The 89,529-nt window shown below is 44.0% G+C and carries 78 protein-coding genes, 13 tRNA genes, 1 pseudogene and 1 riboswitch; of the genes and pseudogenes, 49 read left to right on the plus strand and 43 right to left on the minus strand.

Annotated elements, in window-relative coordinates:
* A pseudogene (locus tag HUO09_RS19660) lies at window positions 1-377 on the minus strand (transketolase); the annotation flags it as partial.
* 317 nt (window positions 378-694) lie between these two features.
* Here HUO09_RS19660 and metK point away from each other — a divergent pair.
* From metK to ruvX, 8 genes are all read left to right on the plus strand, one after another.
* Window positions 695-1,849: a methionine adenosyltransferase gene (gene metK, locus HUO09_RS19665; RefSeq protein ID WP_167413124.1), complete on the plus strand. Its 1,155-nt coding sequence runs from the start codon at window positions 695-697 to the stop codon at window positions 1,847-1,849.
* 234 nt (window positions 1,850-2,083) lie between these two features.
* Complete coding sequence (locus HUO09_RS19670; RefSeq protein WP_188235086.1) at window positions 2,084-2,881, plus strand: DUF2189 domain-containing protein; 798 nt, start codon at window positions 2,084-2,086, stop codon at window positions 2,879-2,881.
* A 128-nt stretch (window positions 2,882-3,009) separates the two neighbouring features.
* The gene (locus HUO09_RS19675; RefSeq protein ID WP_188235087.1) at window positions 3,010-3,513 is read left to right on the plus strand and encodes a SprT family zinc-dependent metalloprotease; all 504 of its coding nucleotides are present in this window, start codon (window positions 3,010-3,012) and stop codon (window positions 3,511-3,513) included.
* 136 nt (window positions 3,514-3,649) lie between these two features.
* Window positions 3,650-4,351: an endonuclease gene (locus HUO09_RS19680; protein ID WP_188235088.1), complete on the plus strand. Its 702-nt coding sequence runs from the start codon at window positions 3,650-3,652 to the stop codon at window positions 4,349-4,351.
* Window positions 4,352-4,637: 286 nt separating this feature from the next.
* Entirely contained in the window at window positions 4,638-5,369 is a 732-nt protein-coding gene (gene rsmE, locus HUO09_RS19685) for a 16S rRNA (uracil(1498)-N(3))-methyltransferase (protein ID WP_167413120.1), read from the plus strand.
* 12 nt (window positions 5,370-5,381) lie between these two features.
* Window positions 5,382-6,338, plus strand: coding sequence for a glutathione synthase (gshB, locus tag HUO09_RS19690; protein WP_188235089.1), 957 nt, complete (start codon window positions 5,382-5,384; stop codon window positions 6,336-6,338).
* A 26-nt stretch (window positions 6,339-6,364) separates the two neighbouring features.
* Window positions 6,365-6,928 carry a YqgE/AlgH family protein gene (locus tag HUO09_RS19695; protein WP_167413118.1) on the plus strand — a complete coding sequence of 188 codons (564 nt, stop codon included), beginning with the start codon at window positions 6,365-6,367 and terminating at the stop codon, window positions 6,926-6,928.
* Window positions 6,929-7,000: 72 nt separating this feature from the next.
* Complete coding sequence (gene ruvX, locus HUO09_RS19700) at window positions 7,001-7,426, plus strand: Holliday junction resolvase RuvX (protein WP_188235090.1); 426 nt, start codon at window positions 7,001-7,003, stop codon at window positions 7,424-7,426.
* 52 nt (window positions 7,427-7,478) lie between these two features.
* Here the strand turns inward: ruvX and HUO09_RS19705 are convergent, their stop codons facing one another.
* Together HUO09_RS19705 and HUO09_RS19710 are read right to left on the minus strand one after the other, a co-directional pair.
* A complete protein-coding gene (locus HUO09_RS19705) occupies window positions 7,479-8,585 on the minus strand; it encodes a PilT/PilU family type 4a pilus ATPase (protein ID WP_188235091.1) in 1,107 nt (368 codons plus the stop codon).
* 11 nt (window positions 8,586-8,596) lie between these two features.
* Window positions 8,597-9,634 carry a type IV pilus twitching motility protein PilT gene (locus HUO09_RS19710; protein ID WP_167413115.1) on the minus strand — a complete coding sequence of 346 codons (1,038 nt, stop codon included), beginning with the start codon at window positions 9,632-9,634 and terminating at the stop codon, window positions 8,597-8,599.
* A gap of 44 nt (window positions 9,635-9,678) precedes the next feature.
* Between HUO09_RS19710 and HUO09_RS19715 the strand changes: the two genes are divergently transcribed.
* From HUO09_RS19715 to hemW, 7 genes are all read left to right on the plus strand, one after another.
* Window positions 9,679-10,383, plus strand: a complete 705-nt coding sequence (locus HUO09_RS19715) for a YggS family pyridoxal phosphate-dependent enzyme (RefSeq protein ID WP_167413114.1) — start codon at window positions 9,679-9,681, stop codon at window positions 10,381-10,383.
* Window positions 10,384-10,460: 77 nt separating this feature from the next.
* Window positions 10,461-11,279 (plus strand): pyrroline-5-carboxylate reductase, encoded by an 819-nt coding sequence (gene proC, locus HUO09_RS19720; protein WP_188235092.1) that lies wholly within the window; start codon window positions 10,461-10,463, stop codon window positions 11,277-11,279.
* Window positions 11,280-11,443: 164 nt separating this feature from the next.
* Entirely contained in the window at window positions 11,444-12,001 is a 558-nt protein-coding gene (locus tag HUO09_RS19725) for a YggT family protein (RefSeq protein WP_188235093.1), read from the plus strand.
* Window positions 12,001-12,291 carry a DUF167 family protein YggU gene (gene yggU, locus HUO09_RS19730; RefSeq protein WP_188235094.1) on the plus strand — a complete coding sequence of 97 codons (291 nt, stop codon included), beginning with the start codon at window positions 12,001-12,003 and terminating at the stop codon, window positions 12,289-12,291. The genes HUO09_RS19725 and yggU overlap by 1 nt, the downstream gene beginning before the upstream one ends.
* 65 nt (window positions 12,292-12,356) lie before the next feature.
* Entirely contained in the window at window positions 12,357-12,788 is a 432-nt protein-coding gene (locus HUO09_RS19735) for a DUF4426 domain-containing protein (RefSeq protein ID WP_167413110.1), read from the plus strand.
* Window positions 12,789-12,812: 24 nt separating this feature from the next.
* A complete protein-coding gene (locus HUO09_RS19740; protein WP_188235095.1) occupies window positions 12,813-13,412 on the plus strand; it encodes an XTP/dITP diphosphatase in 600 nt (199 codons plus the stop codon).
* Window positions 13,412-14,584: a radical SAM family heme chaperone HemW gene (gene hemW / locus HUO09_RS19745; protein ID WP_188235096.1), complete on the plus strand. Its 1,173-nt coding sequence runs from the start codon at window positions 13,412-13,414 to the stop codon at window positions 14,582-14,584. Before HUO09_RS19740 ends, hemW begins: the two co-directional genes overlap by 1 nt.
* On the opposite strand, the gene HUO09_RS19750 is transcribed toward hemW, so the two are convergent.
* The 3 genes from HUO09_RS19750 to trmB all read right to left on the minus strand — a co-directional run bounded on the left by HUO09_RS19750 (window position 14,581) and on the right by trmB (window position 16,980).
* On the minus strand, window positions 14,581-15,204 hold the full coding sequence (locus HUO09_RS19750; protein ID WP_188235097.1) for a DNA-3-methyladenine glycosylase: 624 nt from the start codon (window positions 15,202-15,204) through the stop codon (window positions 14,581-14,583). The genes hemW and HUO09_RS19750 overlap by 4 nt on opposite strands.
* Window positions 15,205-15,224: 20 nt before the next feature.
* Complete coding sequence (glsB, locus tag HUO09_RS19755) at window positions 15,225-16,145, minus strand: glutaminase B (protein ID WP_188235098.1); 921 nt, start codon at window positions 16,143-16,145, stop codon at window positions 15,225-15,227.
* A 115-nt stretch (window positions 16,146-16,260) separates the two neighbouring features.
* A complete protein-coding gene (trmB, locus tag HUO09_RS19760) occupies window positions 16,261-16,980 on the minus strand; it encodes a tRNA (guanosine(46)-N7)-methyltransferase TrmB (protein WP_167413105.1) in 720 nt (239 codons plus the stop codon).
* Between the two features lie 188 nt (window positions 16,981-17,168).
* Here trmB and mutY point away from each other — a divergent pair, with 188 nt between their 5' ends.
* The 16 genes from mutY (at window position 17,169) to HUO09_RS19840 (ending at window position 22,125) form a co-directional block, all read left to right on the plus strand.
* Window positions 17,169-18,218, plus strand: coding sequence for an A/G-specific adenine glycosylase (gene mutY, locus HUO09_RS19765; RefSeq protein WP_188235134.1), 1,050 nt, complete (start codon window positions 17,169-17,171; stop codon window positions 18,216-18,218).
* A 16-nt stretch (window positions 18,219-18,234) separates the two neighbouring features.
* Window positions 18,235-18,507, plus strand: coding sequence for an oxidative damage protection protein (locus HUO09_RS19770; protein ID WP_112403748.1), 273 nt, complete (start codon window positions 18,235-18,237; stop codon window positions 18,505-18,507).
* Window positions 18,508-18,666: 159 nt separating this feature from the next.
* Window positions 18,667-19,794, plus strand: coding sequence for a membrane-bound lytic murein transglycosylase MltC (gene mltC / locus HUO09_RS19775; RefSeq protein WP_167413104.1), 1,128 nt, complete (start codon window positions 18,667-18,669; stop codon window positions 19,792-19,794).
* Between the two features lie 109 nt (window positions 19,795-19,903).
* Window positions 19,904-19,979 (plus strand) — tRNA-Phe (locus HUO09_RS19780).
* Window positions 19,980-20,034: 55 nt separating this feature from the next.
* Window positions 20,035-20,110: transfer RNA gene (locus HUO09_RS19785), tRNA-Thr, on the plus strand.
* Window positions 20,111-20,117: 7 nt separating this feature from the next.
* Window positions 20,118-20,193 (plus strand) — tRNA-Phe (locus HUO09_RS19790).
* Window positions 20,194-20,239: 46 nt separating this feature from the next.
* Window positions 20,240-20,315, plus strand: a tRNA-Asn gene (locus tag HUO09_RS19795).
* 396 nt (window positions 20,316-20,711) lie between these two features.
* Window positions 20,712-20,787: transfer RNA gene (locus HUO09_RS19800), tRNA-Phe, on the plus strand.
* Window positions 20,788-20,834: 47 nt separating this feature from the next.
* Window positions 20,835-20,910: transfer RNA gene (locus tag HUO09_RS19805), tRNA-Thr, on the plus strand.
* A 38-nt stretch (window positions 20,911-20,948) separates the two neighbouring features.
* Window positions 20,949-21,024: transfer RNA gene (locus tag HUO09_RS19810), tRNA-Asn, on the plus strand.
* Between the two features lie 396 nt (window positions 21,025-21,420).
* Window positions 21,421-21,496 (plus strand) — tRNA-Phe (locus tag HUO09_RS19815).
* 47 nt (window positions 21,497-21,543) lie between these two features.
* A tRNA-Thr gene (locus HUO09_RS19820) sits at window positions 21,544-21,619 on the plus strand.
* 39 nt (window positions 21,620-21,658) lie between these two features.
* Window positions 21,659-21,734 (plus strand) — tRNA-Asn (locus HUO09_RS19825).
* Window positions 21,735-21,770: 36 nt separating this feature from the next.
* A tRNA-Thr gene (locus HUO09_RS19830) sits at window positions 21,771-21,846 on the plus strand.
* 39 nt (window positions 21,847-21,885) lie between these two features.
* Window positions 21,886-21,961 (plus strand) — tRNA-Asn (locus HUO09_RS19835).
* An 88-nt stretch (window positions 21,962-22,049) separates the two neighbouring features.
* Window positions 22,050-22,125, plus strand: a tRNA-Asn gene (locus tag HUO09_RS19840).
* Window positions 22,126-22,258: 133 nt separating this feature from the next.
* Here the strand turns inward: HUO09_RS19840 and djlA are convergent.
* Window positions 22,259-23,122, minus strand: coding sequence for a co-chaperone DjlA (gene djlA / locus HUO09_RS19845; RefSeq protein ID WP_188235099.1), 864 nt, complete (start codon window positions 23,120-23,122; stop codon window positions 22,259-22,261).
* A gap of 147 nt (window positions 23,123-23,269) precedes the next feature.
* Here djlA and lptD point away from each other — a divergent pair, with 147 nt between their 5' ends.
* The 6 genes from lptD to apaH all read left to right on the plus strand — a co-directional run bounded on the left by lptD (window position 23,270) and on the right by apaH (window position 30,102).
* Window positions 23,270-25,678: an LPS assembly protein LptD gene (gene lptD, locus HUO09_RS19850; protein WP_188235100.1), complete on the plus strand. Its 2,409-nt coding sequence runs from the start codon at window positions 23,270-23,272 to the stop codon at window positions 25,676-25,678.
* A gap of 46 nt (window positions 25,679-25,724) precedes the next feature.
* Window positions 25,725-27,020: a peptidylprolyl isomerase SurA gene (surA, locus tag HUO09_RS19855; RefSeq protein WP_188235101.1), complete on the plus strand. Its 1,296-nt coding sequence runs from the start codon at window positions 25,725-25,727 to the stop codon at window positions 27,018-27,020.
* Window positions 27,010-28,002 carry a 4-hydroxythreonine-4-phosphate dehydrogenase PdxA gene (gene pdxA / locus HUO09_RS19860; RefSeq protein WP_167411650.1) on the plus strand — a complete coding sequence of 331 codons (993 nt, stop codon included), beginning with the start codon at window positions 27,010-27,012 and terminating at the stop codon, window positions 28,000-28,002. The genes surA and pdxA overlap by 11 nt, the downstream gene beginning before the upstream one ends.
* 13 nt (window positions 28,003-28,015) lie before the next feature.
* Window positions 28,016-28,828: a 16S rRNA (adenine(1518)-N(6)/adenine(1519)-N(6))-dimethyltransferase RsmA gene (gene rsmA / locus HUO09_RS19865; RefSeq protein WP_188235102.1), complete on the plus strand. Its 813-nt coding sequence runs from the start codon at window positions 28,016-28,018 to the stop codon at window positions 28,826-28,828.
* A gap of 63 nt (window positions 28,829-28,891) precedes the next feature.
* A complete protein-coding gene (apaG, locus tag HUO09_RS19870) occupies window positions 28,892-29,272 on the plus strand; it encodes a Co2+/Mg2+ efflux protein ApaG (protein WP_188235103.1) in 381 nt (126 codons plus the stop codon).
* Window positions 29,273-29,283: 11 nt separating this feature from the next.
* Window positions 29,284-30,102 carry a bis(5'-nucleosyl)-tetraphosphatase (symmetrical) ApaH gene (gene apaH, locus HUO09_RS19875; protein WP_188235104.1) on the plus strand — a complete coding sequence of 273 codons (819 nt, stop codon included), beginning with the start codon at window positions 29,284-29,286 and terminating at the stop codon, window positions 30,100-30,102.
* A 57-nt stretch (window positions 30,103-30,159) separates the two neighbouring features.
* On the opposite strand, the gene folA is transcribed toward apaH, so the two are convergent.
* From folA to rplU, 6 genes are all read right to left on the minus strand, one after another.
* A complete protein-coding gene (gene folA, locus HUO09_RS19880; protein WP_167411646.1) occupies window positions 30,160-30,642 on the minus strand; it encodes a type 3 dihydrofolate reductase in 483 nt (160 codons plus the stop codon).
* A gap of 44 nt (window positions 30,643-30,686) precedes the next feature.
* Entirely contained in the window at window positions 30,687-31,160 is a 474-nt protein-coding gene (locus HUO09_RS19885) for a threonine/serine exporter family protein (RefSeq protein ID WP_188235105.1), read from the minus strand.
* A gap of 2 nt (window positions 31,161-31,162) precedes the next feature.
* Window positions 31,163-31,924, minus strand: coding sequence for a threonine/serine exporter family protein (locus HUO09_RS19890; protein ID WP_188235106.1), 762 nt, complete (start codon window positions 31,922-31,924; stop codon window positions 31,163-31,165).
* A 129-nt stretch (window positions 31,925-32,053) separates the two neighbouring features.
* Complete coding sequence (gene cgtA / locus HUO09_RS19895; RefSeq protein ID WP_167411643.1) at window positions 32,054-33,229, minus strand: Obg family GTPase CgtA; 1,176 nt, start codon at window positions 33,227-33,229, stop codon at window positions 32,054-32,056.
* A gap of 223 nt (window positions 33,230-33,452) precedes the next feature.
* Entirely contained in the window at window positions 33,453-33,710 is a 258-nt protein-coding gene (gene rpmA, locus HUO09_RS19900; protein ID WP_004409945.1) for a 50S ribosomal protein L27, read from the minus strand.
* A 21-nt stretch (window positions 33,711-33,731) separates the two neighbouring features.
* Window positions 33,732-34,043 carry a 50S ribosomal protein L21 gene (gene rplU, locus HUO09_RS19905; protein WP_042489259.1) on the minus strand — a complete coding sequence of 104 codons (312 nt, stop codon included), beginning with the start codon at window positions 34,041-34,043 and terminating at the stop codon, window positions 33,732-33,734.
* Window positions 34,044-34,311: 268 nt separating this feature from the next.
* Here rplU and ispB point away from each other — a divergent pair, with 268 nt between their 5' ends.
* On the plus strand, window positions 34,312-35,283 hold the full coding sequence (ispB, locus tag HUO09_RS19910) for an octaprenyl diphosphate synthase (protein WP_167411642.1): 972 nt from the start codon (window positions 34,312-34,314) through the stop codon (window positions 35,281-35,283).
* Window positions 35,284-35,353: 70 nt separating this feature from the next.
* Here the strand turns inward: ispB and mdh are convergent, their stop codons facing one another.
* Window positions 35,354-36,286 carry a malate dehydrogenase gene (mdh, locus tag HUO09_RS19915; RefSeq protein ID WP_167411641.1) on the minus strand — a complete coding sequence of 311 codons (933 nt, stop codon included), beginning with the start codon at window positions 36,284-36,286 and terminating at the stop codon, window positions 35,354-35,356.
* 323 nt (window positions 36,287-36,609) lie between these two features.
* Between mdh and argR the strand changes: the two genes are divergently transcribed.
* From argR to HUO09_RS19940, 5 genes are all read left to right on the plus strand, one after another.
* Window positions 36,610-37,080, plus strand: coding sequence for a transcriptional regulator ArgR (argR, locus tag HUO09_RS19920; RefSeq protein ID WP_042489268.1), 471 nt, complete (start codon window positions 36,610-36,612; stop codon window positions 37,078-37,080).
* Between the two features lie 368 nt (window positions 37,081-37,448).
* Window positions 37,449-38,417 (plus strand): TAXI family TRAP transporter solute-binding subunit, encoded by a 969-nt coding sequence (locus HUO09_RS19925; RefSeq protein WP_188235107.1) that lies wholly within the window; start codon window positions 37,449-37,451, stop codon window positions 38,415-38,417.
* 142 nt (window positions 38,418-38,559) lie between these two features.
* The gene (locus tag HUO09_RS19930) at window positions 38,560-41,139 is read left to right on the plus strand and encodes a TRAP transporter permease (RefSeq protein WP_188235108.1); all 2,580 of its coding nucleotides are present in this window, start codon (window positions 38,560-38,562) and stop codon (window positions 41,137-41,139) included.
* A gap of 61 nt (window positions 41,140-41,200) precedes the next feature.
* Window positions 41,201-41,638, plus strand: a complete 438-nt coding sequence (locus HUO09_RS19935; protein WP_167411638.1) for a universal stress protein — start codon at window positions 41,201-41,203, stop codon at window positions 41,636-41,638.
* Between the two features lie 143 nt (window positions 41,639-41,781).
* Window positions 41,782-42,168, plus strand: a complete 387-nt coding sequence (locus tag HUO09_RS19940; protein ID WP_167411637.1) for a DUF2061 domain-containing protein — start codon at window positions 41,782-41,784, stop codon at window positions 42,166-42,168.
* Between the two features lie 43 nt (window positions 42,169-42,211).
* Here HUO09_RS19940 and HUO09_RS19945 read toward each other — a convergent pair whose 3' ends face one another.
* From HUO09_RS19945 to HUO09_RS20075, 27 genes are all read right to left on the minus strand, one after another.
* Window positions 42,212-43,006: a hypothetical protein gene (locus tag HUO09_RS19945; protein WP_188235109.1), complete on the minus strand. Its 795-nt coding sequence runs from the start codon at window positions 43,004-43,006 to the stop codon at window positions 42,212-42,214.
* A gap of 98 nt (window positions 43,007-43,104) precedes the next feature.
* Window positions 43,105-43,524, minus strand: coding sequence for a ribonuclease E inhibitor RraB (rraB, locus tag HUO09_RS19950; protein ID WP_167411635.1), 420 nt, complete (start codon window positions 43,522-43,524; stop codon window positions 43,105-43,107).
* A gap of 212 nt (window positions 43,525-43,736) precedes the next feature.
* Window positions 43,737-45,182: a metalloprotease TldD gene (gene tldD / locus HUO09_RS19955; protein ID WP_188235110.1), complete on the minus strand. Its 1,446-nt coding sequence runs from the start codon at window positions 45,180-45,182 to the stop codon at window positions 43,737-43,739.
* 2 nt (window positions 45,183-45,184) lie between these two features.
* Complete coding sequence (locus HUO09_RS19960) at window positions 45,185-46,024, minus strand: carbon-nitrogen hydrolase family protein (RefSeq protein ID WP_188235111.1); 840 nt, start codon at window positions 46,022-46,024, stop codon at window positions 45,185-45,187.
* Between the two features lie 64 nt (window positions 46,025-46,088).
* Entirely contained in the window at window positions 46,089-49,973 is a 3,885-nt protein-coding gene (locus tag HUO09_RS19965) for a YhdP family protein (RefSeq protein ID WP_188235112.1), read from the minus strand.
* 11 nt (window positions 49,974-49,984) lie between these two features.
* Complete coding sequence (rng, locus tag HUO09_RS19970) at window positions 49,985-51,454, minus strand: ribonuclease G (protein ID WP_167411632.1); 1,470 nt, start codon at window positions 51,452-51,454, stop codon at window positions 49,985-49,987.
* A gap of 25 nt (window positions 51,455-51,479) precedes the next feature.
* Entirely contained in the window at window positions 51,480-52,079 is a 600-nt protein-coding gene (locus tag HUO09_RS19975) for a nucleoside triphosphate pyrophosphatase (protein ID WP_167411631.1), read from the minus strand.
* Between the two features lies 1 nt (window position 52,080).
* A complete protein-coding gene (gene mreD, locus HUO09_RS19980; protein WP_042489304.1) occupies window positions 52,081-52,569 on the minus strand; it encodes a rod shape-determining protein MreD in 489 nt (162 codons plus the stop codon).
* Complete coding sequence (gene mreC / locus HUO09_RS19985) at window positions 52,559-53,446, minus strand: rod shape-determining protein MreC (RefSeq protein ID WP_102955313.1); 888 nt, start codon at window positions 53,444-53,446, stop codon at window positions 52,559-52,561. The genes mreD and mreC overlap by 11 nt, the downstream gene beginning before the upstream one ends.
* A gap of 49 nt (window positions 53,447-53,495) precedes the next feature.
* A complete protein-coding gene (locus HUO09_RS19990) occupies window positions 53,496-54,539 on the minus strand; it encodes a rod shape-determining protein (RefSeq protein WP_042489310.1) in 1,044 nt (347 codons plus the stop codon).
* 153 nt (window positions 54,540-54,692) lie between these two features.
* Complete coding sequence (locus tag HUO09_RS19995; RefSeq protein WP_188235113.1) at window positions 54,693-58,283, minus strand: DUF6701 domain-containing protein; 3,591 nt, start codon at window positions 58,281-58,283, stop codon at window positions 54,693-54,695.
* Window positions 58,284-58,285: 2 nt separating this feature from the next.
* Complete coding sequence (locus tag HUO09_RS20000; protein WP_188235114.1) at window positions 58,286-58,735, minus strand: MSHA biogenesis protein MshP; 450 nt, start codon at window positions 58,733-58,735, stop codon at window positions 58,286-58,288.
* Window positions 58,725-59,423, minus strand: coding sequence for a PilW family protein (locus HUO09_RS20005; protein WP_188235115.1), 699 nt, complete (start codon window positions 59,421-59,423; stop codon window positions 58,725-58,727). The genes HUO09_RS20000 and HUO09_RS20005 overlap by 11 nt, the downstream gene beginning before the upstream one ends.
* Window positions 59,423-59,965 (minus strand): prepilin-type N-terminal cleavage/methylation domain-containing protein, encoded by a 543-nt coding sequence (locus HUO09_RS20010; protein ID WP_188235116.1) that lies wholly within the window; start codon window positions 59,963-59,965, stop codon window positions 59,423-59,425. Before HUO09_RS20010 ends, HUO09_RS20005 begins: the two co-directional genes overlap by 1 nt.
* On the minus strand, window positions 59,965-60,444 hold the full coding sequence (locus tag HUO09_RS20015) for a Tfp pilus assembly protein FimT/FimU (RefSeq protein WP_188235117.1): 480 nt from the start codon (window positions 60,442-60,444) through the stop codon (window positions 59,965-59,967). The genes HUO09_RS20010 and HUO09_RS20015 overlap by 1 nt, the downstream gene beginning before the upstream one ends.
* Window positions 60,445-60,565: 121 nt before the next feature.
* Window positions 60,566-61,072 (minus strand): type II secretion system protein, encoded by a 507-nt coding sequence (locus HUO09_RS20020; protein WP_188235118.1) that lies wholly within the window; start codon window positions 61,070-61,072, stop codon window positions 60,566-60,568.
* Window positions 61,073-61,102: 30 nt separating this feature from the next.
* Window positions 61,103-61,672 (minus strand): prepilin-type N-terminal cleavage/methylation domain-containing protein, encoded by a 570-nt coding sequence (locus HUO09_RS20025; protein WP_188235119.1) that lies wholly within the window; start codon window positions 61,670-61,672, stop codon window positions 61,103-61,105.
* Between the two features lie 116 nt (window positions 61,673-61,788).
* Window positions 61,789-63,012 carry a type II secretion system F family protein gene (locus tag HUO09_RS20030; RefSeq protein ID WP_188235120.1) on the minus strand — a complete coding sequence of 408 codons (1,224 nt, stop codon included), beginning with the start codon at window positions 63,010-63,012 and terminating at the stop codon, window positions 61,789-61,791.
* Window positions 63,013-63,036: 24 nt separating this feature from the next.
* On the minus strand, window positions 63,037-64,761 hold the full coding sequence (locus HUO09_RS20035; RefSeq protein ID WP_188235121.1) for a GspE/PulE family protein: 1,725 nt from the start codon (window positions 64,759-64,761) through the stop codon (window positions 63,037-63,039).
* Window positions 64,751-65,935, minus strand: a complete 1,185-nt coding sequence (locus HUO09_RS20040) for a lipopolysaccharide assembly protein LapB (protein WP_188235122.1) — start codon at window positions 65,933-65,935, stop codon at window positions 64,751-64,753. Before HUO09_RS20040 ends, HUO09_RS20035 begins: the two co-directional genes overlap by 11 nt.
* Window positions 65,935-66,777 carry an ExeA family protein gene (locus HUO09_RS20045; protein ID WP_167411655.1) on the minus strand — a complete coding sequence of 281 codons (843 nt, stop codon included), beginning with the start codon at window positions 66,775-66,777 and terminating at the stop codon, window positions 65,935-65,937. Before HUO09_RS20045 ends, HUO09_RS20040 begins: the two co-directional genes overlap by 1 nt.
* Before the next feature lie 5 nt (window positions 66,778-66,782).
* Window positions 66,783-68,480, minus strand: a complete 1,698-nt coding sequence (mshL, locus tag HUO09_RS20050) for a pilus (MSHA type) biogenesis protein MshL (RefSeq protein ID WP_188235123.1) — start codon at window positions 68,478-68,480, stop codon at window positions 66,783-66,785.
* A 14-nt stretch (window positions 68,481-68,494) separates the two neighbouring features.
* The gene (locus HUO09_RS20055) at window positions 68,495-68,824 is read right to left on the minus strand and encodes an MSHA biogenesis protein MshK (RefSeq protein WP_223159507.1); all 330 of its coding nucleotides are present in this window, start codon (window positions 68,822-68,824) and stop codon (window positions 68,495-68,497) included.
* Window positions 68,825-68,831: 7 nt separating this feature from the next.
* Window positions 68,832-69,473 carry a type II secretion system protein GspM gene (gene gspM, locus HUO09_RS20060; RefSeq protein ID WP_188235124.1) on the minus strand — a complete coding sequence of 214 codons (642 nt, stop codon included), beginning with the start codon at window positions 69,471-69,473 and terminating at the stop codon, window positions 68,832-68,834.
* Window positions 69,470-70,918: an MSHA biogenesis protein MshI gene (locus HUO09_RS20065; RefSeq protein WP_188235125.1), complete on the minus strand. Its 1,449-nt coding sequence runs from the start codon at window positions 70,916-70,918 to the stop codon at window positions 69,470-69,472. The genes gspM and HUO09_RS20065 overlap by 4 nt, the downstream gene beginning before the upstream one ends.
* 6 nt (window positions 70,919-70,924) lie before the next feature.
* Window positions 70,925-72,916, minus strand: a complete 1,992-nt coding sequence (csrD, locus tag HUO09_RS20070; RefSeq protein ID WP_167411617.1) for an RNase E specificity factor CsrD — start codon at window positions 72,914-72,916, stop codon at window positions 70,925-70,927.
* A gap of 136 nt (window positions 72,917-73,052) precedes the next feature.
* Entirely contained in the window at window positions 73,053-73,589 is a 537-nt protein-coding gene (locus HUO09_RS20075; protein WP_188235126.1) for a single-stranded DNA-binding protein, read from the minus strand.
* Between the two features lie 291 nt (window positions 73,590-73,880).
* Here HUO09_RS20075 and HUO09_RS20080 point away from each other — a divergent pair, with 291 nt between their 5' ends.
* The 4 genes from HUO09_RS20080 (at window position 73,881) to HUO09_RS20095 (ending at window position 80,391) form a co-directional block, all read left to right on the plus strand.
* The gene (locus HUO09_RS20080) at window positions 73,881-74,528 is read left to right on the plus strand and encodes a LuxR C-terminal-related transcriptional regulator (RefSeq protein WP_188235127.1); all 648 of its coding nucleotides are present in this window, start codon (window positions 73,881-73,883) and stop codon (window positions 74,526-74,528) included.
* Window positions 74,529-74,672: 144 nt separating this feature from the next.
* Complete coding sequence (gene galU / locus HUO09_RS20085; protein WP_188235128.1) at window positions 74,673-75,542, plus strand: UTP--glucose-1-phosphate uridylyltransferase GalU; 870 nt, start codon at window positions 74,673-74,675, stop codon at window positions 75,540-75,542.
* Window positions 75,543-75,696: 154 nt separating this feature from the next.
* The gene (gene uvrA, locus HUO09_RS20090; protein WP_188235129.1) at window positions 75,697-78,519 is read left to right on the plus strand and encodes an excinuclease ABC subunit UvrA; all 2,823 of its coding nucleotides are present in this window, start codon (window positions 75,697-75,699) and stop codon (window positions 78,517-78,519) included.
* A 105-nt stretch (window positions 78,520-78,624) separates the two neighbouring features.
* Window positions 78,625-80,391 carry a PglL family O-oligosaccharyltransferase gene (locus tag HUO09_RS20095; protein WP_188235130.1) on the plus strand — a complete coding sequence of 589 codons (1,767 nt, stop codon included), beginning with the start codon at window positions 78,625-78,627 and terminating at the stop codon, window positions 80,389-80,391.
* A gap of 38 nt (window positions 80,392-80,429) precedes the next feature.
* Here the strand turns inward: HUO09_RS20095 and HUO09_RS20100 are convergent, their stop codons facing one another.
* The gene (locus tag HUO09_RS20100) at window positions 80,430-81,551 is read right to left on the minus strand and encodes an alanine--glyoxylate aminotransferase family protein (protein ID WP_188235131.1); all 1,122 of its coding nucleotides are present in this window, start codon (window positions 81,549-81,551) and stop codon (window positions 80,430-80,432) included.
* 255 nt (window positions 81,552-81,806) lie between these two features.
* A riboswitch (Lysine riboswitch) is annotated at window positions 81,807-81,984 on the plus strand.
* A 117-nt stretch (window positions 81,985-82,101) separates the two neighbouring features.
* On the opposite strand from HUO09_RS20100, the gene lysC reads away from it, so the two are divergent.
* Entirely contained in the window at window positions 82,102-83,454 is a 1,353-nt protein-coding gene (lysC, locus tag HUO09_RS20105) for a lysine-sensitive aspartokinase 3 (protein ID WP_188235132.1), read from the plus strand.
* A 57-nt stretch (window positions 83,455-83,511) separates the two neighbouring features.
* Here the strand turns inward: lysC and metH are convergent, their stop codons facing one another.
* A complete protein-coding gene (gene metH / locus HUO09_RS20110) occupies window positions 83,512-87,192 on the minus strand; it encodes a methionine synthase (RefSeq protein WP_188235133.1) in 3,681 nt (1,226 codons plus the stop codon).
* A 196-nt stretch (window positions 87,193-87,388) separates the two neighbouring features.
* On the opposite strand from metH, the gene HUO09_RS20115 reads away from it, so the two are divergent.
* Window positions 87,389-88,720 (plus strand): sodium:proton antiporter, encoded by a 1,332-nt coding sequence (locus HUO09_RS20115; RefSeq protein WP_175579674.1) that lies wholly within the window; start codon window positions 87,389-87,391, stop codon window positions 88,718-88,720.
* Window positions 88,721-89,529 lie beyond the last annotated feature (809 nt).

Genomic DNA, 89,529 nt, shown 5'->3' on the forward strand with positions numbered 1-89,529 from the left:
ATACCCACAGCGTTAGTGATACCTTGACCTAGAGGGCCAGTCGTGGTTTCAACACCTGGTGCATAACCATACTCAGGGTGACCCGGAGTTTTAGAGTGAAGCTGACGGAAGTTTTTAAGGTCGTCGATTGAAAGCTCGTAACCCGTCAGGTGAAGCAGTGAGTAAATCAGCATCGAGCCATGACCGTTAGAAAGAATGAAACGGTCGCGGTCAGCCCAGTTAGGGTTTTGTGGGTTGTGGTTTAGGTGTGAACGCCAAAGTACTTCAGCGATATCCGCCATACCCATTGGGGCACCTGGGTGGCCAGAGTTAGCTTTTTGAACACCGTCCATGCTCAGAGCACGGATTGCATTAGCCAATTGTTTGCGAGACGCCATGTCAGCTCCTGATTGATTTAAGCGAAGTGAAATATACCCATCTATAATGGGTGGTATTGTTACAAAGCCCCTAGATCACTGCAATCGTTTACTTTGTCGTTGAAGCAATTTTGTCGGATGCGCACGAATATGATTGCAAATTAAAGAAGAACTCGAGCAAACGTTTGGTTATATCTAAAAGTAAAAAAGAGCTTGTAATTTAAGCATTCAAAACTAAAATAGCCGTCTAGATGTAGAAACACCTACATAATGAACATTTTTCAAAGTAGTAAGGAAGCATTCTTTACTACTTTTTGACTATTTATATTGGAGCTATCATGGCTAAGCACCTGTTTACTTCTGAATCAGTATCAGAGGGACATCCGGATAAAATCGCAGACCAAATCTCAGATGCGGTTCTAGATGCCATTTTGGAACAAGATCCTAAAGCACGTGTTGCTTGTGAAACTTACGTAAAAACCGGCATGGTTATGGTTGGTGGTGAGATCACGACTTCAGCATGGGTTGATATTGAAGAACTAACGCGTGAAACTGTTCGTGAAATCGGTTATGTCCATTCAGATATGGGCTTCGATGCTAACTCATGTGCAGTTCTAAACACCATTGGTAAACAGTCTCCAGACATCAACCAAGGTGTAGATAAAGCCGATCCTAAAGAGCAAGGTGCTGGTGACCAAGGCATTATGTTCGGTTACGCTACAAACGAAACTGACGTATTGATGCCAGCACCAATTACTTACTCTCACCTACTTGTTCAAAAACAAGCTGAAGTTCGTAAAAACGGCACGCTGCCTTGGTTACGTCCAGATGCAAAATCACAGGTAACTTTCCAATACGATCAAGGTAAGATCGTCGGTATCGATGCAGTAGTTCTTTCAACTCAACACTGTGATTCAATCTCTACTCCAGACCTACGTGAAGCGGTAATGGAAGAGATCATTAAACCTGTACTTCCTTCTGAGTGGATCAGCAAAGAAACTAACTTCTTCATTAACCCAACAGGCCGTTTCGTAATCGGTGGTCCAATGGGTGACTGTGGTCTAACTGGTCGTAAGATCATTGTTGATACCTACGGCGGTGCAGCTCGTCACGGTGGTGGTGCTTTTTCTGGTAAAGATCCATCAAAAGTTGACCGTTCTGCGGCATACGCAGCACGTTACGTAGCGAAAAACATTGTCGCTGCAGGTATGGCTGATCGTTGTGAAATCCAACTTTCATACGCAATCGGTGTTGCTGATCCAACATCTATCATGGTTGAAACGTTCGGTACTGAAAAAGTATCTCACGACATCATCATCGAAGCAGTTCGCCAGTTCTTTGACCTACGTCCATACGGTCTGCAAGAGATGTTGAACCTACTTCAACCTATCTACAAGAAAACAGCTGCTTACGGTCACTTTGGTCGTGAAGAATTCCCTTGGGAAGCAACAGACAAAGTTGAATTACTGCGCGATTTCGCAAACCTTAAGTAATTCAGCATACTTTACTGATAAGCCCTCGCCATTTGGCGGGGGCTTTCTTTTTTCAGCTTCCCCAACTCAGTAGTGATTTAAATTTCCATCAGGCAATTTGTATTTTTCAGCCTTATCTACAATAGTTAACAAAGTAATAGTTAATAAAATGTTACAAGCACTCGGTCGCTTTCTTAGAATAACTAGGAAAGAACCTACTTTTTAATTCACTGCCATATTGTTTTGGGAGGATTTATGCCTCGTACAATAGACTCTTCTGACTTCAAACAAAAAGACAAGGAAGTCAGTCATCAGGAATATGCTCGAACACTGCATTGCAATAAAGTGGAAATATCTGCACCTCTTCACTGGCTTGCTCTTGGCTTACACGACTTTATTCGTTTACCTTTAATCAGCGCCTTTTATGGGCTTTGCTTTATGGCTGCTGCGGTTGGAATAGTTTTACTTATCCAATGGCAGGGTACTCATCTTGTTGTGATGCCAGCTTTAGTGGTTTATATGTTGATTGGTCCCTTCCTAGCACTTGGCCTTTATGATGCAGCTTGGCAACGAGAACGAGGCAAAGAAAGTAGCCTATTACACTCAATGAAAGCCATTACCCGTAATAGCACATCACAATGGATGTTTGCGGTGGCACTGGCTGTTGCAATGATTTTCTGGATGAGAATCGCCGCACTCTTGCACGCTCTCTATCCATCAGTACAAGGTGCTCCGCTGACCGATTTCCTGCCATTCTTAGTTATCGGCTCTCTTATTGGCTTCGTTATTGCCAGTGTCATTTTCAGCATCTCTGCTTTCTCGATTCCTTTAATGATGGAAAGACGTGTCGATGTGATGACAGCCATATTCAGCAGTTTTAACGCCGTAAAATCCAACATCCCAGCCATGATTGTTTGGGCGGCAATTATCTGCGGCGGTATTTTAATTGGCTTTGCCACTTACGGAATTGGCATGCTCTTTACCATGCCAATACTCGGATATGCCACATGGCATGGTTACCAAGCAACGATTAAAAGAAAACATCAACCATAGAGCCTCCTCTCTCTTTTTATCATATTGGCTCTAAACACTACTCAATGATAAAAAGAGGTTTGATGTTATAATTTCCCCGCTATTACCTGACTAAATAGGTGTTAGTGGGGAATTTTTTGGAGCCAGACTTGACCGATTTTCAACTGCAATACCAAGCATTATCACAAGTAAAAAAGTGTATAGACATTGCTTCTCGATACTTCAATCGCCAATTCGATCTGCCAGAAATCAGCTACCGACTGAGAGGTAAAGCTGCTGGAAAAGCATATCTGCAATTGTGGGAGATACGTTTGAATCCGGTATTATTCAAAGAAAATCAACAAGCTTTTCTCAATCAAGTCATCCCCCACGAAATCGCACATCTGATCACCTATGCCGTCTACGGTCGTGTCAAACCTCATGGTGAAGAATGGCAAGCAGTCATGAATCAAGTATTCGATTTGCCAGCTGAAACCACCCACAAGATGTCTGTTGAATCGGTTCAGGGAAAAACCTTTGCCTATCAATGTTCCTGTAGTCAATATCCATTATCTATCCGTCGTCACAATAAAGTACTGCGTAAACAAGCGACTTATCGTTGCCAACAGTGCAAACAAACGCTCACCTTTACTGGTATTCAGCTCACCGGATAAATGCTAATGAAAAGTAGCGGCCAAACAATTGCGAGTCACTCATAGATTTTTAACTGTAGATAGCAATAAATTTCTCAACTAGATTTCAACTTAGAGAATGTTAGACTGTAAAAAACAATAAGATACAGTCCAACATATGTTTAATTCTCGCTTACTACTGACATCCATTTTACTGCTTGTCTCTCACACTGCTTATGCCGATTTTCCAAGATCTTTTTCTAGCGCTAAAAACCAAGCACTAAAAATTTATAAAGATCACCCAACCTCTTTTTATTGCGGCTGTGGCATTACATGGCAGGGTAAAAAAGGCATTCCTGACCTAGATAGCTGTGGATATAAAGTCCGAAAACAACAAACTCGAGCCAGCCGCATTGAATGGGAACACGTTGTGCCAGCCTGGCAATTTGGCCACCAGCGTCAATGCTGGCAAGAAGGTGGACGAAAACTCTGTAGCAACAGCGATGCAGTGTTTCGCCGCATGGAAGCTGATCTACACAATTTAACGCCAGCGATTGGTGAAGTGAATGGTGACCGTTCCAACTTCAATTTTAGTCAGTGGAACGGAACTTCGGGCGTGACTTACGGCCAATGCGAAATGCAGGTCGATTTCAAACAACGCAGAGCGATGCCACCAGCAAGAGCCAGAGGAGCGATTGCACGTACCTATCTTTACATGAGCAACGAACACGGATTTAAACTGTCGAACGCACAAGCCAAGCTTATGCAAGCTTGGAACAAAACCTACCCTGTCGATGAGTGGGAATGCGAGAGAGAAAGACGAATATTCAAAGTTCAAGGCAACAGAAACCCATTTGTCTATGAACAGTGCTCAAAGTAAAGTCTTACGATAACTATCAGAACCTATCTAGGCATATAAACCCAGACCGATAAATGAGGGGGGATTCACATTTCCCCCTTGTTTTTTCGGCATAAAGCATCCATGTTAGATGCGAGATATCCCACACTATTGAATAGCAATACTCAAGCTACTTGAAGTTGCAGGTAGGCGGCAAGTGAGTGAATCCCCATGAGCATAGATAAACTATGTGATTGGGGTGAACGAACGTAGTCAACACCGCTGCAGCTTCAAGTAGGAAGAGTATATTTTGATTAGGAAACAACACATGCGCATTCCCCGTGTCTATCATCCGCAGCCAATCACACAGTTAGGCCAGATTAACCTCGACGACGATGCCGCTAATCACATCGGTCGAGTACTGCGAATGAAAGAAGGTCAGCAAATCCTTCTGTTTGATGGTAGTGGTGCAGAGTTTCCAGCAGTTATCAGCGAAAGTGGCAAAAAACATGTGACGGTTGAAATCACAGAGCGTGTCGAATGCAGCAGCGAATCACCACTTGATTTGCATTTAGGACAGGTGATCTCGCGCGGAGACAAAATGGAGTTCACCATTCAGAAATCAGTAGAATTGGGCGTCAACACCATTACCCCATTACTGTCTGAACGCTGTGGCATCAAGCTGGATGAAAAACGCTTTGAGAAGAAACTTCAGCAATGGCAAAAAATCGCCATCAGTGCTTGTGAGCAGTGCGGTCGAAACGTAGTACCCGAAATTCGTCCTGTGATGGAATTAGAACAGTGGTGTGCAGAGCCAAGTGATGCACTGAAACTCAACCTGCACCCTCGCGCTCAATACTCAATTAATACGCTTCCTGAACCGGTTACTAAAGTACGTCTGTTAATCGGTCCAGAAGGTGGTCTTTCTGAAAAAGAAATTGATATGACCACCAAATACAACTTTGAAGAAACGTTGCTTGGGCCTCGCGTCCTACGTACAGAAACCGCAGCGTTAACCGCAATTACAGCTTTACAAGTTCGTTTTGGCGATCTTGGATAACGGAGACTTCCAATGATTAAACTCGGCATCGTAATGGACCCAATTTCATCCATTAATATCAAGAAAGATTCTAGCTTCGCGATGATGTTAGAAGCGCAGCGTCGCGGCTACGAAATTCATTATATGGAGATGAATGATCTACACTTAGATCAAGGTGTGGCTATCGCAGATACAAAAGTCGTCACACTGAAAGAAGATCCAAACGGTTGGTACGAGTTCAAATCTGAGCAAACGATTAAGTTGTCTGAGCTAGATGCTGTCTTGATGCGTAAAGATCCACCTTTTGATACTGAATACATTTACGCAACTTACATTCTAGAGCGTGCAGAAGATGAAGGTACGCTGATCGTCAACAAGCCACAGAGTCTTCGTGACTGTAACGAAAAACTGTTTACTGCATGGTTCCCAGAGCTGACTCCAACCACAATCGTGACACGTAAAGCGGAAAAAATTAAGCAATTTAGAGAGCAACATGGTGATGTGATCTTAAAACCGCTAGATGGTATGGGCGGTGCATCAATTTTTCGAGTGAAAGAAGGCGATCCAAACGTCTCTGTGATTATCGAAACACTGACTAATCACGGCCAAAACTACTGTATGGCTCAAACCTTCGTTCCAGATATTAGCAATGGCGACAAGCGTATTCTAGTTGTAGATGGAGAGCCTATGCCATACTGCTTAGCTCGTATTCCTGCTCAAGGGGAAACGCGTGGTAACTTGGCGGCAGGCGGTCGTGGTGAACCTCGCCCATTGAGTGAAACTGATAAAAAAATTGCACTTGCCGTGGCACCAACACTGAAAGAAAAGGGTCTAATTTTTGTAGGCCTAGATGTGATTGGAGACAAGCTGACTGAGATTAACGTAACCAGTCCTACCTGTATTCGTGAAATTGAATCGGCTTACGATATCTCTATCACTGGCAAGTTAATGGATGCCATTGAAACACGCATAAAAGCAATGGCGATGTAATACCAATCTTTGAGGTTGGAAATACTATGAATCTTACAAATCATTTTCTCGTTGCGATGCCGAGCATGAAAGATCCTTACTTCAAACACAGTGTGATTTACATCTGTGAACATAATGAAGAAGGTGCTATGGGCCTTATTATTAATGCGCCTATAGATATTACTGTCGGCGGTATGTTGAAGCAGGTTGAGATTGAGCCTGCTTATCCACAGTCGCAAAGTAAAAGCCTTAAAGAGCCTGTTTTCAATGGCGGTCCGGTTTCAGAAGATCGCGGGTTTATTTTGCACAGACCCAGAGATCATTATGAATCCAGCATTCGCATGACAGACGATATCGCGGTGACCACTTCCAAAGACATCCTAACGGTTTTAGGCACTGACGCCGAACCCAAAGGTTATCTCGTTGCTCTTGGCTATTCAGGCTGGGAAGCGGGTCAACTAGAAAGCGAGCTATCGGAAAACTCTTGGTTAACCATAGAGGCTGACTCGGATCTAATTTTCAACACTCCGATCCGAGATAAATGGAACAAGGCAATTCAAAAACTGGGAATCGACCCTATCCAGTTATCTGGTGAAGCTGGTCACGCCTAGCCCAATGATCAGCGCTCAATATCAATTGAGCGCTTCTGTTTTTACTTAAATAAAGTTTCAAAAGAGTTTTACATGTCGCGAACTATTATGGCCTTCGACTACGGTACCAAAAGTATTGGTAGTGCCATTGGTCAGGAAATTACTGGCACCGCCTCACCACTGAAAGCGTTCAAAGCCAATGATGGTATTCCGAATTGGGAAGATATCGAAAATCAGCTTAAAGAGTGGAAACCTGATCTTGTCGTGGTTGGTTTGCCGACCGACTTACATGGTAAAGATTTAGAAACCATTACCCCAAGAGCCAAAAAGTTTGCTCAGCGTCTTCATGGCCGTTTTGGTGTTCAAGTAGAACTGCACGATGAGCGTTTATCCACAGCAGAAGCGCGAGCTGAACTATTCTCGATGGGCGGATACAAAGCGTTGAGTAAAGGCAATATAGACTGCCAATCAGCGGTGATTATCTTAGAAAGCTGGTTTGAAAGTCAGTGGGGCGAGTAAGCTCTACATTGAAAGCTGAGACAAAAAACGCGCTGATAAAGCGCGTTTTATATTAGTTCATATCTATCTTCACATTAGCGAGCGAACTTGTATTCGGAGAGTCTCCACGCTGAGTTTTTAACATCATGCGTAAATCATTGGCAGAATCGGCGCTGTGCATAGCATCTTGTTCCGTGATCTTGTCTTCAATCAGCAACTGACACAAAGCTTGATCAAACGTCTGCATACCAATCTCTTTCGATTTCGCCATCGTAGTTTTTAGCTCATGCAGTTCGCCTTTTCGAATCAAATCTGAAACGCGAGGTGAATTGAGTAAGATCTCAAACACACCGTGTCGACCTGTACCATTTTTATCTCGAATCAGTTGCTGTCCCACCACGCCACGCAAGTTCATCGACAAATCAAACAAGAACTGCTCTCTTTGCTCTTTAGGCACAAGATGAAGAATACGCTCTAACGCTTGGTTGGCGTTGTTGGCATGCAGAGTTGCCATACACAAGTGCCCTGTTTCAGCAAATGTCATCGCATATTCCATAGTTTCACGGCTGCGGATTTCACCAATCAAAATCATGTCTGGCGCTTGGCGAAGAGAGTTTTTCAGGGCTACTTCGTAACTTTCGGTATCTAAACCCACTTCGCGTTGGGTGACGATGCATTTTTGATGCTCGTGTACAAACTCAATCGGGTCTTCAACCGTTAAGATATGTCCACTGCGATGACGATTACGATATCCCGTCATTGCTGCCATGGTGGTAGATTTCCCCGAACCAGTTGCCCCCACGACCAACACTAAGCCTCGCTTTGCAATCGCAAGATCTTGCAAAACCGCTGGCAAATGCAATTCTTCAAATGTTGGAATTTGCGTTTCGATACGTCGAATCACAGCGCCCGGCAGTTCTCGTTGGAAAAAAGCACTGACCCTGAAGCGCCCATTTCCCCGCACAATCGCAAAGTTAGCTTCGTGTGACGCGTTGAATTCTGTTTTGCGCTCGTCATCCATCATTTCATGCAACAGAGCAAACACCTCTTGCTGTGAAATCTTGTCGCCTTGTGGACGCATTTCACCATCCACACGCAACAGTACTGGAGCACCGACAGTAATATATAAGTCTGACGCTTTGAGTGAGGTCATCGCTTCAAGGTAGTGATTTAATTCCATGTCATTCGCTCTTAAAAGGTAGAGATTTCAGACTCAATCTTCTTCTGTACTTCAGCCAGATCAACTAAGCCTTGAGCAATCAGCTGTTTAGCGTTCTGATCCATGGTCTGCATTCCATGAGCAGCACCGGTTTGGATGATCGAATACATCTGAGCCACTTTATCTTCACGGATCAAGTTACGAATTGCAGGTGTCGCCAGCATAATCTCATGACAAGCAACTCGACCACCACCAGTACGTTTTAGCAGTTTCTGAGCAATGACTGCGCGTAATGATTCAGACAACATAGAACGCACCATATCTTTATCGTTGCCTGGAAACACATCGATAATACGGTCGATGGTTTTTGCTGCTGAACTTGTGTGCAGAGTGCCGAAAACAAGGTGTCCCGTTTCCGCCGCTGTTAATGCTAGGCTAATGGTCTCTTGGTCACGCAACTCACCGACCAGAATGACATCCGGGTCTTCACGCAATGCTGAACGCAGCGCATTCTTGAAACTGTGCGTATCGCGGTGAACTTCACGTTGGTTGATCAAGCACTTATCGTTGCTATGAACGAATTCGATTGGATCTTCAATGGTAAGAATATGCTTGTTGTGATTCTTGTTAATGTAATCAACCATCGCAGCCAAAGTGGTGGACTTACCAGAACCAGTTGGGCCAGTTACCAATACCAGACCTTTCTCATAGTTGGCAATTTTGCTGAAAATTTCTGGAGCATCTAACTGGTCAAGCGTAGGTATCACCGTAGGAATGGTACGAAATACCGCAGAACAACCACGTGCTTGATGGAATGCATTGACACGGAAGCGTCCTACATCCGGTAACTCAAAAGAAAAATCCACTTCAAGTTTTTCTTCAAACTCACTGCGCTGAGCATCATTCATCACTTCAAACACTAGACGATGAACATCTGCATGGGTAAAAGCAGGCACGCCAAGCTTTCTTACTTCGCCATCTATCCGTACCATAGGCGGAACACCTGCAGAAAGATGTAGATCTGACGCATTATGCTTTACACTAAAATCCAGTAACTCAGCGATATTCATTTATTTATTTTCCTTAGGGTCTATAGACCAAATAAAGTCAGGCTATGAGTAGTATTCAACAAAATATCAAAGATATCATTTCACAAATTGAGCATGCACAACAAAAGTGTGGACGTACTCCAGACTCAGTGCAACTTCTCGCAGTGAGTAAAACAAAACCTGTCGAGGCAGTTCTAGAAGCGGCACAAGCCGGGCAACGTAGTTTTGGTGAAAACTACGTGCAAGAAGGCGTCGAAAAGGTTCAGTATTTTCAGCACAATCATCCCGAGCTTAAGCTAGAATGGCACTTCATTGGGCCGCTGCAATCGAATAAGACGCGTCTTATTGCTGAAAATTTCGATTGGATGCACACCATTGACCGAGCCAAAATTGCTCAGCGCCTCAGTGAGCAGAGACCATCGAATCTGCCGCCTTTGCAAGTATTGATTCAGGTTAACACCAGCGGAGAAGCATCCAAATCAGGTATTTCCGAAAATGAAGTATTTGAACTGGCTGAATTGATTTCTGGCTTACCAAACCTCATGTTAAGAGGATTGATGTCGATTCCTGAGAATGTCTCGGACTATGAATCACAATTTGCTGCGTTTAAAAAACTCGCGGATTTAAAAGCAAAACTGGCTGAACAATTCCCTAATGTCGATACCCTGTCTATGGGGATGAGTGGCGATATGGAAGCAGCTATTGAAGCAGGCAGCACCATAGTTCGTATCGGTACGGCTGTATTTGGTCAGCGTGACTATAGTCATTAGCAAAAAACAGCCATTAACTAAAATGGCAATCGCAAACAAAAGAACTAACACTAAAATTTTTGGATAGAAGAGCAGACATGGAACAGAGAACAATCGCTTTTATTGGTGCGGGTAATATGGCTCATGCGATTATCGCAGGTCTTGTAGCCAGCGGTTATGATGCAAAGAAAATCATTGCAACAGCGCCTTCAGAGACGCGCCGCAAGCCACTGGAAGAGAAATACGGCATTCGTACCACCAGCGACAACCTTGCAGCAGCACACGAAGCGGATGTGGTTGTGATGGCGGTTAAACCTCAGTTAATGGCTGAAGCATGCGCACCTCTGCAAGCAATCGACTATTCGAAAAAATTGGTTATCTCCATTGCTGCGGGCATTTCAGTGGCACGTTTCAATGAAATGCTGGCAACTGAACTGCAACTTGTTCGCGTGATGCCGAATACGCCATCGTTAGTAAACAAAGGTATGGCTGGTCTGTATGCTGCACAGTCTGTTTCTCAACAAGACAAGGATTTCACATCAGAACTGATGTCTGCGGTAGGTGAAGTGTGCTGGGTAGAACAAGAATCTGGTATCAACAGTGTGATTGCGGCAGCAGGTAGTGCGCCAGCTTATTTCTTCCTCTTTATGCAAGCCATGCAAGAAGAAGCAATGGCTCAAGGGTTTGATGAACAAACCGCTCGTCTGCTTGTCCAACAAGCGGCTCTGGGCGCTGCGGAAATGGTACAAGCCAACCCTGACGTAACACTGGCCACACTGCGCGAACAAGTGACATCTAAAGGTGGCACGACAGCTGAAGCTATCCGTACATTTAACGAAAATCATCTTTCAGAGGTTGTTGCCAAAGCGATGCAAGCTGCGGTTTCAAGAGCTGAAGAGATGGAAAAACTATTTTAATTAGCGAAACACCTATACCCAAACTACTTAAAGTTGCAGGTAGGCGGCAAGTGAGTGAATCCCCATGAGCATAGATAACTATGTGATTGGGGTGAACGAACGTAGTCAACACCGCTGCAGCTTCAAGTAGTAAGGGTACAAACAACTCAAACTAAGGGCTCTCTATGAATTCTATGAGTTTTCTAATCTCCACTGTGTTTGACCTTTACATCATGGTCGTGATCCTACGTATCTGGCTACAAGCAGCACGTGCAGATTTCTACAACCCATTTTCTCAATTTATTGTTAAAACAACCCAACCTGTCGTAGCACCACTGCGTCGTGTGATTCCATCTGTGGGCAGTGTTGATTTGGCGACAGTGCTGTTTGCATACGTACTGTGTGTTTTGAAATTTGTGGCAATGATCCTTATTGCATCAGGCGGCGCTGTTAGCTTCAGTACTGACTTCCTGTTCCTAGGGCTTCTGTCACTTATAAAAGCGGCGGGGGGTTTATTGTTCTGGGTACTACTACTTCGCGCGATTCTAAGCTGGGTTAGCCAAGGCCGTAGCCCAATTGAGTATGTATTTCATCAACTGACAGAACCAATGCTGGCACCGATTCGTCGTATTCTTCCTCCTATGGGTGGCTTCGATCTTAGCGTGTTAGTCCTGTTTATTGTGTTGCAGTTTGCCAACTTCCTGATGGGCGATATCATCGGTCCTATCTGGTATCAACTATAATGAAAGCAGCTTGGTTTGATGGTGACGACTTAATTTTACGGCTCTATATTCAGCCGAAAGCCAGTCGTGACAGCATTGTTGGTCTGCATGGTGAAGAGCTAAAAATCGCAATAACCGCTCCACCCGTTGACGGTAAAGCCAATGCCCATCTCACCAAGTATTTAGCCAAACAATGCAAAGTGGCTAAAGGGCTGATAGAAATAGAAAAAGGCGAACTTGGCAGGCATAAACAGATCAGAATTATTTCGCCTTCTGAGATACCCAAAGAAATTCAAGCCGTTATTCAATAACCAAACTTTCATTCCCCACTCCTATGTGGGGAATGTTTTTAGTCTAGATCAACAAGGAAACGACCATGCGCCAGTGGATGATAGCTCTGCTACTTACCTTTGCCGCTCTGCCAAGCTCAGCAGAGCAGTTTCAGAACATCAAAGATATTGAAGTGCACTACTCTGCCTTCAATTCAACGTTTTTAACCCCACAAGTCGCACGCAGCTATAAACTCACTCGTAATGGTTATTCTGCGATTCTGAATATCAGCGTGCTAGACACTTCATCCCTTGGTAAACCAGCGGTTGAGGCAAAAGTGTCAGGCAATGTGAGAAGTTTATTAGGGAACATTCGCGACCTTAAATTTAGTGAAATCAAAGAAGGCGAAGCCATCTACTACCTAGCTGAATTTCCGATTAACAACGAAGAAGATTTAATCTTTGATATCGACGTTAATGCTGGTAATAAAGGCGCAGGTAAAGTTAAATTCACCCAAAAATTTTATGTTGAAGAATAACGTCGAACATAGAGATAAGAGAAAATGAAAAAGATTGTATTAGCGACCGGCAACCAAGGCAAAGTGCGTGAAATGGCTGACTTGCTGGCTGATTTTGGTTTCGACGTTGTCGCTCAAAGCGAATTCAATGTCTCTGAAGTGGCAGAAACAGGCACCACTTTTATTGAGAATGCGATTATCAAAGCGCGCCATGCGGCGAAAGAAACTGGTTTACCAGCGATTGCTGATGACTCTGGTTTAGAAGTTGATTTCTTAAAAGGCGCACCGGGTATCTATTCCGCTCGCTACGCAGGGGAAGGCGCATCTGATCAACAGAACCTAGAAAAGCTGCTTAACGCAATGCAAGGTGTTCCTGAAGCAGAGCGTACAGCTCGTTTCCACTGCGTATTGGTTCTGATGCGCCATGAAAACGATCCAACTCCGATTGTCTGCCACGGTAAATGGGAAGGTCGCATTTTAGAGCAAGCACACGGCACCAACGGTTTTGGCTACGATCCAGTGTTCTTTGTCCCTGAAGACAATTGCGCTTCTGCTGAATTAGAGCCTGCGCGTAAGAAGCAGCTTTCTCACCGTGGTAAAGCACTGAAGAAACTGTTCCAAGCGATCGAAGAGCAAAATCAATAATGCTGACACCTCCTGATCTTAGCCTTTATGTGCACATCCCTTGGTGTGTACAAAAATGCCCATATTGTGATTTTAACTCTCACGCACTAAAAGCTGAGATCCCAGAAGATCATTACATTGATGCTCTGCTTGAAGATCTTGATACTGATATCGAGCGTTATAAGCTTGCTGATAATCCTCGTAAGCTGCATTCGATCTTTATTGGTGGTGGTACACCAAGCTTGATCTCTGCCGAGGGGATCAAACGCTTACTGAATGGCATTGAGCAGCGCATAGCGTTCAAGCCCAATATTGAAATCACCATGGAAGCCAATCCGGGCACTATTGAAGCTGAACGTTTTGCCGGATACAGAAAAGCGGGTGTTACGCGTATCTCTATTGGAGTGCAAAGTTTTGCGCCTGAAAAATTAGAACGCTTAGGTCGGATTCACGGCAAAGATGAAGCTTTGCGAGCGGCAAATCTGGCGCATACCATTGGACTCACTAGTTTCAACTTAGATTTAATGCATGGTTTACCGGATCAAACCATTGATGAAGCCTTGGCAGACCTTGATCAAGCGATTGCATTGAATCCACCGCATTTATCTTGGTATCAGCTCACCATTGAGCCAAACACCTTATTCTATTTCAAACCGCCTACATTGCCCGATGACGATGCCCTGTGGGATATCTTTGAATTAGGGCATAAGAAGCTCACTGAAGCGGGTTACATGCAATATGAGATATCTGGCTACAGCAAGCCGGGGTATCAGTGTCAGCACAACCTCAATTACTGGCGCTTTGGCGATTACTTAGGAATTGGCTGTGGCTCTCACGGCAAGCTTAGCTTTAGTGACGGACGCATTGTGCGAACAACTAAAGTAAAGCACCCGAAAGGCTATCTGGCGGCATTCCAGAACCTGACCAAGCCATACTTAGATTCAGAGCAGCTAGTGGCCGACGAAGACCGTCCTTTTGAGTTTTTTATGAATCGCTTCAGATTAATCGAGCCCTGTCCGAAAGCCGATTTCGTCACAACCACAGGCTTAGAACTGGACGTGATTCAACCAACCATTAACTGGGCTTTGGATTTAGGTTATTTGAGTGAAGACGCCACGCACTGGCAAATCACAGAAAAGGGCAAATTGTTCCTCAATGATCTGCTTGAAGCTTTTATGGCAGAAGAAGACTAATTCGCCATCGAAGTGAAAAGGTCTGTATCCAAACTCTGCCATACATGTAGCGCAAAGTAAGAACGATAAGGTGTGACTGTCGACAAAATCTCTTGTTCACTCACACCTTCTTTTTCTGCAATCAAAGTAAGACCTCTGGCTAATGCCACATCCCCTTTTGACCACACATCCGGCAATCCAAAAAAGAATATCGCCGTCATTTCTGCTGTCCAAGGGCCAATCCCCCAAAGCTGAGTCAGTGTTTTAACTATCTCAGATTCCGACATTATGGCGAGTTCTTCAGGCACAATTACTCTCTGCTCCAGAGCCTCTCTCACACCATAAATCGTTTTGATTTTGGCGTTCGACAGACCGCACCCGCGCAGCACTTCTCGATTCGAATCAACAAATAACTCGTATAGCTGCTGCTCTGCCCTTAACAAAGATTCAACCCGTTGCCATATAGTACGAGCGGCTGTATTCGAAAGTTGCTGCCCTGCTACAGAACGAGCTAAATAGGGAAAGAAATTTTCTTCCCCTTGCAAGGAGAGTTGTTGAATGCCATTAGCATGAAGTAATTGTTGTAAGTAAGGAAGCGCACTTGCTTGCTGCAATAATGCTTGGTGAACGGCTTGTGACATCTTCCTTCCCTCTCAGAGTTTTAGAATATTGAGCGGCCGATACGTTGCGCCAACAGCTCAAGTGCCCGAGTTCCTGCTAGTGAGTTACCTGAAGCGTCCAATTCTGGAGACCAGACTGCAATGGTCATCTCTCCCGGAACGATAGCAACAACACCGCCACCTACGCCGGATTTACCCGGCATTCCAACACGGTAAGCAAACTCACCAGCCCCATCATACAAGCCACACGTTGCCAGCAGCGCATTAACCTGTTTGCTTTGAGTTGGACTAATAATCTCTTCACCGGTGTGAACGGATACCCCTTTATTGGCAAGATAGCTGAAGGTTTTTGCCAGTTCAACACAGCTCATTTTAAGCGCACAAGCATGAAAGTAGTTGTTCAAGACTGGTAATACATCGTTGTGGAAGTTACCAAACGAGCGCATAAGGTAAGCAATGGCCGCATTACGATCGCTATGCATCATTTCAGAAGCTGCAACGACCTTATCGTAAAGAATATGCTGTTCACCGCTAAGTTGACGTGCGAAATCGAGCAAACGTTGACGAGGCGCAGACAGGCGGCTGCTGAGCATATCTGCAACGACAATGGCGCCGGCATTGATAAAGGGGTTACGAGGAATCCCCTGCTCAACTTCCAACTGAATCAGGGAGTTAAATGCTTGACCTGAAGGTTCTTTGCCAACGCGATTCCAAATCTCATCGGGTTGATAAAGCCCCATCGCCAACGTCAGGCTAAGTGCTTTTGAAATTGATTGAATAGAGAAACCTTCATCTGCATCTCCAGCTTTAATCACTTCACCTTGATTGGTATAGACAGCGATACCTAATTTGGTGTTTGGTACCTCTGCCAACGCAGGAATGTAGTCAGCGACTTTTCCTTGGCCAATCAAATGTCGAACGTCATCCAGTATGTTTGTAAGTATGTCTGATGTCGGTTTCATCGAATCCACTTATCGGTGTCAAAGCGCCAGATCGATATCCAAACGCAAAGGTTAAAAAATGCCAACATTGCAGCAATGTTGGCATTTTCAAGATTCATTCAATGGATATAAAAAACTAACTCACGCGCTTGTATTTAATATCCCAAACTCCATGACCAAGGCGGTGACCACGTTGTTCGAATTTCGTCAGTGGTCGCTCATCTGGACGGGGAATATAATCCCCTTCTTGAGCGATATTTGCAAAACCAGGCGCTTGGTTCATGATTTCGATCATGTGTTCTGCGTAATTTTCCCAGTCCGTTGCCATGTGGAAGATACCTTCGTCCACAATCAACTTCTGACGAACCATTTCAGCAAACTCCAGTTGAACGATACGGCGTTTGTGGTGACGTTTTTTATGCCATGGGTCTGGGAAAAACAGTTGCAGTGTGTGCAGGCTGTTGTCAGGAATCATGTGAGCAAACACTTCTACTGCGTCATGGCACATAACACGTAAGTTTGTCACACCCGCTTCACGAGCAGCTGATAAACATGCACCAACACCCGGACTGTGAACTTCAATACCAATAAAGTTTTTCTCTGGAGCGTTCTTTGCCATCTCAACCAAAGATGCACCCATGCCAAAACCGATCTCTAAAACCACTGGGTTGTTGTTGCCAAATACCTGATTCCAATCGAGTAGGCTCGCTTGATATTCGATACCCATAGTTGGCCAGCATTCTTTCATCGCTGCTTCTTGGCCTTTAGTTAGACGACCTTCGCGACGAACAAAACTGCGAATTCGACGAACGATCTTGCCATCTTCTGTGAACTCGTTAGTGGTTACTTCACTCATTGATATTGCCTGTATAAAATTTAGTCTTGAGTTTGAGGGCTGTGATTATCCAAAGAATTACTTTAGGTGCAAGCATTATTGTTGCTCAAATCAACACAAATACCCGTAGTTTTTGTCTGTTTTACATCCTGACCATTATGTGGTGCAATTTTGCCCCATTATTTTAATAAATATAGATGAGTAAAGTCGTGACCCCTTTCGCTAAGGCAATTCTCACTTGGTATGACAGCTACGGGCGTAAAAATCTGCCATGGCAGCAAAATAAAACCGCATATAGCGTATGGCTGTCGGAAATTATGCTCCAGCAGACGCAAGTTGCTACGGTGATCCCATACTACGAGCGATTTATGCAACGCTTTCCTACGGTGACAGATCTGGCAAATGCTGAACAAGATGAAGTACTCCATTACTGGACAGGGCTTGGTTACTACGCGCGAGCTCGTAATCTTCATAAAGCAGCCAAAACCGTTGCTGAGCAATACAACGGAGAGTTTCCTACTGATATTGAAGCGATGAATGCTCTACCTGGTGTTGGTCGCTCTACCGCTGCCGCCGTTCTATCATCAGTTCACAAACAACCACACGCTATTCTAGATGGAAACGTGAAGCGAACTTTAGCTCGCAGCTTTGCGGTTGAAGGCTGGCCTGGAAAGAAAACGGTCGAAAATCAACTTTGGCAATACGCTGAAATGCATACGCCAAAGCAAGATGTCGACAAGTACAATCAAGCCATGATGGATATGGGGGCGATGATCTGTACCCGCTCAAAACCCAAATGCAGTTTGTGTCCGGTTGAAGAGTTTTGCCAAGCCAAACAACAGGGTAACCCTTTGGATTATCCGGGGAAAAAACCAAAAACAACCAAACCTGAAAAAGAGACTTGGTTTGTCATTCTGCGTCATGGTAACGAAGTATGGCTTGAACAACGTCCTCAAAGCGGTATTTGGGGCGGACTCTTTTGCTTTCCAGAAAGCAGCGATTCAAAGATTGAAAACGCTTTGGATAAGCGAGCTATTCACGACAAGCAAGTTCTATCTAAAAAGCAACTTATCGCTTTTCGCCACACTTTTAGTCACTATCACCTCGATATCACCCCTGTTTTGCTAGAGTTATCCTCCAAACCGGAGATGATAATGGAAGCTGGCAAAGGTCTTTGGTATAACTTAAACAAACCTGAAGAAGTTGGCTTAGCTGCACCTGTAAAACAGTTATTACAAAGCCTTCTGTATGAGATTTAACTAAGAGGAAAACCTTATGAGCCGCACGGTATTTTGTGCTCGACTAGAAAAAGAAGCTGATGGTTTGGATTTTCAGCTTTACCCAGGTGAACTCGGTAAACGTATTTTCGACAACATTTCCAAAGAAGCTTGGGGTCAATGGCAAGCAAAACAAACAATGTTGATCAACGAGAAAAAGCTCAACATGATGGATCCTGAACATCGTAAATTGCTTGAACAAGAGATGGTGAACTTCTTGTTCGAAGGCAAAGATGTCCACATCGAAGGCTACACGCCACCAAGCCAATAACCGACGGGCCAACAGTAGATAAAGAAAAACCCTATTTTATCGAAGGAAAATAAATGACATCATTAGCTGAGAATCTGCCGATTCAAGGTTGAGATGTCATTTTTATTTAAGCCCATCAACACTGAGTATTATTCAGCTTGAGGCTGCTATGAGGAGCGCATGAGAAAGCTTGCTTACTGTATTACTGCCCTAATGCTGGTTGGATGTAGTCGCGAATTCGTCGAAAGTATTTACGATGTGAACTACGAACCAACTAACCGTTTCGCAAAAAATTTGGCTCAACTTCCGGGTCAGTTTGAAAAAGATACAGTAGCACTTGATGCCCTCATCAATAGCTTCTCGGGCAATATAGAAAAGCGTTGGGGAAGCAAAGAAATTAAAGTTGCCGGTAAAAGTAACTACGTAAAATACATCGATAATTACCTCAGCCGAGCTGAAGTAAACTTCCAGCAAGGCAAGATTATCGTTGAAACGGTTTCACCAACCGATCCTCAAGGACACTTAAAAAGAGCGATTGTCACTACCTTACTCACCCCCGACGATCCTATGAATGTTGACCTTTTCTCATCCCAAGATATTGAGTTAAAAGGACAACCTTTTCTATACAACCAAGTACTAGATCAAGATAAGCAACCCATCCAATGGGGATGGCGGGCAAATCGTTTTGCTGATTATCTGATTGCCAACCAGATCAAAGTGAAGCAGGTGGATTTCAAAAAAGCCTATTACGTTGAAATTCCAATGGTAGAAGATCAGATTCAGATCCGAAGTTATCAGTACGCCAATATAGTACAGAAAGCCTCACGCAAATATGGCATCCCAGAAGATTTGATTTATGCCATCATCAAAACAGAGAGTAGCTTTAACCCTTATGCCGTAAGCTGGGCGAATGCATATGGTCTGATGCAAGTGGTACCAAAAACGGCTGGCCGGGACGTGTATAAACTGGTGAAAAACAAATCGGGTCAGCCATCGCCAGAGTATTTGTTTAATCCGGAAAACAACATAGATACAGGTACTGCGTATTTTTACATCCTAAAAAATCGTTATTTAAAAGATGTTCGCAACCCTACGTCTCTTGAATACAGCATGATTTCTGCCTACAACGGCGGCACAGGAGGTGTGCTTAACACCTTCAACCGAAACAGAAAAAGAGCAATGTCGGATCTTAACTCTCTGCAACCAAACCAAGTTTATTGGGCGCTGACAAAAAAACATCCCAATTCTGAATCGCGCCGTTATCTAGAAAAAGTGACGAAATATAAGAAAGAATTCAACGCACAGTGATAAAAAAACAGCAATTAGCTCAAAACAACAGCGATCAACACGCTTTTTAGTTTTTTTATCAAAAACAGGTTGACGCAGAGAGGGAAAATCCGTTTAATAGCGCTCCGTTGCCCGGATAGCTCAGTCGGTAGAGCAGAGGATTGAAAATCCTCGTGTCGGTGGTTCGATTCCGCCTCCGGGCACCACAATTTGATTGTTGGTGTTTTTAAAACATCAATGTGCATTAAAGAATATTAGTGTGCCGACTTAGCTCAGTAGGTAGAGCAACTGACTTGTAATCAGTAGGTCACCAGTTCGATTCCGGTAGTCGGCACCATTCTTTTGCCTCGATAGCTCAGTCGGTAGAGCAGAGGATTGAAAATCCTCGTGTCGGTGGTTCGATTCCGCCTCGAGGCACCATTATTTGGTGCGATTGTTCCTTTAGTTAGGAATACACACAAATAATTCCCCCTTAGTTCAGTCGGTAGAACGGCGGACTGTTAATCCGTATGTCGCAAGTTCAAGTCTTGCAGGGGGAGCCACTTTTAAAGCCAAGTCGAAAGACTTGGCTTTTTTCATTTCCGTATCTGAAACATTTCATAATACTTAAACTCTTATTTTAAGTTTCCCCTTCTAGTTTACTTTTTAGCTTGGTGATTATTTCCGAATAAAGTCATGCTCAACTTTAAAGCTTTCAAGCGTAAACACACTTTCATAGCAGACTGAAAACAAGAGCTTTACACAAGTTGGTGCCGCTATTTGGTCACTAATATCAGTGTTAACTCACTCTTAATGCGCCTTTATTAACAGAACCTCACTCTATTTATTAACGAAAATGGGCAAAAACGAGTCACTAAGTATAGAAAAGCAACAAACGATATTTTTTTTGCAATTTAGTGTTGACGTTAAAAGCGAAAAACCTTTTAATACACCCCGTTGCCTCGATAGCTCAGTCGGTAGAGCAGAGGATTGAAAATCCTCGTGTCGGTGGTTCGATTCCGCCTCGAGGCACCATATTTAAGTTGTTGGTGTTTAGAACGAGCAACAGAAAGAAAATTTGGGCCGACTTAGCTCAGTAGGTAGAGCAACTGACTTGTAATCAGTAGGTCACCAGTTCGATTCCGGTAGTCGGCACCATTCTTTCAAACTTGTCATCTAGATAAGTAAAAAACAATTCCCCCTTAGTTCAGTCGGTAGAACGGCGGACTGTTAATCCGTATGTCGCAAGTTCAAGTCTTGCAGGGGGAGCCACTTTTAAAGCCAAGTCGAAAGACTTGGCTTTTTTCATTTCCGTATCTGAAACATTTCATAATACTTAAACTCTTATTTTAAGTTTCCCCTTCTAGTTTACTTTTTAGCTTGGTGATTATTTCCGAATAAAGTCATGCTCAACTTTAAAGCTTTCAAGCGTAAACACACTTTCATAGCAGACTGAAAACAAGAGCTTTACACAAGTTGGTGCCGCTATTTGGTCACTAATATCAGTGTTAACTCACTCTTAATGCGCCTTTATTAACAGAACCTCACTCTATTTATTAACGAAAATGGGCAAAAACGAGTCACTAAGTATAGAAAAGCAACAAACGATATTTTTTTTGCAATTTAGTGTTGACGTTAAAAGCGAAAAACCTTTTAATACACCCCGTTGCCTCGATAGCTCAGTCGGTAGAGCAGAGGATTGAAAATCCTCGTGTCGGTGGTTCGATTCCGCCTCGAGGCACCATATTTAAGTTGTTGGTGTTTAGAACGAGCAACAGAAAGAAAAATTGAGCCGACTTAGCTCAGTAGGTAGAGCAACTGACTTGTAATCAGTAGGTCACCAGTTCGATTCCGGTAGTCGGCACCATTATTAAAAACGTATCTGCTTAAGATATGTAAAAACAATTCCCCCTTAGTTCAGTCGGTAGAACGGCGGACTGTTAATCCGTATGTCGCAAGTTCAAGTCTTGCAGGGGGAGCCACTTTCATTGATGAGTATATTTATACTTGTTGATAAAGCCGACTTAGCTCAGTAGGTAGAGCAACTGACTTGTAATCAGTAGGTCACCAGTTCGATTCCGGTAGTCGGCACCATTATTAAAAACGTATCTGCTTAAGATATGTAAAAACAATTCCCCCTTAGTTCAGTCGGTAGAACGGCGGACTGTTAATCCGTATGTCGCAAGTTCAAGTCTTGCAGGGGGAGCCACTTTTAAAGCCAAGTCGAAAGACTTGGCTTTTTTCATTTCCGTATCTGAANATTAAAAACGTATCTGCTTAAGATATGTAAAAACAATTCCCCCTTAGTTCAGTCGGTAGAACGGCGGACTGTTAATCCGTATGTCGCAAGTTCAAGTCTTGCAGGGGGAGCCACTTTTAAAGCCAAGTCGAAAGACTTGGCTTTTTTTCTATCCGTTGTTTGTCTATCTGTCATTTAAGATAGCAATAGTTTTCAATGGATGTAAAAAAGGGCAAGCATTGCTCACCCTATTCATTCCGATAGTATTTATTTGAAACCTTTCTCTTTTTTGATCAAGTCATAGGCTTGCTGAATTTCTTGAGATTTTTCTTTCGCGACATTCATCATTTCCGGCGGCAAGCCTTTAGCCATCAATTTGTCTGGGTGATGCTCATTCATTAACTTACGATAAGCACGTTTAATCTCTTTATCATCGGCACTTTCACTGACACCAAGCACGGAATACGCATCTGATAATCTATCTTGCGTTGAAGCTTGCTGCCACTGCCCTCCTCCAGATGAATATTGTTGCTGACGTTGTTGTCCGCCAAAACCTCCACCATGTTGGAAACGAAAAGAAGCTTCTTGCATACGTAGACGGCTTTCAAGTTGCTGTGAAGAAAAACCCAGTCCCTGAGCAATCTTATGCAATACGTTTCTCTCACTCGGATGAATATCACCATCAGCAAAGGCTGCAGATATCTGTAACTCCAGAAAGAACTGCATTAAGTCAAAACGACCTCCTGTGGAAATCCGTACTTTCTCAAGTACACTTTCCAAAGGGAAGTTTGCGTCCTTTCCTTCCCGGAAAGCGTTCTGTGCCGCCAAACGCTGTTCGCCATGCAGACTCATGCGATCCATCATGATGCTCGCCAACTGGATCTCTTCTTTGGTCACTTTGCCTTTTGCTTTAGCAACGTGCCCCATGACAGAAAATGCCGCTTTGAAGAACTCTTCTTGCCTTTCTGCTTGGCTCGGACCAGAACCAAAACTTCCAGTATGGATACCGGCTTGGTTTAAACGTCTAGCTTTATCAAATTGATGTCCAAGGAATAGACCAAAAATAGCGCCAAAGGGACCTCCGAACAGAAAGCCGAAGAAAGCGCCAAGAATTTTGCCAAAAATATGCATTATGTGCTCTCAATCTATGAATTTTTTAGGAGTAAAGCGGTCTGATAGTGCCGGGAGAGTGAATTTCCTTTATGATATCGAACGTTATCATTTAGCATTTGCTCCCAATATTGGAATTACACAAGTTCAACAGGATAGTACAATTCAATGTCACTTTTTTCCCGCTCATTTTTAGCTGTTTCTATTAGTGCTGCACTGTTTGCACCACAAATCCATGCAGAAGATACGCTAGATAACAGTGCGCAGAAGCTGCCTGCTATCGATCAGTGTCTTATTAATGAACCTGAACCAGAGAATCCAAACGAACAGCCTATCAATGTCGAAGCGGATAATCTAGAAGCAATTAATGGCGATAAAGCGACTTACTCTGGCAACGTCGTGGTTGTGCAAGGTAAAAAACGCATTGAAGCGGATAATGTTACTCTGCACCAGAAAGACAACATTGCCGTTGCCGAAGGAAATGTGAATTTCAGTGATGGTCAAGTTAAAGCGGTAGCCGATAAAGCAGTGAATAATCTCAATAACGATGAGATGACACTAGAAAACACACGCTACAAATTCCTGTGTGAACCTGGCCGTGGTGATGCTAAGTATGTGGCTAAGACGGGTAAAGCAGTTTATGAAATTGAAGACGGTTCAATTACCTCTTGTCCTGAAGATGATAACGCATGGCGTTTACGCGCATCCAGTATTGATATTGACCAAAATGAAGAACAGGCGACCTTCTACAACCCTCGTTTAGAAATTCAGAGCGTTCCTGTTTTCTATCTGCCTTTTTTAACGGTTCCGATTGGTGATACACGTAAAACAGGTTTCTTGTATCCAACCGTCTCGTATGGCACCAGAGACGGTTTCGAGATGGATATTCCCGTCTATTGGAACCTAGCACCAAATTACGATTTGGAAACCACTTATCACTACATGCAGAACCGTGGTTCGCAGCTTAACAGTGTGTTTCGTTACCTGAGCGATTTCGGCCAAGGTCAGATCAAATCTGAGTATCTCAACGAAGATCAGCTTCATTTAGATAAAGGCGCTCGTTGGGGATACCAATACGAACACAGCGGTATTTTCCAACAGGCATGGAAGTTTGAGGTCGACTACTCAAAAGTCAGTGATTACAGCTACTTCTCAGATTTGGATTCCAGCATCGGTAATCGTGAAGATGGCCAGTTGATTCAGGAAGGGCAAGTAACTTATCGTAGCCAAAACTGGGATACGTCCGTTCTGGTGAGACAGTTCCAATTATTACTCGAAGATCAAACCAGCGCTAACCAGCCTTATCGTTTAATGCCTCAAATAGCATTAAATTACTATGCTCCTGAACTGATGCGCTATTTGGACTTTGATTTGAAAAGCCATATCTCGCGCTTTGAGACAGACGGTGAAGGTAAACCATCAGCCACTCGTTTACACATCGAACCTGGCTTTAAGATTCCTTTAGCCAATACTTGGGGAACTTGGACTACTGAAGCTCGCCTGCTCGGAACCTATTACCAACAAGATATCAGTAATGTTGATACGTCTTACCAAGATAGTGATGGCGATGGGAAAAATGACAATGAATACTATGGCTTGCAAGAAAACGTTTCACGTGTGATTCCAGAGTTCAGAACCAATGCTGGTATTGTTTTGGAGCGTGATACGGTTCTCTTTGATAACTACACCCAAACGCTGGAACCGCAAGTTCAATATTTGTACGTGCCGAACAAAGATCAAAGCAATATCGGCCTTTATGATACCACCCTATTGCAAACGGATTACTATGGTCTGTTCCGCAGCCGTAAGTACAGTGGCGTTGATTACATCGCATCTGCAAACCAGTTCAGCTATGGTGCATCAAGCCGCTTTTTTGACGATGCATACAAAGAACGCTTAAACATCGCTTTTGGTCAAATTTTTTATATCGATAAGAAGTTTAAACCTTCCAATTACTCAGAAGAGAAAAATTCTGATTCAGGAAGTAAGACCAATTACTCTGCTTGGGCAATGGAGATGGACTTCAACTATGATGACTTCCTTTTCTACCACGGCGGGGTTCAATACGATGTTGACACCAGTGCGCTGCAATTGGCTAACAGCACTCTAGAATATCGATTCAATGATGGATTTATCCAGACTAACTATCGTTATGTCACCAAGGAATATATTGAAAACACTGTTGGTGAAAGCATTGATGTCGCCAATATCACCCAAGACGGCATCTCTCAAGCAGGTGTCATCGCAGGCTATCAGCTGTCTAGGAAATGGTATGCAAGTGCCCAATATTTCCACGACTTGACGACTGATGAAGCATTGGAATGGCTAGCGAACTTACGTTACACATCTGACTGCTGGTACATGGGTTTTACCTACAGCAATCAATTGAAGAGTTGGGGCACCACCAGCTTCAACGATGTGGCCTATTACAAAGACCCAGTTTACGAAAACAACTTTAGCTTTAACATCGGCATCATCGGTTTTGGTACCAGTGTTGGTGCGGGCTCTAGCATGACTGGGATTGACAGCGCTGGTAACTCTCTCAGCTATGGTCGTCCATTCTTCTTGAATAACTAATTTACGACTTAGATAACTATAAGTTATTAAGATAATAGGAATTTAAATGAACTTGTGGAAACACACCCTCTTAGGTTTAGTCGCAGCTCTAAGCGTGAGCAATGTTAATGCTGCACCAGTAGAACTTGACCGCGTTGCCATCATTGTAAACGGTGGTGTTATCTTACAAAGTGACATCGATAGTGCATTAAAAACGGTCAAAATAAATGCCAGTAGTAATGGTCAAGCTCTTCCAGAAGAGTCGGTTCTCCGTTCACAGGTAAGAGAAAAGCTCATCATCGATACCCTGCAACAACAAGAAGCTGAGCGTATTGGTGTAAGAATCGATGATGCTCGACTGAACGACGCCATTGGTAATATTGCCAAGCAAAATAATCAAACATTAGAGCAGTTACAAGCTTCGGTAAGTGCGCAAGGGCTCACCTACCCTGAGTTTCGTGAACAAATTCGCAAAGAGATGTCTGCCAGTGAAGCTCGTAATGCTATGGTTCGTCGCCGAATCAATATATTGCCAGCAGAAGTCGATACGTTGGCAGAGCTACTTGCGCAAGAAACCAATGCAACCGTTCAATATAAAATCAGTCATATCCAATTACGCTTCAGTGATAATCAAGATAAAGCACAGTTAGAAAAGCAAGCCAACGATCTGGTTGAACAACTTAACGCTGGTGCAGACTTTAGCAAAATGGCTTACAGCTACTCCAAAGGGCCAAAAGCATTGGAAGGTGGTAACTGGGGTTGGATGCGCAAAGAAGAGATGCCAACCATTTTTGCCGACCAAATCAAGATGCAAAATAAAGGTAGCATTATCGGGCCCTTCCGCAGCGGGGTTGGCTTCCATATCTTAAAAATTGATGATGTAAAAGGCCTAGAAACTGTGGCGGTAACCGAAGTAAACACTCGCCACATTTTGATCAAGCCAACCATTATTTTGAGTGACGAAGGCGCTAAAAAACAGCTCGAAGGCTTCATTCAGCAAATTAAAGCGGGTAAGGCGAAATTCGGTGACCTTGCACAACAATACAGCCAAGACCCAGGTTCTGCCGCGCAACATGGTGAATTGGGTTACCAAACGCCAGATTTATACGTTCCAGAATTCAAACATCAAGTGGAAACACTACCTGTTGGACAAATCAGTGAACCATTTAAAACTGTGCATGGCTGGCACATCGTAGAAGTACTTGATAGACGCGAAGTAGACCGTACTGACTCAGCTCTTAAAAACAAGGCTTACGGTATTTTGTTCAATCGCAAATTCAACGAAGAAGCCAGTGCTTGGATACAAGAGTTGAGAGCGAGTGCTTTTGTTGAAGAGTTAAAAGGTGAACAAGATGAAAATTAAGCGCATCGTGGTTACCGCTGGTGAGCCTGCTGGGATTGGGCCAGACTTAGTTTTGGCTTTATCTAAAGAAGACTGGACTCATCAAATCGTTGTTTGTGCTGATAAAAACATGTTGGCTGAAAGAGCGACAGCGTTAGGCATTAATGTTGAACTGCTTGATTACAACGCAGAAGTGTCACCGCAACCTCAGAAAGCCGGAACGCTAGTTGTTGACCACATCGCTGCCACTGTACCCGTTGTAGCTGGACACTTGGACGAGCAAAACGGCCATTATGTATTAAAAACGTTAGAAAGAGCCGCTTTGGGCTGTATGAATAATGAATTTGATGCTATTGTCACCGGCCCTGTACACAAAGGGGTGATCAACCGAGCAGGTGTAGCCTTTAGTGGGCACACTGAGTTTTTTGCTGAGCAATCTAATACGCCACTTGTCGTGATGATGCTAGCAACGGAAGGATTACGAGTTGCACTTGTAACCACGCATATTCCATTGGCATACGTTTCTAAAGCGGTGACCAATGAGCGTCTAGAAAAGATCATTCATATTCTCCACAAGGATCTCGTTGAGAAATTTGCGATTGAGCAGCCTACTATATATGTATGCGGCCTTAATCCTCATGCAGGTGAAGATGGAGTATTAGGTCGAGAAGAAATCGACACCATTACTCCAACATTGGAAAAATTACGTCAGCAAGATGGCATTAATCTGATTGGCCCACTGCCAGCAGATACCATCTTCAATGACAAATACTTGCAAAAAGCGGATGCCGTTTTAGGGATGTACCACGATCAAGTTCTTCCTGTATTGAAATACAAAGGCTTCGGTCGTTCTGTGAATATCACGTTAGGTCTACCTTTTATCCGAACGTCTGTTGACCACGGAACAGCATTAGATCTAGCTGCCACTGGTACAGCCGATATTGGTAGCTTTAGAACAGCACTCGCTCAAGCTATTGAATTAGTTGATAAGAAAACGAATTAACTTCGAGAACACTATGAGAAATGATGTCCACTTAGGACACAAAGCGCGTAAACGTTTTGGTCAAAACTTTCTAAACGATCCTTATATTATCGACGGTATCGTTTCAGCAATTAACCCACTTCCGGGTCAAAACTTGGTTGAAATCGGCCCTGGTCTTGGCGCTATCACTGAACCCGTTGGTCGTGAAGTAGATAAATTCACGGTTATTGAGCTGGACCGTGACTTGGCTGAACGTCTACGTAACCATCCTGAACTGGCAGATAAGCTGACCATTCATGAAGGTGATGCAATGCGTTTTGACTTTACTCAACTAGTAAAGCCAAACAACAAACTGCGCATTTTTGGTAATCTGCCATACAATATTTCTACGCCGCTGATGTTCCACTTGTTTGAATATCATAAAGACATCCAAGACATGCACTTTATGTTACAGAAAGAAGTGGTAAACCGCTTAGCTGCAGGTCCTGGTAGCAAAGCGTATGGTCGCTTGACAGTAATGGCTCAGTACTACTGTAAAGTAGTGCCGGTACTTGAAGTACCGCCAACGGCGTTTGTTCCGCCACCAAAAGTGGACTCAGCGGTCGTGCGCTTGGTTCCTTATGAAGAATTGCCTCACCCAGCGACGAGCCTGAAATGGCTAGATCGCGTAGTTCGTGAAGGTTTCAACCAGCGTCGTAAGACTGTACGTAACTGCTACAAAGCATTAATGTCGCTTGAAGTGTTAGAAGAGCTCGGAGTGAACGCTTCCATGCGTCCAGAAAACCTAACTCTGCCTCAGTTTGTGGCAATGGCAAACTGGTTAGATGCAAACCATACACACGAATAGTAAACTTTAAACAGGACGACATAGCTCGTCCTGTTGTTTTTCCTATCTTGATAAGGAGTTCACATGGATGTCTCTGCGCCTTGTATTAAGATTCAAGTTCATACCAAATATATCCCTGAACAATCAACTCCTGAACAAATGCGCTACGTATTTGCGTACCTGATTACAATTAAGAATCTAAGTTCTGAAACGGTACAGTTAATCAGTCGACGTTGGTTAATTACTGATGCTAATGGCAAACAACTGGTTATCGAAGGCGAAGGTGTTGTCGGTGAGCAACCCTTTATTGATGCCAACGATGAATATACCTATACCAGTGGAACGGCGATTGAAACTCCTGTCGGCGTAATGCAAGGACACTACATTATGCAAGACCATGAAGGAAACGAGTTTATCGCGAATATCGAGCCATTTCGTTTGGCCGTTCCCAACGTTTTAAACTAATCGGAGTAACAGTGGCGAATTATATTGTTGGTGACATCCAAGGCTGTTTTGACGAACTTCAGCTACTGCTTGAACAAGTTAGTTTTGATCCGAAAAAAGATACATTGTGGGTAGCGGGTGATCTCGTTGCTCGCGGCCCTAAATCTTTAGAAACATTACGCTTCATTCGTTCGTTGGGAGATGCTGCAAAAGTCGTGTTGGGCAACCATGATTTGCACCTCCTTGCGGTAGCCTGTGGCATTCATCCAATCAAAAATAAAGACAAAACACGCCCAATATTAGAAGCAGAAGACAGAGATGACCTACTGCATTGGTTGCGTAAACAACCACTGTTTTTAGAGCATGATGAGTTTGTCGTTTGCCATGCTGGTCTCTCTCCTAAATGGGATTTAGACACTGCGCGTGAATGTGCAAAAGAGATCGAATCTATACTGCAGAGCGATCGTTGGATGTGGCTGATTGAAAACATGTATTCCAACCAGCCAGATCAATGGCAAGCCGATCTTAAGGATCTGGATCGCTATCGTTACATCATCAACGCTTATACCCGAATGAGATTCTGCTTTATAGATGGAAGGTTGGATATGAAGTGTAAACTTCCTCCGTCAGAAGTCAGTGGTAATCTATTGCAACCTTGGTTCGACCTCAAAAATAGAGTGCCGATTGAAAAAACAATTTTGTTTGGACACTGGGCTGCACTGGAAGGATATCACGGCAAAGACGTGATTGGACTTGATACAGGATGTGTTTGGGGTGGACATCTGACTCTGCTGCACTGGGAAGAAAAGAAATTCTTCACTCAGGATGCACTCAGTGCCGCCGTTGAATAGAATGCAAATAAACAAAGCCCAGCGATAATGCTGGGCTTTGTCTTTTATAAGCAGGGGTTAAATACGTTCTAGAATCACAAATTTCATATCGTAGGCATTCTTTTCATCAGCCGAATAGGTTTCGCTATGGTTTTCCTGCCAGCCATCTCCCCAATCTGGGAACTGAGTATCACCTTCAACATCCGCATCTATATAAGTGATATACAGACGCTCTGCTTTAGGTAGACATTCTGCATAAACACTACCACCACCAATGATCATGACTTCTTCAACGTCACCTGCGATTTTAATTGCTTCTTCAATTGAGGTGGAAACTTTCACGCCTTCAATATTCAGATTAGGATCACGACTGATCACAATATTCAGCCTTCCCGGTAGAGGTCGCCCTATTGATTCGTAAGTTTTGCGTCCCATGACAACAGGCTTACCTAGAGTACAACGTTTAAACCAAGCAAAATCGGCAGGTAAGTGCCATGGCATTTGGTTGTCTTTGCCAATAATTCGATCGTTTGCCATCGCGGCAATCATACTGATGATCATTATTCTTCCCTATTCGACGATTACTTGTTCACACTGTCCGTTGACTAAACTACGGGTTTTCGGCGATAGAATAACAGCCCCGGCACCGCAAGACCAACCGCTAGACCGGCGATAATAAACATAGCCTTAAGGAAGTTCTCGAACAAGGTTTCTAATAGTTCAGGTCTGAAACCTAAATGGTTGATTTCCACCATAGCGATCATAGCTTTATAGGTGAAGACTCCGGGAACCATAGGGATTAGCGCAGCAACAGTAAACACTTTAGGATGAGCGAGAAACTTATGCGACCAATGAACGCCTATCATGCCTACAATGGTTGCGGCAAAGAAGGTTGCCCACTCAATCGGAATACCAAACTGCATCATTAAATAGCGAGAACCATGACCGATAGCGCCGCCCAGAGCGCAATATTTCAATGCAGGCACGGGCACATTGAACACCAATGCAAACCCAACCGCCGGAATAGAAGCAAAGAACATATCGTTAATAAGACCAAACAGTAATTGCCAATTTAACATCTCTACCACCCCCACACGTCGGTAATACTCATGGCTGCAATAATTCCCAGACATGTCGCTAACGTCAGTAAACTCGCCATCACAAAACGGGCAATACCTATGTTTACAAAGCCTTTGAGCATATCTGCCACCGAGTTAATTAAAGGAAAGCCCGGCACTAACATAAGCACCGAGGAAGCCATAACTATGGTTGGTTTATTACCGAGTTGATAGATAACTGCTTGTGCGGAAATGACAGACGTAACAAAAGCGGTCGCAGCAAAGTTCAACAACGGATTGAAATGACGATGGCCAATTTCCTGACGAACAAACATACCAACAGCAGAAGCAATAAAGGTGATAGCAAATACCGTCCAATCACCACCAGCAAGGTGGGAAAAAGAGGAACAGGACAAACCGATCATCAACACGACTAACCAACGGTTGTAGCGCTCAGGGCTAATCTGATTAAGTTTTTTCTGCGCTAAGGAATGATCAAGCAGACCTTTTTCCATCATGATGCAAATACGCTGAATCTGTGTCACCGCACGCATGTTGATACCACGATCGGCGCAACGTCGAGTTGTCGTAATACAGTGATCACTTTCCAGAGTCGTGACAACTAAAGATCCGGCTGAGAGTGAAACTTCCACTTCGGTCATGCCACAGGCACGCCCCATCCTTTCCATGATCCCAACCACCAAAGCACTTTCAGCGCCATGAGCTAGTAACATTTGACCTGCTTGTGCGATTAACCTTGATACGGCTCTCTGTCTGGATGCCATGATTCCTTTCCTAACGTCCTAAGGGTAAAAATTGCGAAACTCTAGTTTGCATGAAAATCATATCGTGAAATATGATTTAGACACAAAAAAGCCGCAATAAATCATTGCGGCTAAATTCAGTTGGCAGAACTATTCACGAACATAGATAACGTGACCGTCATCTTCTTCATCGTCCCAGTCATCCCAATCGTCGTCATCATCTTCAGTGACAACATTGCGGCCAGCCATTGCGTCTTTGTGGTAATCATCCCACATAAACTCAACTTTCTGCTCTTCACTTAGCTCTTCTTCTGCACGAGGTAGAGTTTCCATAAAGTCTGCCAGCTCACGACAAAGTTCTGCAGTACCTTGTTTGTTCACCGCTGAAATCTTGAAGTGTGGACCTTCCCACGCTAGCGCCTCTAAGATCTCTTGGATCTTTTCATCCGCCTCTTCTTCAAGCATCAGATCCGTTTTGTTAAACACTAACCAAACTGGCTTCTTCGCTAGTTTTTCGCTGTATTGCTCAAGCTCATCCATAATGGTCAGAGCGTTTTGTGCAGGCTCACTTCCATCAATAGGTAAAATATCGATCATGTGCAGCAACACGCGACAACGCTCTAGGTGTTTCAAGAAACGAATACCTAGACCAGCGCCTTCTGCAGCACCTTCGATCAACCCAGGAATGTCAGCAACAACAAAGCTTTTCTCAGGTACAACACTCACTACACCCAAGCTTGGGATTAATGTGGTAAATGGGTAGTCTGCAACCTTTGGTTTCGCTGCAGATACAGAGCGAATAAAGGTCGATTTACCAGCGTTTGGCAAACCTAACATACCTACATCAGCAAGCAACAATAGCTCTAGGCGTAGTTCACGAACTTCACCTTTAGTACCCATTGTCTTCTGACGTGGAGCGCGGTTTACAGACGATTTAAAACGGGTGTTACCAAGACCGTGCCAGCCGCCCTTAGCAATCATCACTTTCTTGCCATGTTCAGCCACTTCACCAACGATTTCATTGGTGTGAATATCCACTGCACGAGTGCCTACTGGCACTTTCAGAGTAATGTCTTTACCACGTTTACCCGTACAGTTACCGCCACTGCCGTTTTGGCCACGTTCTGCCGCGTAAAAACGCTGGAAACGATAGTCAACCAGTGTATTTAAGTTCTCATCAGCTTCGATGTAGACATCGCCACCATCGCCGCCGTCGCCACCATCGGGGCCACCTTTCGTTACGAATTTTTCACGCCAAAAGCTAACAACGCCGTTACCGCCATCGCCCGCTTCGACTTTAATTACCGCTTCATCAACGAATTTCATTACTTACTCCGCATTACTTGCGTTGCAATATCACTTACTACCAGTGATATAAATTTTAGCAGATCCAGATTCATCGCGTTGACGAGAGATCTAAAGCTACATATTGGAACAGATAAGAAGAGACTCTATATTCTTCTACTGAAGAACCCCTTCTTTTTTGTTCTGCATAAATAAAAAACCCCACCGTAACGGTAGGGCTTTTGAATTCAGTTAGGTATTAAATTTATTCAGCTTCGATGCTAACAAATTTACGGTTTTTAGGACCTTTAACTTCAAATTTCACTTTACCTTCAGTAAGAGCGAAAAGAGTGTGGTCTTTACCGATACCAACGTTAGTGCCAGCGTGGAACTTAGTACCACGTTGACGAACGATGATGTTACCTGCTAATACAGATTCACCACCGAAACGCTTAACACCAAGACGTTTACTTTCTGAATCACGGCCGTTACGAGTAGAACCGCCAGCTTTTTTGTGTGCCATTGTTAAACTCTCCTAAGTTACTTAAGCGTTGATGCCAGTAATTTTCACTTCAGTGAACCACTGACGGTGGCCTTGTTGTTTACGAGAGTGCTTACGACGACGGAACTTAACGATTTTAACTTTATCGCCACGGCCGTGTTGTACTACTTCAGCAGTAATTTTACCGCCTTCAACAAGAGGTGCACCAACAGTGATTTCTTCACCGTTAGCAACTAGAAGAACTTTATCAAATTCAACAGTTGCACCAGTTTCAACGTCTAATTTCTCTAAACGAAGAGTTTGACCTTCGCTTACACGGTGTTGTTTACCACCAGATTGGAAAACAGCGTACATATTTTACTCCGCTCTTTCCGCACAGCCTATGCTATATGTGAGCAATGAGGGTGTGCGCTAAACTAATCATCAATAGGGCGCAGATTCTACGTGAATGATGGTCCTATGACAAGCCATATTTTAAAAAAATTGGCGAAAAGCTAATCGCCAAACAAAAGTGCCGCAATCATGCCTTTATGGCGTGTATTAATCAATGCTTTTTAGTGTATTATTCAACAATTCTAGAAGACAAAATGCCTTACAAGCTCTAACTTCAGCCGGATGTACAATGGATTTTAAAGCTATCCAAGCGCTTACTGCCGATGACATGGCAAAAGTGAATGAAACAATTCAAGCTCAGCTCAACTCTGATGTCTCTTTGATCAATCAACTCGGGTTCTATATTGTCGGTAGTGGCGGCAAGCGTCTCAGACCTTTACTAGCAGTGTTATCAGCCAAAGCTCTTGGTTACGAAGGTACTGCGCATACGACTGCCGCGGCATTCATCGAATTTATTCATACAGCAACCCTGTTGCACGACGATGTCGTCGATGAATCAGACATGCGTCGAGGCAAAGAAACTGCCAATGCAGCATTTGGAAATGCAGCTAGCGTGTTGGTCGGTGATTTTATCTATACGCGTTCATTTCAGATGATGACAGAACTAGGATCAATGAAGATCCTTAAGCTCATGAGCGATGCAGTAAACGTGATTGCGGAAGGTGAAGTTCAACAATTAATGAACTGCAATGATCCGAATACCACTGAAGAGCTGTACATGCAGGTCATCTATTCTAAAACTGCCCGTTTGTTCGAAGCGGCAACCCAAATCGGGGCGATTTTGGTTGATGCTCCAGAAGACGTAGAAACCGCTTTGCAGAATTACGGTAAATATTTAGGTACTGCATTCCAGCTAATCGACGACGTGATGGATTACACTTCAGATGGCGAGGAAATGGGTAAAAATGTCGGCGATGACCTCGCAGAAGGCAAGCCTACTCTTCCCCTACTACATGCAATGCGTAATGGTACTCCAGAACAAGCTGAAATGATTCGCGAAGCAATTGAACATGCAAACGGTATGGAACGTCTTAACGATATCCTCGCGGCAATGGAACAAGCAGGTTCCCTAACGTATACCGTGAACAAAGCTTTAGAAGAAGCGGATAAAGCCATTGCTCAGCTCGCCGTTTTACCAGAGAGTGAATATAAACAGGCATTAGTTACTCTCGCGCACATGGCAGTGAATCGCAGTAAGTAAGAATAAATAAGTAGTCATAAAAAAAAGCCGCTCCATCTGGGAGCGGCTAGAAAATTATTTAAACACAGAATTACTTAACGAACTCAACACCTGTTTGAATATCGCCATTAAGTGTTTCTAACATGTCATCCAATGCCGCTTTTTCAAACTGGCTAAGAGGACCATAGCTCAACACTTCTTCTACTCCGTTTTTACCCAACTTGACTGGTTGAGCAAAGAAAGGTGCATGTTCACCGTTACCTTCAACATAAGCGTATTCAATAACATCTTCACCTTGTAGAGCTTTAACTAAAGACAAACCGAATCGGCAAGCCGCTTGTCCCATAGATAGCGTTGCACTACCGCCACCCGCTTTTGCTTCTACAACTTCTGTACCTGCATTTTGAATACGCTTGGTCAATGCTTCCACTTCTGCATCCGTAAATTCAACACCTTCTACTTGAGAAAGAAGAGGAAGAATCGTCACACCAGAGTGACCACCAATCACAGGAACACGAACATCACCTGGGTCTTTCTGCTTTAATTCTGCAACGAAAGTCTCAGCACGAATAACGTCCAGAGTCGTAACACCAAACAGCCTGCGTTTATCGTAAACACCCGCTTTTTTCAAAACTTCAGCAGCAATAGGAACTGTGGTATTCACTGGATTAGTGATAATACCCACACACGCATTTGGACAAACTACTGCAATGCGCTCTGCCAGAGATCTTACAATTCCAGCATTCACATTGAATAGATCCGCACGATCCATGCCCGGTTTACGAGCAACACCAGCAGAAATTAAAACAACATCAGAGCCTTCAAGAGCAGGAGTTGGATCTTCACCACAATAACCCTTTATAGAAACAGGGGTTGGTATATGACTTAAGTCTGCGGCAACACCCGGTGTCACCGGCGCGATATCATACAGAGCAAGATCTGAACCTGCTGGTAAGCGGTTTTTAAGCAATAAAGCGAGGGCTTGACCGATGCCACCAGCGGCACCAATTACAGAGACTTTCATTATCGTTCTCCTTGTGAGTTTTTCTCTTATTTATGTTTTGTAGGGTAGTGTAATATCTGACCAAAAAATTATAGTAATCACAAGTTGATTACAAACAGTTAACGCCAGCTTTGCGACCTCGAACACTTCCTCGTCAACTCGCCAATCGTTAACTAAGTATTGACATATCCCTTGCCCTCTTAAATCTTCCTTTTTTCTCTATCAATGAGCCTGAATTCTATCGATTTAAAGTGACCTTTAAGACAGTTTTAAACCTTAATTTGCCTGTAAGTGAATATCTATGCGAGAATATGCACCATTATTGAATTAGTGGTAACAAAAATATGCGTAGTGCAGATAAACAAGACAACCTAGTCCGCGCTTTTAAAGCTTTATTAAAAGAAGAACGATTTGGCTCTCAAGGCGATATCGTTGACGCTCTAAAAAATGAAGGCTTTGACAATATTAACCAATCTAAAGTCTCCCGTATGCTTACGAAGTTCGGTGCTGTGCGCACACGTAACGCAAAAATGGAAATGGTTTACTGCTTACCTGCTGAATTAGGCGTTCCGACTGTATCAAGCTCGCTGCGGGAACTGGTTCTGGATGTTGACTACAACAATGCACTCGTCGTGATCCATACTGGCCCTGGTGCTGCCCAACTTATCGCTCGTTTACTTGACTCTCTAGGTAAATCTGAAGGTATCCTTGGCGTTGTCGCTGGTGACGATACTATCTTCATTACCCCTACGCTGAATATTACAACTAAACAGCTATTTACTTCTGTTTGTGAACTGTTTGAGTACGCTGGCTAAATAGCTATCTGAGTGTAACTCATTAATCGCTATACATTATTACCTTTCTAGAAGTCACGTACTGGGATCAAGGCGTGACTTTTTCTTATCTATAATCCTCAGAATCAACCATTGTTTGCTCACCCAAAAGTAGCGCAACTGATTAATTACAAAGTTTATACATCATTAAACAAATCATTCTAAGTTTGTGGTAATACTTAGCTTTTATGACTACATTTTTAAACATCACTATTATTATGTGACGTTTTTTTGCTATTATCCTGACACTTTTTCAACATAAGGATTGAAAAAGCTATTGTTTCTCATGAAGAAACGACCAAAGCAGCTACACTTGTTTTGGAGAATTATGAATGAAGGAAGGGAAATTCATGGCATTGAATAAAATCATAAAGGTCGGCGCTATTGCTGCAACAATCCTTGGTGCAGGCGCAGTTAACGCTCAAGAGTTCATCACTATTGGTACCGGTTCTGTCACTGGTGTTTATTACCCAACGGGTGGTGCAATCTGTAAGCTTGTTAACAAAGACCGTAAAGAACACAACATTCGCTGCTCTGTAGAATCTACTGGCGGTTCTATTTACAACGTAAATACAATTCGTTCAGGTGAACTTGATTTCGGTATCGTGCAGTCAGACTGGCAATACCACGGCTACAACGGAACAAGTGAATTTGCAGAACAAGGCCCATTCAAAAAATTACGCGCGATGTTCTCTCTTCACACAGAACCTTTTAACATCATCGCCCGCTCTGACTCAGGTATTAACGGTGTAGCAGATCTTGCTGGTAAACGTGTAAACATTGGTAACCCAGGCTCTGGTGACCGTGCCACAATGCAAGTTGTTATGGATGCATTTGGCTGGACGAATGATAGCTTCAAATTGGCTTCTGAACTAAAAGGTTCTGAGCGCTCTCAAGCATTGTGTGATAACAAAATCGACGCATTCATCTACATGGTTGGTCACCCAAACGGCTCAATCAAAGAAGCGACAACCTCATGTGACGCTAAGCTAGTTCCAGCAACAGGCGAGCAGATCGATAAGATCGTTGCGGGCAACCCATACTACGCATACACCACAGTTCCTGCGGGTATGTACCGTGGTACAGATCAGGATGTGAAGAGCTTCGGTGTAGCTGCGACTCTAGTAACAACATCTGATGTTTCAGATGAAGTCGCTTACAACGTCGCAAAAGCAGTATTCGAAAACTTCGAAACTTTCACTCGTTTGCACCCTGCATTTGCAAACCTGAAGAAAGAAGACATGGTTAAAGCGGGTCTTTCTATCCCACTTCATCCAGGTGCTGTGAAGTACTACAAAGAAATCGGTCTGCTAAAATAATTACTAGCAACTCCGACAATAAGGGGGCTTAGTGCCTCCTTATTGTTAATCTCTATTTACGTTCAATATTTTGGGTTTTCGCTCACATTTAGAAAACCTCTCTTCGTTGTAACTCTTTACCATCATTAAAAGGATAATGTACATGACGCAGACAAATTCTCCGTCTCAAGATGTGCAAGAGATGGTCGCACAAGCGGATACAGGCGCCAGAAACCCAAGTGGTATTCCGGGTCGTATTTTGTGGTTTGTGCCACTATGTTGGTCATTGTTCCAACTTTGGTACGCATCTCCGTTACCGTTCGTTTTTAATTTCGGCGTACTTATCGATACTCAAGCAAGAGCAATTCATTTATCGTTTGCCGTCTTTCTTGCCTTTACTGCCTATCCGGCTTTAAAGAACTCTTCTCGAGATCGAATCCCGCTTATCGATTGGATATTCGCACTGGTAGGTAGCTTTTGTGCTGCATACATCTATTTATTCTACGCGCAATTAGCTGGCCGCTCTGGAGCGCCAACGCTGCTTGATGTTGTTACAGCTTCTGTCGGTATGCTATTGCTGCTAGAAGCAACTCGACGAGCGCTTGGTCCACCATTAATGGCGGTTGCTGCGGTATTCTTGTTTTACACCTTTGCTGGGCCATATATGCCAGAGGTTATTGCTCACAAAGGCGCGAGCTTAAATAAAGCAATGTCACACCTATGGCTAACAACAGAAGGTGTGTTCGGTGTAGCTTTAGGTGTTTCTACCTCATTTGTATTCCTGTTCGTGCTCTTTGGTGCAATGCTGGAAAGAGCAGGTGCTGGTTCATACTTCATTAAAGTAGCCTTCTCTTTATTAGGTCATATGCGTGGCGGCCCAGCAAAAGCGGCGGTGGTTGCATCCGGTTTATCTGGGCTGGTTTCTGGTTCTTCGATTGCCAACGTTGTGACAACGGGTACGTTTACTATTCCGCTAATGAAGAAAGTCGGCTTCCCAGCTTCAAAAGCAGGCGCTGTAGAAGTTGCAGCTTCAACCAATGGCCAGCTCACTCCACCAATCATGGGCGCTGCTGCATTCTTGATGGTGGAATACGTCGGTATTTCTTATGTAGAAGTGATCAAAGCTGCACTTTTACCAGCACTAATTTCGTACATCGCTTTGATCTACATTGTTCACTTAGAAGCGTGTAAAGCAGGCATGCAAGGTCTGCCAAGACGACACACTTCGACATTCTTACAAAGCATGCTCTCTTTCACTGGAACTATTCTGGCTATCTGTGTCATTAGTGCGTTGGTTTATTACGGGGTTGGTTGGACAAAAGATGTTTTTGGCTCAGCAGCGACAGTGCTAGTGGGCATTGCATTACTTGCTTCCTATGTTGCACTGGTTAAGGTATCTGCAAAGTATGCCAAAGATGGTGGATTTGATCTTGATGAAGATATTCAAGAGATCCCTGATGTTGGCCCAACAGTAAAATCTGGCCTGCACTTTCTATTACCGATTGTTGTTCTAGTTTGGTGTTTAACCGTTGAACGTTTTTCTCCGGGCTTATCAGCGTTTTGGGCAACTGTCTTTATGATGTTCATTCTGCTGACACAACGCCCATTGATGGCAGTGTTTAACCAATCAAATGATGCGGCTGAACAAGCGAAAATAGGCGTTGTCGATTTACTTGAAAGCTTAGTTTCTGGTGCTCGAAACATGATAGGTATCGGGGTTGCAACCGCAGCTGCCGGCACGGTCGTGGGTGTAGTAACGCTGACCGGTATTGGCCTTGTGATGACAGACTTCGTTGAGTTCATCTCAGGTGGTAGCGTGATTATGATGCTACTTTTTACCGCGGTGATCAGCCTGATTTTAGGTATGGGCTTACCAACAACAGCAAACTACATTGTGGTTTCAACGCTGATGGCTCCAGTTATCGTAACCCTTGGTGCTCAACACGGATTGATCATCCCACTTATCGCCGTTCACCTGTTTGTGTTCTATTTCGGTATTTTGGCTGATGATACACCACCGGTAGGTCTGGCAGCGTTTGCCGCAGCTGCGATTGCTAAATCCGATCCAATTCGTACCGGTATTCAAGGTTTTACCTACGACATACGAACCGCCATTTTACCGTTTATGTTTGTATTCAACACCCAGTTACTGCTTATGGGGATTGATACTTGGTGGCATCTAGGATTAACCATCATCTCATCCATTATCGCGATGTTGCTGTTCTCAGCCGCGACACAAGGTTGGTGGTTTACCAAGACAAAATGGTGGGAAGTGGTTGCTCTGCTCGTTCTGACATTTACTTTCTTCCGCCCAGGTTTTTGGTGGGATATGGTTTACCCTGCACAAGAAGTACATCCGGGTGTTGAGCTTGCTCAAATCGTAGAACAAACACCAATTGGTGAACCTGTACAATTGCTTGTTGCTGGTGAGACCATTGACGGCAAATTTGTATCTAAAACAGTGTTACTGCCATTTGATGACCGAGCAACAACTCCAGAAGAACGTATTTCTTCTATGGGCCTAATGCTCAACAACGATGGTGAAAAGATGATTGTTGATATGGTGGAGTTCGGTAGCCCTGCAGAATCATCAGGTATCGATTTTGGATGGGAGATTGAATCGATCATTATTGATAGTGAACGACCAATGAAAGAATGGGTATTCCTTCCTGCTCTATTACTGACAGTGCTACTTGGCTGGAATCAACGAAGAAGAGCGAAAAAAGAGCAAGTTAAAGCCTAACCTTCGTCTGGCTAGTCCATTAAGGGAATAGCCAGACATTATCACTCAGAGAAATAACATTATGTATAAACACATTCTTGTTCCTGTTGATTTAAATGAACACGGTTTCTGTGACAAAGCTGTTGAACATGCAGTTTGGCATGCAAAACAGAACAACGCTAAAGTTCATCTGCTCAATGTTCTGCCTGGCATCCACATGTCGATGGTTGCTACCTACTTCCCTAAAGAAGCAGCAAAGCAAATGAAAGAAGATGTGAAACAGCAACTGAAAAAATTTGCACAACAGTTCAGTACTGACGGTGTTGAATTTGAAGTGTATGTTGCAGAAGGAAAGCCTTATAGCACCATTCTGGATTACGCTAAAAAAGTTCACGCAGATTTGATTGTCATGCCTAGTCACAAGCGCTCTCGAATCGATAAAGTGGTATTAGGTTCTGTCGCCAGCAAAGTGGTTGAGAACTCTCCGGTCAATGTTCTGGTGATCAAACCTGCGAGTTGATGAAAGCTTGAAATAGACAAAGGCGCTTAATGCGCCTTTTTTGTTAGTTTTTACCTATCACACTAATTCACAAACACCATTAGCGATAATGCGAATAGTTATCAATAATAAGCCCAACAAAGAGAGACAAGGTTGGGCACATTATGAAAAAGACTATCAGTTTTGCAGCATTACATTTCAGCATTGCATTTACCGTTGCATACGTACTGACAGGCGACATCATTCTAGGTAGCCTGATCGCAATGCTTGAGCCAATGGTGAACACTGTAGCATTCTACTTCCACGAAAAAGTTTGGGACAGATATTCTCCACTACAGCGCTATGCTCATAACCCAAGAATCAAAACCATGAGCTTTGCTGTTATTCACTACACAGTGGCATTTAATGTGGCATACATGCTAACAGGCAGCTGGTTAATTGGTGGAGTGATGGCGCTGATTGAACCAAGTTTTAATACTTGTGCTTACTACTTCCATGAAAAATTCTGGCAAAGCAAAGCCCATCATAATCACTGGCAATGTGCTCACTAAGAAAAAGCCCCAACTCTGAGAGCTGGGGCTTTTGGTTTCTACTCTATACGAAGTGAGTCACGCAGAACTCTCTAGATAGACCGAGCTGACACACTTTTCTCTGCCCATCCAGCTGGATACTTAACTCATAAAGATCTTTCGGATTTGGATTAGCTTTATCGTAATACTTCGGGGCATCGACCTGAAACAGTGCACTGACATGATCACTGCGGATATCAATTGGCAACTGATATGTCATGCCATCAAACTTGACCGCTGCTGATACCAACCCCGGAGAGAACGTAGTGAAGTGCAAGTTCACCAGCAACTCACAACCACCACCGTAGTGCCAGATTTGTTCTGTAGTGACAGCACCTAAACGTACATGACGAATGAACTGCAAATAAGGCTCACGCCATATGCCTATTCTGTCATCGTACCTTTTCACTTCTTCACTCAACAAACAGACTTCAACATCTTCTTCGTCCAGCAGACAATCTTCATCTTGTTCAAGAAAGAGGATCTCAAAACGGTTTCTTCCTAGTGTTAGCTGCGGAAGCACATCTTTTCGATAGACCTTCTGAGAGCCGTCACAGTCAAACAGAGCGACACCGTTCAAACGAACTTCCGCATGATAATCGATGCCTTCCAGAACAAGGTCGACGGCTCCGAAGTTCAACATGCTCTCATCGACTTCAATATCGTGCATGAGATGCCATTCCTGATGTGCAATCTCATCTTCAGACAAAGTTTGAGGTAACACAGCACTGAGTGGTGACGGAAAAGTGATATCGTCCTGAGGTATGGATAAATCGGTGAGCGGAGAAAGCTGCCATAAGCCGGCGAGAGAAAGCTGCATAATATTCTTATTGAATTATTTTATTGTCGAAGAGTTGGCACCATTTAAACATAGTGGCAATAAAAAATACCAGCCTAGGCTGGTATCTATATTAAGACTTACTCTTCATCATCGTCTTCATCTTCGTCAGGGTACAAGGCATCTTCGCCCTCGTAATAAGTACCCCACCCGTCATAGATGATGTCGTATTTTTCAGCCAGATTAACCAGTTTTTCAACTTGAGCATCGATCGCTGTTGGATCAAGAGCAGACTGCATAGTTGCATCAAAACACAATAGTTTGCTGCCGTCTTCATCTTCTGCTTCTTCAGCTTCAAGAACTTCAAAGCCCATTTTAAAAGCTTCAACAGCCGCTTTTTCTAGCTTATCGAAATCTTCAGCGAAAAAGTGGTGTTCAATCTCATACAGCGCTTCAGGATCACTGCCATCTTCCAGCAGTGCTTGAATGATTTCACGAGTATCTTCCTTTTGAATCTCAAGAAAGTCTTCCACTGATAGATAATCATCTTGTTGAGGCATAAAAATGTGCTCCAAAGTGTACAAAAAGGGTATCAATTTAATTGCGCGCAATATCGCACGGATCGTTGTGAATTACCACCTGCATGACGATCTTAAAACGATCTTTCTGGTAATAAACCACTTACTGCTAACAAGTCATTCTCTGTTAACAAGCAACAAAGCCTACAATAATCCATAGGCTTTGATTTAATGCTTACTATTGGGAGGAACGGTTATTCCGTACCGCCCACTGTCAATGCATCCAATTTCAGTGTCGGCTGACCAACGCCGACAGGCACACTTTGTCCAGCCTTGCCACACACACCAACACCACGGTCAATGCTCAGGTCATTACCCACCATTGAGACTTGCTGCATTGCTTCAATACCAGAGCCAATTAAGGTTGCACCTTTAATTGGGCGAGTCACTTTACCGTTTTCAATTAGATAAGCTTCTGATGCTGAAAACACAAACTTACCGGAAGTGATATCAACCTGACCACCGCCAAAGTTAGGCGCATAGACCCCTTTCTTCACCGTAGAGATGATCTCTTCGGGAGTATGCTGACCCGGCAGCATGTAAGTGTTGGTCATGCGAGGCATTGGCAGATGAGCATAAGACTCACGACGGCCGTTCCCCGTAGGAGCAACACCCATCAAACGCGCGTTGAGTTTATCTTGCATGTAGCCTTTAAGAACGCCGTTTTCGATCAGTACATTGTATTGACCATTCACACCTTCATCGTCCACATTCAGTGAACCACGAAGATCTTTCAAAGTGCCATCATCGACAATAGTACAAAGATCAGACGTCACTTTCTGTCCGATTTTGCCCGAGAATACTGATGACTCTTTACGGTTGAAGTCGCCTTCTAGACCATGACCTACCGCTTCATGCAGTAGAACACCCGGCCAACCTGAGCCTAATACCACAGGCATAGTGCCCGCAGGTGCTGCATCAGCTTCTAAGTTAACCAGAGCCTGACGGATCGCTTCATCTGCATAAGCAAAAACGATCTTCTGTCCGTTCTCTTCATTTAAGAAATAGTCGTAGGTAAAACGACCACCGCCACCAGCACTACCGCGTTCACGGCGATCGCCACGTTGTGCTAATACACTGATAGATAAACGGACTAATGGGCGAATATCGCCAGCGTAAGTACCATCTGTCGCCGCAACTAACACTTGTTCATGCACGCCACTCAGGCTTACAGAGACTTCTTGAACTAGCGGTTCTTTAGTGCGGATGTAAGCATCTATCTGCTGTAGTAATTCTGTTTTCTTCTGTTTTTCCCAGCTTTCTAAAGGGTTAACAGCCGCATAATAGGTTTGATTACTATTGCGCTTAAAGGCTTGAACTGATGCATTCTGCCCTTGTTGTGCAATTCCACGAGCCGCAACCGCGCTCTGTTGTAATCCTTCTAACTGGATTTGGTCAGAATAGGCAAAACCTGTTTTCTCACCAGTGACAGCTCGCACACCCACACCACAGTCGATGTTGAAAGAACCATCTTTGATAATGCTGTCTTCTAAAATCAAAGACTCATGCCAGCTAGACTGGAAATAAATATCGGCATAATCAATCTGACGGGTTGCGATGCTCGACAGAGTATCGGCAATGTTCTGCTCGGTGAGACCTGCCGGTTTTAATAATGCTTCTTCAATGCGGGTTATACTCATGTTTAGCTCTTTTTCTCTATAAATTGATTATGAAAGCGTGTGTGAGCGCTAATAGGCATAGTGGCACGCACACTTTCTATTTGTTCTAACTCGATATCAACAACCAGACTTTCAGCATTCTGACCGAGTGAAGCAATGATGTCACCCCATGGACTGATGACCATTGAGTGCCCCCAAGTTTCTCTTCCACAAGGATGATGACCACCTTGGCCTACTGCGATAACCCAACATTGGTTTTCTATCGCACGAGCTCTTAGAAGAACTTCCCAATGCGCCTTGCCGGTTACAGCAGTAAACGCAGCGGGCACTAGCAGTATCTGGGCACCTAAGCGTCGTAATTCTGCATACAGATTAGGGAACCGAACATCATAGCAAATGGACAAGCCCAACTTAGCAAAAGGAGTTTCAGCCACGACGATATCGTTACCTGGAGTAAAGGTTTCTGATTCACGATAGCGTTTGTGTCCATCAGCAACGTCAACATCAAACATGTGCAGCTTATCATAGTAAGCCACAATATGACCTTGCGGATTAAACAGAACCGCCGTTGTCGTCACTCCAACAGAGCTCGCTGAGGTTCGTCGAATTGGCATACTACCAATGAGAATCCAAACCTGCTGCTCTATTGCTAAGTTCGATACTCTTGTCTGAATAGGCCCATCACCCAGTTCTTCAGCACTGTTGTGGTAATCCTCTTTGTTACCAAACACCACTGCATTTTCTGGGGTAATCACCCACTTAGCACCTTGCTTTGCCAGCAGTGTGGTTTGCTGTTCAATATAAGTGAGATTCTCATTCACATCCGAGCTGGATGTCATTTGAATTAAACCAATACGTTCCATGTAAATAGCCCAACCTACTTTTTATCTGACCGATTTAGTTATCTGACAGATTTGATTATCTAACTTATTTCGCGAGATCTCTGAGTTTTTTCGGCAGTTTAAATTCACCACGACTACGAGACAGTTCTTTTACTGTTGGTGAATCCATTGGGCCTTTGACCTCATAATTTACTTCAGTAAACACTTCCACCACAGGAGCGATAACAGTGGTAATCGCCAGCACATACAGCGCTGTTTGCGGCGTGACTGCAAATGCAGTCAGTACTGGAATACCAGAAGTAATGTCAGGTACAAAGTTAACTTCTGCATCAACGGTACGAGTGTTGAGATCCGCTAATCCTTTGATTGTCATGTCGCCAGCAATGGCATCCATCTTTATATCATTGGTAACAAAAATGCCTTTATCAACCTCACCACTGCCCGTGATAGAGTCAAAGGCCATACCTTTATCGAAAACATCACTGAAATCGAGCTGCATTTTACGAATGATAGAATCTAAGCTGAACAGTCCCAAGAACTTAGCCGCGCCGCTGACGTCTGATATAACACCTTTACCCAGTTCTGTTTTTACATTGCCTTGAACGGTATTGACCTTCATCGACCAAGGAGCACCATCCCATTGCAAGTCACTCCACATGTTGAAGGAGGCTTTTTGAATTCCTGAACTGATACCGAATCGTTCCATCAGATCGCTGTTGTTTTCACCCTGAACTTCAAACTTTAGCTTAGTGTGGCTGGTTGTGTCGGTTAGTGTCCAGTCTCCACTCATATGAACGGTATTGGTCCCACTCACCACATCCACTTTCTTCCACTCCAGAGAGTCACCTCTGCGCTGGAAGTCCATATTCACTTTGCCGACTTTATAACCTTGCAACCAAAAGTCGTTAATAACCAGAGTCAGGTTCGGCATCAGGCGATGAAACTCTCGGTCAAACTCAGAAATCAGAGGATCCGATTGTTTCGTATGCGCCGCCAATAAGGGTTTCGGCTGTTCTTCATCTAACGATGGAACAAACACATGAAGACGATCGAGAGAGACCGATAAATCATAAGGTTGAATATAATTGGCTTGCCCTTTTGCTTCTTGGCTTTCCAAGTTCATCACCCAACCAAGGCCTTTCTGACGCGCATTAAAGTCAACATCGTGCCATTCAATCTCGGCAAGGGTCAGTTCTTGAGTTTTTAGATCAACACGTTGTGGTGTTGGAATTTCCGGAGTGTTCATTTTATCTAAACTTGACTTGCCCGCTTTAGCGACAGGCACATCATTCATTACTGAAATCCAGTCATCCAAGTTAAATCGGTCAAGACGAACCTGAGCATGATGCCCAACAACAGGACTAATTTTAAAACCACCTTGCCCAAGCACGAGATTGGTCGCTGTTAACACTGGCGTTTTAGGTCTGATATCAATCTCAGCCTGATACTTGGCTTGGGGAAGTTGAAGACGTGCGGTGATCGATTCCTGATTCCCCGAAGCCTGTAGATGCGCTTTGCCCGCTGTTTTTGTTTGCTTTGCCAATGGATACGGGTATTCACTCGCCACCATTTTCAGGTCAGCGGTGCTATCTATCTGGTAAGTAAAGCCAACATCGTTCAATTGCAAAGCCACATTGGTTTGCCAAGGAGCATGACCTTTCAAGCGCTTAAGCCAACGTTCACCAACATAAGGCACCAGAGGTTTCACATCCCAGTCACCGATAACATCAATGTTTACCGCGTAACCTTGAGGCGTACTTTCACCCTGAAAATCAAAGGAGATAGGTTGTTTTAACAGCTTCGATGACAAGCCCGCAGCAGTAATCACATCGTTGTCGAAGTTAATTCGACCGGATACCGAATCCAACATCATTGGTGGTGCATCGATATCCACATGATTTTTTGACAAGTCAGCCCAACCCCAAGCGCGAGGTTCTTTGTCTCGGGTAAATGGGATATTTAACTGAAATTCAGAAGTGACTTCGCCGCTCACCTGAACGGCATTGAGCGCCGCACCCACAGAATCAACCAGAGGTGTCGCTGTCATATAAGCCCGAACGGCATTGCCTTCCGCCACAGCACTGGCTTCAATCTCGATATGACCATCCGGTGCTAAACTTGGGATGCGCCCTGTGATTCGTTTAGCGCTCACATCCATTAACGTGGCCGCATTTGAATCCAAATACATGGCATCGTTTTCAAACAGCAAATCCAACTGCAAATTAGTGATCGTCGGCCAAGCGGTATCAAAACTAAACTTACCTTCTTTCAGCCCGACCCATGCTTGAAATACACCATTGTGGCTCTGATACGGAAATGAGCCTAAATCGCCATACCAAACCAGCTTTGCGGTATCGACTCGACCACCTTGAATAGCAGTTGATAAGTAATCCGTTAAGTCATCACCCAGTGCAAGCGCAGGAAGGTAACGCCAAGTTTCACCAGCGTTATAAGCATCCGCTTCTAGATAAAATGACAAGAATGGACTTTTATCGTGAGGAAAATCGAGACGAAATGCACCTAATGCTTGCAAGTCTGGTGTCGCAACCGTGACTTTATCAGCCCAAAGCGACCAGCCTTCGCTGCCCGTTTGCCACACCAAATTCACATCACCGTGACGAATGTTCAGTGGCGCCTGAAACACATCGCCATACGGCAAAGTATCATCAATTAAGGTGGCATGGATTTTTGCAATATCCGCTGAACCGCTAATCTTGGCCTGAAGTTGATGCACTTCAGGCAGTAAGTACCATTGTGCAATTCGACCATCCGTTAGCTGAGCAGAATAACGCAATGAGTCGATGCTTTGTCCCATGGAAACTCGAATGTCTTCCAGTAATCCACCCGGTTTTAGGTCATGAATCAGTTTGGTCGATTGCTGAGAATCTGGCATCAAAGCCGCTAGAGGCAAGAGCGTTTCTACATCTATTTGAGAAAGATTTAACGTCCAACCTTTCGGTTGCCAATCAAGAGCAACATCGAGATCTGGCCAAGCCGTATCGTTGGTACGTAGCTGTAACGAGTGGGCATTAACCTGCCACCCTTTACCAGCAGGCATTAGCTTAACAATACCCGACTCCAGCAAGAGTTCGTTGGAACGGCCTTCTTTCCCCCAAATAAGCTCTGAAGGTTTCAGCTCTACGTAACCATCAACGGGTTGATTATGGTCAAGTGTCATCCAAGCATTAAAGCTCACTCTTCCGCGCTCTATACCCGTTTCTTCTTTCAGGTAGCGAGTGAGCCAAGGAGTAACACGTAAATTGTCCGCACTGGCGTAGAAATCACCGGAAATATCGAGCAGTGAACCATGATCTTCAAAGTCAGCACTCACTAACAAAGAGTTGATATTGGCATCGGCTAAGCTCACTTCCCCATCAGCAAAATGGTGAGAGCCTTTGTTTCGCCAACGCAACTTAGCGATATCAAGCTGACGAATTTCGCCAGCCATTGTCTGGTAAAGAATCGTTGAGTTAAGAAGCGAAAAATTATCAAGCTGGCGCAAGAATAGATCGTCCAGCAGTTGTACAACTTGTCCTTCATTGCTCGGGTCAGAGCTATCGTCGCGATCAGAATCAGCAAGACGATTCCAGTCAATGGAACTGATATCCAACTTCATGCCATGAATGCTCATATCCGCAATCACTGGCTGGCGATTTAACAGCGACTGAAATAAGTCAAATTCGATATCAATTTGCTGAGTAGAAATGTGAATTTTGCTGCTTGCGGGAAGTTCAGCTCTTACTGCTTTGAGGGCGAGTGAAGGGTGCGTGTTCTTCCAAAAACCACGCACATCGGTCACTTTGAACTGTATATTGGTTTGCTGAGTCGCCCAGCGCTCGATTTCGCTTTGGTAGCGATTCATTTCAGGCAGCAGTACCCGCAAAGCAGTTACCACAACAGCCAATAACACTAATAGGCTAACAATAAGCCATAAAATAAATCGCCCAAGGCGGGTAAAGGTTGAGCTCACTCAATATCCTTTTACATCATCACAACATCAAATTGTTCTTGGATATACAGAGGTTCCGCTTGAATACGAACTTCTTTACCAATAAACAGCTCCAGCTCAGCAAGCGCATGAGACTCATCTCCTTGCAAAGTCTCTGCCACTGCCGGAGATGCATACACAACAAACTTGTCTGAGTCGTAGGCTCGGTTCACTCGCGTAATCTCACGCAATATTTCAAAGCAAACCGTTTCAACGGTTTTCACCGCTCCACGACCTTCACAAGTTGGACAAGTAGAACACAGAACATGTTCAATACTTTCTCGTGTACGTTTACGAGTCATCTCAACCAATCCCAACTGCGTAAATCCGTTGATATTCGTTTTTACTCGGTCTTTACTGAGCGCGGCTTCCAGCGAAGCAAGTACTCGTTTGCGGTGCTCATCGGAAGCCATATCGATAAAGTCGATAATGATAATGCCACCCAGATTTCGTAAACGCAGTTGGCGAGCAATGGCCTGTGTTGCTTCGATGTTGGTATTGAATATGGTCTCTTCGAGATTACGGCGGCCAACAAAAGCGCCAGTGTTGATATCAACCGTAGTCATGGCTTCGGTCTGATCGATAATCAAATAACCGCCAGATTTAAGTTCGACTTTACGCTCCAAAGAACGTTGAATTTCGTTCTCCGTGTCGTACATATCGAAAATGGGTTTATCACCTTCGTATAGCTCAAGTTTGTCGGTCAGCTCTGGAACGAATTCGGATGTAAACTCTTTGAGGTTTTCGAATTCAAGACGTGAATCAACCAAGATGCTAGTCAGTTCTGTACCGACAAAGTCACGAATAATACGTTGAGACAGTCCCGGTTCACCGTACAAGGTTGAACGAGTTTTGTATTTCGCACGACGTTCCAAGACTTTGACCCAGAGGCGTTTTAAGAAAGCTGCATCTTGCGCCAATTCTTTCTCATCCGCACCTTCAGCTGCGGTACGAATGATGAATCCACCATTCTCATCGCAATACTGTGCCACTACGGCTTTCAGGCGATTACGCTCAGCTTCACTTTCAATTCTCTGAGAAACACCTACGTGCGCAGAACCCGGCATATAGACCAAATAACGCGATGGTAAAGTGATATCAGTGGTTAAGCGGGCACCTTTGGTTCCCAAAGGATCTTTCACGACTTGCACAACAATGTCCTGACCTTGGCGAACCAATTCAGAAATGTCACGCACTTGGAACTGTTGTTTTTCGTTTTCCGCCACACATTCTGTGTGAGGGACGATATCTGAAGCGTGTAAAAAAGCCGCTTTATCTAAACCAATGTCCACAAAAGCCGCTTGCATACCGGGTAAAACTCGACTGACTTTACCCTTGTAGATGTTTCCGACAATGCCTCTTTTTGCTTCACGTTCAATATGGATCTCTTGAAGAACTCCACCTTCTATCATTGCCACCCGTGTTTCACTCGGTGTGACATTCAAGATCAACTCTGCACTCATGAGCGCACCTCAATTTTTAATAATACTAGAATATAAATTCGTGCAAGAGCTGGTCAGTTTCATAGAGCGGTAATCCCACCACTGCGTGGTAGCTACCTTCAATCCTAGTTACAAATCGCCCACCCAATCCTTGAATGCCATAACTGCCAGCTTTATCGCAAGGCTCACCACTTTGCCAATATTGTTCTATTTCTTGTTCTGACAAGGGTTTGAACCACACATCTGTGGTGACGACCACAGAACGATGTTTTTCTTTTGCAGCGACCGTTACGGCCGTCATTACTTGATGTTGCGTTCCCGAAAGATACTCAAGCATCTCTTTGGCGTGAGAAAAGTTTTGTGGCTTCTCTAATACGCGATTGTCTTGAACCACTATGGTGTCCGAGCCTAAAACCATATAGTCCTGCTCATTCACATTCAGATTCGTCGCGTTTTGCTTCGCTAGTTCTAGACCAGCCAAAGCCTTATCGCGGGACAAACGTTCTACATATTGAACGGGAGATTCACCGTCTAAACGTTTCTCTTCAACATTAGGGACTAACACGTCAAAGTCATACCCCAATTGCGAGAGAAGTTCTCGGCGTCTAGGCGAGCCTGACGCCAGAATTAATCGTTGATTGTTCATTTTATTTTATGTGCCAATGACGTCGAACACGGCGCAGCAATAAAAACATCCATGGCCAAAGTATACAGCTAATTAAACCACTCCAGAGAGATAATGGGTTAAATGTGACATCCTGAATGAGATATTCACCAAAGAAAATCAACACTTCAAGCGCCATTGCGAGCAGACCAACCACAAATGCTTGCTGCCAAAGTGCCATATTTCGCATCACTAGGAAGTTCATTGCGACAATGTAGATCACTATCGACATCATCATCCCTCGGATACCGAGAGTAGAGCCCAATAACAGATCCCAAAGAAGACCCAACACAAGTGCTGAACCGACATTGACACGATGAGGTAATGCAAGAACCCAATAACAGGTCACTAACAAGATCCATGAGGGTCTCAATAGATCAAGGGAACCTGGCCAAGGGATCGTCTGAAAAATTAAGGCACACAGGAAAGAGCCCCAAATAACAAATCGGCCTCCCCAATCACTACTGCCCATCTGTTACACCCTCTTCAATATCTTCTGGGTTTGCGAGTAATACTTTTTGTTGGCGGTCTTCATTCGGCCAAATCAACAACAGATAACGTAAGCGATCAAAATCGACCACTGGCTTCGCTTTTATCGAGGCAAACTCGCGGCGAGTGTCTTTATCGACATCGGTAATATAAGCCACCGGATATCCTTCCGGATAGACACCACCAAGACCAGACGTTACCAACATGTCACCGACATCGATATCGGTACTGGTTGGAATATGCTCCAACTGGATTTCGTCACTCTGTCCGTTACCGGAAGCGATCACTCGAATATCGTTGCGGATATTCTGTACTGGAATGGCGTTGTTTGGGTCGATAAGCAGCAATACACGGCTGTTGTGCGCGGCAACAAACGTTACCTGACCGACAATACCTTTTTCATTGATAACAGGCTGACCTTCGTAGACACCGTCCGTTCTGCCTTTATCAATCACCACCTGATGGCGATATGGTGATGTATCTACAGCCATTACTTCTGTAACAACTTTCTTCTCATCACGGACAAACTCAGAACCAAGCAATTTACGTAAACGTTGGTTTTCTTCACGATATTGATCAAGCAGGGTTAAGTCGCTTTTAAGCGTCATCACTTCACGCTTAAGATTCTGATTCGAACTCAACAGTTGATCACGAGTGCTGAACAACGAATAAAAATCGTTAAACATGGTACGCGGCAAATCTGCAGCATACTGAATAGGCGCTACTAGGCTATTGAGCAAATAACGTACATTTGCGAATGCTCCTAAACGACTATCAGCCAGCATTAGGCTGGCTGATAACATGACCGCGAAGAACAGTCGTTGTTGGAGAGATGGTCCTCGACCAAATATTGGCTTCATCTTATAACAATCCTATTGGGCACCTCGTTACAAGGTGCCTGACAAGCCATTACTCATCGCTGAACAGATCACCGCCATGCATATCGATCATTTCTAAAGCTTTACCGCCACCACGAGCCACACAAGTTAGTGGTTCTTCAGCGATCACAACAGGAATGCCGGTTTCTTCAGTTAATAGACGATCAAGATCTTTCAGTAGTGCACCACCACCTGTCAGAACCATACCGTTTTCTGAAATATCAGAAGCAAGTTCCGGTGGACACTGTTCTAGCGCAACCATCACAGCTGAAACGATACCTGTTAGTGGCTCTTGTAGCGCTTCTAAAATCTCGTTTGAGTTTAGTGTGAAGCTACGTGGAACACCTTCAGCAAGGTTGCGACCACGAACTTCAATTTCCATCACTTCATCGCCTGGGTAAGCCGAACCGATTTCGTGCTTAATTTTTTCAGCGGTTGCTTCACCGATTAAGCTGCCGTAGTTACGACGAACATAGTTGATGATCGCTTCATCAAAACGGTCACCACCGATACGAACAGAAGAAGAGTAAACAACACCATTCAATGAGATAACCGCGACTTCAGTAGTACCACCACCGATATCGACCACCATTGAACCCGTTGGCTCAGAAACACGTAGGCCAGCACCAATTGCTGCTGCCATTGGTTCGTCAATAAGGTGTACTTCACGTGCGCCAGCACCTAGTGCAGATTCACGAATCGCACGGCGCTCTACTTGAGTAGAGCCACAAGGAACACAAACTAATACGCGTGGGCTCGGTTTTAGGAAACTGTTGTCATGCACTTGACGGATAAAATGCTGAAGCATTTTTTCAGTCACGTAGAAGTCAGCAATAACACCATCTTTCATCGGACGAATAGCAGAGATATTACCCGGCGTACGACCTAACATTTGTTTAGCGGCATGACCGACAGCCGCTACCGTCTTACCACCACGGCCTTTGTCTTGGCGAATAGCAACTACAGATGGCTCATCAAGGACAATACCTTGTCCTTTTACATAAATAAGAGTGTTGGCTGTACCTAAATCGATCGATAGGTCGTTTGAAAACATGCCACGAAGTTTTTTGAACATATTCTTCGTTCGTCCTGCAAGTAATAATAGAGAGAGAAAATTGCACTAAATGTACCAACGCCTTGCCGTCACAGCAAGGCATTGACGCATAAACATGGACTCAAACACGCAATTTCTAACATATTCCTAACTTAGGTTAAGAAAAATTGCTTGCTATTGTCCTGTTAGCCCGCTTTCCCCTCGGAAAATAATGCGGTCATTGCCACGATAGACGCCGAAAGTCACAACGGCGGATGGATCTTCATCACCCAAATCACGCCAGTTGTATTGTAACCAAGGTTGGTTCGTATAGCTTGTACCACAGCTTACATTCATTTCTGATAATTGTGGTGAAGTATCTGACATTCTGAGCCAAAAACGGATTTGTTCTCTCAAAGAACTGGCATCCACATTAGAATGTGGCTTAGCAGAGAGTTTATTGCTAACACCATTTTCTACGGTGACTTCTGAATCTGCACCTTGGAGTGACGCGTTTGAAGCGGAGCCTGAGCTTGACCAAATGGTTTGCTGACAAACATAGCCACCTAGCGAAACAAACTTCGACCCTGAATCGTCAACATTGGGAATAAACCTTGAACCATCCCAGTATTCGGTGCGCAGAGGAATGGTAATGGTACTTGTCGACGTCCCGCCTACGTCATCGAGCACCATGCGACCGTAACGAATATCCGGTTGTTCTGAAAATAGCTTACCAGTGTCCAACGTAACGCCTACACTTTTGAGCTCTAAGTTCGGAGTTTCTGATGTTTTGAAATCCACACCATCAACTTTCACCCCTGATGAATTAGCAGTGACACGAAGTCCAAAGCCATCTTCATACGGACCGTCTGCACTAGTAATTAAAGGATTAGAGGTGGTTTGTAACTTATTAAATTGAAATGGTGCATCACTCACCTGCAACTGAGCACCAGCCCAGTTAGTGCTGCCATCCCAAAAATGCAGGTCATAATCTTCAACACGAGTGCTGAATTCACTGTTATCATCAGACGTGTCAACCGCAAGAAGCTTCACATCCGCAATCAAGCTCGGACTGAAACGGCTATAGTTGGTTGTCGCTCCGCCCTGCATGTTTTGTGCTTCCACGACAAAATCATAAGTAACAGGCTGCCCCATATACATGAAATCATCATGATTTGATGAGTAATTCCAGTCGTTGCTGATAAGCGATAACCATGCTGGATAAAAACGGCCAATATCTCGATACCCTTGATTGACGTTCATGCCCAAATAGCTTGCCTGAGTATCAGCATTCACACGCAGAACACCGACTTCACTCCACGCTAATCCGTTAAATGGTAAGTAGCTATTGCTAATGCCTTCGCTGTTGCTAAGAGCGAGAGTTCCTGACAATGTTCCATCAGCACCGCCACTTGGTTGGGCAACAGCATGAGTCAGTTCAACAGTGGAATTCAGCTCACTACCGGCAATGAAAAAGTTTTGTGTCACCGGCGAACCACAGTAACTCGATGTCTCAATGGCTTCACTACCACTGACCGGATCACTGTTATTACCCGTTGAAACCCAACGCAATGGTCGAACATTGAGCGCGAATGCATTGCCTGCAGAGGTAAATCCGGTGCTCGAAGAATCGTTAATATTACCGTTCATGGGCGCACTATTTGGAGAGCAAATTGCGAATGTCCATGGGCGGGAGTAAACCGTGAATTGACCTTTTAGCGTATCGCCTTCAATAGGACAATAGTCACCCGCACAGCTAAAATTCTCATCCGTCATAGTGACGAGGTACTCTCCAGAATCTTCCAAGGTAAGTTCTGAAGTTGATTGACCATTATTAAATACTGGTGAGTAACTTAAACTTCCTAATCCCGTAGATGGCCTCACCCAAGAGGATTGAATTGTTGGTGAACCGTTGTAGCCAAGATCTACAACAGCCCCATCATCGTTACAAGCCTGTGCAAACGCAGAAACCTCAACTGGTTTGTTCGCTATAACGTATTGTGGTTCAACATTCAGCTTATAAGGAACAAATTCATAGCTACCACTCACCGTATTATTTGCTTCATCACCTTCTATATAAGCCAAAACCGACACCTTTTTACTTTCGGTAGTGCTCAGAAGTAAAGGTAGGTTGAAACTACCATTCGTTACCGAGTACGGAGTTGTCACACCATCTACAGTTACAACGACGGTACCTGTAAAATCTCTCGCCAACACCCCTTCCGAGAAAACAGATAGCTCAGGCTCCAATGTCTGACACACAAGGGCAATATCAGATTTAGGCTGCAGTATCAGTTTGTAACTTTTGTTTGTATCGGTGTCGTTCCAACATTCAGGATCGGATGAGTCGCGAGTCACGGTGACATTACCGACCACGTTTAATGTGTGTGCAGTAATCGATCCTTTTATCGATATACCGACATCGAAGTTCATTGATTTAGCCAGCAAATACGCTTCTAGAACTCCACTTGCCTTTATGTGGTAGTTTGCGGCAGGGCCGTAAAATAGAGGTTTCTTATAGTTTGAAGAACCACTTGATGGATAGATTGGAATAAACCTAATCGGTCCTGTCGTTAAGTCGCTGGTATCATCATTACCGTCGCCCGCAATACTAATAACTGAATCGCTTCCTAAGTAGACCTGAGTGTCTCCCCACTCACCTATAGAAGCAGTCCCCAATAACACGGATGTATCCTCAGAAAAATACACAGCCGTATTACCATTTACTGAAAACTTCTCGACTTTCAGACCCGGCGAAAGATGCACGTTTAGTTTTTTATCACTTCGCACATTTTCCACTGTCAGGGATTTTAAGTTTTTAAGTATGGTTAATTCGAAAGCTCCCCCCGTATCGGCGTATGAACATAGTCCACTATCATTACAGAACGCCCTGAAGTCACTAGCATTGTTATCAACTTTAATATGCATGTCGTTAATAGAATCAAACGATACATTTAACGGCTCAGGCGGCTCGGCTTTTCTCTCTTCAAACAAACCATCATCAATATTGTAATCCGCCCCTTCAAATGTTACGTGCAAAGATTTTGTGCCACATCCATAACCCTGACAGTTAGCAATGTATGTATTACTATTTTGGGTTGTATCAAAACCAATTCGCAGCGCTTCTCTTTCTGCGGCCCCCCACCATGGCTGGTAGCGGAACACATTTTGCACATCGTTAACGTAATTATCAGACCACCCTACGATATTCTCAGTAGCATTGGTTGCAGTAAACGAACTTGGTCCATAACTCGAATAAACTGTCCCTTCTGTTTTCCAACTTTGAACTGCCTGTGGGAAATACTCACACTGTTCAAAGGTCGGCGGAATATAATTTTCAATATCTTCGGGTTCTACCGCTTCACAAGTGAGATCTGAGTCCCCCTTGGTCTGAACCGTAACATTGCCAGGCTTCATCTCCATATTCATTGAGTCAATAAGCGCCCAACTGCTCACATTTGAGTCTAAGTTCTTGCGGTAATAGCGGCTAGGGATAGAACCCGTAGCTTCATTGAGAATTCGAACTCTATATCGGGTACTTTGCTGCAGAGTGTGATCATTAAAAAAGTAGAGGCTGTCGGATACGTGCTCTTCGGTGTACCACAAAGTTTTTAGCGGATTATTCCCCGTTTCTTGGAAAGTCGCAGACTGAAAGATTCCAGGGCTACCCACAACCGTGAATTCAATAACTGCAAATTTTTGACCTTTGAACGTACATGTTTCAGCAAAAGCACCTTGTATAAAAAACAAAAGAACCAGAGGCAGACAACGAAATAACTTAGCCATGCTTACTCCTTCACCCAAACTTCTTGCTTACGCTCAACCTGATACTGCCCACTGCCACACACCACTGTACTTTCGACCTTGTAATAGCTTATTGAATCTAATGTTCCTAATGAATAACACTGCGTAGTCACAGAACACCCAGCGAATTGAGTCATTAAATTATTAGCCTTACTTTGCACGTTTCCCCAGTTGCTTAAGCAGACATTAGCCACCACGCTGTTAGCCGTGTTCAAAGGATACAGCTGAGTGAGTGCTAACTCATTAGCAGAATGCGCTGCAAACCATGCCCTTGTGCCGAGTAAATTTTTAGACAGTGCATCGCTGTTTGACCACTCCATACGAGCAAGAACATTGGCAAGAAACCCAATGACCACAATGACAAAGATAGCCACGATGTACAGGTTACCGGCTTGCTTTTTAACACTGGGGAATACGCTTTTTTTATGGAACATTGAGCACCTGCACATCAATATCAAAGTCGCTCGATTCGCCATTTTGAGCAAAAGTTAATGCCAGATGCACCACTCCCCCTCTTTGCAGAGTAGGTTGTGCGTAACTAAATTCTCCCGTACTGACGCTATCAGCAACTTGAATGCCATTTCGAGTGATGCTTTGTGCAGAAAAGTCTAAGCAATAACTGACCAAATCTTTGTATATAAACTGCCTTTGGGCAACGGACTGACTCGGTAGTGGAGAAGACAGCGCAAAACTGGTATTAGTGCCGCTTAACGCGATATTTGTGCTCTGTCCGATAGCGAAATCCGTTTGTCTAGAAGGGTTGATAATCATCCTCAAACCATCGTAACTCGTCGGTGCTGGCGTATTACCGACAATAAAACTCATGGTTTTATTGTTACTACCGGATAAAGCATAAAATCCAGAATAAACAATAGGATAAAACGACAAACATTGCTGACCTGCAGAATTACTAACATCGAAACTGTTTGGTACTGCGTGGCGAATTTCACGGGTCATTTTTTCTAAAACAAATTTGGCTTGAGTCTGCAATCTTTGCCTTGCTACGGTATCGGAATAGCCTTTACTGCCCAGTTCCACAAACCCCGCAATACCCAAAACCAAAATAGAGCCCACCACCATAGTCAGCACCATTTCAATTAAAGTGAAACCACGTAATTTCATCAGTAGTTTCCTCGATAGCCTGTAAAATCGAACGTTCCATAGCGCCCAGTATCAATCTTGATCTGGATTTTCTTCATGGTAGCGGTGTCGTAGTTAACATCGATTGTTACCGTGAAATGCGCATACTTACTCGCTATCTCAGTACCAAGAATATTGCTAAGAGGGTACCCTGAACCTCCACAATCGTTCGTGCTGTCTGTCCACCAGCAACCGATATAGTCATCAACATCGTTGAACTGAGCGGGGTTACTTTCGCCAGAATCACGTCCCAATGTGGTGGAACATGGGTTAGCTACCCCATTTCTATTCGGTTCATCACAGCGATACTGTCCACCATCAAAATCACTGTTGTTATCAAAGCCTCGAGCAAGAATTTGGCTCATCAGGCTTTGCCCTAAGTTAGCTGCACGAGTTTGATAATGGGGAGTCGAAGAGCGCTCAATTTGAGGGTAGAGAAAACTCACGAGTGTCACCATGGCAAACCCAAGGATCACCATAGCCATTATACTTTCAACCAGCGTAAATCCGTTGCTACGTTTCATCAGCAACTTCCTTTCGCCACATAGCCTTCCGAGTTCAAACACAGCGAAGTCGAGCTTGCAGAAGAGGCAATATTGATCGTCACGCCATTAGACGCACCAGCTAAAGGATTGCCCAACAGGCTAAATTCAATAACGGAGAGAGAAGGTGAACTGGTGAATGTGAGCTCATCATTACGCAACAAGTCACTTCTTCGGTCATCATTAGCAGAGCTGCATGCCTGTACTGAGCCAATACAGTGGTTGGTTATTTGCAAAGCATAATCACTGTTTTCAGAAGTGGATGATAAGTTGGATTGCATTCGGTCAATTTGAATTTGACGAATAATCGAAATAATTTGCTCTTGCGCGGCAAACGCAGAAACACTGGAAATACCGGAAAAACGGCTGGCGGCGTAAACAGAGAGAATTGACACAAGCAGCATTACCACAATCAATTCAACTAAAGTAAACCCTCGCATTTGTTGCTGGTTTCTCTGCATTGGCTTATTAACCTTTTATTAGGATACAAGCATTCCCACGATGTCTCGCAGGAATGCTTAATACAAGAGACTATTGCTATATCCTATATACGCTTTCTATAAGCAAGGTAGAAATTATAAACTATTTACACTTAGTAGAAACAACCGCACTTTTTGCTGCACTAGCTGTATTAGTACCCGTCGCGGCTGTATATGTTACATAACACTCTGTATCTGTAATATCAGTGTAAGTACCATTTGAACCTGCCTTTAAATCACCTGTTACAAATGTAGCTGCCAATACACCATTTGTAGAATCAATCGCATAAGCCCAATCTGTTGTCAGTCCAATAACGGCTTCACCAATGCCATCTGCAGCTGCTACAGGATAGCCGTAAACGACTTTAATACCACTCGTCAATGTTTTGGTATCATCCTTGTCAGTTGAAGTTTCTTTGCCCTCAATAGCTGCTGTACCATATACAATACCAGCAGCTCCATCCATTGCACCTTTTAGACCTTGCAGAGCTGATTCGCGAGCATCACCTTGTAGGTTTAGGAAACGAGGAGCAGCCGTCACTGCAAGGATACCCAGAATTACAATAACTACGACCAATTCGATAAGGGTGAAACCACCTTGTCTTTTCATGAACTATCTCTCTTTCTAACAAGCTAAAAATTAATTTAAAGTGACCGCTATGCGACCCGTTTTTACGTTGTAAACAAACTGATGTGCACTGCTCTTTTCTTGTTGTATATAAATACAACTCGCATTGGCATTATCAGCGATAGCTGAATACTGTAGTGAGGCATCACTACTGACTTCAGCGGCTGTCCCTACCTTTGGAGAACTATGAAGCAAGTTCTCCATCAAATCCACACAGGTTTGATCAGTAATCGTTTCCGAATAAAAGCTTTGTCTTAAAGCTAACGGATAACCATCACTGAATCCCGTACTGCTGCCTGCACTCGTTTTTGAACGAGTGAGCCAAAACTCCACACCGTCATAGTCGACGACGTTATATTTTTCACCACCAGATGTCATCGATGGCCTGCCCTGAGTTTCCCATTGAGTTCGCGCAGCCATAACAGCGGATGAATAACCGCTGGCAACGCCTTGAATACTCGCTTCTTTCGCATCATCAATCGTACCTAATAACCTAGGTAAAGCCGTTGCAGCTAATATGCCGACAATCACGATAACAATGATCAATTCGAGTAAAGAAAAACCCGGTACTCTCTTATTCATTTTAGAACCAATACCTCTTGACCAGAGGAATTATACCTACACTGATACAGGACACCGTATGTGCTACATCAATAAAACATTAAAGCTAATGTTTTTAAAGGATTTTTATTAACTCATCATCCTTTCATCGCATCCATCATGTTCCACATAGGTAAGAAAATACCCAAAGCCAGAATCAATACCATACCGGCAACAATCACCAGTAAAATAGGTTCAATCCGAGCGGTTAAGGTTTTTAAGTCATAGTCCACTTCTCGGTCATAAAAGTCCGAGACTTCCAGCAACAACTCATCTATTCGCCCCGTTTCTTCACCTACAGAGATCATTTGAATAACCAGAGGCGTAAAAATATTGGCATTAATCGCGGTGGATGACACGCTGCTACCGGCTTCAATTGCAGCTTTCATTTCCATTAAACGAGCTTCGAGGAATTTATTATCCAAAGCTTCGGCTGACAATGCCAAAGACTGATTTAACGGAACGCCTGAGTGCAACATCAGAGAAAACGTACGTGAGAATCGCGATAACTGCGCTCGATTGATGATTCCGCCAACTATCGGCATTCGCAAACGAAACTTATCCCAGCGTTCTCTTCCTTTTGATGTACCCAACCAAGATCGAAAACCGAAAAACGCAGCCACCATTGCCACCAGCATAAACATCCAGTAGTTGACGAAAAAGTCCGACATACCAATCAAAATTCTGGTTGGCAAAGGCAAGTCCACACCAAAGCGATTAAACATGGTCGCAAACTGCGGTATTACCTTTACGTTCAAAATGAACATCGCAATAACAATAAAGCCAATCACAAAAGTAGGATAACGCATTGCGGTCTTAATTCGCTTACGGGTTTCCACTTCTTGTTCGTAGTATTTCGCCAATTGCAGCAGAGCTTGATCCAATCGGCCCGTGTTCTCACCCACATGCACCATAGATACAAACAGTGAGCTAAACACTTTCGTGTGCATCTGCATCGCAGCGGAAAGACTACGTCCATTGGTCACTTCACTACAAATTTGTTCCAATGAATCTTTTAACTGCTTGTTTTCACAGTTCTGTGCCAAGCCTCTCATTGAACGAAGTAAAGGAACGCCAGCTTTAGTTAGGCTGTAAAGCTGGCGACAAAAAATCACCAAGACTTCCAGTGGGACGACAGGAGTAAACAGTTCTTTCCACTCAATAGTGGCACTCCCTACACCAGATCGCCCTTCACTAATAGAAGTTGGGATGATCCCTTTATTAATCAATGTATCGGCAGCAACATCCTCATTAGCAGCTTCTAAGCTACCTTTCGTAGCACTGCCATCTAAGTTGCGTCCTTGGTATTGATAAGTCGGCATACCTTTCCTTACAGATAATTACCCTTATAGATAAATAGGCTCAGCGACAGCAGCGGCTTCACCTTCACCAAGAGCCATAACTTCGTCAATACTGACAATACCTTTAATTGCTAGTTCCATCGCTGATGCGAGCAATGGCTTATAGTTTTCTGAAGCTCTGGCAGCTTTCGCAAAACCGATAGAATCATCAGCGCGCAATGCATCCATCATGTGGTGCTCAAGCTCCAGCATTTCAAACACACCGATACGACCTTTATAGCCTGTAAGGTTACAGTTCTGACAACCTCGACCATGCACAAACGATGAATTGACCTGATTAGGGAACCGAACCGTAAGCCACTGTTTCTGAGCTTCGTCCAATTCATCATGCGTCTTACAATCCGGGCACACTTTACGCACCAATCGCTGAGCAATCACAGCTCGAACAGCACTCGCCACCAAATAGCCAGGTGCCCCCATATCAATTAAACGTAATGCGGTTTCCACGGCATCATTGGTGTGCAAGGTACTCAGAACCAAGTGACCAGTCAGAGCGGCTCTTAAACCGATTTCCACCGTTTCTTGGTCACGCATCTCACCGATCAGAATAATATCGGGGTCCTGACGCAAGAAAGTTCGCAGTAAGGTCGAAAAATCCAGACCAATTCGAGAGTTGACCTGAACTTGGTTGACTCGCGATAGGCGGTATTCCACAGGATCTTCTGCGGTAATGATTTTTTTGCCCACTTCATTCAGTTCACTTAGCGCACCGTACAAAGTGGTCGTTTTACCCGAACCTGTCGGCCCAGTGACGAGGATCATACCATGTGGGCGCTTAAGCTGACGTCGGAAGCGCAGTAACAGCTCGTCAGGAATACCTGATTTATCCAGCTCCCGAATACCAGAGGACTGGTTTAATAAACGCATTACAACCGATTCACCATATTGCACAGGCATTGTCGACATACGAATATCAACCGACTGTCCTTTAGCTCGGATGTTAAAGCGGCCATCTTGCGGCAGACGTTTTTCAGAAATATCCAGATTCGCCATCAGCTTCAAGCGCGAAACAAGCGCTGATGCGATACCCACTTCGTTTAAAACCGTTTCATGGAGAATGCCGTCTACACGCTGACGAATACGTAATAGTTTAGAATCAGGCTCGATGTGAATATCCGACGCCCCCACCTGAATCGCATCTTCAAACAGCGAGTTAATCAGCTTAACAACCGTTACTTCTTCGCTGTCATCATTCGCGATATCAAAGTCGAACGCTTCTGTAACTTGGTGTTCAGCTTGTAACTGCTCCGCGAAAGAGGCAATTTCTTTGGTACGGCGGTAATAACGGTCAAAGCCATCCACCAGTTGCTTCTCTGGTGCGATAACAAATTCAAAGCTGTACTGTGGCAATTGGTTCAGGAGAGACTCCTGAGCAAACAGATCCGCGGGATCACTCATTGCAACACGTAAAGTGTCACCACTTCGGCCAATCACGAGAGCACGCAGACGGCGTGCATGTACTTCCGAAAGCAGTTGTACCGCGTCGATATCGACTGTTGCTCGGCTTAAATCAATCAGCGGAATCGCCAGTTGCTGAGACAAAAAGCTCAGCATTTGTTGTTCAGATAAGAAGCCTAACTCAATTAAGGTATCACCCAGCTTACGACCAGTATTCTTCTGAGCTGACAATGCCTGCCCAAGCTGTTCGTCAGTAACAATGCCCTCTTCGACCAGCAAGTCACCCAGTCGTTTTCTTAACTTAATTTGCATTGTTGTTCTCCTCTAGGTGATTCAGCACATCTAGACGATTACGAATAAAGGCTTGTGACTGAATCGATACCCCAACCTTTGTTAACGCCTTTTGATAAGACGTTTTCGCCTCTTCTAACAAAAACGAACGCTCTTGCTGAATCGCTAAACCAAGCCACCAGCGACCATTGTTCGCCTCTTTCTCAGTAAGCTTCTGATAGCTTTCTAGTGCAATTTCATTCTGTTTCACTTTTTGCGCCAACGCCGCGCGTAATGAAAGGTACTCCACACTTACCGATGCTGGTAAATAAGCGAGCGGTGTTAATGCCGCTTCTGCTTGCTGCTCTTTCATCAGCAATTTTGACAGCGCAATTCTCAAAGTTTCACCTTCAGGGTTTATTTCGATACCACGCTGCATCAAATCAAATGCTTTGCGCACTTCACCTTTACCGTAATACAACGCCGCCAATTTTTGACGTACAGATTCATTATCCGGCGTATAGCGAAGAGCCTCGCTGTAAGCACTGACAGCATTTTGAAAATCGCTAGAATCCATCGCCTTGGCTGCACGGGAAATCGCTTTTTCTGCCAGTTTTTCAGGACTCATTTCAATCTGTTCGATCATTACCACATTTTCTTGTGCACTTTTCGATAGAGAAGAATCCGAGACGGGCTCCTGATTGACTGTTCCTGAGTTCACTGGTACTGAAGTGGTAGTGTTCGCTAACAACACAGGCTTTTGGATGCGTGTTTGATTTCCTGTTGCCTTATTTGAAGTATTCGTATTCGACACTACGGCTGCCGATTCAACAGGCTGTTCAAATTGGGGAGCACTTGAATCGACAGTAACTTCTGTAAGGCTTGGCGATTCTAACAGTGGCTTTTCAATCGGGTCGGAATTATATACCACCACAGCCGCCTGATTTACTTTTTGTGTTGGCGAAGCAACAGCAGGTACAGGCTCAACAAACGCCTTTACTTGTATTGGCTGATTGAGCACTTGAGCATTTTGTACTTCTGGTGCTTGCTGTGATACAGCCCAACCACCAAGCGCCAAACTCAAACCAAACCCTGCCATTACCCATACCCAAACTGGACGTGTTTTGATTGGCTCAACATGCGCTTTTGCTATCGGCTCAAGTGATGATTGCTGCTTATCGGCAAGTTGAGATAAAGCTTTGTTCATAACACTCATCAATGGCTCCATCCCCAGATAACTGGAGTTTTGTGTTTGGGTTTACAAGTATCGTACGTATCGTGAATAGCAGCGTATAGATGCTGGTTTCTCACCTGTTGAGTCTGTTCGTAAAACGCGAGCAACAGGGATTTATGGCATACCTGATTGATAAGACGAGGTGTGCCTTGGCAAGCTTTCCAAATAGATTTCTTTTGATTCAAACTGAACAGTTTGCCTTCATAGCCAACTTTAGCGAGTCGACTATCAATATAAGCAACAGTTTCAGCCATACTTAGCGCTCTTAACTTGGCACTAAAGGTTATTCGCTGACGAAACTGTCTTAAATGGTGTTGTTCGAGTCTTTCATCCAGTTCAGGCTGACCAATCAACACCAATTGCAGTAACTTGATCTGTTCCGTCTCCAGATTGCCGAACAGCCGCAACACTTCCAGTGCTTCGTCAGAAAGCGCTTGAGCTTCATCCAACAAAGCCACCACCCGTTTGCCATTTCGATGATAGTCTATTAATCGTGTCTGAATCGCTTCGACTAAGCCAACATTTGAGCATTCTTTGATATCTAGTTCAGTGGCTATGGCTGTGCGCAAATCGTCACCATTTAAAGCAGGATTAGGCAAATATATCAGCTGCACATAATCTTTCAGATGAGTCAGCAGCATCCGGCACACCATGGTTTTACCTGTCCCAACTTCCCCCGTTACTTTTATTACCCCCTCTCCCATTTGCAGAGCGGCGCTTACGGTTTGAATTGCTTCATAATGCGGGTCCAGCCCCAGAAACAAACTCGTATCAGGCGTTAAGTTAAAAGGCTGTTGTGTAAAACCAAAGTGCTCCAAATACATATTCATTACTCAGAGTCTGGGAACCACTCCTGCAACAAATCACGTGAGCGCTCCAACTCTTTTTGCCAAGTGTTGACACCAACGACCGTTGGTTTTAGCAATATGACCAATTCTGTTTTCTGTGTCACTTGAGATGTGCTGCGAAAAGCGTGCCCTATTACAGGAATATCACCTAAGAACGGGACTTTCGAAGTTTGATTCAAAGTATTGCTCTTCATCAACCCTCCTATCACAACCACATCACCATCTTTAGCTCGAATCACTGAATCTGATTCGCGAATTGAGCTTTTGGCTAACGGTAATGAAATGATTTTATTGTTGTAAGTGATGACTTTGTTTTCTGATTCCACTTCAATAACGGCAGGATGCACATGCAACAACACGTTACCTTTGTCATCAATTTGTGGTGTTACATCCAGTGAGATACCAGAGAAAAACGGAGTTAACTCCACATCAGGGGAGGCTTCTGAGTTATCGCCACTACCAACCACACTAGATAGATCTGTTACGTAGTACTCATCAGTACCCACTTTGATCACGGCTTTCTGGTTGTTGGTTGCTGTTACGCGAGGACTAGATAGCACATTTAAGTCACCTTGCGTTGCCATGAAGCTTAATACTGATTCAAAGCTGCCACTCGACATCACAATGTTGGTTTGCCCACCCAGCAGCGTACCAATCGTGTCAATACCAGGTAGAGCGGCGATGGTACCTAAACCGTTGCTGATTGCAGAGCCTGCACCCGAAGTGTCACCCGTACCGATACGATAATTAACCCCGTTAGAGGTAAACATTTTGCTCCAGTTAATCCCTTGCTGGTAGCCGTCATTTAAAGTGACTTCTAGGATTTTCGCTTCCATGATCACCTGACGATGCATACGCTCTTGAGAGATACCTAAAAAGCGGCGCACTTCACGAATTTCATCGGGATAGGCACGCAATGTGATCACACTTGCTTGCGGTGTTACAACCACGCTTTGCCCGCGACCAGAACCCACCAACTGGGCAACAGCGGTTTGTAGCTGAGGCCAGAAGTCACTTTCGCTTAGCGTTTCAATCTCGGTACCGCCTCGGTCGTTACTCGTTTTACTATCAGAGTTACTACTATTACCATCACTTGAGCGACTGGTGCTACTTGAACGATTATTCGACGATGAATTGTTACTATTGCTTGAACTTGTATCCGTATTGGTAATTGTGCCTGTTGTAATCGTCGTCAGTGAGCGGCCACTACGCTTAAATTGCAGGTAATCAACCGGAATCGTCACCGTACGCAAACCTGCAGGGTAGACTTGAATAACCTTACCGACTTTTTCAATTTGATAGCCGTAAAGATCGCGAACCACATCTAACACTTCATCAAGTGTGACTTCCGATAAGTTCACAGTCACTGTGCCATCCACCATTGGATGAATTGCAACGCTGTATTCTGTACCTTTCACTAAGCTGGTAAAAAACGCCTTCGCCTGAACACCATTTGCCTGAATACGGAAACGCTTTAAATTAGGATCAGATGTCGCTATTGCTCCGTCCATATCAGGCATAAGATCCGCCTCTACCGATGGCGGTAGATTTTCTAAATTGCGGCTATTCGCTTCATTAATAGCCTGATTCAGCGACTGTTTGGCTTCCACTGGGTCACGATGCCCCATGGAGCAGCCCACTAAACTCACCATCACTACGCCGATGATCATATTACGCATAGGAATTCTTAACCTTATTTCTTAATGTCCAGAGAGAACAGCTTCAAAGTCCAACTTTTACTGCCTTGCTTAAGTTCGACTTGCGATGGCGTGACTTCAGAAACTTTATAGCCAGACACACTATCGCCCTTGTCCACGACCTTATCATTTAAAATGGCATAGCATTGATTATCATCCTTACAAACAATGCTTTTCAGCTCAGGCACAGGTGCGTTTCTTTTAGCTTTTTTAACTTGTTCTGTTTTCATCCAACCTAATGGTGCGGTTGGATCTTGTTCTTGGCTCGCCGATACAGAAACCGAAACGGCAGCAAGTATCATTAACCACCATGCTTTATTTAGCATTGATATCCTAGCCACCAATAAACTCCTCACGGGTTCCAAGCGTGTAAACTTCTAATACCAACTTAGCATTGGGGTAGGTCTCAACTTGATAATGAAAACTGCGCCAATAATATTTAACAGGCAAGCTTTCTAGTGCGTGCAAATAATCCCTGATAGCGAAATAAGAGCCATTCAGTTCCATCCGAACCGGATGTAGGAAATATTCGGCATTGCTATCTGTCTCATTTATTGGACTAGCAGGCAACGATGTCAAGCTCACTAATTTCAATTTAGCACTATGATCCAAAACGCTTTGTAGCAAATCAGCCATCTGTGATGGTGAGACCAAATTACTCATAACTTCAGAAAGCTGCATAGACAGCTCCTGACTCTGCTGTTGCAGTTGCTCTAACTCTTTATTTATCTCTGCGTTCGGATCTTTAGCCAGTTCACGCTGCAAAACGATGATTTCACTTTGCATTCTTTGATTGGTCGACTGCTGTGACATCAATTTCTGTTGAGCGTCTTTTCTTTGTTGTAGTAAAGGATCAATGAACAGCGTCTGCATCAACATCGCAATCACAATCACGCCACAGATAGCAATTAACCATTTTTCGCGCGGAGCTCTTTCTGCGAACTGTTGACTCCATTTTTGCCAGCGTTCGTTCATTTCTCCACACCTCGTTTCGATTTCAATTCAAAGGTCACTATATCTTGCTCGTCACGACCAATCGTGAGTTGTTCGAAACTACGACCGGTCAAGCTCACTTCATCTTTAAATTGAGCAATCCACGTTGGTATCACATTGGCATCTCTCGCCATGCCTTTTACATCCAACGTCGCTTCATTTATCTCAATCTCACTTAAGCTAATATCACGACGGGAAAGTTTTGCTAAACCATCCATCACTCCGGAGTAACCCAGTTGGCGCGAAGCGTCATACTGACCAATCGCGGCTAATGATGCTTGCTGTGATTCAATCTCTTTCTTCAAACGAGCAGAAGCTGCCACTTTTTCTGCAGAAGGTAAATGGGCAGCATGCTTTTGTTTTAGTTCCCCAAGTTGCCCCGTAAGCTGAGTATTTTGTAGGTTGGCTTGTTTAAGCTGTTGCTGATATTGAATATGTTCAAACTGAAACCATGCGAACAAACATAGCATAACAACAGCAACGGCTCCCCAAACCGCAGCAATAGATGACAGCGTCATCAACTCTTTTTTCGGTTTTAAATGCTCTTGGTAAAAGTTAATTGCATCAGCCGGAACAATAGGCGCTTTTTCGGCCAACACCTGACCAGAAACAATATGTTCAGAGCCTTCCACCAACGCTGTGACTTTCACACTTAAGCGTTCGCCTAATGCTTGAACGAGTTCGGCGTGTTCTTCTTCATCACAACACACCTTTAACTGATGAAGTGAAGTGCCTTTGAACTGAGAAGATAAATAGTCGATGGAACGTTGCAGCTCTAGCGCAAGACCATCGAGTTGCAGCGCTGTACTGGCAACGCCTGTAATCGGTGCGACAACGCCACGCAGTGTACGCTGGAAAATACAACGCTCATTGACGAAAGCATCCAGTTTAAAATGGCTACCTTTGCTGCGTTGTACTAATAAGTAGTTTTTCAGTTCAGCGTTACCTCGCCCCCAAACTTCTTGTTCAGGAATAATACTCTCGAGGCTGCAACCCATACTCTCTAGTAAACTGCTCGCTTCTAAGACCACCTTCTTGTTAATCACATAAGCTTGAGCTTTATTGCCACCTTCTAGAGGGTATGCATCCGCAATCACATCTGACGACTTTTCGGTGATAAGGTCTTTTAACAAGAACGGTAGTGCACTTGGCCATTCTTGCTGAGGAATTGAAGGTTTATCGATTTGATAACTTTGAAACAGTTGAGCATGCAGCACTACGTGGACACTCAGTCCTTTTGTACCTGCCGTAAGAAGGGCGCTCACCAAGGCTTGAGGCCAAGTATGGTTGGCCAGAGGGTATTGTTCAGGCAAAGCAAGGGATTCTGATGATGAGAAATAAATCGCATCAGGTTGAACCACTGCATACACTGCCAGCTGCTTAGACTTTGTTCTGGAGAACCGCTTTAACAATGTTTCAATCTTCATTTATCTCTACTTTGTACGCCATCGGTTGCGTTTACCGGGTTTAATTTGACGTTCCGTCACAGGTAGTTTGCTCGGGTTTAATGGCTGTTCAGTGTCAAATAACCGCCCTTGAACGCCATCAACACCAAGATTATGCAGAACCTGCAACTCAGACTGTTTTTCTACACCCACTGCAATCACTTTAGTTTGAGTGCCTTTACAAACGCCTAGTAGGCTACGCACTATCAACTGATTTTCATGTCTTTGGTCGATTTGCTTTATTAGGCTTCGATGTAACTTAAGGTAGTTGATCTTTAAGTCTTTGATATAGTGGGTTGCAACGATTGATCGCCCTGCTTGTCCCACTATCAACTCGCACCCGAGTGCGGATATTGTTCTTAGCACTGGGCGCATATAATCTAAATGCTGTACCAAATGCCCCTCAGTGAATTCAAACGATAACTGACCACGCTGGCGGAAAGTTAACTGCATTAACTCATTACGGAACCAACGAAAATACTGTTTATCGGAAAAAGGAAGTACATACAGATTTATCGATAAGGGAGATTCATTAACTGAAGACTTTATCAGTTGTAACGTTCTTCTCATCACCGCTTTATCTAGGACAGCTTCATATCCAACTGTTTCTATAGCAGAACTGAATCGAGACGCTTTCAATACCCCTTTGTCGGGGTCATTAATTCTAGCGAACAATTCGTTGTGCAATAATTCTAAGTGATTAGAACGGCTGGACAAATAGCAAGCCTGTCGGAATAGGATGATATTGTCATCAATAAGAGCCTTATCGAACAGAGTACGCCAACGCACACTGCCTCTATCTTCAGAAACCGCTGCTTTTTCAAAGCGACTCCAAGCATTAACTCTCTGTAACTGAGCACTTTTCAATGCCGTTTCTGTCTCATCAATAATTCGGCCTCTACGCTCTTCTTCCTTGTACATACTGACACCAATATGGAACCAGTTATCTTTTTCTAATGGTTCTGGAGGCGTTAAACGTTCAATGAACTTCAAGCACTGAGAGGCAACATGAGAGACATCTTTCGCGGTTTGATGTGGCATGAAGAGCGCAAATACTGAATCATAGTAGCGAGACAAAATCACATCTGGATAACGAGCGATGACGTTTGAGATGCACTGACCAACTTCAACCACAAAATCGTCAATGACGCGCTTCTCGTTTTCTTCTTTCGCTAAGTCGAGATCATCAATACGTAACATTAGAACGCCACCTTGAGCCCCACTCTCTTGAAGCGCCGATTCAAGTTTGCTATCGAACAGAACTCGATTTGCCGTACCTGTTAACTGGTCGAGAAAGGTCTGAGAGCGAATGAAAGTATCAAAACGACTACGCTCTTGGCGCGCATCTTGTAATTCTTCAATCAGAACATCTAAAGCTTCACTCGCAGTGTATGGCCACTCTCTGTCATCCCCCTTTGCATATTGCTCGACTCTTCCTGCCAATATCATTCGTCCGCGTTCTTCCAGTAATTCCGACCCCAAAAGCTGAAAACGCAACCACTTCATACTCTGTACTAAACAGATAACGATAAGTAACACGGCTAAGGTAATCGACCACATAGCACCGATTGAATAGCTGAAGCCTACGTATGGCGGTACTACCTTGAAATGTACGGAATAACCTTGAATACGTTGCAAAGGAAAATCGGCTTGATAAAGACGAGCGGGATCGACTTTGGAAGATGTATCTTTAAAACGGTAAATAATACCCGCTTCCGACGACAGCTCCATCTCCACAATATTACTTGCTTGCAGCATCTTGGGCATCCATCGCTGCATAGAATAGGCAGCATCAGGATCTTCCATCTCTTTATCCACCACTTCTACTATGCCCTGCATGTAGTGGTTGAGATATTCCTGCCCTAGCCGCTGAAAAGATAAGGTTCCGCCAATAAATAAAATGAACATCGCACTGGTCACGATCAAAGTGACGAAAACCACTAAACGTGTACTGAGTTTTAGCGTAGGCGTGTAGCGCATAGAAATTGAATTCCCTTTCAACTTATCGATGGGTGGCATTATTCATCGAAGAAGGCTGCTCGCAAAAATTATGTAAACAGTGCGCTAAGTATATAAAAAAAGCCACAAAATTGCGGCTTTTTTAAAATCGAGACAATTAAAACGGGATGTCGTCGTCAAAATCCATTGGCGGCTCATTGTATTGAGGCTGAGGCGCTTGTTGCGGTGCTTGCTGAGCAGCTGGCTGATACGCAGGTTGGCTCTGTCTAGCTGGCTGTTGAGGTTGTCCCCATCCACCTTGCTGCTGAGGCTGACCTTGGCTCGGGCTACCACCTTGTTGTTGACGGCCGCCAAGCATCTGCATGATGCCGTTATAGCCTTGTACAACAACTTCTGTTGAGTAACGGTCTTGACCGCTTTGGTCTTGCCATTTACGAGTTTGCAGCTGACCCTCAATGTAAACCTGAGAACCTTTACGTAGGTACTCACCAGCAACTTCTGCCAGCTTCCCATACAGAGCAACTCTGTGCCACTCAGTTTTCTCACGCTGTTCGCCCGTTGCTTTATCACGCCATGTTTCTGACGTTGCAATGGTGATGTTCGCAACAGCACCGCCACTTGGCATATAGCGAACTTCAGGATCTCCACCCAAGTTGCCAACCAAAATTACTTTATTCACGCCACGGCTTGCCATGTTTCGCTCCGTCTTTAAATCGTATAATTTTTGAAAAAATTTCAAATAGTCAGTTAGGATAACACGCTTTTTCTCGAGCTTAAATGTCCGGTCGAATTGTTATCAAAAACTCATTCCATTTTCATTTTTAAGCTTCTAATTTTCGGGGGAAATCTTCCATTTGTAATTTGATATAAAACTCATTTACTCAATCGATTGAAATCCCACGCAAACTCGCTATTCCAATTCGCTCTACCTTTTAATTTTAGGCATGGTTGACGCATTTCACCGCCTCCTACTAAGGAATAATCCATGCCAAAACACAACTATGCCAGAACCATATATTTTCTTTGCATGGACGACACATGCATCCCAGAGCAATTGGAAAAAGCTCTAGACCTTCTCGCTTTGCCAATACCACAAATTATCCCTGAGCAATTGTTGAAAAATTATCACACAGATAAACACAAAATTTTACTGATGAACTATCAAGAACATCTTCTGATTAGGCAAAACTTAAAAGCATTAAAGATTACCAGTCCTCATTTTGAAACAATTCTGTTTAACGTTGATAAGAGGCTACACACAGAAGAACTGCTCACTTTTGGCAACTTAAAAGGACTGTTTTATCAGGATGATTCTCCAGAGAGTATCTGCGAAGGGTTAGGAGAGATAATCAACGGCCAAAATTGGCTTCCACGTCATGCTTCTAGCCAGCTTCTACATTATTACCGATATCATTTTCAGGCTCACCACGCACAAGCTTCGGTTGACCTAACCGCAAGAGAAATTCAGATATTGCGTTGCCTACAGACAGGGGCATCGAACATGCAAATGGCTGAAAGCCTTTTTATCAGTGAGTTTACGGTGAAGTCTCATCTGTATCAGATATTCAAAAAACTTTCGGTGAAAAACCGAGTTCAAGCCATCAGTTGGGCAAATCAAAATCTGCTTTCATAAATGCGTCTTTCAGCACATTTTCATTTTCACGACACAGAATGTGCTGAATCTCACGAAAGTATCATGCTAAAGTCTGCATTAAATCTATGTTTAAACATAACAACTCCGTTTAAAACAAAACCGATAGTTTAACAGGGCGAAAAAATGATCAAAAAATGCCTCTTTCCGGCAGCTGGCTACGGTACTCGCTTTTTACCAGCAACCAAATCTATGCCAAAAGAAATGATGCCAGTGGTAAACAAACCACTGATTGAATATGGCGTAGAGGAAGCGATTCAAGCTGGCATGAACGGAATGTGCATTGTGACAGGTCGAGGTAAGCATTCGATCATGGATCACTTTGACATGAACTACGAGCTTGAGCATCAAATCCAAGGAACGAACAAAGAAGAGCTGCTGGTTGATATTCGAGATATTATCGAAACCGCTAACTTCACTTTCATTCGTCAACGAGAAATGAAAGGCTTAGGCCATGCGATTCTCACTGGCCGAGAATTAGTGGGCGACGAGCCCTTTGCCGTTGTTTTAGCCGATGACCTTTGTGTTAATGAAGAGAAAGGGGTTTTGGCACAGATGGTGGCACTGTACAACCAGTTCCGCTGTTCAATTGTTGCGGTACAAGAAGTTCCCGCTGATGAAACTCACAAATACGGTGTGATCTCAGGTGAGATGATAAAAGATGATCTCTTCCGCGTGGATGATATGGTAGAAAAGCCAGAACCGGGAACGGCTCCAAGCAATCTAGCAATCATTGGTCGTTACATTCTGACTCCCGATATTTTCGAGTTAATTGAACAAACTGAGCCAGGCAAAGGCGGAGAAATCCAAATTACGGATGCTCTATTAAAACAAGCAAAATCAGGGTGCGTTTTGGCCTATAAATTTAAAGGTAAGCGCTTTGATTGTGGTAGCGTTGAAGGTTATATCGAAGCGACAAACTACTGTTTTGAAAATTTATATAAGAAAAACGAACAACAAGTTGCTTTAGCGAAACACTCTACCCAAAAGAGCTAATATTAGACACTAGCAACCAACTAAAGAGCCGTAATCAATCGGCTCTTTTTTATTAGTTAACTGTTTTTATATCCAGTATTTCTTGCACATTTCTCACTCTATGTAATACTTGCTCGACTTAGCCTTTAACGAAGCCAAAGACAGAGCAAATCAAATGGACAAAATTGAAGTACGTGGTGCTCGAACCCATAACCTGAAAAATATCAATCTCACGATTCCCCGTGACAAACTGATCGTCATTACCGGACTTTCTGGTTCAGGGAAATCTTCTTTAGCCTTTGATACATTATATGCCGAAGGCCAGAGACGTTATGTGGAATCTCTCTCTGCCTACGCTCGCCAGTTCTTGTCTTTGATGGAAAAGCCAGACGTAGACCACATTGAAGGTCTATCACCGGCGATCTCTATTGAGCAAAAGTCGACATCACACAACCCGCGTTCAACTGTGGGAACTATTACCGAAATCTACGATTATTTGCGATTGCTGTTTGCTCGTGTCGGTGAACCTCGTTGTCCCGAACATAAAACTCCACTTGCCGCTCAAACAATCAGCCAAATGGTAGACAAAGTATTAGAGCTTCCTGAAGGCTCAAAGTTGATGCTGCTTGCTCCTATCGTTAAAGAGCGAAAAGGTGAGCATGTTAAAACGCTGGAAAATTTAGCGGCTCAAGGATTTATTCGTGCGCGAATTGATGGCGAGATCTGCGATTTGTCCGATCCACCGACACTTGAACTGCATAAAAAGCATACGATTGAAGTCGTGGTTGATCGTTTTAAAGTACGTTCTGACTTGCAACAACGTCTAGCCGAATCATTTGAGACAGCGTTGGAGCTCTCAGGTGGCAATGTTGTGGTTGCACCAATGGATGAGGAAGGCGAAGAGCAAATATTCTCAGCCAACTTTGCCTGTCCGCATTGTGGTTACAGCATGCGTGAGCTTGAGCCTCGCTTGTTCTCATTCAACAACCCAGCCGGTGCTTGTCCAACTTGTGATGGCCTTGGTGTACAACAGTATTTTGACCCAAGCAGAGTTATTCAAGATGAGAAACTGAGCTTAGCAGAAGGCGCTATTCGTGGTTGGGATCAAAAGAATTACTATTACTTCCAAATGCTCAGCTCTTTAGCTGCCCATTACGACTTTGACCTACAGACTCCATTCAACAAACTCGGCAAAAAGATCAAAGAGATCATTCTTTACGGTTCTGGTCGTACCGAAATCGAATTTAACTATATCAATGACCGAGGTGACATCCGAGTCAAGCGACATCCATTTGAAGGAATACTGAATAACCTTGAGCGTCGCTATCGCGATACGGAATCCAATTCTGTTCGCGAAGAATTGGTGAAATACATTTCCAACAAACCATGTAGCCATTGCGAAGGTACACGCTTACGCCTCGAAGCCCGCAACGTTTTCGTCAATGACACGCCACTACCGCAAGTGGTAGAACTTAGCATTGCTGATGCGCTTCAGTTTTTCCAATCTCTGACACTTGAAGGTCAACGAGCTCAAATTGCAGAAAAGATCATGAAAGAAGTGAATGATCGTTTGCAGTTCTTGGTCAATGTCGGTCTGAACTATTTAAACTTATCACGCAGTGCCGAAACTCTTTCAGGTGGTGAAGCACAACGAATCCGCTTGGCGAGTCAAATTGGCGCGGGACTGGTCGGTGTAATGTATGTTCTCGATGAACCGTCTATCGGTCTCCACCAGCGAGATAATGAAAGATTGCTTAAAACCCTAGAACACCTACGAGATTTAGGGAATACCGTTCTTGTAGTTGAGCATGATGAAGACGCGATTCGCATGGCTGATCACGTTATTGATATTGGCCCTGGCGCGGGTGTCCACGGTGGTAGCGTAGTGGCTGAAGGTAATGTCACGGATATCATCAACAACCCTAACTCTCTTACAGGGCAATACCTCAGTGGCGTAAAAGAGATTGAAATACCAAAACAAAGAACACCAAAAGATGCGAAGAAGACGGTAGAGCTTCTTGGAGCATCTGGTAACAACTTAAAAGATGTGAATCTTTCTATTCCTGTTGGACTATTTACTTGTGTAACAGGGGTTTCCGGTTCAGGTAAATCAACGCTGATTAACGATACCTTTTTTAATATCGCGCATATCGCGTTAAATGGTGCAACGACATCAACACCCGCACCATATAAATCAATTAAAGGTTTAGAACATTTCGATAAAGTGATTGATATCGACCAGAGCCCAATAGGCCGTACACCACGCTCAAATCCTGCGACCTATACAGGTATATTCACGCCGATTCGTGAGCTTTTTTCAGGAACTCAAGAATCCCGTTCTCGTGGCTATAAACCGGGACGCTTTAGTTTCAACGTCCGAGGTGGTCGCTGTGAAGCCTGTCAGGGCGATGGCGTAATCAAAGTCGAAATGCACTTCTTACCCGATGTTTACGTCCCTTGTGATGTGTGTAAAGGAAAGCGCTACAACCGTGAAACTTTAGAAGTTCGTTATAAAGGCAAAACGATTGATGAAGTCCTTAACATGACCGTTGAGGACGCTCATGAGTTCTTTGAGCCTGTGCCAGTGATAGCACGTAAACTGCAAACGCTAATGGACGTTGGTTTGTCATACATCCGTCTCGGTCAGTCGGCTACGACATTGTCGGGTGGTGAAGCTCAACGGGTCAAACTCTCGCGAGAACTGTCTAAACGTGACACGGGTAAAACACTTTATATTTTGGATGAACCCACTACAGGTTTGCATTTCCACGATATTCAACAACTGCTTAATGTACTGCATTGTCTGCGCGATCACGGGAACACAGTTGTGGTTATTGAACACAATCTTGATGTGATTAAAACCGCAGACTGGATCGTTGATTTAGGCCCCGAAGGAGGACAAGGTGGTGGTGAAATTATTGCGGAAGGTACACCTGAAGATGTAGCGAAAAGCAAAGTTTCCCATACCGCTCGTTTCTTAAAACCTATGTTGAAATAGAAAAAATCTGTAGAAACGAAAAAAAAACGGTAAATTAGGGCCTGTCAGCCCTAATTTGCCTGCTAAGACAAAGCAGGTTTCTTCGCAAAGGACATTGAAACACTTATGGCAACCTTGCTGTTAAGCGGAACTCAACTTGAGCCACAAGCACCGAGTGTGCCTAAAAACAAACCGTTTCTGATCGCGGTTAGCTTTGTTTATCTCATAGCAATGCACGTTTTTATGCCCAATTTAAGTGGCGATGGATTATCGTTACCCTTCAATGCCACAACTTGGATTGCAATCAGTGTTCCCTTAGCGCTTGGCTTGTATCAAATGAGCAGCTATCAGCACCTGCGGTATTCCAAACTGACTATTGGTCTTTGGGTGTGCTGTGTGATCATGACACTTCCGCTGTTTTTTTCCAATGCACAGTGGTACAGCGAACTAACACGAATTATTGGTCTTTGGGCTGGTTTTTCACTTTTCTTAGTTCTACAGCAATTTCATTTCAGCAATAAAAACAAACAGAAATTACTTCTGTACATTGTTTTTGCTAGCCTCATTGAAGCACTATTTGGTATTTACCAATACAGCTTCTTAGACACTGAAAACGTCTTTAACTATGACACCGTAAGAAACCTGCCTTACGGCATCTTTCAGCATCCTGATGTTATGGCTAGCTTCCTTGCCACAGGCCTAGTGGTTTCAGGTTACCTCTTGGCTCGCCAACCGAAAAAATACAATAAAAAACTCAGTGAAGTGAGCTTACTGTACATCACACCTGTAATATCAATCCCGCTACTCATAGTCTTGCACTCTCTGGTTGGTTGGATATCTGCTGCGATAGGTGTACTACTCATATTGCCGTATCTGTATCGTTTTTCACCTCGCCAACGTTTTACAAACTGGGTTTTGGCGACAATTGCTGGATTAATTATTGGCTTAGGCACGGTGTATTTACATCACCATCAAAACAGCGATAATGAGCCTTACCTTTCATCCGTGCCTTACAGCATCGTTCTACCTCAAGCCATCGACATGCTGATTGAAAAGCCATTTACAGGCTATGGTTACGGAAAGTTTGAGTCGAGTTATATCCTGTATACCGCTAGACAGCATCAGCTCAATCCAAACTACAAAGCAGGAATTCCATCAATGGAACATCCTCATAATGAGTTTCTCTTTTGGGGAATTGAAGGTGGGCTATTACCAGTATTAGGTATGGCTTTGGCTGCGAGCTTTGTGCTGATTCGGATATATTCAGCTAAGAAAGGAACTCGGTTGGCTATGTTCGCTTTGTTGTTGCCAATCGTTATCCACAGCCTAGTCGATGCACCTTTCTACCAGTCGAGCATTCATTGGCTAACCTTTATGATATTACTGTTCTGGATCGACCAACGCGTTGCCAAATATCGAGTGTTTCGTTTTAGCAAAGCCAGCAGAACACTGTTACGAATCACGAGTTTAGTTCTACCTGTCGCCACCTGTTTTTATATGGCAAGTGTCCTTCATACCAATTTCTACCTGACTAAATTTGAAACATCCAATCCGAAGCAACTGGATATATTGAATAAAGTCGTTAATCCGGTGCTCATCAAAGACAGATTGGATTGGGAAATGTACAGCACGTATTTAGATCTCGGATTAGATGAGAAAAAGTTCGAGTACATCCAGCCGTATATCGACTGGTCTTTGAAGATTATTCAAAGCAAACCGAGACCGGATTTGTATGAGAAATTAATTAAGGCTTATCAGGCTATTGGTGATACGAGCCGAGCTGAACAAACCAGAACGGAGGCCGCTTTCTTGTTTCCCGCTTTAGATTTTAGCCATATCCAATACCTGGGCTTAGTTGATAATCCAGAACAAATAGAGACAAATTTTGAGTAAATAAAAAGGTGGCAAAAGCCACCTTTTTATTTTTAGCGTTACTGAGTCAGAGATTCTTCCAATGCTCTGAGACACAAGGCGATATTTTCAGAACGAGCTCCATAGCCCATAACACCAATACGCCAAGCCTTGCCTGCTAAAGCTCCAAGTCCAGAGCCAATTTCCAAGTTGTATTCATTGAGAAGGTGGCTACGAACTTTAGCGTCATCAACACCCTCTGGAATGTAAACGGCATTCAGTTGTGGTAAGCGATACCCTTCTTCCACGACAAACTTGAATCCCATTTTTTCTAAACCAAGCTTGAGTTTTTCATGCATCGCTTGATGACGAGACCAAGCATTTTCCAATCCTTCATTTTTCAAAATCAGTAATGCTTCGTGCAGCGCATATAAACTGTTCACGGGTGCAGTATGGTGGTAACTACGTTTATTGCCACCGCTCCAATACCCCAAAACTAAACTCTGATCTAAAAACCAACTTTGGATCGGAGTCTTTCTCGCTTGGATCTTTTCAATTGCTTTTTCTGACAGAGTCAACGGTGATAATCCCGGAACACAAGAGAGACATTTCTGACTACCAGAATAAACCGCATCCAATTGCCATTCATCCACCAGCAGTGGTACTCCACCTAAAGAAGTCACAGCATCGACAATCGTCAGCATATTATTTTGCTTAGCCAAAGCGCCTAGTGTTTGAGCATCACTTAAAGCCCCTGTCGATGTTTCAGCATGGACGAAAGCAAGAATCTTAGCATCGGGATGCTGACTGATAGTTTGTTCCACTTTGCGGATAGAGACTGGCGTTCCCCACTCATCATCCACCGTAATAGCAATGCCACCACAACGGACAACATTTTCACGCATGCGCTCACCGAAAACACCATTTCGGCAAACAATGACTTTATCGCCGGGCTCAACCAAATTGACGAAACACGCCTCCATACCGGCACTCCCTGGAGCGGAAACCGCGATGGTAAACTCGTTTTCTGTTTGGAAAGCATATTTGAGTAGCACCTTTAACTCATCCATCATAGCGACAAACAGCGGATCTAAATGCCCTACTGTCGGACGACTCAGCGCCTGCAATACTTGAGGAGAGATGTCAGAGGGACCGGGTCCCATAAGAATTCGGTGCGGAGGGATGAAACTTTGTATAGTCATAGGTGCTCCCAGTTATTATTAGTAATAAGCTTTCACGGACGAAAATGTAGAGTACGGCAGAAACAATACGACGACAATTCGACAGAGGTCTATGCTGCCTGACTATTTCGACATATTTATTTTCATTTATCACAAATTTACAATTGACAACAGTTTCACAAAACCGTTCAATGAGTGGACTATTTATCCCTATCTTATTGGGGTTGTTATAGGTGACCACATTTGGCCACATTAATACAACACTAAGCAGAATGGGGTAACAGAAGAGGAGCACTGCCCAGGCAGATGTTTTGTGGAGCCTCAACTCCAAAACAAAACATTCAGGGGGAGCAGTGCCGAGATAAACCAAGGTTGTGGATTTGGTTTATCGGTTGTCAGGGTTGAATCCCTCCAACTGTCATCAGTGCTATGCTGATGAAGAGCTTCTGAGGAATTTGATACAACCTGCCTGTTGTTACACCCCTCTATTTTGCTCTAAGAAACTCTCTTCAAAACATTGGAAGTTGGATTACCAACCTTTTTAATTTCTAGGAAGTCTGGGAGAAATGTAGTGAGCGCATTCAATGTCGCCAAGTTTGGTGGAACAAGTGTTGCAAATTTTGAAGCAATGAGCCGTTGCTCTGCAATTATCGAAAATAACCCACAAACACGATTAGTCGTCAGCAGTGCCTGCTCTGGCGTAACAAACTTACTTGTTGAACTTGCTAATGGCGTTCAGGATGCAGACCAAAGATTAAGCATCATGAAACAGTTGGCTGATATTCATGATTCGATTATCGACCAATTGGCTGAACCAACCCAAGTAGAAAAAGAAGTTCACTCGATGCTAGATGGCATCGCTAGCGCTGCCGAAGCTGCATCATTTCAGTCCAGCAAAAAACTGACAGATCATTTGGTCGCTTGCGGCGAACTGATGTCGACGTATATTTTGACCCAGTTGATGCGTGAGCGCGGTGTTAATACCGTTCGCTTTGATATTCGTGAAATATTAAGAACAGATAGCCATTACGGCCGAGCTGAACCACAAATCGAAGAGATGGCTAAACTGGCGCAAGAAAAGCTTGCACCACTTTGCGCTGAATATGTTGTAGTTACTCAAGGTTTTATCGGTTCTGATGAACAAGGTAACACCACAACACTTGGTCGTGGCGGTAGTGATTACTCTGCAGCGCTGATTGCAGAATCAGTAAAAGCTTCTGGTTTAGAGATTTGGACGGATGTTCCTGGGATCTACACTACCGATCCACGTATTGCACCGAAAGCTGCTCCAATTCCAGAGATCAGCTTTAGTGAAGCATCGGAAATGGCGAACTTTGGCGCAAAAATTCTACACCCTTCTACATTGGTGCCTGCACTTCGTCATGAAATCCCTGTTTTTGTGGGCTCTTCAAAAAATCCAGATAAAGGCGGCACTTGGATTCGTCAACATGTAGAAAACTCTCCACAATTCCGAGCACTAGCACTGCGTTGTAATCAAACTATGGTGACATTACGCAGCGCAAAAATGTTCCATGCGTATGGTTTCTTAGCCAAAGTATTTGAGGTTTTAGCGAAATACAAAATCTCTGTAGACCTGATCACCACTTCTGAAATCAGTGTGTCACTGACACTCGATAAAACAGACACATCAGGCGGTGCACCTGAGCTTCCTCAAGAAGCCAAGGAAGAGTTACAAGAGCTTTGTACTGTAGAAGTCGAACACAACCTTTGCCTCGTAGCATTGATTGGTAACCATATGGAAACTAAAGGCTATGCGAAAGAAGTATTCAGCACCTTAGGTGACTTTAACTTGCGCATGATCTGTTATGGCGCAAGTGACCATAACTTGTGTTTCTTAGTCGATGCTCATGAATCTAAAGCGGTAATTCAGAAGCTTCATTTAGATCTGTTTGAAAATCGCTAATCAGATAAAACAAAGGTCACCATAAGGTGACCTTTGTTATTTTCGTTCGTAAATATCCTAACCGTTAATATTAGGGCCTAACCATTTTTCGGCTTCAAGGATATCCCAACCTTTACGCTCTGAGTAACTCTTAACCTGATCATCTTGGATCTGAGCAACAGCAAAATAGCGGGAATCAGGATGTGAGAAATACCAGCCAGAAACAGATGCACCCGGCATCATGGCGTAACTGGTTGTCAGTTCCATACCTATTTTCTCTTGCACACCTAACAATTCCCAGATTGCACCTTTCTCTGTATGTTCAGGACACGCTGCATAACCCGGAGCTGGACGGATACCCTGATACTTTTCGCGAATCAAATCTTCGTTACTTAGATTTTCATCAGGAGCATAACCCCAAATCTCAGTACGCACTTTCTTGTGCAGATACTCAGCAAAAGCTTCTGCCAAACGGTCAGCAACCGCTTGAACCATGATCGCGTTGTAATCGTCACCTTTGGCTTTGAAATCGTCAGCCAGTTCACGCTCGCCAATACCGCCCGTCACAGCAAACATACCTACCCAGTCTTGTTTGCCACTGTGTTTAGACGCCACAAAATCGGATAGACAGTAGTTTGCACCTTTTGGCTTCTCGGTTTGCTGACGCAAGTTATGCAGCACTTTAATCACTTGTTGGCGTGATTCATCCGCATACACTTCAATATCATCATCCACACTTGCCGCAGGGAACAGACCACAAATACCGTTCGCCTTCATAAGCCCTTCGGTTTCGATACGGTCAATCCAGTCATTCGCATCTTTGAACAGCTTACGAGCCTCTTCCCCGACCAACTCATGGTCAAGAATTGCAGGATATTTTCCAGACAGAGACCAAGTCATAAAGAATGGCGTCCAGTCGATGTACTGACGTAAGACAGAAACATCAAAATCTTTAAACACATGAATACCCGGTTTTACCGGTGCCGGTGGTGTGTATGTTTGCCAATCAATTGCAGCCTTGTTTGCTCGGGCTTGTTCTAAAGTCACAGGACGACTTTTCGGCTTTTTACGTGCGTGCTGCTCACGAGTTCTTTCGTAATCAAGGTTCAGACGCTCAATAAATTCAGGACGACGTTCATCAGAAAGTAATGCTGAACATACGCCAACCGCGCGTGATGCGTTGTTTACATACACGACTGGCTGATGATAGTTCTGTTCGATTTTAACCGCCGTATGCGCCTTTGATGTGGTTGCGCCACCAATCAGTAGTGGTAACTCAAATCCTTGGCGTTCCATCTCTTTCGCCACGTGAACCATTTCGTCCAAAGATGGGGTAATTAAACCAGACAGACCGATAATATCGACATTCTGTTCGCGAGCGACTTTTAGGATTGTTTCACACGGAACCATCACGCCAAGGTCGATGATTTCATAGTTGTTACATTGCAGTACCACTCCCACGATATTCTTACCGATATCGTGTACATCGCCTTTCACGGTTGCTAACAAGATTTTACCGTTGGTCGAGCCAGCCTGCTTCATTGCGTTAATATATGGTTCTAAATAAGCCACAGCTTGCTTCATAACCCGAGCAGACTTCACCACCTGTGGCAGGAACATTTTCCCTTCACCAAACAAATCACCGACGACATTCATACCGTCCATTAATGGACCTTCGATCACTTCAAGAGGCTTGGTCGCTTTGGCTCTCGCTTCTTCAGTATCTTCAACAATGAATTCGGTAATACCTTTAACAAGTGCGTGTTCTAAACGCTTTTCAACTGGCCAAGTGCGCCATTCCAGTAAAGAGGCATCTTCCTCTTTGCCAACAGCATTCTCACGGTACTCTTCAGCGATTTCCAACAGACGCTCTGTGGCACCGTCATCGCGGTTTAAAATGACATCTTCTACCGCATTACGCAGTTTCTCTGGCACGTTATCGTATATCTCTAACTGACCCGCGTTTACGATGCCCATATCCATACCATTCTTAAAACAGTGGTATAAGAACACCGCATGGATAGCTTCACGTACGTAGTTGTTACCGCGGAAAGAGAAAGAGACGTTAGACACACCACCTGAAATCATTGCATGTGGAAGTTCGCGTTTGATATCTGCAACGGCGTTGATGAAATCGAGAGCATAGTTGTTGTGTTCATCAATACCGGTTGCAACAGCAAAGATGTTCGGATCGAAAATAATATCTTCCGCAGGAAAACCCACTTGATCGACAAGAATATGATAGGCGCGGCGACAGATTTCGATCTTACGTTCACGAGTATCCGCTTGCCCTACTTCATCAAACGCCATAACGATAACGGCTGCGCCATAACGACGAACCAATTTCGCTTGATGAATAAACTTCTCTTCGCCTTCTTTTAGCGAAATCGAGTTAACGATCCCTTTGCCCTGAATACATTTCAGACCAGCTTCAATCACTTCCCACTTCGATGAGTCAACCATGATTGGCACTTTCGAAATTTCTGGCTCTGATGCACACAGCTTAAGGAATCTCTCCATACAAGCCATCGCATCCAACATGCCTTCATCCATGTTGATGTCAATGATCTGTGCGCCATTCTCGACTTGCTCACGAGCAACGTCTAAAGCCTCATCATAGAGTTCCTCTTTAATAAGACGTTTGAAGCGAGCAGAACCCGTAACGTTAGTACGCTCACCAACGTTAACGAACAATGTTTGAGGCGCTATGCTCAGAGGCTCTAAACCGGACAGCCGACACTCTACGCTGATCTCAGGAATCGCACGAGGAGCAACACCCTCAACAACTTTAGCCATTGCCGCAATATGCTCAGGGGTAGTACCACAACATCCACCAACTAAGTTCAGAAACCCAGCTTGAGCCCATTCACCAATGTGCTCCGCCATATCTTCTGGTGATAAGTCATATTCACCAAATGCATTTGGTAACCCCGCATTCGGGTGTGCAGAAACATAGCTCTCTGAAATACGAGAAAGCTCTTCGACGTATTGACGCAGCTCATCAGGGCCCAACGCACAGTTCAAACCAAAGGAAATTGGGCGAACATGACGTAAAGAGTTATAGAATGCTTCTGTGGTTTGGCCTGACAGAGTACGACCTGATGCGTCAGTGATAGTACCTGAGATCATCACAGGCAGTTCGATGCCGAGTTCTTCAAACACAGCGTCAACAGCAAAAGCGCACGCTTTCGCATTCAAAGTATCGAAAATGGTTTCGATCAAAATCAGATCGCTACCACCTCTAATTAATGCACGTGTTGATTCTGAGTAAGCGGTGACTAGCTGATCAAACTCGATATTGCGGTAACCCGGGTCGTTTACATCAGGAGAAATAGAACAGGTACGGTTGGTCGGCCCTAATACACCTGCAACATAGCGAGGTTTATCCGGTGTTTTTGCCGTCCATTCATCCGCAACTTCACGTGCCAGTTTGGCTGCAGCAAAGTTAATTTCTTCGCTCAAAGACTGCATGTCGTAATCCGCCATAGCAATCGTCGTCGCGTTGAAGGTATTGGTCTCAAGGATATCAGCACCCGCTTGCAAATAAGTGGAGTGAATTCCTCGAATCAACTGAGGCTGAGTGAGAACTAAGAGATCGTTATTTCCTTTTAGATCACAATGCCAATTGGCAAAACGTTCACCACGATAATCTTCCTCTTGCAATCTATGCTCTTGGATCATGGTTCCCATGCCACCATCAATCAACATAATACGTTGCTTCAATTGCGCTTCAATCTGGTGCTTTAGATTACTTCCCACAGTACAGCCTCATTATTCCTTTATTGCTTGTTCGACATCCTATCACACATTGATTAGAAATCTAGACGTCTAAAACATCTAAATACCACAAATGGGCTCGTTATAAAATTGATAAATCTATAGGTAAAAAGTGTTTGCTATTTGTTCATCATCAAAGGACAATTTCGCTCACATTTGGTTACATTTGAAGAAGAAAATGACGGTCTACTATACTCTGTGCTTTCTATCTGCTGCTGCGATGATGATTGCTTTTTTAAACAGCAAGATAGGTAAAATGCAAACCACAATAGCCATCACTGCTGGCTCCATGGTGCTCTCATTACTTATCCTTATTGCTGGTCAAAATGACTGGTTCCATCTCACTCAAATTGCAACTGAAACAGTTACCAGCATAAATTTTGAGAGCTTTCTCTTAAAAGGGATTTTAGGCTTCCTCTTATTTGCAGGCGGTCTCGGTATCAAACTCCCTCACTTAAAAGATCAAAAATGGGAGATTACGGTACTCGCACTAGGCGCCACTCTATTTTCTACTTTCTTCATCGGATTTGGCCTTTATGGCTTCTGTTACTTTATCGGTATTCATTTAGGTCTTGTTTACTGCTTATTGTTCGGCGCGCTCATTTCGCCAACCGACCCGATTGCAGTATTAGCTATAGTGAAAAAGCTCAACGCTCCTAAACGAATCTCAACCCAGATCGAGGGTGAGTCGTTGTTTAACGACGGTTTCGGTTTAGTCATATTCGTGACTATCTTTACAGTCGCATTCGGTAAAGAAGCTCCGACAGTAGGAAGTGTAGTCGCATTATTTGCACAAGAAGCGATTGGCGGCATCATTTACGGCTTTCTATTAGGATTACTGTTCCACTACTTGATTAGCGCAACCAACGACCACTCAATGGAGCTCTTACTGACTATCGGTGTGCCAACCGCTGGTTATGTGTTTGCAGACGTAATCCATGTGTCAGGCCCGTTAGCTATGGTGGTGTCAGGGATCATGATTGGTAACTGGACTCGTTTTATTGGTTTCTCTAAAGAGAGTGAAGAACATCTCGATCACTTCTGGGAGTTGGTGGATGAATTCTTAAACGGTGTGCTGTTCCTGTTGATCGGTATGTCGATGCTTCTTTTCGAATTCCACGAAGAAGACTGGATCTTAATGGCTTTTGCTGTACCACTAGTATTGGCAGCGCGTTACTCTAGCGTGTTTGTATCCTATATAGGTTTCAAGCGTTACCGTAAATATAACCCTTGGTCGATAAAGATCTTAACTTGGGGTGGACTACGCGGAGGTCTCGCTTTAGCAATGGCACTATCAATACCTTCAGGAATGATGGTCATCCCAGATAAGCTTATAGACGTTAAAGAGCTGATTCTGGTAATGACATACGCTGTGGTGGTGTTCTCTATCCTGATTCAAGGTTCTACAATCACTCCGATGATTGAAAAAGCCAAACTGAAAGAGAAAGAGATGGAAGAACAAAGTACTCAACATAGCGATGTACAAGAAAGCCAACAACAAAATATCTAAGCATTAATCTTCAGGAAAGCAGCAACCTAGCTAGGTTGCTGCTTTTTTTTATGCCATTTGTTATTGACCAAAGAAACAGGGAAAATTTTTCTTTACCAATCAGAACGTCCCACCATTACTTATCCCTACATCTCCATACTCTAAGAACGAGATAGTTGTAGCTCTATTTACATATAAAGCCATTGTTTAAATATAACAATAGGTAGCGACCCAGTAGCCCCATCAACAAGCATCTTCTCAAATATCGAAGTTTCAGCTTCGCTCTTTATTATTACTGTGTGGAGAGGGGAAAGGGGAAAGGGATTGAAGAGATAGGAAGTAACTACTCTGCCTCACGAGTAGAAGAAATCACATTTTTAAAGTAAAAAATACCTCAATATATTGCTTTGATGCTCTATCGTCGTTTAACACTAACTGAACTCGGCTCTCGTCATTCCTGACGAGGCTTTAAAATAATAGCGGAGCGGACGGGACTCTCTATTATCTTGCTTAGCACGTCCTTCCGTGTAACAGCCCAGCTTTCTCTTAAGTAAAGAAAAACCACTGAACTTCCGCTCCACATCCGTTCGACTTTCTTCAGACGTTAAAAAAGCCCCAGTCTCTCGACTGAGGCTTCAAATAAGTAGCGGATGGGACTCGAACCCGAGAATGCCTGCGGCAGCGTGACAGGCCGCTTCTTTCAAGGTAAGTCAGCTAACCAACTGAACTGCCGCTCTGCGTTCTCCACATACAAAAAATCCCCAGTATTGCTACTAGGGACTTAATAAGTGGCGGAGTGGACGGGACTCGAACCCGCGACCCCCGGCGTG

Origin of the sequence: Vibrio sp. Y2-5, from assembly GCF_014596725.1 — a bacterium.
GTDB lineage: Bacteria > Pseudomonadota > Gammaproteobacteria > Enterobacterales > Vibrionaceae > Vibrio.

Bases quoted from the DNA above. Each gene is read 5' to 3' on its own strand.
- rng (WP_167411632.1), bottom strand. From the start codon at position 51,454: ATGAGTGCAGAGTTGATCTTGAATGTCACACCGAGTGAAACACGGGTG.
- gshB (WP_188235089.1), top strand. From the start codon at position 5,382: ATGATTAAACTCGGCATCGTAATGGACCCAATTTCATCCATTAATATC.
- mdh (WP_167411641.1), bottom strand. From the start codon at position 36,286: ATGAAAGTCTCTGTAATTGGTGCCGCTGGTGGCATCGGTCAAGCCCTC.
- HUO09_RS20080 (WP_188235127.1), top strand. From the start codon at position 73,881: ATGCCAAAACACAACTATGCCAGAACCATATATTTTCTTTGCATGGAC.
- HUO09_RS19945 (WP_188235109.1), bottom strand. From the start codon at position 43,006: ATGCAGCTTTCTCTCGCCGGCTTATGGCAGCTTTCTCCGCTCACCGAT.
- HUO09_RS19705 (WP_188235091.1), bottom strand. From the start codon at position 8,585: ATGGAATTAAATCACTACCTTGAAGCGATGACCTCACTCAAAGCGTCA.
- djlA (WP_188235099.1), bottom strand. From the start codon at position 23,122: ATGCATATTTTTGGCAAAATTCTTGGCGCTTTCTTCGGCTTTCTGTTC.
- metK (WP_167413124.1), top strand. From the start codon at position 695: ATGGCTAAGCACCTGTTTACTTCTGAATCAGTATCAGAGGGACATCCG.
- HUO09_RS19995 (WP_188235113.1), bottom strand. From the start codon at position 58,283: ATGGCTAAGTTATTTCGTTGTCTGCCTCTGGTTCTTTTGTTTTTTATA.
- rsmA (WP_188235102.1), top strand. From the start codon at position 28,016: ATGAGAAATGATGTCCACTTAGGACACAAAGCGCGTAAACGTTTTGGT.
- HUO09_RS19725 (WP_188235093.1), top strand. From the start codon at position 11,444: ATGAATTCTATGAGTTTTCTAATCTCCACTGTGTTTGACCTTTACATC.
- rpmA (WP_004409945.1), bottom strand. From the start codon at position 33,710: ATGGCACACAAAAAAGCTGGCGGTTCTACTCGTAACGGCCGTGATTCA.
- HUO09_RS20010 (WP_188235116.1), bottom strand. From the start codon at position 59,965: ATGAAACGTAGCAACGGATTTACGCTGGTTGAAAGTATAATGGCTATG.
- HUO09_RS19710 (WP_167413115.1), bottom strand. From the start codon at position 9,634: ATGAATATCGCTGAGTTACTGGATTTTAGTGTAAAGCATAATGCGTCA.
- HUO09_RS19930 (WP_188235108.1), top strand. From the start codon at position 38,560: ATGACGCAGACAAATTCTCCGTCTCAAGATGTGCAAGAGATGGTCGCA.
- hemW (WP_188235096.1), top strand. From the start codon at position 13,412: ATGCTGACACCTCCTGATCTTAGCCTTTATGTGCACATCCCTTGGTGT.
- galU (WP_188235128.1), top strand. From the start codon at position 74,673: ATGATCAAAAAATGCCTCTTTCCGGCAGCTGGCTACGGTACTCGCTTT.
- mltC (WP_167413104.1), top strand. From the start codon at position 18,667: ATGAGAAAGCTTGCTTACTGTATTACTGCCCTAATGCTGGTTGGATGT.
- pdxA (WP_167411650.1), top strand. From the start codon at position 27,010: ATGAAAATTAAGCGCATCGTGGTTACCGCTGGTGAGCCTGCTGGGATT.
- HUO09_RS19715 (WP_167413114.1), top strand. From the start codon at position 9,679: ATGAGTAGTATTCAACAAAATATCAAAGATATCATTTCACAAATTGAG.
- HUO09_RS20075 (WP_188235126.1), bottom strand. From the start codon at position 73,589: ATGGCAAGCCGTGGCGTGAATAAAGTAATTTTGGTTGGCAACTTGGGT.
- HUO09_RS19770 (WP_112403748.1), top strand. From the start codon at position 18,235: ATGAGCCGCACGGTATTTTGTGCTCGACTAGAAAAAGAAGCTGATGGT.
- rplU (WP_042489259.1), bottom strand. From the start codon at position 34,043: ATGTACGCTGTTTTCCAATCTGGTGGTAAACAACACCGTGTAAGCGAA.
- HUO09_RS20005 (WP_188235115.1), bottom strand. From the start codon at position 59,423: ATGAAATTACGTGGTTTCACTTTAATTGAAATGGTGCTGACTATGGTG.
- gspM (WP_188235124.1), bottom strand. From the start codon at position 69,473: ATGAACGAACGCTGGCAAAAATGGAGTCAACAGTTCGCAGAAAGAGCT.
- HUO09_RS19750 (WP_188235097.1), bottom strand. From the start codon at position 15,204: ATGTCACAAGCCGTTCACCAAGCATTATTGCAGCAAGCAAGTGCGCTT.
- folA (WP_167411646.1), bottom strand. From the start codon at position 30,642: ATGATCATCAGTATGATTGCCGCGATGGCAAACGATCGAATTATTGGC.
- glsB (WP_188235098.1), bottom strand. From the start codon at position 16,145: ATGAAACCGACATCAGACATACTTACAAACATACTGGATGACGTTCGA.
- rraB (WP_167411635.1), bottom strand. From the start codon at position 43,524: ATGCCTCAACAAGATGATTATCTATCAGTGGAAGACTTTCTTGAGATT.
- proC (WP_188235092.1), top strand. From the start codon at position 10,461: ATGGAACAGAGAACAATCGCTTTTATTGGTGCGGGTAATATGGCTCAT.
- HUO09_RS20095 (WP_188235130.1), top strand. From the start codon at position 78,625: ATGGCAACCTTGCTGTTAAGCGGAACTCAACTTGAGCCACAAGCACCG.
- HUO09_RS20015 (WP_188235117.1), bottom strand. From the start codon at position 60,444: ATGCAGAGAAACCAGCAACAAATGCGAGGGTTTACTTTAGTTGAATTG.
- csrD (WP_167411617.1), bottom strand. From the start codon at position 72,916: ATGCGCTACACGCCTACGCTAAAACTCAGTACACGTTTAGTGGTTTTC.
- ruvX (WP_188235090.1), top strand. From the start codon at position 7,001: ATGTCGCGAACTATTATGGCCTTCGACTACGGTACCAAAAGTATTGGT.
- HUO09_RS20020 (WP_188235118.1), bottom strand. From the start codon at position 61,072: ATGAAAAGACAAGGTGGTTTCACCCTTATCGAATTGGTCGTAGTTATT.
- HUO09_RS20045 (WP_167411655.1), bottom strand. From the start codon at position 66,777: ATGTATTTGGAGCACTTTGGTTTTACACAACAGCCTTTTAACTTAACG.
- surA (WP_188235101.1), top strand. From the start codon at position 25,725: ATGAACTTGTGGAAACACACCCTCTTAGGTTTAGTCGCAGCTCTAAGC.
- HUO09_RS19890 (WP_188235106.1), bottom strand. From the start codon at position 31,924: ATGGCATCCAGACAGAGAGCCGTATCAAGGTTAATCGCACAAGCAGGT.
- HUO09_RS20065 (WP_188235125.1), bottom strand. From the start codon at position 70,918: ATGAAGATTGAAACATTGTTAAAGCGGTTCTCCAGAACAAAGTCTAAG.
- mreD (WP_042489304.1), bottom strand. From the start codon at position 52,569: ATGGGCAGTAGTGATTGGGGAGGCCGATTTGTTATTTGGGGCTCTTTC.
- HUO09_RS19740 (WP_188235095.1), top strand. From the start codon at position 12,813: ATGAAAAAGATTGTATTAGCGACCGGCAACCAAGGCAAAGTGCGTGAA.
- yggU (WP_188235094.1), top strand. From the start codon at position 12,001: ATGAAAGCAGCTTGGTTTGATGGTGACGACTTAATTTTACGGCTCTAT.
- HUO09_RS19935 (WP_167411638.1), top strand. From the start codon at position 41,201: ATGTATAAACACATTCTTGTTCCTGTTGATTTAAATGAACACGGTTTC.
- HUO09_RS19925 (WP_188235107.1), top strand. From the start codon at position 37,449: ATGGCATTGAATAAAATCATAAAGGTCGGCGCTATTGCTGCAACAATC.
- HUO09_RS19960 (WP_188235111.1), bottom strand. From the start codon at position 46,024: ATGGAACGTATTGGTTTAATTCAAATGACATCCAGCTCGGATGTGAAT.
- HUO09_RS19975 (WP_167411631.1), bottom strand. From the start codon at position 52,079: ATGAACAATCAACGATTAATTCTGGCGTCAGGCTCGCCTAGACGCCGA.
- HUO09_RS19695 (WP_167413118.1), top strand. From the start codon at position 6,365: ATGAATCTTACAAATCATTTTCTCGTTGCGATGCCGAGCATGAAAGAT.
- HUO09_RS20040 (WP_188235122.1), bottom strand. From the start codon at position 65,935: ATGAGTGTTATGAACAAAGCTTTATCTCAACTTGCCGATAAGCAGCAA.
- HUO09_RS19940 (WP_167411637.1), top strand. From the start codon at position 41,782: ATGAAAAAGACTATCAGTTTTGCAGCATTACATTTCAGCATTGCATTT.
- rsmE (WP_167413120.1), top strand. From the start codon at position 4,638: ATGCGCATTCCCCGTGTCTATCATCCGCAGCCAATCACACAGTTAGGC.
- mshL (WP_188235123.1), bottom strand. From the start codon at position 68,480: ATGCGTAATATGATCATCGGCGTAGTGATGGTGAGTTTAGTGGGCTGC.
- HUO09_RS19670 (WP_188235086.1), top strand. From the start codon at position 2,084: ATGCCTCGTACAATAGACTCTTCTGACTTCAAACAAAAAGACAAGGAA.
- HUO09_RS19680 (WP_188235088.1), top strand. From the start codon at position 3,650: ATGTTTAATTCTCGCTTACTACTGACATCCATTTTACTGCTTGTCTCT.
- apaG (WP_188235103.1), top strand. From the start codon at position 28,892: ATGGATGTCTCTGCGCCTTGTATTAAGATTCAAGTTCATACCAAATAT.
- HUO09_RS20030 (WP_188235120.1), bottom strand. From the start codon at position 63,012: ATGCCGACTTATCAATACCAAGGACGCAACTTAGATGGCAGTGCTACG.
- trmB (WP_167413105.1), bottom strand. From the start codon at position 16,980: ATGAGTGAAGTAACCACTAACGAGTTCACAGAAGATGGCAAGATCGTT.
- HUO09_RS20000 (WP_188235114.1), bottom strand. From the start codon at position 58,735: ATGTTCCATAAAAAAAGCGTATTCCCCAGTGTTAAAAAGCAAGCCGGT.
- uvrA (WP_188235129.1), top strand. From the start codon at position 75,697: ATGGACAAAATTGAAGTACGTGGTGCTCGAACCCATAACCTGAAAAAT.
- HUO09_RS19735 (WP_167413110.1), top strand. From the start codon at position 12,357: ATGCGCCAGTGGATGATAGCTCTGCTACTTACCTTTGCCGCTCTGCCA.
- ispB (WP_167411642.1), top strand. From the start codon at position 34,312: ATGGATTTTAAAGCTATCCAAGCGCTTACTGCCGATGACATGGCAAAA.
- lptD (WP_188235100.1), top strand. From the start codon at position 23,270: ATGTCACTTTTTTCCCGCTCATTTTTAGCTGTTTCTATTAGTGCTGCA.
- HUO09_RS20115 (WP_175579674.1), top strand. From the start codon at position 87,389: ATGACGGTCTACTATACTCTGTGCTTTCTATCTGCTGCTGCGATGATG.
- HUO09_RS20100 (WP_188235131.1), bottom strand. From the start codon at position 81,551: ATGACTATACAAAGTTTCATCCCTCCGCACCGAATTCTTATGGGACCC.
- tldD (WP_188235110.1), bottom strand. From the start codon at position 45,182: ATGAGTATAACCCGCATTGAAGAAGCATTATTAAAACCGGCAGGTCTC.
- cgtA (WP_167411643.1), bottom strand. From the start codon at position 33,229: ATGAAATTCGTTGATGAAGCGGTAATTAAAGTCGAAGCGGGCGATGGC.
- HUO09_RS20025 (WP_188235119.1), bottom strand. From the start codon at position 61,672: ATGAATAAGAGAGTACCGGGTTTTTCTTTACTCGAATTGATCATTGTT.
- HUO09_RS19885 (WP_188235105.1), bottom strand. From the start codon at position 31,160: ATGTTAAATTGGCAATTACTGTTTGGTCTTATTAACGATATGTTCTTT.
- HUO09_RS20055 (WP_223159507.1), bottom strand. From the start codon at position 68,824: ATGCTAAATAAAGCATGGTGGTTAATGATACTTGCTGCCGTTTCGGTT.
- mreC (WP_102955313.1), bottom strand. From the start codon at position 53,446: ATGAAGCCAATATTTGGTCGAGGACCATCTCTCCAACAACGACTGTTC.
- argR (WP_042489268.1), top strand. From the start codon at position 36,610: ATGCGTAGTGCAGATAAACAAGACAACCTAGTCCGCGCTTTTAAAGCT.
- HUO09_RS20035 (WP_188235121.1), bottom strand. From the start codon at position 64,761: ATGCAAATTAAGTTAAGAAAACGACTGGGTGACTTGCTGGTCGAAGAG.
- HUO09_RS19990 (WP_042489310.1), bottom strand. From the start codon at position 54,539: ATGTTCAAAAAACTTCGTGGCATGTTTTCAAACGACCTATCGATCGAT.